This is a genomic window from Mycolicibacterium aubagnense, from assembly GCF_010730955.1.
Lineage (GTDB): Bacteria > Actinomycetota > Actinomycetes > Mycobacteriales > Mycobacteriaceae > Mycobacterium > Mycobacterium aubagnense.
On sequence record NZ_AP022577.1, the window covers coordinates 1825413 to 1940755 of the forward strand.

Below are 115343 nucleotides of genomic sequence, written 5' to 3' on the forward strand. Positions count from 1 at the left end.
ACAAGCCGTAGGCTTGCCGAGTGCCGCTCTACGCCGCTTACGGATCGAACATGCATCCGGAGCAGATGCTTCAGCGGGCCCCGCATTCTCCGATGGCGGCCACCGGGTGGCTGCACGGCTGGCGGCTGACGTTCGCCGGCGCCGACATCGGCTGGGAGGGCGCGCTGGCGACGCTGGTCGAGGATCCGCTCTCGAAGGTCTTCGTCGTGCTCTACGACATGACCCGCGAGGACGAGGAACGCCTGGATCGCTGGGAAGGCTCCGAGCTCGGGATCCACAAGAAAATCCGGTGCCGGGTGCACCGGGTGTCGTCGGACACCTCGACCGAACCGGTGCTCGCCTGGCTGTATGTGGTCGACGCCTGGGAGGGCGGGCTGCCCTCGGCCCGGTACCTCGGGGTCATGGCTGAGGCCGCCGAGATCGCCGGTGCCCCCGCCGACTACGTCCACCACCTCCGCACCCGCCCGTCCCGCAACATCGGGCCGTAGGAGCTGCGCGCCACCCCCTACCCGCGAGCGTGCGTGTCTGTCGCCGACACGCCGTCATTTGCGTGCATTTTCGTCGCGCCCACCGTTGATGAGCGCGACGAAATCGACACCGCCAGTTATCAACAGTTCGCGATTCATCCACAGATGACCCCCGACCAGTGTCGGCGGCGGGTCGAGTGGCCTCAAGATCGCGACTATGAATGCCGACGTCGACGTCTTGCTGGCTATCCAAGACGGCGTGGCCACCAGTAGCCAGATTCTGACTCGGCAGTCCCGGCGGGAGTTCAACGAGGATCTGAGAACCGGAGCGCTGCAACGCATCTGGCAGGGAATCTATTCACGCGGCGAGCCTGATGACTGGACCCGGCTACGCGGACTCGACCACTCCGCCGGTGCCGTTGTTCCCGTCTGCCTCGGCACCGCGGCGGCGCTTTACGGCTTCGACACCGAGAACCCGAAGGACCTGCACGTCCTCAATCCCCCGCATCACCAATTACGGAACGCGGACGGGTTGGTGGTGCATCGCCGCGACGGCGCGCCGATGGCAGAGGTCTGCGGCCGGCCGGCCACCACCGCAGCATGGACCGCCATCGAGGTCGCCCGCTCGCTACGTCGGCCGCGGTCGCTGGCCACCTTGGATGCGGCGTTGCGGTCGGGCACGTGCGACCGGGTCGAACTGTCACGGGCTGTGACGAGGCAAGCTGGTCGTCGAGGCATCGTCGCAGTGCGTGAATTGCTGCCGCTGGCAGATGCACGCGCCGAGTCTCCGATGGAGAGCGAAGCGCGGCTCGTGATGATCGACGGTGGCCTGCCCGCGCCGGAACTCCAATACGAACTCATTGACGGTCGTGGGCAACTGCGGCGCCTCGACTTTGCCTGGCCCGACCACCGGGTGGCAGCGGAGTACGACGGAATGGATTGGCACAGTGGCGCTGATGCGATGCTGGCCAACCGGAACCGAACGTCAGCACTGATGGACATCCAGTGGACTGTGGTGCCGATCGTCTTCGAGGACGTCCGGCGACGGCCCGACGATCTGGTGTCCCGGATTGCCATGCAGTTGCGTCACGCGCGGGCCGCGTGACAGTGCCCAGAATGCACGCGAAATGCGGCGTGTCGCACGCAAACACGCACGCTCGCGGTTAGAAGGCAGCGGCCTGCTCGACGATGTTGACCAGCACCCGGACGCCGACGCCGAGGGCGCGTTCGTCGAGGTCGAAGTTCGGCTGGTGGAGGTCGAGTTGCGGTCCGACGCCCGGCCAGACGCCGAGCCGGGCCATGGCACCCGGCACCTCTTCCAGGTACCAGGAGAAGTCTTCGCCGCCACCGGATTGCTTGGTGTCGGCCAGTGCTTCCGGACCCAGCGCCTCGATGGCGTGGGTCATGATCCGCGTCGACAGTTCCTCATTGACCACCGGTGGCACGCCGCGCCGGTACAGCACCGTGTGATCGACGTTGAGCGGCGCCAGCAGTGACGAAACAATTTCGCGGACAATCGATTCCATCTCCACCCAGGCGTCGCGACTGGCGGTGCGGATGGTCCCGGCCAGGGTTCCGGTCTGCGGAATGGCGTTCGACGCGAACCCGGCATTGACCGCGCCCCACACCATCACGGTGCTGTGCCGCGGGTCCACGCGACGGGACAGGATGCCGGGCACCCCTGTGATCAGCGTGCCGAGCGCGTAGACCAGGTCACCCGTGAGGTGCGGGCGGGACGTGTGCCCACCCGGCGAATGCAGGGTGATCTCCATCTGATCGGCCGCCGACGTGATGGGTCCTGGAATGGTGGCGACCTTACCCACCTCCAGCCGTGGATCACAGTGCAGCGCAAAGATTCTCGATACCCCGGCCAGCACACCAGCGGAGATCGCATCCAGCGCGCCGCCAGGCATCAGTTCCTCGGCGGCCTGGAACACCAGGCGCACACCAACCGGCAGCGTCGGCGCCGACGCGAGAGCCAGCCCGGCGCCCAGGAGCACCGCCGTATGGCCGTCGTGTCCGCAGGCGTGTGCCACGTTGGGGACCGTCGAGGCGAACGGCAGACCGGTTCGCTCGTCCATCGGCAGCGCGTCCATGTCGGCGCGCAGGGCGATCCGCGGCCGGTCCTCGGGGCCGAAATCACAGGTCAAGCCAGTGCCGCCGGGCAGAATCTTCGGGTTCAAACCGGCCTCGGCCAGCCGCGTCGCGACGAACTTGGTGGTCTCGAACTCCTGCCGGCCCAACTCCGGGTTGGCGTGCAGATGCCGCCGCCACCCGACCAGGTCACCGTAGTTCGTGGCCAGCCAGCGCTCGGCGTGGTCCGAGAGGGTCATCCGCGCCCTGCCTTCACTTGTCGCTCAACCGCTGCCCGGTCCGCCATCTTCTGCATAACCCGAGCCCGCTCGTCAGGGTCCTGCGCCAACGCAACCACGGTGCGCGCCAACATGGTTGCGCCCTCGGTGACGGCCTCATCCGCACTCGGCCCCGCCGCCGCCGCGGTGAACTCGGGCTGGTGGATCGACGCCCCGTTGGCCTCGATCCCGACCACCGGATGGATACCCGGCATCACCCGCGTGACGTTACCCATGTCGGTACTACCAAGGGGGACAGACACTTCCAAATCCACCGGGAGCGGAGTGCGGCCCAGCCGCTCCATCTCGGCCCTGAACACCGTCGTCAACCACGGGTCGGGAGTCAGCGCATCGTATCGCGGTGACACCTCGGTCACCTCATGCGTGCAGCCCGTCGCCAAGGCGCCGGCCGCAAAGCAGGAGAACATCCGAACTTCCAGCACGTCCAGGGACGCCGAGTCGGTGGCGCGCATCGTGTACAGCAATTCCGCATGCGCCGGAATCACATTCGGCGCCTGACCGCCGTCGGTGACGATGCCGTGCATCATCTGACCGGGTGCCAGCTGCTGACGCAGCAGCCCGATCGCCACCTGAGCGACCGTCACCGCGTCGGCGGCATTGATGCCCAGGTACGGGGCGACGGCGGCGTGCGACTCGCGCCCGCGGTAGGCCACCGACACCTCGGACAGCGCCAGTGAGCGGGCGCCCGCGATGTCGACCGGGCCGGGGTGCAGCATCACCGACGCCGCGACGTCGTCGAACACACCGGCGTTCAGCAGCAACGCTTTTCCACCGCCGGCCTCTTCGGCCGGGGTACCGATGAGCGCCACGGTGATGCCGAGTTGGTCGGCGACCTCGGCCAGCGCCAGCGCCGTCCCGACCGCCGACGCGGCAATGATGTTGTGCCCGCAGGCATGTCCGATGCCGGGCAACGCGTCGTACTCGGCACAGATGCCGATCACCAGATCGCCGCTGCCGTAGTCGGCACGGAACGCGGTGTCCAGACCGCCGGCGGCCGTGGTGACCTGGAAGCCACGTTCGGCCACGAGCGCCTGGGTCTTGGCACAGCTGCGGTGCTCCGCGAAAGCCAGTTCCGGCTCGGCGTGAATCGAGTGCGACAGCTCGATCAGATCGGCGCGGTGACGCGCGACGGCATCGGTCACCGTCTGCAGTGCGTCTCCCGTGAGCATCATGGAAGTATCGCACCGGCCCGTTTGGCCGCAGCTGGCAACTGTCGGGGCGAGCGAAGCGACGGGATAGACCTAAGGTGGACGCCGTGACCGATCCGCAGGCCACCCCTGACTTCGCGGCCGCTGAAGCCGCCGCCGCCATCCGTGACCGCACCGGAATCGCCGGCTTTGACGTGGCCGTCGTGCTCGGTTCGGGCTGGGCCCCGGCCGCCGCCGCGCTGGGCGAGCCCTCAGCCGCCATCGCGATGGGTGACCTCCCCGGATTCTCCCCGCCGACCGCGTCCGGACACGGCGGGCAGGTGCTGGCGCTGCAGGTCGGCAGCCGGAGAGTGCTGGTCATGCTGGGTCGCATCCACGCCTACGAAGGCCATGACCTGCGCCATGTCGTCCATCCCGTGCGCACCGCCATCGCAGCGGGCGCACAAACTGTGGTGCTCACCAACGCGGCGGGCGGCCTGCGCGAGGAGTACTCGGTGGGCCAGCCGGTGCTGATCAGCGACCACCTGAACCTGACGGCCCGCTCGCCTCTGGTCGGTGCGCAGTTCGTCGACCTGGTCGACGCCTACTCGCCGCGGCTGCGGGGGCTGGCCCGCGCGGTCGACCCATCGCTGGCCGAAGGCGTGTACGCCGGGTTGCCCGGCCCGCATTACGAGACGCCCGCCGAGATCCGGATGCTGCGGACCCTCGGTGCCGATCTGGTCGGCATGTCGACGGTGCACGAGACCATCGCGGCGCGCGCCGGCGGGGCCGAGGTGCTCGGCATTTCGATGGTGACCAATCTGGCGGCCGGTATGACGGGCGAGCCACTCAGCCACGCCGAGGTGCTGGAAGCGGGACGCCAGTCCGCGACCCGAATGGGGACGCTGCTGGCCGAGTTACTCCTGCGGATGTGACCCCGTGGCTTCTGCACCCCTGACCTTCGGCACCGCCGGCCTCCGCGGCCCCATGCGTGAGGGCCTCGACGCCATGAACGTGACCACCGTCAGTCGCGCGACGTGGGCGGTGGCCCAGGTGCTCAAGGACCGTCCCCGGGGTGGCTCGACGGTCGTGGTCGGTCGCGACGCGCGACACCACTCCGACGAATTCGCCACAGTGACGGCAGAAATCTTTGCGGCCCAGGGCTTTTCCGTCGTGCTGCTCCCCCACCCGGCGCCGACACCCGTCGTCGCCTATGCGGTGCGACATCTCAATGCCGTTGCCGGCGTGCAGATCACGGCGTCGCACAATCCGCCGGCCGACAACGGCTACAAGGTGTACTTCAACGGCGGAATCCAGATCGTCCCGCCGACCGATCGGGACATCGAGACCGCGATGCGCCAGGCACCGACCGACATCGCCCGGCAGCCCGTGTCACCTGCCGACGAGACGCTCGTCGAACAGTACGCGCGGCACACCGGGGCCCTGCGCACGACCGAAGGCGACGTCCGGGTGGCGCTGACCGCGATGCACGGAGTCGGTGGCGCACTCGCGGTGGAGGTACTGAACCGCGCCGGCATCGCCGATATCCACACGGTGGCAACACAGTTCGACCCCGATCCGGATTTCCCCACCGTGACGTTCCCGAATCCCGAGGAACCCGGCGCCACCGACCTGCTGCTGGCATTGGCCGCCGAGATCGGCGCCGAAGTCGCGGTCGCCCTCGACCCCGATGCGGACCGCTGTGCCGTGGGCATCCCGACCGCTAGTGGCTGGCGCATGCTGTCCGGCAACGAAACCGGTTGGCTACTGGGCGATTACCTGTTGTCGCGCCTGCACCCGGACGAAGCCAGAGACGCCGTCGTCGCCAGCTCACTCGTCTCGTCACAGCTGCTCGCCACGATCGCTGCCGACTACGGCGCCCACCACGTCGAAACCCTCACCGGCTTCAAGTGGCTGGCCCGCGCTGACAACGACATTCCGGGCGCCACCCTGCGCTACGCCTATGAGGAGGCCATCGGGCACTGCGTCGACCCCGACGCAGTGCGTGACAAAGACGGCATCAGCGCCGCGGTGGTGTTCTGCGATCTGGTTGTGGCACTACGGAATCAAGGCCAGACGGTCGAGGATCGCCTGGACTCCCTCGCCGCGAAATACGGCGTCCACGTCACCGGCGCGGTTTCGGTGCACACCGACGCCGACGCGGTGATGGCCCGCCTGCGGGCCGAACCGCCGACCCAGATCGCGGGTATCCCGGTCCGCACGCAGGACCTGGCCCAACTCCGGGGGCAACGGCGCACCGACGCCCTGATCTGCACCGGCGAGGGCCTGCGGGTCGCGGTGCGTCCGTCGGGTACCGAGCCAAAAATCAAGGGCTACGTCGAAATCAGCAGGCCGCCGGCCGCCGATGTGACGGCCAACCGGACCATCGCCGAGTCAGCACTGGCGAGTATCCGGGACGCGGTAGCCGGCCTCCTGGCCCCGTCCTGAGTGTCCCTGACACCTTCGCGCCGGAACCCGTCAGCGTGTGTTGACATTGTCAGCAGATGCTGACGGCTCCAGATCGCAAGTGTTGCAGGAGCAGACGACACGCCGACGCAAGCGACACGCCCCATGCCATCGTCAGCGCGGACCGAACTGCCGGTCCCCCGCATCGCCCAGACCCGGCACGATGTACGCGTCGGCATTTAGGCTCTCGTCGATGGTCGCGGTGACCAACTTCAACGACGGAACCACCTTCTCCACCAAGGCAATTCCGTCGGGAGCACACACCACGCACACGGCGGTGATGTCGTCCGCCCCGCGGTCGAGAAGCAGGCGCAGGGTGTGCGCCAGGGACCCACCGGTGGCCAGCATCGGGTCCAGCACCATGACCGGCCGGCCGCTCAGATCTGCCGGCAGCGACTCCAGGTACGGCGTCGGTTGATGGGTCGTCTCGTCACGGGCCATGCCGACGAAGCCGACCTGCGCCTCCGGGATCAACGCGTGCGCCTGGTCGACCATGCCCAGACCGGCGCGCAGCACCGGCACCAACAAAGGTGGGTTCGACAGCCGCGACCCCGTGGTAGCCGCCACCGGGGTCTGGACCGGTGTCTCCTCACAGGCCAGGGTGCGGGTGGCCTCGTAGACCAGCATCAGCGTCAGGTCGCGCAGCGCAGCCCGAAACCCCGCGTTGTCGGTGCTCTCGTCGCGCAAGGTGGTCAGCCGCGCGGCGGCCAGGGGGTGGTCGACGACCCGGACGTCCATGGGCGCCAAGATTAATGGAACCGAACGGGGCCGGCGGCCGTCTTATCCACATGACCCGAAACCTGACCGTGGACCCGTCGGCCCTGCACGCCCTGGCCACGCACTACCGCGGTCACAGCACCGAACTGGCCACGCATGCCGCGACCCTGACGGCCCTCACACAACAGTTCGACGTGTTCGGCCCGGTCGGCGCGACCTTCGCCGCCGCCCTGGCACGAGCGACGTACCACCAGGCCCAGATGGCGCACCGGCTCAGCGCGCACCTCGACATCGGCAGTGCCACGGCCCTCGGCACCGCCGCCGGCTTCACCGACGCGGACCACAGCGCCGGCGGCCGGATCGGAGCCTGGTGATGACCGGCTCGTTGACAACTGCCCTCGCGGCGCCGATCCGGGAGGTGCAGGCTTTGGTCGGTACCGGCGGAACTGATCCATCCGATGCCCTGCGCGCGGTGCAGTCCGGGCTGGACGACGTGGCCGCCGCTGCCGACGGCGCGTGGCAGCAGGCGCAAGGGCAGTGGACCGGCGCCGCAGCGGGCAGTGCGGGCCAGTTCGCGAACGCGGCCGTCACGGCCATCGTGGCGATGGCGATGACCGCCGGGCAACTCAGCACCCACACCGAACGCGCCGCCGCCGCAGTGGCACGGGCCCGCAAACGTCTCGACACCATCCTGCGCAATTTCGAGACCAGAGCCGCCGAGCTCGAAGCCACTCTCGAATCTCCCGCCGACGCCGCGGCACTCATCGACGAAGCCAGCCGTGCTCTCGACGAGGCCATCGCCGTGGTCGACGAGCTGCACGCCGAACTCGCCGGCCAAGCCGAGCAGGTCACCGCGGCAGCGGGAGCGCCTCCGTCGCAGACCCACGGATCCCCCTGGCCGACAAGCGGATTGGGCACTGGATCGGCCACCGGACCCGGGCCGGGCATGGGCCTGCCGAGCCCGGGTACAGCTCCCGGCCTTGGCGCCAATTGGGCGAGCGGACTCGCGGCACCCGCTGCCCACGCCGCGCAGGCCGCCCTCACCCACCGCCGACCGCCCGACCCGGAAAAATTCGGCGCCGGCGAAGCCGTCACGCTGCCCGACGGCAGCACCGCCACCGCACCCAACAAGGTCGCGGCCGACGCGGTGCGGCACGCCCTCACCCAATTGGGTGTGCCGTACGTGTGGGGCGGGACGACACCCGGCGTCGGGCTGGACTGCAGCGGCCTGACGCAGTGGGCGTATCGCGAGGCCGGCCTCGACCTACCGCGGCTGGCGCAGGAGCAGGACATCGGCGCCACCGTCGACCGCGGCTCGCTACGCCCCGGAGACCTCGCGGTGTGGGACGGCCACGTCGCGATGATCGTCGGCAACGGCCTCATGGTGGAAGCGGGCGACCCGGTTCAGCTGTCCCCGATCCGAACCACCAACCTGAATCAGGGTTTCCACGGCTTCTTCCGCCCCACCGCATGACAAGTACCGAATACGACGACACGATGGCCCGCGCCCGCGCGGCGTTGGCGAGGCTGAGGCGTGCGGCGGCCGACCTGTCGAGAGCGGACGCCGCCGATATCACCGCGGCGCTCCAGCACCTGCGCGACGATCTGCACCAACACGGCCCGCCCGCCACCCGGCGACCCGATGCCCCCAGCGTCGGCCAACCCGAACGCCGATAGGCTGTGCCGCATGGCTGCTGACATCGTGCCGGTTCGGCTCGGGTTGACCAAAGGCGATCTGTACACCCTGTGGGCGCCGCTGTGGCGCGACGCGGACGACGAGTGGGAAGCGTTCCTCGGCCACGAGGAAGACCTCTACGCCTTCGAATCCGTCGCTGACCTGGCCGCTTTCGTGCGCACCAACACCGACAACGACCTCGCCGACCACCCGAAGTGGAAGGCGCTCGGCGAGGCCAACGCCCACCGTCTGAACCCGGACGAGAGCCACCTGCACGACCTGGTCGGCGTGCCGGAACTGGTCGCCGAGAAGCCCACCGAGGAGTCCGTCACCGCACTGCGGCGAACGCTCCAGGTGGTTGGCGCGCTCGGCTCGGTGTGCGACCTGATCGCGGTGGCGAAGTTCTTCAACGGCAACCCCGTGCTCTCGACGCTCGGCGGCGGGGCCGAGGCCTACTCGGGCCGGGCCGGCCGCAAGCGCTGGGCCGACATCGAGGCCGCCGTCGGCCGCAGCTGGGACCATGTGCTCGACGCCATCGACGCGCTGGTGACCACCCCCGAGGTCGACGCCAAGGCCGCGGAGAAGGCCCAGGCAGAGCTCGACGAGCCCGCGCCGGAGCCCGAGGAAGACGAACTCGACGAGGCCGAGGCTGCGGCCGAAGACTCCGACGACGCGGTCATCGAGGACGAGGTGGACACCGACTCCGAGGAGGCGGCCCTCACCGCACAGGCCGAGCGCCAGCTGCTCGGCGGCGACGAGGACTTCTGGGAGCGCGTCGGCATCGACCCGATCCGCATCATGACCAAGGGCGGCACCTTCTACACGCTGCGCTGCTACTACAACGACCAGCCGCGGTTCCTCGGCCGCAACGGCCGCATCAGCGTGTTCGGCTCGGAGCGCGCCCTGGCCCGCTACCTGGCCGACGAGCACGAGAGCGACCTGTCCAGCTTCGAGGCCTACAGCGACATCCGCACCGCGGCCACCGACGGCTCGTTGCAGATCCGCGTCACCGAGGACAACGTCTACGTGCTCAGCGGCCTGTCGGACGACATCTCCGACGGCCCCGACGCCGTCGACCGCGAACAGCTGGACCTGGCGGTCGAGTTCGTCCGCGACGTGTGTGACTACGCCGATGACGGCACCGCCGACAAGTACCTGACCACCAGCCAGCCGCTGGGCAAGTTCGTCGGTCATGTGCTGGAGCCCGAGACCGTCGGCGCCCCGTCGAAGCCATACGCCGAGGCCGTCGCCCAGTGGGAGACGCTGGAGCGCTTCGTCGAGTCACGCCTGCGCCAGGAATAACGCGCGCGCGATGAGTTGAGGCGGCCGGCCGGGTCTGCACTGGCATGACCCAGACCAGCGCCCAGCCCATCGTCCGTCGTCTCGCCGTCCCCGGCGCCACCCTGCACTACGAGGTGCGCGGCCGCGGGCCGGTGCTCGCCGTCATCGGTTCGCCGATGACGGCGTCCGAGTTCGCCTCGGTGGCCGACGCCCTGGCCGTCGACCACACCGTCGTGACGTACGACCCCCGCGGCCTCGGTGCCAGCCCCATCGATGATCCCGCGCAGGACTCCACACCGGAACTCCGCGCCGACGATGTCGCCGCGATCCTCGACGACCTGGGCGCCGGTCCGGCCGACGTGTTCGGTTCCAGTGGCGGCGCGGTGACCGGCCTGGCACTGGCTGCCAAGTACCCCGGCTGGGTGCGCACGCTGGTCGCGCACGAACCGCCGCTATTGGAGCTGCTGCCCGCGTCGGAAGCCGCCAAACAACGCGCGGCGACGCGGGACATCATCGCCACCTTCCACAGCGACGGGCCCGGCGCAGCGATGGCGAAGTTCATGGCCACGGCAGGCTTCGACCAGTCCGAGGAGGGCGCGCCCGTTCCGCCGGGACCGCCGCCCGCATCGAGCGAGATGGCCAAGCAGCTCGCCGACCTGTCCCGGTTCTTCAACCATGAATTACTGTGCACCACAACGTATGTGCCGGACGCCGAGGCGCTGAAAGCAGCCCGGATCGTGGTAGGCATCGGCGCCGAATCCGAGCACCTCATCACCCACGGCACCTCGCTGGCACTGTGCCGCCTGCTGGGCGTCGAGCCCGTCGTCTTCCCGGGCGATCACGGTGGGTTCATGGCCTCGCCCGCCGGGTTCGCCGACGCGCTGCGGGCCGCTCTGTCCGACTGAAACCGCCTTCACCTGCGATAACCCGACCCCGGTTCCAACAGCTAAGAAATCGCGTTGCAAAATTAGTTAGCAAGGCGTAAGAATTTCCCAAGAATCCGCTGAGTAAGCGGAGCCGCCTGCCAATGGCAGGCGATGGCAGCAGCTTGATCGTCGGGGTCGGTCAGCGAGTTGAGCGGAAGGTGGTCGGGTGCGGTCGGTGTCGACGGGTCGACGATTGAAGCAGGGGTCGATGGGGCTGCTGAAGAAGGTCTGGATACCGCTTCTTCTGGTGGTCGTGCTGGCGGTGTCGGGTCTCGTGGTGTCCCGCCTGCACACGAAGTTCGGGTCGGAGAACCTCAACGCCCATGCCGGTGCGGGCATCGAGATCGTCCAGTTCAACCCCAAGGTCCTGGTGTACGAGGTCTATGGACCGCCCGGAAGTTCGGCCGAGATCAGCTACTTCGATCCCGACGCCAACGTGCACTCCGTCAGCGCCCCGCTGCCCTGGTCCGTCACCCTGTCCACCACCTTGCCCACCGTCAGCGCGAACCTGATGGCCCGCAGCGACGGTGAGCAGAGCAGCGACCACATCGGTTGCCGCGTCACCGTCAACGGCACCGTCCGTGAGGAACAATCCGCAAATGGCGTCAACGCCCAGACCTACTGCCTGGTGAAGTCCGCATGACCGAAACGCTTGAGACACAACACAAGACAGCAGACAAGCGGCCCAAGTTCGCCCATGCGCTGCGCATCCTGTCGGTGCCGATCATCCTGTTCTGGATCGCGATCGCCGTACTGGTGAACGTGATCGCGCCTCCGCTCGAAGTCGTCGGCGAGCTGCACGCCGCACCGATGGCGCCCGAAGACGCCCCGTCGATGCACGCGATGAAGTTGATGGGCGCCAACTTCAAGGAGTTCAACTCCAACAGCACCATCATGGTCGTCGTCGAGGGCAAGGAACCGCTGGGCCCGGACGCCCACGCGTACTACGACGAGATCATCCGCAAACTGCAGCGCGATCCCGAGCACATCCAGCACATCCAGGATTTCTGGGGCGACACGCTGACGGCGGCCGGAGCCCAGAGCGCCGACGGCAAGGCGTCGTACGTGATGCTCAATCTCGCCGGCGAACAGGGCATGACGCTTGCCAACGAAGGCGTGGATGCGGTCCGCAAGGTCATCGAGGAGACGAAAGCCCCGCCGGGCGTGCAGGCGTACGTCGCCGGGCCCGCCGCCCTGACCGACGATCTGCACGTCATCGGCAACGCGAGCCTGGTGATGATCACCCTGATTACCCTCGCCGCGATCGCGGGCATGCTGCTCGTGGTCTACCGCTCGGTCAGGACCACGCTGGTCCAGCTGTTCTTGACGTTCCTGGCGCTGCTGACCGCGCGCGGTGTGGTTTCGGTGCTGGCGACCCACGATGTGTTCGGCTTGACCACCTTCGCGGGCAACATCCTGACCATGTTGGCGATCGCCGCCGCAACCGACTACGGCATCTTCATCTTCGGCCGGTACCGCGAAGACCGCGGCATGGGCCTGGACCGGGACGACTCGTACTACGCCACCTTCACGTCCGTCGCGCCCGTGATCGTGGGTTCCGGGCTGACCATCGCCGGCGCGACGTACTGCCTGAGCTTCTGCCGCCTGCCCTACTTCACCACCATGGGCGCTCCGGTCGCGATCGGCATGCTCGTGGTGGTGGCGATCTCGGTCACGGTAGGCCCCGCCGTCCTGTACCTCGGCAGCCGGGTCGGGATGTACGAATCCAAGCGGCCCCCGCAGAGCAGGTTCTGGCGCCGCATCGGCACGTCCGTGGTTCGTTGGCCCGCACCGATTCTGGTGGCCAGCCTCTTCGTCGTGCTGATCGGGATCGTGGCCATCCCCGGCTACAAGCCCGCCTACAACGACCGCTACTACCTGCCCGCGGACGCCAAGGTCAACATCGGCTTCGCGGCCGCCGACCGGCACTTCACCCAGGCCCGGATGAACCCCGACATCCTGATGGTCGAGTCCAGCCACGACATGCGCAATCCCGCCGACATGCTGGTGCTGAACAAGATCGCGAGCAACGTGATGCACACCGAGGGCATCGCGATGGTGCAGAGCATCACCCGACCGCTCGGAATCCCCATACAGCACAGCTCGATTCCGTTCCAGACGAGCATCTCGGGCCAGACCAGCAACATGAACCTGCCGTTCCAGCGCAAGCAACTGGAAGACCAGCTGAGGATGATCGACGCGACCAACGTCTCGATCGACATCCTGGAGAAGCAGTACGCGCTGTCCCTCGAACAGACCAGGCTGACCCAGGACTCGGACCGCAAGTCCCAGGAGCTGCTCAAGGTGACCGAGCAGATGCGCGACAACATCGCGAACTTCGACGACCAGTTCCGGCCGATGCGCAACTACTTCTACTGGGAACCGCACTGCTTCGACATCCCGATGTGCGCGGCGATCCGGTCGGTGTTCGACTCCCTGGACGGCATCGATGAACTGACCGACCGAACCGCAGATGTCCAGGTCAACACCGACAAGCTCTCCGATCTGGCGCCGAAGCTGACGGCGCTGCTCCCCCAGACCATCGCGTCGATGAAGACGAGCCGGGACTTGTCGCTGGCGTCGTACAACTCGCAGAAGGCGCTAATCGACCAGATGCAGGCGATGAACGACACCGCACTGGCGATGGGCGCCGCCTTCGACGGCGCCAAGAACGACGACCTGTTCTACCTGCCGCCCGAGGCCTTCCAGAACCCGGACTTCCAGCGCGGGCTGAAGATGTTCATGTCGCCGGACGGCAAGTCGGCACGCATGTTCATCACCCACCAGAGCGACCCGGCGACCGTCGACGGCATCGCCCGGGTGGAGTCCGAACGCAAGGCCGCACAAGAGGCCTTGAAGATGTCGTCGCTGTCGGACGCCAAGATCTACCTCGGCGGCGTCGCGGCGACCTACAAGGACATGGCGGACGGCGCACGCTACGACCTGATGATCGCCGTCGTGTCCTCGCTGACGCTGATCTTCATGATCATGCTCATCCTGACCCGCAGCGCCGTCGCGGCGCTGACGATCGTCGGCACGGCGGGCAGCTCCATCGCCGCGTCCTTCGGCATCTCGGTGCTGCTGTGGCAGGACCTGTTCGGCATCCAGGTGCAGTGGCTCGTCATGCTGATGTCGGTCATCATCCTGTTGGCGGTCGGTTCGGACTACAACCTGCTGCTGGTCTCCCGGTTCAAGGACGAGATCCATGACGGACTGAAGACCGGCATCATCCGGTCCATGGCCGGCACCGGCGGTGTCGTCACGTCAGCCGGACTGGTGTTCGCGGCCACCATGGCCGGCATGATGGCCAGCAAGCTGATCGTGCTGGCTCAGATGGGCTCGACCATCGCCATCGGTCTGCTGATCGACACCTTCATCGTGCGGTCACTGCTGATGCCGTCCATCGCAGTGCTGCTCGGCCGCTGGTTCTGGTGGCCGCAGGTGGTGCACCCGCGGGGCAAGTACAACACCGAGAAGTTCGTGCCCAAGGCGTTCCAGCAGCCGCAGCAACAGCAACCCGCGACCGCGGGGGTGGCGGCCGGGCGGCACTCGGGTTCCGAGGATGACGCCCCGACCGACAGCTACCCGACCAGCACGGCGTAGCGCGGTTTGATGACGTCGTCGATGATCGCGAGCCGCTCGTCGAACGGGATGAAGGCCGACTTCATGGCGTTGATGGTGAACCGCTGCAGGTCGGTCCAGCCGTAGCCGAACTCGTTCACCAGGTGCGCCATCTCCTGGGTCATGGTGGTGTCGCTCATCAGGCGGTTGTCGGTGTTCACGGTGACGCGGAAGCGGAGCCGCGCCAACTGGTCGAACGGATGCTCGGCGATGCTCGCCGCGGCGCCGGTCTGCACGTTGCTGCTCGGGCACATCTCCAGTGGAATTCGCTTGTCCCGCACGATGTTCGCCACCCGGCCGAGCCGGAAGGCACCGTCGGGCCCTTCCTCGATGTCGTCGACGATGCGCACGCCGTGCCCCAGCCGGTCGGCGCCGCAGAAGGCGATGGCCTCGTGGATCGACGGCAGCCCGAAGGCCTCACCGGCGTGAATCGTGAAACGCGCGTTGTTGCCCCGCATGTACTCGAAGGCATCGAGGTGGCGGGTCGGGGGGTAACCGGCCTCCGCGCCGGCGATGTCGAACCCGACCACACCCAGGTCGCGGAACCGGATGGCCAACTCGGCGATCTCGCGGGACCGAGCGGCGTGCCGCATGGCGGTGACCAGACACCGGACCGTCGTCGCCTGTCCGGCAGCGGCCGCGGCCTTCTCCCCGTCGGCGAACCCGGCCAGCACTGCGTCGACGACCTCGTCCAATACGAGACCGCCGTCGATGTGCAGCTCGGGCGCGAACCGGACCTCGGCGTAGACCACGTTGTCGGCGGCCAGATCCTCGACGCATTCGTACGCGACGCGGTACAGCGCATCGGTCGTCTGCATGACGCCGACGGTGTGCGCGAACGGCTCCAGATAGCGGACGAGTGACCCGCTGTGCGCCTGGGTGCGGAACCACATCGCCAGTTCACCGACGTCCATGGTGGGGAGGTCGCCGTAGCCGCTCTGCTCGGCCAACTCCACCACCGTCGCGGGGCGTAGGCCGCCGTCCAGGTGATCGTGCAACAGCGCTTTCGGTGCCTGCTTGATCTGATCCAGCGTCAGGGTGGTCATGCGTCCATCTTGCGCCGGATGGCGGTTTTTAGCCCGCCGGTTCCGCCGCCGGCAACAGCCGTGTCCGGAAGAGTTCCAGCACCTGGTCCAATGCGACTCGGGTGGGCTGGCCCGGCTCGTCGATCAGATGCTCGGTGACCACCGAGTGCGGTGGCAGGCGGGCGTCGGGGTTGGCGTCGGCGTCCTCGAGTTCGACGGCGATGAAGGCATCACCGAGCTGTTCGCGCAGGAACTCGAAACGCTCCGCCGGGACCAGCTTGTCGCTCTTGAACCGCATCCCGATGACGTTGAGCCCACGGGCACACCGGCCTTTGACGACCTCCAGGTCGGCCGGCGAGATGTCGATGTTGCGGCGCTGTTTGGCGGTCAGCCCCACGGGCATCGAGGGCTGAGACAGCACCGGGGCCAGGATGACGTCGTCGGTGGCCATCGCCAGGGCGTAGCCGCCGGTGAAGCACATGCCGATCGCGCCGACGCCGGGGCCGCCGCAGCGTTCGTGTTCGGCGCGCGCCAGTGCGCGCAGCCAGTCCACCACCGGCGACGTCTTGCCGGTGGCGAGGATCGTGAACTCCTTGCTGATGCACGACGGCACCACTGACGCCATGCCTTTGAGCGCGGCCAGGTTGCTGGCGTTGGGGTCGAGGCCCGGGATGCCGAAAAGGTGCGGCAGTACGGCGGTACAACCCAGGTCGGCAACCTTGCGGGCGAAGTCGAGAACCTTGGGCGTGATGCCCGGGATTTCGGCGATCACGATGACGGCCGGGCCGCTGCCGCGACGAAATACGGTGCGGGTCGTGCCGTCGTAGGTGAACTCGGAGCGTTCGAAGTCGAGCAGAGCGTCGTCAGCCATGCGCATGACCCTAGCCGCGCACATCTGGCAGAGCCATGGATGTCACTTTCGCCCATCGCGAATCGGCCGTGGCCGTAGGTCGGATCCGAGAAATTTACGGGTATGCCCATTCCTGTAGGTTTCCTGTGCGTAAATTTAGCCGAGCTGATCAACGCAGCGGACAAACGAGATTCTCAAACTGAGGGGGCAGTTGTGGCAGGTGCACATCGGAAGCAGCGCGAGACGCGGACTCTGCCGGTATCGGGCTGGTTGAGCGCCGGTGCCGCGGCAGTCGGCATCGGGGCAGCACTACTGGCTCCGGCGGCCGTGGCGTCGGCAGAAACAAGCGGCAGTGACGGTGGTGGCCACTCGTCATCGTCGTCAGGCCAGGCCGGTCAGGGCACCGGCGCTCCCGGCAAATCCACAAAACCGCCGTCGAACAACTCTCCCAAGTCCGACTCCGGCACGAAGACGGACTCGGGCACAAAGCCAGACTCAGGCACAAAACCAGACTCGGGAACGAAGCCAACTGAGGGCTCGGACCCGTCCGGATCGCCAAAATCCAAGAACAAGCGCCCCCAGACGAACAAGAACTCGCCGGCCAAGGACAATTCACCCGCTGCGCCAGCGCGGCAGCCGCGCAGCGCAACGGCAACCAGCATCGGTCAACCGGCGTCGTCGGCTCCGACATCATCGACCCCGGAGACCAAGCCCGCGACCAATACCGGCAGCCTGGCACCGAAGAAGGTCGCAGCCGTCCAACCGGCCGCAGCGACGTCCCCTCAGCCCGCGGCAGCTGCTCCGGTCGCCTCGGTGTTCGCCGCCCAGCCGGCCAGCGCAACCGGAAACTTCGGAACGAACACCTTGACGTCGCTGGCTGCCACGCCGAACACGGCGCCGAACCCTCTGGCGCCGATGATCGCGATCACCACCGGACTGCTGACCACGCTCGACCGGGACGTCCGAAACGCCGCCCAGACGCTCATCACCGAGGGCGGCCGCGTGGTGACGTTCTTCATCAGCAACGGCACCGCAGACCACCCCGACGCGGGCATCCTGTTTGGCAACGGATTCAGCTACACGGCCACCACCTGCCTCACCATCTGCAAGGGCGGACGCGGCGGCCTACTTGGTAACGGCGGCAACGGATTTGGCGGCGGCAACGGCGGCAGCGCGCAGCTCTTGGGTCACGGCGGCAACGGCGGCAACGCCGTGACCGCAGGCGCCGACGGCGGCGCGGGCGGCAACGGCGGCATGTTCTGGGGCAACGGCGGCGGGGGCGGCAACGGCGCCGCCGCGACCACTGCGGGCGGCAAGGGCGGCAACGGCGGAAATGGCGGCAACACCGGCACGCACTCATTCCTGAGCACGGGCGGCAGCGGCGGCAACGGGGGCAACGGCGCCGCCGGCACTGCCGGCGCAGCCGGAGTCGGTGGCGGCACACAAGCCGCGAGCAATGGCGGCAACGCGACGAAGGGCGGTGCCGGCGGCAACGGCGGCCATGGCGGCAGCTCCGGCGCCTTGAGTCTGGCCAACACCGGCGGTAAGGGCGGTAATGGCGGCAACGGCGGAGCCGGCGCCTCCGGCGGTGCCGGTGCGACCGCCGCGGGGCAGGTCGACACGAACAACAACCCCCTCAACAACGGCAACGGCGGCAACGGCGGCAACGGCAGCGACGGCGGGGCCGGCGGCGACGGCGGCTGGGGCGGCAACTCTTCGATGTACTGGGGCCGCAACGGCGACGGCGGCAACGGCGGCAAGGGTGGCAACGCGGGCCTGTCCGGCGACGGCGGGAACGGCGCGCACGGCACCAAGACCAATCCCAACGGCGGAGACGGTGGCACCGGCGGCACGGCCGGCGGAAACGGAGTCGGCGGTGACGCTGGTGGCGCCGGGTACGGCGGCAGCGGCCTTGGCTTCCCCGGGTTCGGCGGCACTTTCGCCGGCTCGTGGGGTGACGACGGTGACGACGGCACCGCGACCGTCCCGAAGGGCAATGGCAGCGGCGGCGACGGCGGTAACGGCTACAGCTTCAACGGCATCGGCACCGGCTCGAGCGGTGGCAAGGGCGGCAAGGGCGGCGACGGCGGTAAGTACGGCAACGGCGGCAAGGGCGGTAACGGCGGCAATGCCGACTCCGGTTCCGGCAACGCTGGCGCCGGCCACATCGCGGGCAACGGCGGGACCGGCGGCACCGGTGGAAACGGCGGGGCCGGTGGATCGATCATCGGCGACGGCGGCACGGGCGGAAACGGTGGCCTGGGCGGTAACGGCGGCAATGGTGACGTCGGCGCTACCCCCGGCGGCGCTGGCACGGGTGGCAGCGCGGGCACCGGCGGAACCGCTCCCAAGGGCACCGCGGGCGCAGGCGGCACCAAGGGCACTGACGGCCAGCCGGGTATCGCGACCTAGCTAGACGATTCGGTCGATCACCAACAGCCTCGACGGTGGCTGGACGTCGCTGACGGACCAGCCACCGTCGAGCTCGGCCAGGGCTGACGGCAGCCGCTCAGGGGTCTCGGTATGGAGCGTGAACAGCGTCTCCCCGGCGGCGACGGGCTCTCCACTGCGGCGGTGGATATACAGCCCCGCCCCTGCCTGCACCGGGTCACCGGGCTGGGCCCGCCCGGCGCCGAGCCGCCACACGGCCATGGCCACGGCCATGGCATCGATGTCGCCCATCACCCCACTGCGGGTCGCCACCACCGTCTCGGTGTGCCCACCCATCGGCAGCGGCGCCTGGGGATCGCCGCCCTGCGCAGCGATCAACTGCCGGAAGCAGTCCATCGCGGTGCCGTCGGCCAACGTCTGCGCCGGGTCGACGCCGTCGATACCGGCCACGTCGAGCATCTCGCGGGCCAGAGCCACGGTCAGCGCGACGACGTCGTCCGGGCCGCCTCCGGCCAGCACCTCCAGTGACTCGGCGACCTCGACGGCGTTGCCGACGGCGCGACCCAACGGCCGATCCATGTCGGTGAGCAGTGCCCTGGTCGGCACGCCGTAGGCGATGCCGAGGTCGACCATGGTGCGCGCCAGCTCGCGCGACTCTGACTCGGCCTTGAGAAACGCGCCGCGACCGACCTTGACGTCCAGCACCAGCGAGCGGGCCCCCTCGGCCAGTTTCTTGCTCATGATCGAGCTGGCGATGAGCGGCAGGGATTCCGTCGTGCCCGTGACGTCACGCAGGGCGTAGATCTTGCGGTCGGCCGGCGCCAGGTCGCCGGCCGCGAAGATGGCCGCTCCGATTTCGGAAAGCTGTTGGCGGATACGGTCTTTGGACAGCTCGGCGGTGAATCCGGGGATCGCTTCCAGCTTGTCGAGGGTGCCTCCGGTATGCCCGAGGCCGCGGCCCGCCGCCTGCGGGACGGCGCCGCCGCATGCCAGCACGACGGGCACCAACGGAATGGTGAGCTTGTCGCCGACGCCGCCCGTGGAGTGCTTGTCCACCAGGGCGAGCGGCCGGCCACCGCGCCGCAGGTCGGTGAAGTCGAAACACTCCCCCGAGTCGACCATGGCCGCGGTCCAGCGAGTGATCTCGGCCGGCGTCATACCGCGCAGGAAGATCGCCATCAGCAAGGCCGACATCTGCGCGTCGGCCACGCGCCCATGGGTATAGCCGTCGATCACCCAGTCGATCGCCGCGTCGGACAGTGCGCCGCCATCGCGTTTGGTGCGAATGACGGTCGGCGCATCGAGATGCGACCCGTGCTGTGGTGCGTCCGACGGCACGATCGAATCCTCCTGTCGGGGCCGCAGGTCGGCCCATCGAGCTGGTTACCGGTCGGTAACCAGAAGTGTTGCCCCGCTTGGCGTTACCGGCGGTTCAGGTCATCCGGCCCGAAGGCGTCGGGCAGTAGTTCGGCCAGCGGCCGCGGACCCGATGCGTGGTCGATCAGCATGGCCGGTCCACCGTGCTCGAGCAGCACTTGCCGGCAGCGGCCACACGGCATCAGCACCGCGCCGGAGCCGTCCACACACGCCAGCGCGAGCAGCCGTCCACCCCCGCTCGAATGTAGGGCGCAGACCACAGCGCACTCCGCGCAGAGGCCAAGGCCATATGAGACATTCTCCACATTGCAGCCCACCACGATTCGGCCATCGTCAACCAGTGCCGCGGCTCCCACCGGGAACTTCGAATAGGGCGCATAGGCACCCTTGGAAGCCGCTATCGCCTTGTCCCGCAAAGTATTCCAGTCGATTTCCGGCATCACCGACACCCCGTTCCCGGCACCCCGACACCACGTCGAGACCCGACCCGACCACCCAGTAAGTTAACGTAGGCAAACCTAATTTCTGACGTGAGTCCACCATTCTCCCCACACGCTAGTTCTGACTGTGCGCAAATTGGGATTAGAGTCGCCCCGAGGTTTGGGCTCGGCACGCGAAAAAGTTGCTGCCGGGTCATGCGTCCACCGACGGCGTTGGAGGTCGAAATGAGTACAGCGGCAGCCGCGGATTCCGCCATACCCGCGCCGCGTTCATCCCCGCAGAAGCGGCGGACCCTGTATCGCGGAGACCCGGGCATGTGGTCCTGGGTACTACACCGCATCACCGGTGCCACCATCTTCTTCTTCTTGCTGGTCCATGTTCTGGACACGGCGCTGGTCCGGGTCAGCCCCGAGGCCTACAACGAGGTGATCAACACCTACAAGACGCCGATCATCGGGTTCATGGAGATGGGCCTCGTCGCGGCGGTGCTCTACCACGCCCTCAATGGCGTGCGAGTCATCTTGATCGACTTCTGGCAGCAGGGTCCCAAGTACCAGCGGGTCATGCTGTGGACCATCCTGGCCATCTGGATCGCGGTCGTCATCGCCGCAGTTGGGGTAGAGGGCATGCACATGGTTGAGCACTACGGGTGGCTCAAGTGACCACTCATACCGATTCCGGCGCCGCTGAGGCGCGTCGCGGCGGCCGTCCGGCCCCGGTCATGGAGCGCGAGCACGACCGCCCCGCAGCCCTCGACCACCCGCGTGCTCCCCGCCGCGCCCGTGGCATCCCGTACTTCGAGAAGTACGCCTGGTTGTTCATGCGGTTCTCGGGCGCGGCCCTGGTGCTGCTCGCCCTCGGTCACCTGTTCATCGGGCTGATCTGGCAGAACGGCGTCTACCGCATCGACTTCAACTACGTCGCGCAGCGCTGGGCCTCGCCGTTCTGGCAGATCTGGGACATGGCCCTGCTGTGGCTGGCCCTGGTGCACGGCGCCAACGGCATGCGCACCATCATCGGTGACTACGCCCGCAAGAACACCACCAAGTTCTGGCTGAACTCGATTCTGCTGCTGGCCACCGGATTCACCCTGGTGCTGGGCAGCTACGTGCTCGTCACCTTCGACGCGAACATCAAATAGGGGCTCGCAGGATGATTCAGGAACATCGCTACGACGTCGTCATCGTCGGTGCCGGTGGCGCTGGTATGCGCGCGGCCGTGGAAGCCGGCCCGCGGGTGCGCACCGCAGTGCTGACCAAGCTGTACCCGACGCGTTCGCACACCGGTGCCGCACAGGGCGGCATGTGTGCCGCACTCGCCAACGTCGAGGACGACAACTGGGAGTGGCACACCTTCGACACCGTCAAGGGTGGCGACTACCTCGCTGACCAGGACGCCGTCGAGGTCATGTGCAAGGAAGCCATCGACGCGGTGCTGGACCTCGAGAAGATGGGTATGCCGTTCAACCGGACGCCCGAGGGCCGCATCGACCAGCGTCGCTTCGGCGGTCACACCCGTGACCACGGCAAGGCCCCGGTCCGCCGCGCCTGCTACGCCGCCGACCGCACCGGCCACATGATCCTGCAGACGCTGTACCAAAACTGCGTCAAGCACGACGTCCAGTTCTTCAACGAGTTCTACGCGCTCGACGTGGTCCTCACCGAGACCTCCGGCGGCCCGGTCGCGACCGGCATCATCGCCTACGAGCTGGCCACCGGTGACATCCACATCTTCCACGCCAAGGCGATCGTCTTCGCCACCGGCGGTTCGGGCCGGATGTACAAGACCACCTCCAACGCCCACACCCTCACCGGTGACGGCCTGGGCATCATCTTCCGCAAGGGACTTCCCTTGGAGGACATGGAGTTCCACCAGTTCCACCCGACAGGCCTGGCCGGCCTGGGCATCCTGATCTCGGAAGCCGTGCGTGGTGAGGGCGGGCGTCTGCTCAACGGCGAAGGCGAGCGCTTCATGGAGCGCTACGCCCCCACCATCGTCGACCTGGCGCCCCGCGACATCGTCGCCCGCTCCATGGTGCTCGAGGTCCTCGAGGGCCGCGGCGCCGGACCGCACAAGGACTACGTCTACATCGACGTGCGCCACCTCGGTGCGGAGGTGCTGGAGGCCAAGCTTCCGGACATCACCGAGTTCGCCCGCACCTACCTCGGCGTCGACCCCGTCACCGAGCTGGTGCCGGTGTACCCGACCTGCCACTACGTCATGGGTGGTATCCCGACCACGATCAACGGTCAGGTGCTGCGCGACAACGTCAACGTGGTTCCGGGTCTGTACGCCGCCGGTGAATGTGCCTGCGTCTCGGTGCACGGCGCCAACCGCCTCGGCACCAACTCGCTGCTCGACATCAACGTGTTCGGCCGTCGCGCCGGTATCGCGGCCGCCGAATACGCGCAGAACCACAACTACGTCGACCTGCCGGACAACCCGGCCGACATGGTCGTGGGCTGGGTCGGCGACATCTTGTCCGACCACGGCAATGAGCGCGTCGCCGACATCCGCACCGCGCTGCAGCAGTCGATGGACAACAACGCCGCGGTGTTCCGCACCGAGGAGACCCTCAAGCAGGCGCTGACGGACATCCACGCGCTGAAGGAGCGGTACAGCCGAATCACGGTGCACGACAAGGGCAAGCGCTACAACAGCGACCTGCTCGAGGCCATCGAGCTGGGCTTCCTGCTCGAGCTGGCCGAGGTCACCGTGGTCGGGGCGCTGAACCGCAAGGAATCGCGTGGCGGCCACGCCCGCGAGGACTACCCGGATCGCGACGACACCAACTACATGCGCCACACCATGGCCTACAAGCAGGGCGCCGACCTGCTGTCCGATATCCGTCTGGACTACAAGCCCGTCGTCCAGACCCGGTACGAGCCGATGGAACGGAAGTACTGACATGACTGCTGTTCTGGACAAAGGGACCGAACAGGCCCTGCCCCCGGTGCCGGACGGCGCCGTCATGGTCACGCTGAAGATCGCCCGGTTCAACCCGGAGAACCCGGACGCTGCCGGCTTCCAGAGCTTCCGCGTGCCGTGCCTGCCCAGCGACCGGTTGCTCAACCTGCTGCTGTACGTGAAGGGCTACCTGGACGGGACGCTGACGTTCCGCCGATCCTGCGCGCACGGCGTGTGCGGCTCGGACGCCATGCGGATCAACGGCGTCAACCGCCTGGCCTGCAAGGTACTGATGCGGGACCTGCTGCCGAACAAGGCCGGCAAGGACCTGACCATCACCATCGAGCCCATCCGCGGTCTGCCCGTGGAGAAGGACCTCGTGGTGGACATGGAGCCGTTCTTCGACGCCTACCGCGCCGTGAAGCCGTTCCTCATCACGTCGGGTAACCCCCCGACCCGTGAGCGCATCCAGTCGCAGACCGACCGGGCCCGCTTCGACGACACCACCAAGTGCATCCTGTGCGCCTGCTGCACCACGAGCTGCCCGGTGTACTGGAGCGAGGGTTCGTACTTCGGCCCCGCCGCGATCGTCAACGCGCACCGGTTCATCTTCGACTCGCGCGACGAGGCCGCCGCCGAGCGGCTGGACATCCTCAACGAGGTCGACGGGGTGTGGCGCTGCCGCACCACCTTCAACTGCACCGAGGCCTGCCCCCGCGGCATCCAGGTGACCAAGGCGATCCAGGAAGTCAAGCGGGCCTTGATGTTTGCCCGCTAGGTTCTTCCGCCGAAAATGAGCTTGTGTACCAATTTCCGCAAGGATTTGGCACACAAGCTCATTTTCGTCAGTAGGGTCCACCGGCATCACGCAAGGCCGACCTCGTTCTGGCGATGATCGTGGATTGTCGGCGGCGCAACAAGTCGGCACCGACGCGAACCATGCGCCAGCCCACGTCTCGATACTCCACATCCTGGTCGATGTCGCGGGTGCGCTGACGCGGGTCCTGACAATGCTGGATGCCGTCGTACTGGACTCCCACCTTCCATTCCGGCCAACCCATATCAATGCGGCCCACCAGGTATCTGTCGTCGAACACCTCGATCTGAGTGTGCGTGGGCCGCATGCCGTTCTCGGTGAACAACAACCGGAGCCTAGTCTCCTGCGGCGACTCGGCGCCGTAGTCCGCCAGGTCGAGCACACGCCTCAGCTGAACGATCCCGCGCGCACCGCCGTGGGAATCGATAAGTGCTTGTACATCAGGGAGTTTCAGCTGCGTGGCCTGTAGTAGTGCATCCACGCGGACGACAGCCAGTGTTTGTCCTTTACGACGCCCCAGGTCAAAGACGGTCCTGGCGGGCGTCGTGGCCCGAATCCCCCGGACCAGACAAATCTCTTCCTCGGCGAGTTTATCGCTGTGCAGCACGACGCCGGCTTCCCCATGCAGGCTGGCTTGATTGAGTTCGGCACGCTCGTGGTCGCCTATCCAGCGCGAACCATGCAGGGCCGATGCCGACAATCCGGCCACCACACCTCGCCGTCTCGACCACAACCAGGCCGCCACCGCCTTGTCGACTGGTGTGAGGGTGGCACTCCGGGGGATGTAAACGTCGCGATGGACCTGCTTGTAGTGGGTTCTCAGCTGATAGCGGTTCACGACGCCAGCCGCCCGCGCCTCGGAACCCAGGAAAGGCCAGTCACCTGCCACATGTATTGGACGCCGCGCAGGCGACCTCGGTTCCATCAGCGTTGAACATGAGCCTGTGTGTCAAAGGTGGCAAGGAATTGACACAGAAGCTCATGTTCGGCGGAGAAACTTCCCTATTTACTGGGACCGTCGTTCCCGGTAAATTGGATTCCATGACCATCCCCAATGCCGTGGAGCCCAGCTACCAGACCCTGTTGGACGTGTTGTCCGAGGGCTCGGTGCGACGCCGCTTCGATCCCTATCTCGACATCGCGTGGGATTCGCCGGACATGGCGATCGACCTGCAGGATCCGCGGTGGGTGCTGTCCCCCACGATCGACCCGCTCGGCGCCACGCAGTGGTACCAGAGCCAACCCCTCGAGCGGCAGATCGAGATCGGCAGGTGGCGGACGCTCAACACCGTCAAGGTGGGCGCGGCGTTCGAGAGCATCCTGATCCGCGGGCTGATGGCCTTCATCATGAAGCTGCCCAACAACTCCCCCGAGTTCCGGTACGCGCTGCACGAGATGACCGAAGAGTGCAACCACATCCAGATGTTTCAGGAGCTGGTCAACCGCTCCGGGACCGATGTGCCCGGCATGCGGAAGCTGTTCTTCCGGCTGTCGCCGTACATCGGCCTGGTGGGCCAGTACTCGCCGACGGCATTCATGGCCGGCATCCTCGCCGGCGAAGAGCCCATCGATCACTTCCAGAAGGGCATGATCCGCGAGGGCGCCAACCTGCCGCCGGCCGTGCTGCGCACCATGCAGATTCACATCGCCGAAGAGGCCCGGCACATCTCGTGGGCCAACGAGTTCCTGAAGACCCACATGCCCGACCGGTCGTGGCGGTTCAAGGCCTTCGCCACCGTCGCCTTCCCACTGACCCTGCGCTGGTTGGCACACGAGATCATGGGATCGTCGAAGTCGTTCGGCAAGCAGTTCGATATCCCCGAAGACGTGATGCGGCAAGCCTTCTGGCGCAGCCCGCAGTCACGCAAGATCATGGCGAGCTTCTTCGACGAAACCCGGGCGCTGGCCGAGGAGATCGGCCTGATGAACCGAGTCGGCCGCTGGATGTGGAAGCGCTGTGGCATCGCCGGTGAGACGGCCCGCTACCGCAGCGCCCCCAACCGTGAGGCGCAGCTGATCTCCTGATGCCCCACGTCATCACGCAGTCCTGCTGCAGCGACGCCTCCTGCGTCTACGCCTGCCCGGTCAACTGCATTCACCCCACACCCGACGAGCCGGACTTCCACACCGCCGAGATGCTCTACATCGACCCGGTGGAGTGCGTCGACTGCGGCGCGTGCGTGACGGCCTGCCCGGTCGACGCCATCAAGCACGACGGTTCGCTGGAGCCGACCGAGAAGGTCTTCCTCGAGCTCAACGCGGATTTCTACCGGGAGCCGCGGCCGCGTGCGCTGCTGGCGCCGGTCGTACCGCCGCTGCAGGTGCGGGCGCCCGGGGCCCTGCGCGTGGCCATCGTCGGCTCCGGCCCGGCCGCCATGTACGCCGCCGACGAAGTGCTGACCATCCCGGCAGCCCGGGTCCGGATGTACGAGCGACTCCCCCAGCCCGGCGGGCTCGCCCGCTTCGGCGTCGCACCCGACCACCGGCGCACTCGCGGCGTGTCCCGGCAGTTCGACACCATCTGCGCCGATCCTCGGCTGGAGTTGGTGACCGGCGTCGAGGTGGGCACCGACATCACCCATCAGCAGCTGCTTGCCGTCCACGATGCGGTCATCTACGCCGTGGGCACGTCCACGGACCGTCCGCTCGACGTCCCCGGCGCCGATCTACCGGGCGTCAGCTCGGCCACCCGGTTCGTGGCGTGGTACAACGGCCATCCCGATTTCGCCGACGCCGCGTTCGATTTGTCGGGCCATCGCGTGGTCATTGTCGGCAACGGCAACGTCGCGCTCGACGTGGCCCGGATCCTCACCACCGACCCCGACCGGCTGGCCGCCACCGACATCGCGCCGTACGCATTGAAAGCGTTGCGGCAGAGCAAGATCGAGGAAGTGACCGTCGTCGGCCGGCGGGGGCTCGCACAGTCGGCATTCACCGTGCCGGAGCTTGTCGGCCTGACGTCCATGCCCGATGTGGACGTCGTCGTCTCCCCGCAGGACCTGGCGACACTGCCGGATACCGATCCGCGGGCCCGCGTCTTGCGCGACCTGCCGCGACGTCCCGGCAACCGCCGGATCGTGTTGGAGTACTTGCAGTCACCCACCGCCATTGCGCGCACCACGGCCGGACTGGAAATCGAATTCGCCCGGGGCGAACTGGTGGCCGCGGCCGACGGCACCACGAAGGTCAAGCCGACCGGCGACCTGCACAGCGTCTCTGCCGGTCTTGTGTTGACGTCAATCGGATACCGCGGGCGGCCGGTCGCGAGCCTGCCGTTCGACGACGCGCACGGAACCGTCCCGCACAACGAAGGCCGGGTCGACGGTGTCGCCGCCACCTACGTCGCCGGCTGGATCAAGCGCGGCCCGACGGGATTCATCGGCACCAACAAGTCCTGCGCGCAGGAGACCGTGCGCAGTCTGGTGGCCGACTACAACGCGGGGTTGTTGGCCTGACGGTCCGCCAGCGCGGCGACCACCGCAACGAGCGGTTCGTCGCGGCTGACCTCGAACCCGATGGCCCGCGCGGCGCCGTCGATGACGTACCACGTGAAGTCGGCCAGGTGCGCGATCATCTCGTCGCGGCTGTGCATCGGCGCCGGACTGCGGACCCAGGCGAACAGTGTCTCCTCGACCATGGTCACGATCGCCAGCGGGACGAGCTTGAACGCGCTGTCGTCGACGCCGATCGCCAGCGTGATGGCAGTGATGATGCCGTCCGCCCGTTCGATGATGCGTAGCTTCAGCTCACCGACAGCGTCGAGCGTCTCGTCGCCCTCGAACGACGGGCCGTTGCGCGCGAACTCGTTCAGCCGCGGGTGATCGATCATCCAGTCCGCGACCGCTTCGATGGTCCGGGTCAGGATTTCCCGCAGTGAGCCGTCGGTGATGTCGAGTTTGCCGACGAGGATGGACCCGAAGTCGTCGATCAGATACGACCGCACCCGGCGTTCGAGCTCATCCTTGCCGGAGGTCTGCCGGTAGATCACCGACTTGGCGACGCCGGCGCGCTTGGCGATGGCCGCGATGGAGATGTCGGCGCCGGGCGGGCTCTCCTCCAATAGCTCGATCATCGCCAGCAGGATTTGGGACCGGCGTTCGGCATTGTGCTGTTCCCACCGCGCCTCGTAGCCACTCACCGACGCAGGGTTCGGGGCCACAGACATGTGTCTCACGGTAGCCGCTACGCCGTCGAGTGACGCCTGCCATACCCCTGTCACACATCGCAGCGCGGTCTCGTCCAACCGATATGACGACAACACCACGCATCGCGCCCCTGCCCCCACAACGTGCCGGCCTGCTGACCCGGCTCATGTACCGCTACGCCAAGCGTGAGTTCGGCGAGGTGCCCGAACCGTTCGCGGTCGCGGCGCACCACCCGCGGCTGCTGGTCGCCAACGCCGTGCACGAGGGCCTGCTGAAGAGCGGCTCGAAGACGCTGCCCGGCGCGGTCCGCGACCTCGCCGTGTTCTGGACCGCCCGCACGGTCGGCTGCTCCTGGTGCATCGACTTCGGCACCATGCTGATGCGCCTCGAGAGCCTGGACGTCGAGCGCCTCAAGCACATCGACGCCTACGCGACCTCACCACTGTTCACCGACGACGAGCGGGCCGCCATCGCCTACGCCAACGCGATGACGACCGATCCGCACACCGTCACCGACGAACAGGTAGACGACCTCAAACGCCGGTTCGGCGAGGCGGGGGTCATCGAGCTGACCTATCAGATCGGTGTGGAGAACATGCGATCCCGGATGTACGCCGCGCTCGGCATCACCGAACAGGGCTTCAGCTCTGGTGAAGCATGCCGGGTGCCATGGGAGGCCCAGTCGCAGTGATCCCGGGGCACTTTCTTCAACACGTCGCCAGGTGGTAGAACACGTTACAGAAATAGCGGCCCCCGCCGCTGAAACCACCTGCTCAGCGAGGAGCATCCATGCACTGGTACACCGGCAACACGTTCTATGACACGGTGCTGACCGCTGCCTTCGCCTTCGCCGCGTTCGTGATCATCGGCGGGTTCTTCGCGCAGAGTTCGTACGGGCGTTTCTCGACGACGAAACTCGGCTTGAACCTCAACCCGAAGCTCGGCTGGTGGCTGATGGAGCTCCCGGCGACCGTGGTGTTCCTGATCAGTTACCTGGCCGGGCCGCACCGGTTCGAGCCGACCTCCCTGGTGCTCGCCGGGATCTGGCTGCTGCACTATGCCAACCGGGGCTGGTTCTTTCCGCTCGCGATCCGCCAGGTGCCGGGTAAGCGTGGCACCTTCAACGTGTCGGTCATCGTGATGGGCATGCTCGTCACGTCGATGCACGGCTACCTCAACGGGACCATGTTCAGCCACGACTTCTTCGGGCAGTACACCACCGCATGGCTGACCGACCCCCGATTCCTGGTGGGCCTGGTGGTCTACCTGTGCGGTTTCGCGCTGCTGGTCAACTCCGAATCGATCGTGCGGAACCTGCGCGACAAGAACAATCCCGGCGGTGCGGAGTACCGGATTCCGTTCGGTGGTGGCTTCCGGTTCGTCACCAGCCCGGCGTACCTCGGCGAGCTCATCGCCTGGTCCGGCTTCGCGCTCCTGACCTGGGCGCTGCCCGGCGTCGTCATCCTGTTGATCACGGCGGGCAATCTGATTCCCCGGGCGCTGGGCACCCACACCTGGTACCACGAGAAGTTTCCCGAGTACCCCACCGACCGCAAGGCGTTGATCCCCTACGTCCTGTAGGAACAACTAGCGGGATCACAGCGGCGAGCCGCTAATCAGACTTCAGCGGCGACGCCGTGAACTTGTCCGGGTTCGCGATGTCCCACAGCGCGATGACCCTGCCGTCGCGCACGGTCATCGCGGTGACCCGGGGCAGCATCTCCGGGCGACCGCCGTCGGCCGGCAGGCCTGGGGTGTAGGCGCCGAGCTCACCATTGATAAGCGCCAGCTGGGACGTCGAAAGCCATTGCGGCCCATAACGCCTGGCCAACCCGAACAGGAACCGCGCCACCTTGTCCGCGCCGACGATCGTGCGGGGTGCGGTCGGGGCCCGACGGTTGGAGTCGCCGGTGAACGTCGCGTCGGGGTGCAAGAGTGCGACGACCGCGGCCATGTCGCCACCGGCCAGCGCGGCCATCAGCTTGCCGACGGTCTCGTTGTGCCCGGCGTCCGGCGGCGGTGCCGGGGCCGCGGCGACCGCGCGCCGGGCGCGTGACGCGAGTTGACGCGCTCCGGCGTCCGTCACGCCCAGCACCGACGCGATCTCGGAGAACGGCACCGCGAAACCGTCGTGCAGGACGAAGGCCACCCGCTGATCGGGGGTCAGCCGCTCCAGCACCACCATCGCGGCGAAACGCGCGTCTTCCCCCGCGACCACGGCGGCCAACGGATCGGCAGCGTCGAATCCGGTCACCACCGGCTCGGGCAGCCACTCACCGAAATACGCCTCGCGGCGGTGTGCGGCGGACCGCAGCCGGTCCAGGCCGAGGCGGCTGACGACGGTCGTCAGCCAGGCGCGCGGTTCGGCGATGGCGTCGACATCTGCTCCATGCCAGCGCAACCAGGCGTCTTGCACGATGTCCTCGGCGTCGGCGTACACGCCGGTCAGCCGGTAGGCGACAGACAGCAGGTGCGGGCGCAGCCGCTCGAACTCGTCGGTGCCCTGCGCGGTGGTCACCCCACCAACCTACGACTCGTCGCTTCGAGGCGGCGAACCGTAGCATCTTCTGGTCAATCGTCAGGAGTGAGCGGGGAGCGTAGATGACGGCAAGTGCACCGGACATCATCGCCCGGGACAAAGGCCTCAAACGGGGCGCCCTCGGTCTGGTGTCCAGCGTGGTGGTCGGGCTGGCCTCCACGGCGCCCGCATACAGCCTGGCCGCGACACTCGGCCTGGTCATCGCCGCCGGCGGCACGCTGCTCGCCGGGGTGAAAGCGCCTGCGATCATGCTCATCTCGTTCGTTCCGATGTACCTCATCGCCGTCGCCTATCAGGAGTTGAACAAAGCCGAGCCGGACTGCGGCACCACATTCACCTGGGCCGCACGGGCATTCGGGCCCGTGGTCGGCTGGCTCGGCGGCTGGGGCATCATCGCCTCCGACGTCATCGTGATGGCGAATCTGGCGCAGATCGCCGGGTCGTACTCGTTCACGTTCGTCGGCGACCTGGGCTGGCATTCGGCTGCCGGACTGGCCGGCAGCACGCTGTGGTCGACGGTGGCAGGCGTCATCTGGATCGTCCTGATGACGTACATCTGCTATCGCGGCATCGAGGTGTCGGCCCGGTTGCAGTATGTGCTGTTGACCGTCGAGGTGGTCGTGCTGATCGTGGTGTCGGTCGTCGCGCTGGTGAAGGTGTACACGCACCACGGGCACGCCTACTCGGTCATGCCGTCGTGGTCCTGGTTCTGGCCCGGCGGAATGGATTTCGGGACGGTGATCGCCCCGGCGGTGCTGGCCACCATATTCATCTACTGGGGTTGGGACACCGCGGTGGCGTGCAACGAGGAGTCGGACGATCCGGGCCGCACCCCAGGCCGGGCCGCCGTCATCTCGACGTTCCTGTTGCTCGCCACCTATGCGCTGGTGACGGTCTCGACCATCGCGTTCGCCGGCGTGGGCACCACAGGCATCGGGTTGGGCAACCAGGAGAACGCCAAGGACGTGTTCACCGCAATCGGACCGTCCTTGTTCGGCGACAGCGTGATCGGGAAAATCGGCATGCTACTGCTGTCGGCATCGATCCTGACCTCTGCGGCGGCCTCGACGCAGACCACCATCATGCCGACCGCGCGCACCACCCTGTCGATGGGCGTATACCGTGCGCTGCCACAGAGTTTCGCGAAGATTCACCGGCAGTACCTGACACCCACCACCTCGACCATCGTGATGGGCGTGGTGTCGGTGCTGTGCTACGTGCTGTTCACCGCCATCAGCGTCGACCTGTTGACGGCCCTCATCGGTTCCGTCGGCCTGATGATCGCGTTCTACTACGCCCTGACCGGTTTCGCCTGCACGTGGTTCTACCGAAAGACGTTGACCCACACCGCGCGTGACTTCATGATGCGGGGCCTGTTGCCACTGCTCGGCGGCATTACGCTGTCCGTGGTGTTCGGCTACGGCCTGATCCAGTACAGCAAGCCCGATTGGCTCAAGGACCAAAACCACCACGACGTAACCATTTTCGGCTACGGGGCGGTGGGCGTGGTCGGTGTCGTCGGGCTGCTGCTCGGGGTGGTGCTGATGTTCGCCTGGCGCGTCGCACAGCCGGAATACTTCCGTGGACTGACGCTGCCGCGGCGGCATGATCTCGTGCTGGACACCCCGGCCTCTGTTCCTTCCGGACCGGCCCACTTCGGGCTGCCCGACTCCGGCGACATGCCGACGGTCATCGCGCCCGACCTGTCGAACCTGCCGCCGGGTGAGGTCGCGGTGGATACGGCAACGGGCAAGGAATTCCGCCACAACTAGACATTTGCCGCACGGAGAAAGCTACCGTCTACACGTGTCGAACAAGCCGTCCATCAATCCGGTGCGCTGGACCCCGCCGCCGGTCGACGCCCTTCCCGATTTCCCGTCCGCCGAACTCACCATCGTGCCGATGCCGGGCGATGCGCCTGAAGACGTGGTCGTCGGTGCCGACGGTGCGCTATGGACGGGTCTGGTCGACGGGCGGATCGTGCGGGTCTCGCCCGACGGCAGCACGGATGTCGTGGCCGACACCGGCGGCCGTCCGCTGGGGCTGCACGCGGCACGGGACGGAAGACTGCTGGTCTGCGACAGCTACCGGGGGCTGCTGTCCATGGACCCCGGCACCGGCGCCCTGGAGGTGCTGGTGGCCGATATCGACGGCCGGCCCCTTCGGTTCTGTTCGAATGTGACGGAAACCGACGACGGCACAATCTATTTCACCGAGTCCACCAGCTCGTTCCACTACGAGCATTTCCGGGCGGCGATCCTGGAGGCTCGCGGCGACGGCGGTCTGTACAAGCTGGCGACCGACGGCACGGTCAGCACGCTGCTCTCGGGGCTGTACTTCGCCAACGGCTTGACCGTGACCGCTGATGGCACCGCGCTGGTGTTCGCCGAGACGCAGGGCCGCCGACTGTCGAAATACTGGCTGTCCGGACCGCAGGCCGGAACTGTCACGCCGTTGGCCGTGAACCTGCCGGGCATGCCCGACAACATCTCGACGGGCGCCGACGGCCGGATCTGGGTCGCGTTCGTCACCCCGATCAATGCCGCCGCGGAATGGCTGGCCCCGCGGCCGACGATCCTGCGGCAGCTGGTCTGGCGGCTGCCGGAGGCACTGCAACCGCAGATGCCGTTGGAGGTGTGGGCCGTCGCCTTCGACCCCGACAGCGGCGCCGCGGTCGCCGGGGTCCGCATGCGGCACCGGCAGTTCGGTCAGGTCACCGGGCTCGTCGAGCACAGTGGTCGGTTGTGGATGAGCTCCATCGGGGTCCCGGCACTGGCCCACTGTGCGCTGCCGTAACCGCGCCAAGCCCCGCGCTCGGCGTCACAACGTGAAATCACTCACGTAACTTCAACCCCATTTGTCACAGCGCGGCAACACGGAAACCCGTGTTCGGTCGCCTAATCTGGCGACACCATGGCGACCACCCGATCCACGGCACAACGCGCTGCAGCCCTGGCAGCAGCGTTATTTCTGACGGCCGCACCGGCGCTGGCCAATGCCGAACCCGACCCACCGGCCGCTGATCCCTGCCCGTACCGGGTCAACACCCCGCCCGCGGTCGACCAGTCCGAGGTGCCGAAAGCCGGCGACCCGCCCGCGCCCGTCCCCGTACCGGCCACCCCGCTCGGCGGTGACCTGATGGGTGGCTGCGGCGTCGTCGCCGCGCCCGACATGCCACCGCTGCCCGGCGACGTCTCGGCTGACGCCTGGATCCTCGCCGACCTGGACAGCGGCGACATCATCGCCGCCAAGGATCCGCACGGCCGGCACCGCCCGGCCAGCATCATCAAGGTGCTGATCGCGACCCAGGCGCTGCGCGAACTGCCCGTCAACAAGCGGGTCACCGGCACCGTGGATGATGCCAACGCCGAGGGCACCCGGGTCGGCGTCGACGACGGCGGCGTCTACACCGTCAACGACCTGCTGCACGGCCTGCTCATGCACTCCGGCAACGATGCGGCGCACGCGCTGGCGATGCAGGTCGGCGGCATGGACACCGCGATCACCAAGATCAACGATCTGGCATCCAAGCTCGGCGGCCGCGACACCCGGGCGGCCACCCCGTCCGGCCTCGACGGACCCGGCATGAGCACTTCGGCCTACGACATGGGCCTGTTCTACCGCTACGCCTGGCAGAACCCGACGTTCGCCTCCATCGTCGCGACGCAGAAGTACAACTTCCCCGGACATCCGGCCAAGCCGGGCGAACCCGGTGACCACCCGGGCTACGAGCTCGAGAACGACAACAAGCTGCTCTACAACTACCCGGGCGCACTCGGCGGCAAGACGGGTTACACCGACGACGCCGGGCAGACGTTCGTCGGCGCCGCTGATCACGACGGACGCCGCCTGGTCGCGATCCTGCTGCACGGCACCCGGGTGCCGATCGCGCCGTGGGAGCAGGCCGCACACCTGCTGGACTACGGATTCGCGACCCCGCCCGGCACCAAGGTCGGCAAGCTGATCGAGCCGGACCCGTCGCTCACCCAGCACAAGCCTGACGCGAAGCATCCCACGGCCGCGCAGGCCATGGATGCGTTGCCTCCGGCGGACGCCCTGCCGATCCGCGTCGGCGTCGGCGTGGTCGGGGGCGCGATTGTGCTCTCGCTGATGATGGCTGCCCGTTCGATCAATCGGCGCCCGCAGCACTCCAATCGGTAGAGACTGACGAGCGATGACGCTCATCTCGGCCGGGACCGTTGTTTTCGGAGGCTCAGCGCTCGACGCTGTGTCCCGGCCCGGGTGGCTGGATATCAATGGCAACCGCATTGTGGCGTGCGGCAGCGGTGCCCCGCCCCGCGCCGTCGACGTCGACTTTCCGGACGGGGTCGTGGTGCCGGGCTTCGTGGACATGCATGTGCACGGTGGCGGCGGATCCTCCTACAGCACTGACGATCCCGACCAGATCGCGCGGGCCGCCGAATTTCACCGCGCCCACGGCACCACCACCACGCTGGCCAGCCTGGTCACCGCGGCGCCGGAAGTCCTGCTGTCCCAGGTCCGCGCCCTCGCCGACGCCACACAAGACGGCATCGTCGCGGGAATCCACCTGGAGGGTCCGTGGCTCAGCTCCGCGCGCTGCGGAGCACACGACGCGACGCAGCTGCGGGATCCCGACCCCGCGGAGATCGACTCCGTACTCGCCGCGGCCGACGGCGCCATCCGGATGGTGACCATTGCCCCGGAGCTGCCTGGCGCCGATGTCGCGATAGAACGGTTCGTCGACGCGGGAGTGATTGTGGCCGTTGGCCATACCGACGCCAGCTACGAAGAGACCAAGCGGGCGCTGCAGCTCGGTGCCACCGTCGGCACGCACGTGTTCAACGGAATGCGTCCGTTGCACCACCGCGATCCGGGCCCGGCGCTGGCGTTGTTGGAGGACGCCCGGGTGACGGTGGAGCTCATCGCCGACGGCGTCCATCTGCACCCGGCGCTCGTCCATCAGGTGGCGGTCACCGCCGGCTCGGACCGCGTCGCTCTCATCACCGATGCGATGGCGGCGGCCGGCATGCCAGACGGGATGTACCAACTGGGCGGGCTCGACGTCCAGGTCACCGGCTCGGTGGCGCGGCTGCGCGAACGTGCCACCATCGCAGGCAGTACCGCGACCATGGACGCCCTGTTCCGCACGGCGGCAACGGGTTTGGAGTCAGCCTCGGATGTCGCGTTGCGGCACGCGGTGGCGATGACGGCGACGACGCCGGCGCGCACACTGGGCCTCGACGACGTCGGCGCGCTGCGGCCGGGGATGGCTGCTGATCTGGTGGTGCTGAACCGCAAACTTCAGGTTCGTGCGGTGGCGAAGCGTGGCGTGCTAACCGCGGGACCACCGGGCACGTAGAAACAGGCGCGCTACCGGCGGCGCGTCCACCGCGAAAGTCCCAGCCCGCCGAGCAGCCCCACGGCCGCGCCGACGACGACGCTGCCCGCGTCGACGCCTTCTCGTTCGCGATAGCGGGTGACGATCGTGGTCGGACCGGGCGGCGGCACCGAGGCCAGCGCGACGGTCTCCGGGGCGGTCGCCGCCCACGCGGTCGAGAAGAGGATCAGCCGTGCGGTGATGTAGGCGAATACCATGAGTCCCAGCACGGGACCGAACGTCGCACCCGCCGGTCCGTGCATGACGATGCGCAGGTAGATCGACGCGATCTGTTTGAAGAGCTCGAAGCCCACCGCCGCAATCAGCGCGGCGCGGGCCGAGCTGCGCAGACTGACCGCCTCGCGGGGCAAGCGGGCAATGACCCAGGTGAACATCAACCACGCCACCGCGAACGACACGACGAACGACACCGCCCGCAGGAGCACGCCGAGGCCGGGCACGTGCCCGATGCCCAACCAGTGCAGCAGTGTCGTCATCAGTCCGGAGTCGCCCAGGGCGGTCAGACCGATCGTGATGACGGTCGCCAGGAAGGCCGAGAAGAGCGCCAACAGGTCCGACACCTTGGTACGCACCCAGCCGTCGGGCTCGCTCTGCTGTTCCCACATCTCGGTGAGGGCATTGCGGAGGTTGGCCATCCAGCCCAGGCCGGCCCAGGCCGCGGTGGCCAGACCGATGATCCCGACCGACGTGCGTGATTTCACGGCGGAGTCCATCAAACCGACCAGCTGATTGCCGAAATCTCCGGCAACTGCGGACCGGATGTGCGTCTCGAGCTCGGCCAACAGGTCAGGACGGGACGCCAGCACGAACCCACCGACCGCAAAACCGACCATGAGCAGCGGGAACAGCGCGAACACCGTGAAGTAGGTGATTCCGGCGGCGTAGAAGTCGCCGTTGCAGGTCTGGTAGCGGTCCTGGGCCCGCATGATCCGATCCAGCCACGGATGCCGCTGACGCAGCCGTTCGAGCAAGCCCGGCTGGTCCGAGTCGGTCATTTTCGGCAAACCCCCTTGTTTGCCGGAAAGCCTAGTGTGCGTCGCCGTCGGTGTCCTGACACCTCGCCCGTGGCATCACCGCAGCCGCGGCAGGAAGCCCAGCCGGTCGTTGGCGCGCTGCAGTGTCTTGAACGCCACCTGCTCGGCGCGCTCGGCACCGGCGGCCAGCACTGATTCCAGTTCGGCCGGGTCGGCGAGCAGCTCGTCGACCCGGTTCTTGACGGGGGTGACGTACTCGACGACAGCGTCGGCGGTTTCCTTCTTCAGATCGCCGTAGCCGCGCCCCTCGTACCCCGCCACCAGCGCGTCGATGGCGGTGCCGGTGACCGCAGACTGGATGGTCAGCAGGTTGGAGACACCGGGCTTGGCCTCGGTGTCGAACCGGATCTCGCGCTCGCTGTCGGTGACGGCCGAGCGAATCTTCTTGGCGCTCTTGGCCGGGTCGTCGAGCAGGTTGATCAGCCCGGCATCGGTGGCGGCCGACTTGCTCATCTTCGCGGTCGGGTCCTGCAGGTCATAGATCTTGGCGGTGGCCTTGGGAATCATCGCCTCCGGCACCACGAAGGTGTCCGGGAAGCGCGCGTTGAACCGCTGGGCGAGGTCACGGGCCAGTTCCAGGTGTTGACGCTGGTCTTCGCCGACGGGCACCAGGTCGGTGTCGTAGAGCAGGATGTCGGCGGCCATCAGCACCGGGTAGGTGAACAGACCGATCGTGGTGGCGTCGGCACCCTGCTTCTGCGACTTGTCCTTGAACTGCGTCATGCGGGACGCCTGGCCGAAGCCGGTGAAGCAGCCCAGCAACCAGGCCAGCTGGGTGTGTTCGGCGACGTGACTCTGGACGAAGACCGTGCTGCGGGCCGGGTCGATGCCGAGCGCCAGGTACTGCGCCGCGGTCACCAGCGTGCGGCGGCGCAGCGTCTCGGGGTCCTGCGGAACGGTGATGGCGTGCAGGTCGACGACACAGAAGAACGCGTCGTAGCCGTCCTGCAGGTCGGCCCAGTTCTGCACCGCGCCGAGGGCGTTGCCCAGGTGAAGCGAGTCGGAGGTGGGCTGTGCCCCGGAAAAGACGACGCGCTTGCCCGCGCCTGCACCGCTGTTGCTCATGATGGCTTCGATTTTCGCACTGCTGTCATCCGGTTTTGTCCGGGGCTGGCCGACGACGGGCAAATCACGCTGTCGACCCCGGTGCGCGGCACCGTCGAGCCGGTTCAAGGACTACTACTGGATGGTGAGCCGGACAAGGAGAAGGACAAGGAGAAGACAGTGCGCCCCAATCAGATAACCCCCGGCCACCTGATGGCCGCCGAAATCGCCGAACAGCCGCAGGTATGGCGCCGGCTGCTCGACGAGGGCCGCGAACCGATCAGCGCCCTCGCCGCCCGGATCGCCGCGGCCGCACCACGATTCGTCCTGTTCGTGGCACGCGGCACCAGCGACCACGCCGCGCTGTACGCGAAATACCTGGTGGAGATCACCCACGGCCTACCCGCAGGCCTGGTCTCCCCCTCGACCATGACGGTCTATGGCGCCCAACCCGACCTGCGCGATGTGCTCTACATCGCGGTGAGCCAATCCGGCGGGTCACCGGACCTGGTGCGCTCGGTGGAGGTGGCCCGCGACCGCGGCGCGCTCACCGTGGCCGTCACCAACAACGCCGCGTCGGATCTGGCGCGGGCAGCACAGGTGCACATCGACGTGCTGGCCGGTGCCGAGCGATCGGTGGCGGCGACGAAGTCCTACACCGCTGAGTTGCTCGCGCTGCAGCTGTTGCTCGGCCACGACGCCAACGGGGTCGACGCCCTACCCGATCTCGGCGAGCAGGTGCTCGGGTCCGGCGATCGCGTACGTGAAGTCGCGCAGCGGTACCGGTTCGCGCAACGGCTCGTCACCACCGCGCGCGGCTACTCCTACCCCACTGCCCGCGAAGCCGCGCTGAAGCTCATGGAGACGTCTTACCTTTCCGCACAGGCATTTTCGGGCGCTGATCTGCTGCACGGCCCGCTCGCCACGGTCGATCCGCAGGTACCGGTGCTCGCGGTGGTTCCCGAAGGCGCCGGCGGACAGGCGATGGCGCCGGTGCTGGCACGGCTGGCTGAGCGCAACGCCGACGTGTTCGGCGTCGGGGCTGCCACGGCGCTGTCGGGCCTGGCGGGTGGGATCACGCTGCCAAGCGGCGTGTCGGGCGAACTGTCCCCGATGCTGGAAATCCTTCCGCTGCAACAGCTTGCCCTGCATCTGGCGCTCGCCCGCGGCGATGACCCGGACCAGCCGCGGGGGCTGCGGAAGGTGACGGAGACGCTGTGATGGTCATCGTGGCGGGTCGGGTGGTCGCCCTCAATCGGGTGCGGGCGCCAGACGTTGCAGCACCCTGAGGAAGACGCGGCGCTCGTCGGCGCTCAACTCACCGAGCCAGTGCTCCTCACCGCGCTGAATGTCGGCCTGCACGGCGTCTTTGAGCCTGCGCCCGGCTGCAGTGATCGACAGGAGCCGGACTCGACGATCATCCGGGTCGGGGGTGCGCTCGATGTAGCCACGGTCCTGGAGGTCGTCGAGTGTGGGGATGATGCGCGTCTTGTCCGCGCCGATCGCCTGGGCCAGCAGGGCCTGCGACCGCATCGGTGTCTCGTCGAGAGCCAGTAGCACGACATACCCCCACATGGAGACACCGTGTGCGTCCAGCACGGGCTGCTCGGCGGCCATCAGCTCACGCAGCAGTGGCGCAAGCATCGCGGCGAGGTCAGGTCGCTTGGCGGCAGACACCAGATCATCGTAGGCATTGCCATATCGTATACACTCGCTTACGATAAGCTCATGCCTACATTATCTACCGATCTCCTCAGCGCCCACCGCGTCGCGATCCTTGCCTCGGTCGACGTGGTCGGCACCGTCACCGGTAACGACCTGAAACGTCCGACCCCGTGCGCCGGATGGGATTTGGCCGACCTACTCGCTCACATGACGGTGCAGCACCGCGGCTTCGCAGCGGCCGCTCGCGGCGGTGGCCAGGACCTCGGCCTCTGGAATCCGGACAGCGTTCGCGATACCCAAGACCCGGTGGGCGATTACGCGGCCGCCGCACACGACGTGGTGGCGGCGTTCGCCGAAGCCGATCCCGCCAGCCAGTTCGCATTACCGGAACTCGGCACATCGGTGCCCGCGGAGATGGCGATCGGCTTCCACCTGATCGACTACGCGGTGCACGGCTGGGATGTGGCCGCCACGCTCGGCGCCCCCTTCACGCTGCCCGACGACGTCGTCGCCGCGGCGCTTCCCCTGGCCCTGGCCGTGCCCGACGGCGACTTCCGCAACATGGCCAATGCGCCGTTCGGCCCAGCCCAGACCGGCGACAGCCCAACGGATTTCGACCGCCTACTGCGCCACCTGGGCCGCGACCCGCACTGGAGCGATGCGTCCGACCACGAGTCACCCCATCCCGTCCAGTAACAGATCGAGGACTTTCGGCCCTATTAGCAGTAACTTTCGGCCACTGAGGTCAAGTGCTACCTCATCGATACCGTCCGGTGTATGACTTACGTTATCGGGCGAGAATGCGTTGACGTCACGGACATGTCTTGCGTACAGGAGTGCCCGGTCGACTGCATCTACCAAGGCGACCGAGCGCTCTATATCAATCCGCGGGAATGCGTGGATTGCGGTGCCTGCAAGCTGATTTGCCGTGTCGATGCGATCTACTACGACGCCGATCTGCCCGAAGACCAGCTCGCGTTCCTCGCGGACAATGCCGCGTTCTTCGATGAGGTACTCCCGGGACGCGACGCGCCGCTGGGCTCACCCGGCGGCGCCGGCGCCATCGGTCGCATCGGAGTGGACACCCCGCTGGTATCGGCCCTGCCCGTTCGGAGCTAGCCCACCAGACCAGCGTTGATATCGCGGCCGAGTCCGATCAGCCGTACTCGACCGTCACCGGCGCGTGGTCCGACCAGCGCAACGCATACGCCGCGGCCCGCTCGACCCGGGCAGCCACGGCCTTGGGCGCCAGCTTGGCGTTGGCGAGGTGGTAGTCGATGCGCCACCCGGCGTCGTTGTCGAATGCCTTGCCGCGCCAGGACCACCAGCTGTACGGCCCGGCGACGTCGGGGTGCAGCTCACGCACCACGTCGGTCCAGCCGGAGGCCATCAGCTCAGACAGCCACTGCCGCTCGCTGGGCAGGAACCCCGACTTCTTGACGTTGGCCTTCCACGCCTTGAGGTCCAGCTCCGTGGCGCAGATGTTCCAGTCGCCACAGATCACCACGTCGCGGCGCGTGCGGCTCAGCTCGGCCATGCGAGCGGCCAGCGCCACCATGAAGCGTTCCTTCTCCACCTGCTTGTCGGTCTCGGCCTCGCCGGTGGGCACATACACGCTGGCGACCGTGACGCCGTCGGTATCGGCTTCCAGATACCGACCGTGCGCGACGAATTCGCAGTCCGGGCTCAGCCCCACCCGCACCGCCGAGATCGGCGCCCGGGACAGCACCGCAACCCCGTTGCGGCCCTTCGCGTGCGGCTCAGCCGACGCCAGGTGCCAACCGGCGTCCAGCGCCGGCGCCAGAGCCTGCGCCAACTGCGCGTCGTCGGCCCGAGTTTCCTGCAGGCAGATGACGTCGGACGTGGTGTCCTTCAACCACGGCAGCAGCCCGAGGTTCTCCTCGGAGCGCTCTTTGACCGCGGCGCGGATGCCGTTGACGTTGATGGTGGTGACGATCACGAAGCAGAACCCTAACGTCCGGGTACGACAGGCCTGAAACGCCGAACGTGAGCTTGTGTGCGAGAAATTTGAGAAATCTCGCACACAAGCTCACGTCGGAAGGGAGTTACTCCTGGGCGGAAGCCAGCGCCGCGTTGAAGGTGGCGCTCGGCCGCATCACCGCCGCGGTCTTTTCCGGGTCCGGCGCGTAGTAGCCGCCGATGTCGGCCGGGCTGCCTTGTGCCGCAGCCAGTTCCGCGACGATCTTCTCCTCGTTGGCGGCCAGCGTCTTGGCCAGCGGAGCGAAGTGATCGGCGAGCGCCTTGTCTTCGGTCTGCTCTGCCAGCGCCTGCGCCCAGTACATGGCGAGGTAGAACTGGCTGCCACGGTTGTCCAGCTCACCGGTGCGCCGCGACGGACTCTTGTTCTCGTCCAACAGCTTTCCGGTGGCGGAGTCCAGCGTCTTGGCCAGCAGCAGGGCCCGGGCGTCGTCGGTCTTGTTTCCCAGGTCCTCCAGACTGGCGCCCAGGGCCAGGAACTCGCCGAGCGAGTCCCACCGCAGGTGGTTCTCCTCGACCAGCTGCTGCACGTGCTTGGGCGCTGAGCCGCCGGCGCCGGTCTCGTAGAGCCCGCCGCCCGCCATCAGCGGCACGATCGACAGCATCTTGGCGCTGGTGCCCAGCTCCAGGATCGGGAAGAGGTCGGTGAGGTAGTCACGCAGGATGTTGCCGGTGGCAGCGATGGTGTCCTGCCCGCGCATCACCCGCTCGATGGTGTGCCGCATGGCGCGTTCCTGCGACATCACCTGGATGTCGAGGCCCTCGGTGTCGTGGTCCTTGAGGTAGGTCGCGACCTTCTTGCGCAGCTCATTCTCGTGTGGACGCTCCTGGTCCAGCCAGAACACGACGGGCATTCCGGACAGCCGGGCCCGGGTGACGGCCAGCTTCACCCAGTCGCGGATCGGCGCGTCCTTGACGACGGGCATGCGCCAGATGTCGCCCTCTTCGACGGCGGTGGTCAGCAACACCTCGCCGCTGTCGATGTCGACGATGTTGGCGACGCCATCCTCGGGGATTTCGAAGGTCTTGTCGTGGCTGCCGTACTCCTCGGCCTGCTGCGCCATGAGGCCGACATTGGGCACGGTGCCCATGGTGGTCGGATCGAACTGGCCGTGGGTCTTACAGAAGTTGATGATCTCCTGGTACATCCGGGAGAACGTCGACTCGGGGTTGACGGCTTTGGTGTCCTTGAGCTTTCCGTCGGCGCCGTACATCTTGCCGCCGAGCCGGATCATGGCCGGCATCGAGGCGTCGACGATGACGTCGGACGGCGAGTGGAAGTTGGAGATGCCGCGGGCCGAGTCGACCATGGCGAGCTCGGGACGGTGCTCGTGGCACTTGTGCAGGTCGTCGACGATCTCGTCGTGCAGCGACTTGGGCAGCTTCTCGATCTTTGCGTACAGGTCGCTCAGACCGTTGTTGACGTTGACACCCAACTCGTCAAAGAGCTTCTGGTGCTTGGCGAATGCGTCCTTGTAGAAGATGCGTACCGCATGGCCGAACACGATCGGGTGGCTGACCTTCATCATGGTCGCCTTGACGTGCAGGGAGAACATGACGCCGGTCTTGTAGGCGTCGTCCATCTGCTCCTCGTAGAACTTGATGAGCGCCTTCTTGCTCATGTACATCGAGTCGATGATGTCGCCGGCGTCGAGCTTGACCTCGGACTTGAGCTCAATTGTCTTGCCCGTCTTGGTCTTCAGCACCATTTTCACCCGGCGCGCCTTGTCGAGCGTCATGGACTGCTCGCCGTGGTAGAAGTCGCCGGTCTTCATGGTGGCGACGTGCGTGCGCGAGGCCTGCGACCATTCACCCATGCTGTGCGGGTGCTTGCGGGCGTACTCCTTGACGGCCTTCGGCGCACGACGGTCCGAGTTGCCTTCGCGCAGTACCGGGTTCACCGCGCTACCGAGGCACTTGCCGTAGCGAACCTTGATCGCCTTCTCTTCGTCGGTCTTCGGGTCGCCCGGGTAGTCGGGCAGGTTGTAGCCCTTTTCCTGGAGCTCCTTGATCGCGGCCACGAGCTGCGGCACCGAGGCACTGATGTTGGGCAGCTTGATGATGTTGGTGTCGGGCTCCTGAGTCAGCCGGCCCAGTTCGCCCAGGTTGTCGGGAACCTTCTGCTCGTCGGTCAGGTAGTCGCTGAACTCGGCGAGGATGCGGGCCGCGACCGAGATATCACTGGTCTGGACGTCGATGCCGGCGGCGCCGGCGAAGGTGCGCACGACCGGTAGAAAGGCGTACGTCGCGAGCAGCGGCGCCTCATCGGTCAGCGTGTAGATGATGGATGGTTTCTCGCCACTCATGGTCACTCTCCCGGCGTCACGGACGGTACGAACAAAAATCTATGTCGAGTCCGGCGTCTGCACATGACTACCCCGTCGCACGACGGTTACGAAGTTACCGTGACCGGCAGGGCAGCCTTCCGGTGGACTGCGTATCTGCGCACAGAACTGGATCGATACCGACAGCTGCGCGAACCGGAGCAACCGCAGCGCACCCCGTCCGGCCACGCCGAGGGCACCAGCTAGCAGTTGCCACGCCTCTTGAGATACCCTCGAAACCGGTCATGAGTGCCAGCGTCAAGCCCCGGCTTGCTGGCCGGCAACCCTCCATCCGCGGTGGGGTGCCCCGGGAGACGACCAGGTTGAGCAGCCGCACATGGGCTGCGAGGCAAGCGCGGGTCCGCCACACGGACCCGGATGACTGGGTGAGTGGAGGCTTCTATGTGTCGCTGTCCGTGATTCGCAGAGTTCGCGAACCCATTCGTCGTACCTAAAAACTCACAGGAGACACCCCTAACATGACCACTGAGGCCATCGACCCCACTGCGCACTGGAGCTTCGAGACGAAGCAGATCCACGCAGGTCAGAGCCCCGATAGCGCCACCAATGCCCGGGCGTTGCCGATCTACCAGACGACGTCGTACACGTTCCGCGACACCGACCACGCCGCCGCGCTGTTCGGGTTGGCCGAGCCGGGCAACATCTACACCCGCATCATGAACCCGACCACCGACGTGGTCGAGCAGCGCGTCGCCGCCCTCGAGGGCGGCGTGGCCGCGCTGTTCCTGTCGTCCGGGCAGGCCGCCGCGACCTTCGCGATCCTGAACATCGCCGGCGCCGGCGACCACATCGTGGCCTCGCCCCGGCTGTACGGCGGCACCTACAACCTGCTGCACTACACGCTGCCCAAGCTCGGGGTCGACGTCAGCTTCGTGGCAGACCCCGACGATCTGGACTCGTGGCGTGCCGCGGTCCAGCCGAACACCAAGGCGTTCTTCGGCGAGACCATCTCCAACCCGAAGATCGACATCCTCGACATCCCGGGTGTTTCGGCGGTGGCCCACGACAACGGCGTGCCGCTGATCGTCGACAACACCGTCGCCACCCCGTACCTGATCCAGCCGCTGGCCCACGGCGCCGACATCGTCGTGCACTCGGCCACCAAGTACCTGGGCGGACACGGCTCGGCGATCGCCGGCGTCATCGTCGACGGTGGCACCTTCGACTGGACCAACGGCAAGTTCCCCGGCTTCACCGAGCCGGACCCGAGCTACCACGGTGTGGTGTTCGCCGACCTGGGTGCGCCGGCCTACGCGCTCAAGGCGCGGGTGCAGCTGCTGCGCGATTTGGGCAGCGCCTTGGCACCCTTCAACGCCTTCCTCATCGCGCAGGGATTGGAAACGCTGTCGCTGCGCGTTGAACGCCATGTGTCCAACGCACAGAAGGTCGCCGAGTACCTGGAAGGCCGCCCAGACGTGCTCTCGGTGAACTATGCCGGGCTGCCGTCCTCTCCGTGGTACGAGCTGGGCCGCAAGCTGGCCCCCAAGGGCACCGGTGCGGTGCTGTCGTTCGAACTGACCGGCGGCGTCGAGGCAGGCAAGGCGTTCGTGAACGCGCTGACGCTGCACAGCCACGTCGCCAACATCGGTGACGTCCGGTCGCTCGTGATCCACCCAGCGTCGACCACGCACCAGCAGCTGACCGCCGAGGAGCAACTGGCCTCCGGGGTCACCCCGGGCCTGGTGCGCCTGGCTGTCGGCATCGAGGGCATCGAGGACATCCTCGCCGACCTGGAGCGGGGTTTCACTGCCGCCGGATCGGTGGGGGGTGCCGACCGAAAGGCGGCCTTGGTGTGACGATCATCGACGTGCCCGTGTCTGACATCTCCGCAGCGCCGCTGCTGCCCGCCGAAGGCGAGACCGGTGTGGTGAACATCGGCTCGCTGACGCTGGAGAGCGGCATCGTGCTGCCCGACGTGTCCATCGCGGTGCAGCGCTGGGGTGAGCTTTCCCCCACCGCCGACAACGTCGTGATGGTGTTGCACGCGCTGACCGGTGACTCCCACGTCACCGGTCCGGCCGGGCCCGACCATCCGACCGGAGGCTGGTGGGACGGCGTCGCCGGACCGGGTGCGCCGATCGACACCAACCGCTGGTGCGCCATCGCCACCAACGTGCTCGGCGGCTGCCGCGGCTCGACCGGTCCCAGCTCGCCCGCACCCGACGGAAAACCCTGGGGCTCACGCTTTCCCGCCATCACCGTCCGAGACCAGGTGAACGCCGACCTGGCGGCACTGGCCGCCCTGGGCATCACGCAGGTGGCCGCGGTCGTCGGCGGCTCGATGGGCGGTGCCCGCGCATTGGAATGGCTTGTGGGACATCCCGATACGGTGCGCGCCGGCCTCGTCCTGGCCGTCGGCGCCCGGGCCACCGCCGACCAGATCGGCACCCAGTGCGCACAGGTCGCCGCCATCAAGTCCGACCCGAATTGGGCCGGCGGCGACTACTACCGGACGGGCCGCACCCCGGACGACGGCATCCAGATCGCCCGCCGGTTCGCGCACCTGACCTACCGCGGCGAGAAAGAACTCGACGACCGGTTCCGCAACACCGCACAGAACCATGAAAACAGTTCTGCCAACGGCCTTTACGCGGTCGAGAGCTACCTCGAGTATCAGGGCCGCAAGCTGGCCGCGCGGTTCGACGCGGGCACCTATGTGGCGCTGACGGATGCGCTGAGCAGTCACGACGTCGGGCGCGGACGAGGTGGGGTCGCGGCGGCCCTGCGGTCTTGTCCGGTACCGGTGATCGTCGGGGGCATCACCTCTGACCGGCTGTATCCCATTCGGCTGCAGGAAGAGCTGGCCGCGTTGCTCCCGGGCTGCCCGGGTCTTGAGGTCATCGAGTCCGACTACGGCCACGACGGGTTCCTGGTCGAGACCGACAAGGTCGGTCTGCTCATCCGCCAGACGCTGGACTTGGCCTCCCGGTGACGGGCGAACGCTCGCTGTCCTTCGGGGAACAGGCTGCTGCCTACGAACGGGGACGTCCGTCGTACCCGCCGGAGTCCATCAACTGGCTGCTGCCCACCGGGGCCGTCGACGTGCTCGACCTCGGCGCCGGTACCGGCAAGCTGACCGTCCGACTGGCCGAACGCGGTCTGGCGGTCACTGCCGTCGATCCCATCCCCGAGATGCTGGAGGTGCTCAGCGGGTCATTGCCGTCGGTGCCCGCTCTGCTCGGCACGGCCGAGGAAATCCCGTTGCCCGACAACAGTGTCGACGCGGTCCTGGTCGCACAGGCCTGGCACTGGTTCGACCCGGAGCGGGCCGCCGCAGAGGTGGCGCGGGTGCTGCGGCCGGGCGGCCGGCTGGGTCTGGTGTGGAACATCCGCGATGAGCGGCTGGGCTGGGTCAAAGAACTGAACCGCATCATCGGCTGCGAACATGACCCATCCGCCGACTCGCTGTCCGACGCGTTCAGCGACATCGAGACCCACCGGTTCGAGTGGACGAGTTACCTTACGCCGCAAGCACTTCTGGACCTCGTCGCGTCCCGGAGCTACTGCATCACCTCACCCGCCGACGTGCGCCGACGGGTCCTGGGTGAAGTGCGAGAGCTCCTGAACACGCATCCGGCCCTGGCCAACAGCAACGGTCTGGCACTGCCGTACGTCACGCACTGCGTGCGAGCGACCCTGGCCTAGTCGACCGTGGCTCGCGCGCCGTGCACTCAGCCGCTGACGACCTCGGCAGGGCCGAACCAGCGCTGCAGCGCAGCCCGCAGGTGCTCCGCGTCGTCCGCGGCGAAAGTGTCTGCGGCCCAAGCGACATAGCCGTCGGGCCGGATCAGCATGGCAGCAGGACCGTCGGCCATGGCCGCGACCACCGTGTCCACTCGACGGTCCCACGGTGCGGCGACCTCGGCCGCCCCACCGCCGGCGAGGTCGAGTATCACGCCCCGACCACCGTGCAGCAGAGCGGTGAGACGACGTCCGTCGTCCAACTCCGTCTCCGGCACCATGTATCCGGTCAACCGGTGCGGAACGCCACCCATGTCGTAGCGAACGTCCGCGCCCGCCAGTAGTCCGGCCATGTGGGCCGTCGTATCGGGCAGCTCGAATAGTTCACCCAGGAGCGTGCGCAAGGCGCGTACCTCGGGCCCCGGCGCGGTGAGTGCGATCTGGGCCAGTGAGTGCATCATGACGCGCTCGCCGACCGGATAGCGCTCGGCCTCGTAGGTATCGAGCAATTCCGCAGGCGCCCAGCCATTGACGACGGCACCCAACTTCCAGCCCAGATTCAACGTGTCCTGCAGGCCGAGGTTCAGCCCCGGACCGCCCATCGCCGAATGCACATGTGCGGCATCACCGATGAGCAGGACCCGGCCGGAACGGTACGCGTCGGCCTGCCGGGTGTTCTGACCGTCGATGCGGCGCATCGCAAACGGACCAGGTCCGGTCGGCAGTTCGAACGGCACGTCGACCCCGAGCACACGACGCAGGCTCTGCCGGAGTTCGTCATACGTCAGCTCCTCCGGCGCGTCAGCAGGCAGCGACCCGAACTCGAGAGTGCCCAACATCGGCGGATCTCCGTGGGCCTCAAAGAAAATCACCATGCCAGTGTCATAACGGTTGTGCCCAAACGGAATTCGCCCGAACCCGGGCACCTCGAGCTCGCCGTTGGGAGCGCGGAACCGGTCAGGGATGTGCACGTGCGCCAACCGAGCCACCGTCGGCGACGTGTGCCCTGGGAAGCCGATACCCGACTGCTTACGGACAGCGCTACGGCCACCGTCGGCCCCCACCAGCCAATCTGCTTCCAGCGCATAGACGCCGTCGGGCCCGGCCACGTCAACAGTGACACCGTCAGGCCCGGCCGACAGCGCGGTCAGGGCGTGTCCCCATCGCACCTCGACCCCGAGCGCCTGCGCCCGCTCATACAGCAACTGAACCAGACGCGGCTGCTTCATCAGCACCGCCCTCATCGGATTGTCCTCGACGTCAACGAAGTTCAGCGGCAAGCCGGCGAACATCCAGCCGTAGGCGGGCTGCGGTGGGTTGGGGTCGCCCGTGAACGCCTGATAGAGGCCGCGCATGTCGAGCTGCCGGATCACCTGCCCGACAAGGCCGTTCGCCTTGGGCTCGTCGCCGGGTCCCGGCAACGCGTCGAGGACGACGGGTTTGATGCCGGCGAGGGCGAGTTCGCAGGCCATCATCAGGCCATTGGGTCCGGCGCCGGAGATCACGATGTCAGCGGGCATGGTCGCTCCTTCGTTCCGTTCTGTTCGGTTCCGGCAATCCGGCGACGACCGCGTCGAAACCCGCACGCATCAGGCCGGTGATGGCCACCGGCGGATCGGCGCTCGCGTAGGCCTCCATCGCAGCGTCCCCGACGGCGCGCACCACGGCCGCCACCAGACGCGGGTACATGTCATCAGGACCGAGGCCGGTTCGCTCGGCAATGGCCGATACCCAGTCTTCGTAGAGATCGTGCGGCACCGCGTTACGAACCTCGGTTCGCATCAGGAGCTTTCGTACCTCGACAAGTTCGCGGCGGTCCGCGACAACGTCGGCACCGGTGATGTCCGCCATCTCCGCCTCGAGCGTGCCGGTCACCGCCTCGACGATCGATGTCCACAGCGGTTCATCGGCCGGCCGCGACCGAAACACCGCGACGCTGCGCCGCATCCGCTCAGCGATGCGGTAGGCCAGCGCCTCGTACTTGCCGGTGAAATAGTTGTTGAACGTCCGCAACGACACTCCGGCCAGCGCAGCGATCTCCTCGCGGGTGACGGTGTCCAGTCCACCACGGTCGAAGGCCAACTGCAGCGCCGCGTCGCTGAGCGCCCGGCGGGTGTCGAGCTTCTTCCGTTCGCGCAGACCCGATTCGGCTGATTCAGGCATGCCGCCACCGTACAGAGAATTTTGCACACCAGGCAAGTTTGCCCATTATGCAACTTTCAGCCCGACTGAATGACTTAAGTCATTGACTCCAGTCAGTAACCGGGGTACTACTTGAGCCACCATGACCCGCACCACAGGCAAACCATCCCTGCGCGAAGCCAAACGCCTGGAGACCCGGCAGCGCGTGCTCGATGCCGCGATCACCGAGTTCAAGCGCGCCGGCATGGCAGATGCCGACGTCGGAGCCATCATCAGCGCCGCCGGTGTCGCACACGGCACGTTCTACTTCCACTTCCCCACAAAGGAACACGTGCTGTTCGAACTCGAGCGCCAGGCCGAGGAATCGGCCGGCCGCGAGCTCGCCAAGTTCCTGCAGCAGCCCCACACGCTCGAAGCGGCGCTGACCGAAGTGGTCCGAGTCATCGTGGCCGTGGAGCAACGGCTCGGTCGGCTGCTGTTCAAAGACGTTCTGGCACTGCATTTTTCATCGAACCGCCCGCTGGACGACGAATGGACCGATCACCGGGTCATCGTGCTGGTGGTCCAGGAGATCGAACGAGCGCGCCAGGCCGGCGAAGCGGATGCGGACGTCGACCCCTTCCACAGCGCGGTGTACTTCCTGCTCAGTCTCTATGCCCTGCTCACCACGAGCCGCGGCGCGGACCAGATCCGCACCGCCCTGCTGGACAACTTCGTCAACACCGCGCTGCGAGGTATCGCAGCCCGATAACCGGAGGAGACACCATGTGGCAAGAGATAGCGCGTCTCGCCATCGCATGGGGCGCCATGGCCGCCCTCATCGCGTTCTGGTACTGGATGTTCTCGAACATCGGCACCTTCTGAGCCGGCCGGTCCGCACAGTGTCCCAGTCGATTACAGCCGCAGAACTCGAGCGAGCGTGCGCGGTGACCGCGGTGGCGCTGTCCGAGCGACGGCGGGCCGGGGTACGGCTGATCTCAGGCGAGCAGCGCCGCTTCGGGCTGAGTTCAAGCCGGACGGTCGTCCACGTCCCGTACCCGGCGCCCGTATCCGACTGGTCGTTGCGGACCTACACCTGTGGAGTCGCCCTGCAGTGCGCGCCGTCGAAAGATCGGATCGCGCCGTACCCGCTGCACCGGTTGTCGGAGCGCGAACTCGGTGCGCTCCGCCAGGTCGAGGGCGGTGTCGCGCTCGGCTGGGTGGCGGCGCGCTGGCCCGGCCTGCTCCCCGAGGCCCGTCGGGTGCTGCCCGGTCTGGAACCGGCCGACCCGGATCTCGATGCCGGCGAAATACTCAGTCGAACAAACACATTGGTGCGATCCGGTGCTCGATTGGCGGATTACCCGGTGCTGGGATCCCTGCCGCTGAGCACGGCCGTCACCCGAACCCTCGCGAGCTCGATCCGGCGGACCCTCGGGCGCATGCCGTGGTCCTCGTCCCGCTCGGACACCCAACGCCTGATGTCGATCCCGGTCGGCGGCGAAGGCGGGGTACGCAACGCCAACCTGCCGCCGGCCAGCCGCCCGGAAGACGACGACGTGGATATCCGGACGGATCAGCGCGTGGGAATCCCCTACCCCGAATGGAATTCGTGGCGCGGACAGTTCCTGCCCGACCACGTCGCGGTCCTGGAACGCCGGCAGACCCGGCACAACCGCCGTACTGGCGCAGCACCAGACATCCGCCGGTGGTTCGACGAACCCACCCACCGCACGATGACCAACCGGCTCGAGGACGGCGGCGACCTGGACATCGATGCCTACGTCGCCTCCTATGCGGACGGCCGGGCGGGGTCACAGCACGAGCCCAAGGTGTTCCGCGACCTGATGCCCAGCGCGCGCGACACTGTCACCGCCGTACTGCTGGATGGCAGCTCGTCGTTGGGTGTGCACCAGGGTCGGGTATTCGACCTCGAATTGACGTGCGCGGACGCACTTTCCCGGGCCATGACGGCCGCCCGCGAGCGGCACGGCATCTTTGTCTTCACCGGCAACACCCGACACCGAGTCGAGGTCCGCTGCCTGAAAGACTTCGGCGACAACCACTTTGCCCTGCCCAGCAAGTCCGGCCTCGCCACGGGCGGCTACACCCGGCTCGGCGCACCGGTGCGGCACCTGACCACTCGCCTGCTGAATCAGCCCGCGGGGCGTCGCCTCCTCATCGTGATCGGCGACGGCCTGATCTCCGATGAAGGCTACGAGGGTCGGTACGCCTGGGCCGACGTGGCACACGCAGTCGGTGAGGCCGACGAGGCGGGCGTCGGCGTCTATTACCTGGGTCTGGGTCCGGTCCGGGTGGATCCGCTGCCCGAGGTTTTCGGCGCCCGGCGGTCCCAACGGATCAGTCGCATCGAAGAGCTACCCCGCGTGCTGGCGCACGTGCACCGAGAGTTGGTATCCGCATGAGTGACTGGGCCGCAACCGATTGGCCGTACCTGCCGGCCGGCAATGAGGTGACCACGTTCACCCACGCGTACCACCGCCGGCTACCGGTCATGCTGACCGGGCCGACAGGATGCGGCAAGACGCGCTTCGTCGAGCACATGGGCAACCTGCTGGGGCGCCCCGTGGTGACCATCAGCTGTCACGACGATCTGACGAGCTCCGATCTGGTCGGCCGGTTCGTCGTCGCCGGTGGCGACGTCCTCTGGACCGACGGTCCGTTGACCCGGGCCGTCAAGGACGGCGCCATCTGCTACCTCGACGAAGTGGTGGAGGCGCGTCACGATTCCCTCGCGATCCTGCACTCACTCACCGATCACCGTCGCACCTTGTTTTTGGACCGCGCCGGCGAGGTGGTGCCGGCACCTGATTCTTTCCTACTGGTCTGCTCGTATAACCCGGCCTACCGGCATTCACTCAAGGACCTCAAGCCCTCGTTCCGGCAGCGATTCGTCACCATCGCAATGGACTACCTGACACCCGACCGCGAGGCCCTGGTCCTGGTCGGTGAGACCGGCGTCGACACCGCCACGGCGCAGCGACTCGTGCAGTGCGCCAACAGTATTCGCCGGGCAGACGATGTCTTGCACTTCGAGCCGCCGTCGACCCGGGTGCTGGTCACCGCCGCGCACCTGGTGGCAGCGGGGGCCGACGAGATGTCCGCTGCCGAAGCCGCCGTGCTGGCTCCGCTGAGCAGTGACGGCGCCATCGGCGACGGTCTGCGCGAGATCGCGGCGGCATGCCTGCAGCCGGCGGCCATCCGATGAGCACGAATATCCCTGCGAGAAAAGGAGTTCCACGGTTATGAACGAGCAAGATCGCAAACGCAAACGGGCACTGATCGTGTTCCAGCTGTTCGCCTACGGCTGGCTGCTGGCGATGTTCCTGATCCAGCTGCACATGTCGATCGTCCGGGGCTGGTGGTCGCTGTGAGTGCGACCACGGTGCCGACGGTCAGCTTTGACCAGCACCACGACGAATCCCGGTTGGCGCAACGACAGGCGGACCGCTGGCTGATCACCGGCACCCTGTTGATGGGGTCGATGTTCATCGGCTTCATCGGGCTGCCGTTCTTCCTGCGGGGCGTCTGGCTGCAGCGGCGGGCGCAGAAGGCCGGCTTGTCGGTGCGGCCGATCATCGTGACGCTCATCGGCTATCTGGTGATTCTCGATGCCGCGCTCAACAGCATCGGCTGGTCGCTGGATCTACTGGCCAACCACACCTTGCTGAACCGCACCATCATCACGGCATGGGGCAACATGTTCGACGCCGGGTACTTCTGGCACTACAACGAATTGTGGATCGGCGGCGCGGGCGCACCGGGCGAAAAGGCCTGGGAGGTGGCGCTGATCCTGACGGTGTTCACCATGCGCATTGCCGCCGGCATCGCGTTCCTGCAGATGAAGCGGTGGGGCCACCAGTGGCTCATCATCACCTGCTGGTTCGGCATCGTCATCTGGATCGGCTACACGTTCAACATGACGATGTTCGCCGACATCCGTTATGCCGGAGTGGTTTTCCCGGTCGTCGGCTGGTGGCTGTACGACATCTTCTACATCACGCCATTCCTGGCCATCCCGTATCTGCACACCGTCAATCGCGAAATCTTCAGCGACTAAAGGACATCGAATGAGCATCACCGACACCGAGTCACCCGAGGCGGACGACAACCTGCCGGTGGGCACCACACCGGTTTACGCCAACATGCACAAGTGGCTCAAGCGCGGCCTTTTCGTGTGTCTGTTCGGCCTCGTCATCGAAGGGTCGTTCACCATGCCGGCACTGGCCGTCTGGTACGGCTGGCCGACACTGTCGTTCAGAGAGATCTGCAGCGAGCTGATGAAAGTGCGCTACTCCGACGACACGCTGGAATGCAAATTTCCCTACGACTTTTCGGGTGCACCGTTCGGCGGACCGCCGGAAGCCGCCGGCCAGCACACCGCCAAGGACACCTGGGGCGTGCAGCCGGTGCCGCACTACCACCGCCTGGGCTTCCGGGAATTGGTGGCGATCCACGACGAGCGGTTGGCCCGCGCCGGCGGCCACTGACGATACGGGCGCGCGACGCATCGCTCATCGGGCCTATTGCAGCTAGCAGGTACGCCGTTTTCAGGCCAGCACCGGCGACATCCCGGTTGGTGACGACGACGATGAGAATCGGAAGCGAACCGCATCACAGCGAAAAACAGGGAGCCAGAATGACAATCACATTGCGCCGCACCGCGGCACTGATCTGTGCCGGAGCCGTTGCGTTCGGAATAGCCGGAGCACCAGCGGCCGTGGCCGGCGTCTCGGCGGACGGCACCCAAGCTACCCATGTGCTGGCGGCCGGCCAGATCAGTTCGGACGGCGACCACACAGACGCACCAGGTCCGCCGACATACTCACCCTTCGCGCGGCACGGCGACGTTGGCTGAAACCCGCTGTCGGGCCGGGTGATCTCGGCGTGACTTTGTATCGCGGCGCGTGACGAGGCGCGCCGAAATCGCCAGGGAGACTAGGCGGTACCCAGCGGATTGATGGTCCACGCGACATACAACATGACGGCACTGACGGACGCCGTCGTCGCGACATCGATGATGCGGCTGCGCACCACGAGCAGGCCGGCACGGTCATCGGTCAACAACAGCCGCATGGCGGCGGCGATGCCGACACCGATCGCCATCACCAGCGCGCCGCGGCGCCAGTAGCCGCCGATCACCAGCGCGAAAGCGACCACGAAGAACACGCCCACCGACAGGATCGGCCATTGACCGGCGAATACCTTGCGGGCGAATTCCTTTGCGGTCAAGACAGTTTCGCCTCTTCCGCCTCGACCACGTTGGCCAGCAGGAAAGCGCGGGTCAGAGGTCCGACGCCACCAGGGTTGGGCGACACGTGGCCGGCCACCTCCCACACATCGGGGTGAACGTCGCCGGCGAGCTTGCCGTCGACGCGACTGACACCCACGTCGACGACGGCCGCGCCCGGCTTGACCATGTCGGCAGTCAGCATGTGCGGAACGCCGACCGCGGCGATGATGATGTCGGCCTGCCGGGTCAGCGTCGGGAGATCACGAGTTCCGGTGTGACACAACGTCACTGTCGCGTTCTCCGAACGCCGCGTGAGGAGCAGACCCATCGGCCGGCCGACGGTGACACCGCGCCCGATCACCACGACGTGCGCGCCGGCGATCGGCACCTCGAACCGACGCAGCAGATGCACGATGCCGCGCGGCGTGCACGGCAGCGGCGCGGGCTCGTTCAGCACCAACCGGCCCAAGTTGGTCGGGTGCAGACCGTCGGCATCCTTGTCGGGGTCGATACGCTCCAGCGCGGCGTTCTCGTCGAGGTGCTTGGGCAGGGGCAGCTGCACGATGTAGCCGGTGCACTCCGGGTTCGCGTTCAGCTCGTCGATGACGGCGTTCAGCTCGGCCTGACTGATATCGGCGGGCAGGTCCCGGCGGATCGAGTTGATACCGACCTTCGCGCAGTCGGCATGCTTGCCGCGCACGTAGGCGTGCGAGCCCGGGTCGTCGCCGACCAGCACGGTGCCCAGACCCGGTGTCCGGCCGGCAGCGGCCAGCGCCGCCACCCGCTTCGTCAGGTCGGTGAAGATCTCGTCGCGTGTGGCCTTGCCGTCCAGCGTGATTGCACCCACGGCGACCATTGTGTCAGGCCCACAGGAACTGCCGTTGACACCACCCAGCATGGCGTGGGTCAGCTGCGTCGGTGAACACACCGCCCAATGTGTTCACCGATGCCTTCCCCCGCCGAACCGGCCGGGCCGTCACGCGCCGGGTTGCAGGGCGCGCACGACGTACGCGGCGAGATTCTCGGCGAACGCCGCATCGACCTTTTCGAAGGCGAGCAGGTTGCGGAAATGGATGGGCGCGATGAGTAGCTCCATCGCCATCCGCGCGTCGGTGCCCGGCGGCACTTCGCCGCGATCGATGGCCCTGCTGACCATCACTTTGGTCCTGTTGTAGCGGGTTTCCCAGAAGGATCGTCGCGCCTCGTTGACGTCGTCGGATTCGGTGACCAGCGACATCGCCTGCAGCAGCCCACGGCCCAGCGGTGCATTGAGGTAGTCGACGAGCTCGAGCGCGAACGCGGTGAGGTCGCCGAGCAGCGTACCGGTGTCGGGCACCGGCAGCGTCGCCTCGCTCGCAGCCAGCAGCGCATCCAGAACGAGATTCTCGCGAGTTCCCCAGCGCCGGTAGATGGAGCTGTCGCGAACGCCGGAGCGCCGGCTGACCTCGGGGATACCGACCTTGTCGACGCCGCACTCGATCACGACATCGAACACCGCTTGGTGGACGGCTTCACGGACCCGAGCCGCCCGCCCACCCGGCCGGCGCCGCGGCGCCGTGTCTTCGTCAGCGATCACCCGCACAGTTTAAAGCAGAAGTTCTTGCTTTTATGTCATTGCCCTACCTACCCTCGCTAAAGCAGATAAATCTGCAACCAAGCACTGGAGAAAGGCTCACCATGGCGCCGTCGACGGAACTGGCAAGGCGGGCATTCGTCACCGCATGCGCGGTCACCCGCACCACCGAACGCGCCGCCCACCGCTTCGGCGTCGCCCCGTTTCTGCCCAGGCTGCATGCCGACCGGATCACCCATCTGGGCGGGATTCCCGAAGCGGAATTCGCCAGGCAGCTTGCCGACTGCCGGTCCTTCGAAGACGCGCGCTGGACCGGCCACTGGCAGAGGTACGCCGGAGAACATCTGGCCCGCGCCGACGAGGCACTCGCACGCCTTGGCGCGCCGTCGACCGCCCAATTGCTCGACGAGACCGCTACTCCCGACATCGCAACGCTGGGGCAAACCCTGGCTCCCGCGGTGACGCTCCTCGCCGATCGGGGCACCGTCGCCGATCCCGCGGCAGTGGCGCGGTTCTGCGCCGCACACCCGGAGTCAGCTGACCCGGCGCATGCCCTCGACGGCCTGATCAAGGCGATGGTCTACGAACTCGCGGCCGCGTGGCCGGGTTGGAGTCCACTACGCCTGCAGGCGTACGGACGGTCGCGCAAGCTGGGTGAAGTTCTGCTCACCGCGCTGGCCCCCGCCATGGACCTGACCATAGAAACAGTCCAGATTCCGGTCAGCGGACCCGACATCGTCCGCGGCTACCTGGTGTTCCCCACGGGATCCGGGCCGGTGCCGACCGTGCTGGTGACGAACGGCTTGGAAGGCACGCTGGAAGAGGTGCTGTTCCCGCTCTTGGCTCAGCGTGACAGCGGCTTTGGCACGTTCACGATGGAGATGCCCGGCACCTATTCATACGCGGACGTCATGTCACCGAGCAGTGAGTCGGTGTATTCGGAAGTCATCGACCACCTGACGAAGCACCCGCGAGTGGACGCCGATCGGATCGGGATGATGGGTTTCAGCTTCGGCGGCTACTGGTCAACCCGCATGGCGGCCACCGATCCCCGGTTGAAGGTGGCGGTCTCCAACGGCGCGCTGACCGATCGCAGCTTCAGGGTGTCCGGCTCCTTCGGCACACCGGAAATCATCGTGTCCACGTTGCGCAGCACCATCGGCGCGGCAAGCATGGCCGACATGGCGCGCAAGTTGGCGAAATATTCGCTCGCACAGCATTATCGGAAGATCAACATCCCGCTACTGGTCGTCAATGGGTCACACGACACCTTGATCAGCACCCAGGACTCCATCGACCTCGCCATCGGCGCCCCGCAGGGCCAACTGGTGCTCTACGACGGCGACGACCACTGCGCCATGGGCCATTCCGAGCAGTGGTCGGAACTCTCGACGCGATTCCTGCGCGAGCATCTACTGGCCGGCGACACCGTCGAGGCGGTTCTCCGGTGACTGATTCGACGCCGTTCCTGCCCCGTATGCGCCGGACACTCAACCGCGCCGAAGGCTGTATCGACGTCCATCTCGACTCCGGCGACGGCTGGCGCGCATCGGATGAATCGACCAGCACCACCGGTGTCTTCCCGATTCCACAGGCATTCACCACCGAGTTCGAACTGGCTCGCTACGAGCAGCTCGGACTGGCCGACGGAACCACAGTGCTACCCATCTGCCCGGCGTCATTCCGCGACTTCATGCTCTACGAGAAGCATGCCGTCGATGCCGCCCGCGGGATGGCAAAACGGTTCGTGCCCGCCGGCTACCGACTCGGCCGAATCTACGAGGCGTTGACCCGCCAGGTCTTTCCCCCGTTCGCGCCGCATTCGCTGTGGTACCGCCAGCCGATCTACTACATGTCCAATGCGCTGACGATCGTGCCGTCCGGCGTCCCGATCAGCGCGCCGTCGTACAGCCACGCATTGGACTTCGAGCTCGAACTCGGCGTGGTGCTCGGCGCACCGCTGCGCGATGCCACCGTCGAACAAGCGACCGCCGCGATCGCCGCGGTCGTGGTCGTCAACGATTTCTCGGCGCGTGATGTCCAATTGCCGGAAATGCGTTCGGGATTCGGCCCGCAGAAATCGAAACACTTCGTCACATCGATGTCGTCGACCGCAGTCGCGGGCGCTGCGGTGCGCGACCGGCTCGACCGGTTGACGGCCAACGTCGTCATCAACGGGACCACGGTGTCAAAAACCGGCACGCGCGGCATGCAGCACTCGATCGCAGCGGCGATCGCGCATGCCTCACGCAGTGAGCAGCTGTGGCCCGGCGAGTTGTTCTCGAGCGGAACACTTCCCGGCGGCAGCGGGATGGAGCTGGGCCGGTGGCTGGCTCCGGGCGACGAGCTGCGTCTGGAAATCGAGGGCATCGGCGTCATCGAGCACCGGATCGAGCCGTGAAGATGGACCAGGTATCCGACTCCGTCTACGTCGTGGCCGGCCGGCCCCCTGGCGCCCGGACACGGACAGCCGGTCCATGCAGACCCGAAAAGCAGCTGGGCACAGTCGTAATGCTCGCCGTCGACACCGCACGCAGACCGTGCCTGTCCAGTGAGGTCCCAGGAAAGGCCACAGATACCGATAGAGTTGCCTTCGATGACTGGACCAGCCGCACTGCCAGCGCTCACCGTTCGCCATGACGCCGCCACGCGTACGTTCGCCCCGGGAAACGACGTCGTCGTCGGACGCGATCTACGCGCCGACTTCCGAGTCGCACACCCGCTGATCTCGCGGGCGCACCTGATGCTGCGCTTCGATCACGGCCGCTGGGTCGCGGTCGACAACGGCAGCCTCAACGGCATGTACGTCAACGGGCAGCGTGTCCCTGCCGCCGATCTGCACAACGGATCGGCGCTGAACATCGGTAACCCCGATGGCCCGCTGCTGACCTTCGAGGTCGGCCAGCACCTGGGCCCGGCCGGCACGCCGCCGACGACGTCCATGCCCGTCACCCCGGCGCCGACGACCAACCACCGGCCCAGCGCCACCTGGCCCAGCCAGCAGCCGTACACCCCGCCGTCCGCGGCGCAGCAGCGCTACCCGAGCGGGCCGCAGACCTTCAGCCCGTCGGGTCCGCAGCCGCAGTACCCGAGTGGGCCGCAGCCGCAGTACGGCCAGCCGCAGCAGCCGCGCTATCCGACCGCACCCCAGCAGTACGCGCCGCCGTCCGCACCGGTGTCCCGACCGGCGCCGGCGCGGGTCGCCCCTGCTCCTGAAGAGTCGAGCTCGCCGGCCACACAATTCGGGCCGACTGCCGTCCCGCGTGGCGGCGAGAACAACCTCGGCACGACGATGCTCAAGATCCTGCGGCCCGGCCGCAACGCCGAGGTACCGGCCGGAGCCATCAAGATCGGTCGCGGTACCGACAACGACATCGTCATCCCCGACGTCCTGGCATCGCGGCACCACGCGACCTTGATTCCATCTGCGGCCGGCGGCGCCCAGATCATCGACAACCGCAGCATCAACGGCACCTTCGTCAACGGCCAGCGGGTCGACGAGGCGCAGCTCCGGGACGGCGACACCGTCACCATCGGTAACGTCGACCTCGTCTACAGCGGCGGCACCCTCGCTCGCCGCACGGTCACCACCGCCGACACCCGCACCGGCGGTCTCGAGGTCCACGGGTTGACGTGGACCATCGAGGGCAACAAGACCCTGCTGAACAACATCTCGCTGGACGCCCGCCCCGGCACGCTGACGGCGGTGATCGGCCCGTCGGGTGCCGGTAAGTCGACCTTCTCCAAGCAGATTGCCGGCCTGACGCACCCGACCAGCGGCACCGTCACTTTCGAGGGTCACGACATCCACGCCGAGTACGCCTCGCTGCGGTCCCGAATCGGCATGGTGCCGCAGGACGACGTGGTCCACGGCGATTTGACCGTCCGGCAGGCCCTGATGTACGCCGCCGAGCTGCGGCTGCCGCCGGACACCACGAAGGAGGACCGCGAGCAGGTCGTCATGCAGGTGCTCGAAGAGCTCGAGATGACGAAGCACCTCGATACCCGGGTGGAGAAGCTTTCCGGCGGCCAGCGCAAGCGTGCTTCGGTGGCTCTCGAGCTGCTGACCGGGCCGTCGTTGCTGATCCTGGATGAGCCGACATCAGGCCTGGACCCCGCGCTGGACCGCCAGGTGATGACGATGCTGCGAGACCTGGCGGACGCCGGTCGTGTGGTTCTGGTGGTCACGCACTCACTGACCTACCTGGACGTCTGCGATCAGGTGCTGCTGTTGGCACCTGGCGGTATGACGGCATTCTGCGGCCCGCCGAGCCAGATCGGTCCGGAACTGGGCACCACCAACTGGGCCGACATCTTCTCGTCGGTGGCCGGAGATCCGCAGGCGGCCCACCAACAATTCCTGGAACGCTCCGGCCCGACGCCGCCGCAGCCACCCGCGGCAACACCGGCTGATCTGGGTGAGCCGGCGAAAACTTCACTGCTGCGGCAGTTCTCCACCATCGCCCGGCGACAGGTGCGGCTGGTCGTGGCCGACCGCGCCTACACCGCGTTCCTGCTGTTCTTGCCGTTCATCATGGGTGTGCTGTCCCTTTCGGTGCCCGGTGGCGGCCCGAACAAGTCCGGTGTGGGCTTCGGTAAACCACTCGCGGCCGGCCCACCTGATTTCGGCGCCGCTCCGAGCGAACCGGGCCAGATCCTGGTGATGATGAACGTCGGCGCCATCTTCATGGGCACCGCGCTGACCATTCGCGCCCTGATCGGCGAGCGGGCGATCTTCCGTCGCGAACAGGCCGTCGGCCTCTCGACCACCGCATACCTGGCGGCCAAGGTTGCGGTCTTCACCGCATTCGCGATCATCCAGTCCTCGATCGTCGTGGCCATCACGATCATCGGCAAAGGCTGGGGTCCGGGCGCGGTCACCAATGGTGCGGTGATCCCCGGCCGCAGCCTCGAGATGTTCGTCGATATCTCGATGACGTGTGTGGCCGCGGCCATGACCGGTCTGGCGTTGTCCGGTTTGGCCAAATCCGCCGAGCAGATCATGCCGTTGCTCGTCGTGGCGGTGATGAGCCAGTTGGTGTTCTCCGGCGGCTTGATTCCGGTCACCGGCCGGGTGGTTCTCGATCAGCTGTCCTGGCTCACCCCGGCACGGTGGGGCTTCGCGTCGTCGGCGTCGACCATCGATCTGACCAGATTGGTGCCCGAGCCGGTGCTGCCCAATGACAAGTTCTGGCATCACACCACCGGCTCCTGGTGGACCGATATCGGCGCCTTGCTGCTGCTCTCGGCGTGCTATCTCGGCTTCGTGCGCTGGCGGATCCGTCTCAAAGCTGACTGACGTGGCCTGGCCGAAACTGGGCTACGCCACCGTCTCGGGTTTGATGGCCGCCGGGTCTGCCGTGGGCAGCGTGAGTTGCATGTTCGATACGTTCACAATGCCCAGCGAGCCAATGTTTTCGTAGTCGGCGGCGTTCGCGACCAGTTGCAACGTCAGCGTCTGTCCGGGGCGAAGCGTTTGTGCGACGTCTTCCAGTGCAACGGTGATCGTGTGTGTCTGCCCATCCAATGTCACGGGGATGGGCGTGACCTGGTTGCCCAGCACGAGACCTGTTGAGTTGTCGACCAGTTGGCCGTACACGTGACTGGCGATCCCGGTGCCGGAATAGGTGAGCGTCAGCTGCGGTGCGCCGACAACGTAGGTGGTGGTCGTGCTTGCGGGAATCCTGAGATTCAGAGCGTTGAGCGCCGGGCCACCGCCGATCGGCAATACCCCGAGCAGCGCCGAGCCGCCGATGAACGGGACCAGCGGCAGCTGGCCACCGCTGCTCGACGCGATGATCGGGGTGCCCGTCGGAATCGGATAGACGTCCGACGAGTAGTACTGGCCGTGTTGGTCGACGAATTCGAACTTCGGCCCCGTCGACACCGCGGTGTCACCCTTTACGTACCGGTCGAGCCACTGCAGGGTTCGCTGCTCGATCAGCCTGCCGTCGGTGGGGTCGAGAAGGTCATTGGTACATACCCCATGCCCACCGCAGAACCAGATGACCTTCGTTGGAACACCGTCGGCGATAAGCGTTTTCGCATTGGCATCGGCCTCCTGCAAGGTGAACAGCGTGTCGACCGTGCCCTGGACCAACATGGTCGGCGCCGTGATCTTGCTGACCAAATCGCCAGGGCCACGGTCGGCGAGCAGCGCTTGGTCGCTCGGGGTGATCATGCCCGTCAGGTCGCCGTAGATGGCGGCCGGCAGCAGGGCGGGGTTGGTGCGCGCAAAGGTACCGAGTAGAGCGACCTCGAGCAGCGTTCCCCAGCCGCTCTTGAACGCGTCGTTCTTGTATAGCGCGGTGTTCAGGCTGTGCCACGCAATGGTCGGCACGATCGCGTCGATCCGGGGATCGGTCGCGGCGGCCACCAGTTGAATGCCGCCACCATAGGATGCACCGACCATGCCGATCCGCGGATCAAGAAGTGCCGGGTCGCCGTCGAGCTGGACATCGGGCCGGGTCGCCAACCAGGTGATGATCGAGGAAACGTCTTTGGCCTCGAAATCAGGAGAGTCCACCTGCAGAACCCCGCCCGACTGCCACTCACCGCGCGGGTCCCACGTCACGACGTTATAGCCGGCATTGCGCAGAGCCAGGACGCCGACCGCGCCAAGGTTGTCGGTGAGCACTCCGTCGAGAAAGGTGCCGTTGATGTTCGTCGCGCCCGGCATCCCCAATCCCGGGCCGTCAAGAATCGTCGGCGCCGTCTGCCCGGCCTGAAGTCCGGCGGCGGGCATGAAGTGGACATAAATCTTGGTGCCGTCGAACGACGTCACCATCACGTCGGTCGGCATCGGGGTGCCGACCGGTAGCCCCTGCTGTAGCGGGTACCCGATGATCGGATGGAGAACGTCGCTGATGATCGGAATCTGACTGATCAGCGCGACCACCGGCGTCACGAACAGCGGTCCGATGATAGGTATCTGCTGCAATGGCGCCAGCAGCGGCGTCTGCACGGTAGCGACGACACGCGCATGTGTCACCGGGTCGATCACACCCGGAGCAACAGCAGCCGTGGGCGCGAAAGTCTCTTTACTGGTGGCCGCGAGCATGGTCCACGCCAGCGTCGAATCTGCCGGTGCGGCGGGGTTGCTGCCGGCGAAAGGACTCGCGAGCGAGCCGGCCACGTGTGAGACGGCGGTGGCAACAACCGCTACCGAACCGGGAGAAGCCGAGATGGTCGACGACGCGGACGTCCGCGCGACGGTCGTCACGGCCGTGATCTGACTTGTGCTCGCTGCCGGTGTCGGTGACGTCGTCGGCTGGGGCGTTGTCTGGGTGGTCGATGTGCGGGCGACGGCGGTCAGCGCTGTGGGTGTGGGCCGGGTCAACGGGATTGTCGTCGGCGTCGTGACGGGTGCCGGTGACGTGACCATGGCGACCGGCGTCGACGGCGACACAGATGCCGATGCCACCGACTTGTGGTTGTCACGCGATTTCGCACTGAAAGACGTTGCTACCGAGGGTTTTTCCAGTTCCTTAGCTACGCGGTTGCCGCCTGGTGCCGACGTACCTCCGGCCGTAGCCGGCGTGTTCTGCGACGACGAGCCGGAGGGCGGTGAGCTCTTCGCTCCTGCCGAACTCTCCCCGGATTTCGGTGGCTGGTCGGCCCACGCCACGCCCCCGCCCGAGAGCACTGCCGCGCCAATCCCCAATGCCGCTGCCAACCCGCCGATCCGCCCGATGCTCCCCGCTGCACCCATGGGTATATTCCTACCCCCGCCTCGGGGCACGCGGAAGAGTCCGCACCACCGCATATCCTCATCGCGTTGTGATCGCGAAGCGGCTTCACAGCAGGCGCTGCGCACGTCTCCTATCGGAATGCAGTTTCGGCTACGAGGACGACAAGTCCAGGCCGTGGGCGACCGCGTAGGCGATGGCCTGGTCGACGTCGATGCGGGCGCCGCGCACGCCTGCGGTGGTCCAGAACGTCGCGTCGGTCCGGGCCGCGCGCAGATCTGCCTGCTCGAACTTCGCGTTCTGCACCCGCGCGCCGCGCAGGTCGGCGGCGCGCAGCACCGCCTTGCGCAAGTCGGTACCGACCAGCGAGGCCTCGGCCAGCCGGCAGTCGGTGAGGTCAACGGAACGCAGGTCGCAGCCGGCCAGCACGGCCAGGCGCAGGTCGACCTCGACCATGGTGATGGGCCGCAGCGAGCACTCGGTGAATGTCGACCCGAGCAAAGTGCAGTGCCGGAAGGTGCTGTGCGCCAGCTGGGTCCGACGGAAGGTGCAGTTCCGGAACGCCGAGCCGGAATGCTCGGACTCGGTCAGGTCGACACCGCTGAAGTCACAGTCGGTGAACACCACGCGCTCGGTGCGCAGCCGACTCAGGTCGGCGTCGTATTCGTCGCGAAAGACGACTCCCGTGAATTCTGTGTCCTGCCAGTGCTCGTCGGAATCCGTCACGGCTTCGTACGATAGCCCGATGGCCGAGCAGGCACGCCCCACTGACCATCTATCGAGACGTGATTTCCTCACAGTGACCGCTGCCGGATTGGCGGCCGCATTGACCACCCCGATTGCCTTGGCCGACAACGGCAAACTGATCGACTTCGCCGAACGGCAGGTGCCCGTGGACCAGGTCGTCGCCGCGGGCTATACCGGGGTCATCGTCTACGTCTCCGAGCTACGTCCGGGCGCCACCTTCGACTTCAAGCCCGTCGCCCGCAGCTACACCGACGCGCTGCGCGCCGCAGGTCTGCACGTCGTCAGCGTCTACCAGTACGGCAAGCCCGGCTGGGTGAACAGCCCCTCGGACTTCACCCGCGGCTTCGACGGCGGCGTGGCCGACGCCCGCACCGCGATGAGCTTGCATGGCGCAGCCGGTGGACCGGACACCGCGCCGATCTTCTTCAGCGTCGACGAGGACATCTCTGCCGACACGTGGAAAAACGTTGCGCTGCAATGGTTCAAAGGCATCAACTCAGTACTCGGGGTTCAGCGCACCGGAATCTACGGCGGCGCCCGGCAGGTCACCTGGGCGTCCGACGACGGCGTCATCGGCCGGTCCAGTACGCCCGGACACAGTTGGGCCTGGCAGACACGAGCCTGGTCCGGCGGCGCCCGCGCGCCGATGGCGGTGCTCTATCAGGCGACAGTGGTGACGGCTTCCGACCCGGGCACCATGATCGGCGACATCCACGTCGATGAGGACGACATCCTGGCGCCTGACTACGGCCAGTGGGATCTGGCTCGCCAGCAGTCCGGTTGATCCTTCATCCACGGCGCAAATGTGCGAGTGGCGTGCACCCCAGGTGCAGGCTCAGCGCATGTCTGGCCATCTCTCGCGTTGACCGTGTAGCCACGGCGGACTTGTTCGAGTGCCGTGCGCCGTCATGTGAGGATGGACGAAGGTGGCCCGCTGAAGTGGCGTTGACCCTGCACTCACGCGAGTTTGTACGAGTAGCCGGGTACTCCGGTCCCGCGACGACAGTGACTGCCGGGGCCCGCGTTAGGCGGGCGCACCCAGACTGGTCAGCGCGTATTCGGTGACGGTGATGAGCGCATCGCGCGCCGATTGCCGCTGCCGCGCATCGACGGTGACGACCGGGATGTGGTCGGGCAGCGCCAGCGCCTTACGGACGGCGTGGCCGGGATGCCTTGGCGCGCCGTCGAATTCGTTGACGGCGATGATGAACGGCAGGCCCCGCGCCTCGAAGAAGTCGACGGCGGCGAAGCTGTCCTCCAGTCGGCGCACGTCGACCAGGATGACCGCCCCGATGGCGCCGCGCACCAGGTCGTCCCACATGAACCAGAACCGCCGCTGCCCGGGCGTGCCGAACAGGTAGAGCACCAGGTCGTCGGCGAGGGTGATGCGGCCGAAGTCCATGGCCACCGTCGTGGTGTTCTTGTCGGGAGTGCCGGCGAGCGCGTCGACCCCGGCCGACGCATTGGTGACGATGGCCTCGGTCCGCAACGGCATGATCTCGGAGACCGCGCCGACGAACGTCGTCTTACCGGCACCGAACCCACCCGAGATGACGATCTTCGTCGACGCGGGGGCGTGCCGATTAGAGAGCCCGTAGGCCACGCAGTGTCCTCCCGATCAAGTCACGCCGGTCGTCGATGCTCGTCGTTGTGCCGAGCGTGGCGTGTACTTGAAGATAACCCTGCGTGACGAGGTCGCCGATCAGCACACGCGCAACACCGAGTGGTATTGCTAACTTTGCCGCGACCTCGGCCACCGAGGGCCGGGTGGAACCGAGCTTGAAAATCTCGCCACGCACATCATTGCCGGGCCAATGCGATGCCGGGGCGGCCGCCAACGGGTAGATCGGCGCCTCCATGGGCAGATCGATCTCGGTGGCGGTCCGGCCTGCGGTCAGCGTGTAGGGCCGCACCAGGCTGGGTTGCTCCGTGGTGAACGCGGACTCCCAGGCGTCAGATGTCGGCTCCATATTCGATCGCCCCTACTACCTCAGCCGATTCGTCGGCTCCGCCGACGGCGTCCTGCGTGCGGATTGAACCACGGTCCCCACCCGTTCGACCAGAATCGCCATCTCGTATCCGATCTGACCGATGTCGCATGAGCGGGTCGCCAGCGTCGCGAGGTTCGAGCCGTCGCCGACGCGCATCAGCAGCAGATAGCCGTTCTCCATCTCGACCACGGACTGCAGCACGTGCCCGCCGTCGAACAGTTGGGAGGCGCCCGTCGCCAAGCTGGCCAGCCCGGAGGCGACGGCGGCGAGCTGGTCGGCGCGTTCGGTCGGCATCCGCGAGCTCGCGGCCATCAGCAGGCCGTCGGCGGAGACCAGGATGGCGTGTGCCACCCCGGATACCTCGTCGGCGAATTTCGTGACCAGCCAGTCCAGCGATTCGCGCTGCGTCGTACGCGTCATCACCGGCCCCCCGTGTCCCGGGACTGCGAGCGACCGGCGTGCACGCCACCGAAATGCCCGCTGATGCTGGCGCGCACCGCGGCTGGGTCGCGCACCGGCAACCCTTCGGCTGCCGGCTCGCCGTGGACGTCCTCCTCAGGCGCACCGGGGATCAGCCGGGCACCGGGCTGACGGACCGGCAGGCCTGCTTCGGTGTGCTCGACGACCGGCGCATCCTGCGCTGCGGCCGCGGCCGACCAGCCCTGGTCCCACACCGTCTGCCAATCGAGGTCGGTGCTGTTCGCCAGCTGTGTGGGGTCGTCGATCAGCCATTCCGAGAGCATCTTCTGGTAGATGGCGTCCTCACTTCCGGCGGTGCTCGGTTGTGGCGTCGGGGCCGGACGGACGGGCGGCGCGGGGGCAGGGGCCGGCCGCACGGGCTCGGGGGCCGGCGGCGGCTGCGGAGTCTGAGCCCGGGCCGCGAAGAACGACGACGTGTCGGTCGGCGCCTGCGCCGGCCGCTCGCCGGGCGACTCCGGGCGTCCGGCGATACCGCTGGCACCCGGGTTGCGCTGCGGCAGGTTGACGCCGCTGAGGTCAACGGCCCCGGCGGGGACGCCGAAGCCGTTGCGCTGCTGATGAGCCACAAATGGCGGTTCCGCCGGCGACGGGGGCGGCACGACGGGCTGTTCGACGGCGCCGAACGTCGCGAATCCCCCGGTGTCGGGGCCGACGCCCGGCAGGTCGGTCACCCCGGTTTCGGCAGTCGACGAGCCGTCCCAGTAGGTACCGAAGTCCGGGATCGCGGGCAGCCCCGCCTGCAGTTCGACCGGGATATAGATGCCGGCGGTCGTACCCGAATCCGGGTCGCCCTCGACGGTGTCGCGCAGCCGGACGACCAGTCCGTGCTGCGTCGCCAGCCGGCCGACCACGAACAGGCCCATGTGCCGCGCGGTGTACGTGTTGACCTCGCCGCCCGAGCGCAGTCGGCTGTTGGCCATGCGCAGATCGGCGTCGGTCATGCCGAGGCCGCCGTCGCTGACCTCGATCACCAATGCGCCGTTGGGCGCATGCACCGCGGAGACCTGCACCTGCGAGCTGGGTGGCGAATACCGCAACGCGTTGTCCAGCAACTCGGCCATCATGTGCACCAGATCGCCGGCGACCGAACCGTGGATCTCGGTGTCAGGGGCCTCGAGAATGGCCACCCGGGTGTAGTCCTCGACCTCGGACGCCGCGGCATTGATCACCGCGGTCACGGGCACCGGCTCGCCCTGCTCGTGCGGCACGTTCGTCCCGGCCAGCACCAGGAGATTGGCGCCGTTGCGCCGCATCCGGGCAGCCAGGTGGTCCAGCCGGAACAGCTTGGCCAGGCGCTGCGGATCCTGTTCGTCGCGCTCCAGCTGGTCGATGACCGTCAGCTGCTGGTCGATCAGCGACCGACTGCGCCGGGACAGCGTCTCGAACATGTCGCTGACCTGCAGCTGCAGCCTCGCCTGCTCACCCGCCAGCAGCACGGCCTGTTCGTGCAGTTCGTCGACCGCGTGCGCGACCTGACCGATCTCTTCGGTGCTGTGCACCGGCAGCGGCCGCACCGACACCTCGGCGCCGGACCGAACCTCGTCGAGCTCGCGGACCAGATCCTCGTGAGCGACCTTGAGGGCGCTGGTGCGCAGCCGGCGCAGCGGCCGGATCAGGGTCCGGGCCATGTACAACACGATGAGCAGGGCCAGCGCCATCACCGCGCCGACGATCACAGAGTCGCGGATGGCTTCGGTGCGTTTCGCGGTGGCTTGATCGTTGACTGCCGAGACGACGGACGCGGAAACGCTGTCCAGCAGCTTTCCGGCGATGCCGCTGGTGGTCTCGATCGACTGGCTCAGATCGGGATTGTTGACCAACTGCACGTTCGGGTCGGACATCATGGACATCCGCTTGACCATTTCCTGGGCCAGTTTCTGCGCCTCGGGCGAACCGACGCCCAGCACTTCGCTCATGCCGAACAACGTGGACGGCTCGGTGCCGGCCAGGGTGGTCATCGAGCTGCGCAGTTCGTTGTCCGGCAGTTCGCCGCCGAGGCTGACCAGCAGCTGTTGCATCATCATCTGGCCGCGGGCGCCGACGGCGCGGCTCAGCCCCTGCGTCTGGGCGCGGATCTTCTCGTCGTCGATGCGCACCGAACCGGTGATGGTGTCTTCGGCGGTCAGCAAGATCGGCGCGTACAAGGTGACGCGCTCGCGCAGCCCGATGCTGTTGGAGGCCACCTTGTTGAGCAGCCCCTGACCACCATCGAGCAGGGTCTTGATGCCGGTACTGACGTCGGACGCGACGTCGGTGTCTGTCAGCCGGTGCTGCAGACGTCGCTTGCTCTCGTCATAGGCGCTCAGCGCCTGTTGCGCGTCACCACCGGTGGAACTCGCGAGCATCGCGGCGTCGAAGGTCGCCATGTAGTTCTCGATGGCCGGCACCATTTCGGCGCGGTCGGCCGCCCGGCGCAAATCTGCCGCGTCGGTCCAGCCCGAATAGATCCGCATTCCGCCGAACGTTCCGGCCAGCACCAATGGCACAAAGGCGATGGCGAAAACCTTCCAGGCGACCGGCCAATTCGACGGCGCGAAGCGGGACGGGCGTTTCGCGGGCGCGCGGGTGACCTGATCCGCTGCCGAAACCTGTTGCGCAGCAGTCATCGCGGCTCGGCTTCCCCGCCGGCCATGGGACCGCAAACAGTTAAAGGCGCATGGTTCATATTGGTGTTCCCCGCCGGATTTTTCAGCCCACTCGGGCGCGGGAAATCCGCCTGGCAATCTGTCGCAGTATGACAGCGATGAGCAGCCGTTTCCATGCTTCACATCCAACGAACAGTGTTCGTGACCGATGTGTTGCACAGTTGTGTGGTAAGCGCGCTACCCGATCCGCCGCTGAGCGAATGCGCCTGAGCAGAGCCCAGTTGAGTACGGGGATCGCAATCTCGACAACGATCAGCAGCACATAACAGGCATGGGGCACCGAAGACTCTCAACCACCACTTCGTCACCACGCCCCACCGCCACTATTGGACTTAATCTAATAGAAGGCTATCGACCCTGCACGGCCGCGGTCAACAGGTGAATTACAGTGCCTAGATGGCACGGAGTCGGTTGACCCCCGACCAACGCCGAGATCAGATCCTCGATCTCGGAATGGCGGCGTTCTCGGTCACCCCTTTCGAACAGGTATCGATGGAGGACATCGCGGCCCAGGCCGAGATCTCACGGGCCCTGATCTACCACTACTTCCCCAGCAAGAAGGAACTGTTCGCCGCACTCTGGACCAGGGCCCACGAACAACTTTCCGCGGGTTCGCATTTCACCCCGACCGGCACGGTGCGAGACCAGGTCCGTGCCGCGCTCGTCACCTACTACTCGTTCTACGAACGCAACTTGACCTTGGTCATGATTGCCAACCGCAGCGCCATCGCGGCCGACCCGGTAGTGCGCGACCCGATCACCATGGAACTCAACGGCCTGCGCGACCGCATCGTGGACTCGCTGGACCTGACCGAGAATGGCCGCGACGTGATTGCTGTCGCGCTGTCCGGCTGGCTCGCGCTGGTCCGTGAGATCGCACTGGAATGGCTTGGACTACAACAAATCTCTCGCGATGCCGCGGTCGACCTGTGCATGTCCGCACTCGACGGCCTGGTGGGCCCGCACGCCGATCTGAACCGGCTGCCCCGTGGGGTCACCGATTCGGCAACTGCGCGCTGACTATTTGTGACCGTTTCCGGTGTGCGACGTTCACTGTTCGGCGGCACGAGACGCGCACGGAATTTGCCGCACCGAACGATGCTGGTTGACTCTCCCCCGATGAACCCGACGGCCGGCGTCGGGCCGGCATGTACAGGCAGGGAGGCCGCAGGTGGCACTGAAAGTGCTGTTCTACTCACCGCGGATCGCGCCGAACACCGGCAACGCCATCCGGATGGTCGCCGCCACCGGCGCCGAGCTGCATCTGGTCGAGCCGCTCGGCTTCGACCTGTCCGAGCCGAAACTCCGTCGAGCCGGGTTGGACTACCACGATCTGGCGTCGGTGACGGTCCACCGCGACCTGCCGACCGCATGGCAGGCACTCATGCCGGCGCGGGTGTTCGCCTTTACCGCGCACGCGAATTCGTCGTTCGCCGACGTGACCTATCAAGCTGACGACGTCCTGATGTTCGGACCCGAGCCCACCGGCCTCGATGCCGAGACGCTCGCCGACCCACACATCACCCGGCAGGTCCGGATTCCGATGATCCCGGGTCGCCGGTCCCTGAATCTGTCGAATGCCGCCGCCGTCGCCGTGTACGAAGCGTGGCGTCAGCTCGGCTTCGCCGAGGGCATCTAGGGCGACGGAACTACGGTTTCTGGCGCGAAATCATCGACATCACGCGAGAAACCGCAGTTCGGCGGTGGAACTCACCAGGTGTCCCAATGCGCGAGCTGCTCGGCCGGCAGCCGCTGGGCCTTCTTGAAATCGGTGCCCTTGGTGTAGGCGATCGGAAACAGTCCGCCCTGCGTGTAGCGCTCGAACGGGATTCCCAGCAGCTCGGCGGCCTGCCGCTCTCCGTCACCGAGCAGGTGCAGTGTCGTCCACGCCGAGCCCAGACCGCGCGAGCGCAGAGCGAGCATGAAGCTCCAGGCGGCCGGCAGCAGCGAGCCCCAGTACGACGCCTGCATGCCGGCTTCAGCGCCGTCGGGCCGCCCCTCGAGACACGGGATCATCAGCACGGGGGCCTTCTCGAAGTTCTCGTTGAGATACTCCGCCGAGCTCTTCACCGCGCCGGCCCGGTCGTCGCGCATGTCGCCGCGCTGCGGTGCGTCCATCGCCAGGTACGGCGTGCCATTGGTGCGGTAGATGTCGGCCAATGCCTTCTTCTTGGCCGCGTCCTCGACGAAGACGAACTGCCAGCCCTGGTTGTTGGAGCCGGTCGGCGCCTGCAGCGCCAGATCGAGGCACTCCATGATCACCTCACGCGGCACGGGCTTCTCGAAGTCGAGTCGTTTGCGCACCGAGCGGGTGGAGGTCAGCACTTCGTCAGCGGTGAGGTTCAGCGTCATAGCCGCACATTACCGCCACCAGAAATTCAGCGATTCACACCGTGGCCGATCAGCGGCAATCATACAATCAGCTTATCGGACAATGGTTTTCAGTTACCGGGAGCGACCGCTCGGCACACCATGTCGACCAGCGTCCGGCGATACTGCTCATCCACAGGCTCGTGGGTGAGCAGCAACCGCATGTTGATGGGCGCCATCAGCATCTGCAGGACTATCCGCGAATCCAGGTCCGCCCGCATTTCGTTACGGGCGACGGCCCGAGCGAAAACGTCGTGCGTCGCCGACGCCCGGTGTTGCCATACCTTCTGGCGAACGTCGATGCGCATCCCCGAGCGATTCGGAATCACCAACGCGCCCTGAATCCGGCGCCCCGATTCCGAATTGAGGTATGCGGCCATGGCCATCACCAGAATCGTCAGATCGCCGGCGAGCGACCCGGTATCTGGTGGGCCCACCGTACGTCCTGGCCAATCGAGCAGTACGTCAAGCAGCAACTGTTCATCGTCGGGCCAATGTGCCGCAATGGCCGTTCGGTCGATGCCGCTTCGTGCCAACAGATTTTCCACGCTGAAACGCTCGATGCCCCACTGGGTCACCTCATCCAATGCAGCGGCAAGAATCTGCTCACGCGTCACAGCTGAGACGGTCCCCGAATCGTCCACGGCGCCTCCCCGACACGTGTGTCAATAATCGACACAGTGATACCACAACGCGTCGCGACCGCGACGACGTTGTCGCGCCTAGTGCCGAGGCAGCTTGGTCACCGCACGCACGATCGGCACCAGCGACTTCTGCCACAGCGACTTCGACAGACCGAACGGCGGGTCGAGGTTGAGCACCTTCGACGTCGAAATCGTCTGGGACTCGGTGTATTTCAGGAGGCCTTCGGCGCCGTGCCGGCGACCCACACCCGAAATCCCCATGCCGCCCATGGGCGCACCGAGGCTGCCCCAGGCCAATGCGTAGCCCTCGTCGACGTTGACCGTGCCGGACCGCAGGCGGGACGCGATCTGCTCACCCTCCTCGATCGAGGCGGCCCACACGCTGGCGTTGAGCCCGTACTCGGTGTCGTTGGCCTTGGCGATGGCCTCATCGACGTCGGCGACCGGGTAGATCGACACCAGCGGACCGAAGGTCTCGTTGCCCGCGCACTCCATGTCGGAGGTGACGTCGGTGAGCACGGTCGGCTCGTAGAACAGCGGGCCAATATCTGGGCGGGCGTTGCCACCGGCAATCACCTTGGCGCCCTTGACCTTTGCATCGTCGACGTGGCCGGAGACGGTCTTGAGCTGGCCTTCGGAGATTAGGCTGCCCATGTCGACGGTGAAGTCGTAGGCGGTACCGAGCTGCATCTTGCGCACCTGGTCACCGAACTTGCGGGTGAACTCGTCGGCGATGTCTCGCTCGACGTAGATGCGCTCGATCGAGATGCACAGCTGACCGGCGTTGGAGAAGCAGGCGCGGGTGGCGGCCTTGGCCACCTTGTCCAGGTTCGCGCCGCGGGCGACGATCATGGCGTTCTTGCCACCGAGTTCGGCGGAGAACCCGATGAGGCGACGGCCGGCATGCTCGGCGAGGTGGCTGCCGGTGGCCGAGGAGCCGGTGAACATCAGGTAGTCGCAGTTGTCGGCGATCGCGGTGCCGACCACCGAGCCCGGCCCGGGGACGACGGCGTACAGGGCGCGCGGCAGGCCGGCGCGGTAGAGCAGCTCGGCGCAGGCCAGCGCGCAGTAGGGGGTCTGGCTGTCCGGCTTGAGGACCACCGCGTTGCCCGCGAGCAGGGCGGGCACAGCATCGGACGCGGTGAGCGTCATCGGGTAGTTCCACGGCGAGATGACGCCGACGACGCCCTTGGGCTGGTAGGCGACGGTGGTCCGGTTCAGTCCCGGCAGCAGCGGGGCGACCCGGCGGGGCTTGAGCAGCTTGGCCGCAACCTTGGCGTAGTAGTCCGCATTGGCGAACAGGTCGATGATCTCTTCCTGGGCCGCCCACCGCGCCTTGCCGGCCTCGGCCTGCAGCAGATCCATCAGGAATTCACGGTTCTCGAGCACCAGGTCGCGGTAGCGCGCGATCACCGCGGCCCGCTCAGCGACCGGCCGCTTGACCCAATCACGCTGGGCGGCACGGGCTTTGGCGAACGCCTTCTCGGCATCCTCGGCGGTCGCGACCGGAATGGTGGTCAGCGCTTTACCGGTGAAGACCTCGTCGATGGTCCGGGTCGGCCGGGCCTCGACGTCTTCGATGGCGGCCAGTTGACGGAGACGATCGAAAACCTGCGCTGACGGTGCGGGCATGCTGGCTCTCCTGGGTCGGTCGAGGATGCGCGATAATTTTGCGGTACCGGCGGTCTCGGTAACACTACGCGACAGCGTGCGGCTGCCATAGATCCAGCTTTTTACAAATCGGGCATTATGTCAATGAGATTGGCAAAATTACCCACTTCGTCTGGCCACTGGTCACTCATCAGGGTGATTCCGCTGTCAACACGACAACAGGCACCAGGCACCCCACCCTCACCGAAAGTCCCGGGATTTGGCCGTCACCCGCAGGTCGAGCCGGCCCATCCGGTCCGCGATCACGGTGACCGCCCCGCTGGCGTTCTGGACGATGCCGCGTACCAGCAGAGCCGGCGCAGTCTGCGCCAATTTGCGATGCCTGGACCACACGCCCGGTGCGCACAACACGTTGACCATGCCGGTCTCGTCCTCCAGGTTGATGAAGGTCACCCCCTGCGCGGTGGCGGGACGCTGCCGGTGCGTCACCGCGCCGGCCACCACTATGCGGGTGCCGTCGGGCACGTCCAACAGCCGGTTGGCAGGCACCACGTCCAGTGCGTCGAGGTCCTCCCGCAGGAACTGAGTCGGGTAGCTGTCCGGCGAGATACCCGTCGCCCACACGTCGGCAGCCGCCAGTTCCAGTTCCGTCATGCCGGGCAGCGCCGGAATGCCGCCGGCCGACCCGACGCCGGGCAACCGGTCGGGGCGTTCCGCAGCCGCCGCCCCGGCTGCCCACAACCCCTCCCGCCTGGTGCTGCCGAAACACCCCAGCGCGCCCGCGGTCGCCAACGCCTCAGCCTGCGGCACCGACAGTTGCACCCGCCCGGTCAGGTCGAGCAGAGAAGTAAACGGCCCGACCGCTTTTCGCTCGTCGACGATGCGCTGCGCCAGCTCATCCCCGATGTGCCGGACCGTCCCCAACCCCAACCGCACCTCGGTGCCGCGGTTCTCGCACGTCGCATACGCCAGGCTGGCGTTCACGTCCGGTCCGTGCACCAGCACCCCGTGCCGTCTGGCGTCGGCCACCAGCGACTGCGGCGAGTAGAAGCCCATTGGCTGGGCCCGCAGCAATGCCGCACAGAACACCGCGGGGTGGTGCAGCTTGAACCACGACGAGGAGAACACCAGCGACGCGAAGCTCAACGCATGGCTCTCCGGAAAACCGAAATTGGCGAAGGCCTCGAGCTTTTCGTAGATCCGTTCGGCGGTCGGGCCGGTGATGCCGTGCAGTTCCCGCATGCCGTCGAAGAACCGTCCACGCAGTTGCCTCATCCGTTCGGTGGATCGTTTGGACCCCATGGCCCGGCGCAGCTGGTCGGCCTCGGCCGGGGTGAAACCGGCACAGTCGACGGCCAGCTGCATGAGCTGTTCCTGGAACAATGGCACCCCGAGCGTCCGGTCCAACGCGGGCTTCATCGACTCGTGTTCGCAGTCCGGCTTTTCCAATCCGTTGTGCCGCCGGATGTACGGGTGCACCGAGCCACCCTGAATCGGACCGGGGCGGATCAGCGCCACCTCGACCACCAGGTCGTAGAACCTCTTGGGTTTCAGCCGCGGCAGCGTGGCCATCTGTGCCCGGGACTCGACCTGGAACACCCCCACCGAGTCGGCGCGCTGCAGCATCTCGTACACCGAGGGCTCGGTGAGGTCGAGCTTGGCCAGGTCCACCTCGAGGCCCATGTGTTCCTTGGCCAGGTCGATCATGTAATGCAGGGCCGAGAGCATGCCCAGCCCCAGCAGGTCGAACTTGACCAAACCGATTGCCGCACAGTCATCCTTGTCCCACTGCAGCACACTGCGGTTCTCCATCCGCGCCCACTCCACCGGGCACACGTCGGCGATCGGCCGGTCGCAGATCACCATGCCGCCAGAGTGAATTCCCATGTGCCGCGGCAGATTCCTGATCTGCAGTGCCAAGTCGATCACTGCCTCGGGAATCTCCTCGACGTCCGGAGAGTCGGCCAGTCCGTTCCACCGGCTGATCTGCTTGCTCCAGGCATCCTGCTGCCCCTGGGAAAACCCCAGGGCCCGGGCCATGTCCCGCACCGCGCTACGGCCGCGGTAGGTGATGACGTTGGCCACCTGCGCCGCGTAGTCCCGGCCGTACTTCTCGTAGACGAACTGGATGACGTTCTCGCGTAGGTCCGATTCGATGTCGATGTCGATGTCCGGCGGACCGTCGCGCGCCGGGGACAAGAACCGCTCGAACAGCAGCTCGTTGGCCACCGGGTCGACGTTCGTGATCCCCAGGGCGTAACAGACCGCCGAGTTCGCCGCCGACCCCCGGCCCTGGCACAGGATGTCGTTGTTCCGGCAGAATTCGGTGATGCTGTGCACCACCAGGAAGTAGCCCGGGAACTCCAGCTGCTCAATGATTTTCAGCTCATGCTCGATCTGCCGGTACGCCTTCTCCCTGTCCGCATCCGGCTTCCAGCCGTAGCGACGGGCCGCCCCCTCCGCCACCAACTCGCGCAGCCAACTGATCTCGGTGTGCCCTTCCGGCACGTCGAACGGTGGCAATTTCGGTGCGATCAAACGTAATTCGAACGCACACTGCTCCCCCAGTTCGGCGGCGTTCGTCACCGCCTCCGGGTGGCGGGCGAACAGCCGGGCCATCTCCGCCCCGGACCGCAGGTGTGACCCACCCAGCGGCGCCAGCCAGCCCTCGGCCTCATCCATCGAATTGCGGGCGCGGATGGCCCCCATTGCCATCGCCAGTTTTCCCCGCGATGGCGCAGCGAAATGTGCGGCGGTGGTGGCGACCACATCGAGGCCGAACCGCGGCGCCAGGCCCGCCAACGTCGCATTGCGTTCGTCGTCGAGTGGGTGCCCGTGGTGGGTCAGTTCGATGGTCACCCGCTCCGCGCCGAACCGGTCCACCAGGTCGCTCAGCGCCTTGTCCGCGGCGTCCGCACCACCCGCCGACAAGGCCTGACGCACATGTCCTTTACGGCAGCCGGTGAGGATCTGCCAGTGCCCGCCGGCGGCCTCGGTGAGGGTATTCAGGTCATAACTGAGCACCCCCTTCTCGCCGCCGGCCAGATGCGCCCGGGCCAGCTCCCGGGACAGCCGCCGGTACCCCTCGGGCCCGCGGGCCAGAACCAGCAGATGCGGACCGGGCGGATCCGGCAACTCAGTGCGGGGAGTGTTGCTGAGCGACAGTTCGGCACCGAAAACCGTTGCCATGTCGAGTTCTTTGGCGGCCTCGGCGAACCGCACGACACCATAGAGCCCGTCATGGTCGGTCAGTGCGATAGCCCGCAGATCCAGCCGGACAGCCTCCTCCACCAATTCCTCCGGTGTGCTGGCGCCGTCGAGGAAGCTGTACGCGGAATGGGCATGTAGCTCGGCATACGGCACCGACTTTCCCGGCCGGGCCGGACGGTCCACCGGTCGATAGTCACCACGTTTACGTGACCACGCCGGACTGTCGCCACCGTCGGCCGGCGACTCTGGAGAAGCACCGGCCACCCGAGGCTTACCCTCGAGCACCCGCTGCATCTCCGCCCAACTCGGCGGACCATTGTGCCAACCCACCGCATCAGGATATTCGAAACTTTGTTCGAATGCCAGGTTGGTGAATCCCCCGGGAACTCGAGCGACCCCCATCCGACTAGATCTCCGAGGACATCGGAGAGGGATGGAAGATGACCAGGCGGAAGCACTTGGGCACGCTGGAACGCGAGGTGATGGATCACCTCTGGGACGCGGACGGACCCCAGACCGTTCGCGAGGTCCATCGAGCCATCTGCGCGGAGCGCAAACTCGCATATACAACCGTCATGACCGTCCTGCGCCGGCTCGCCGGCAAGGGCGTGGTGCTGCAACTGCGCGAGGCTCGTGCACACCGTTACGTCGCATCGCACAGCCGCGACCACCTGGTGGCCGGTCTGATGGTCGATGCGCTCGGACAAGCCGCCGATCAGAGTGACCGCCACGCGGCGCTGGTGCACTTCGTCACACAGGTCGCGGCCGACGAGATCGATGTTCTTCGGCGAGCGCTCGCCGCCGTGGACCGATATTCATCCGGGACCAACAGCCCCGCAATGAGTTTGACACCCAAGCTCAGCGCCTAGCGGACCGACGTCAGCTCAGGTCACAGAGAAGGATCGTCCGCCTCCCGCCCTGAGCCGACTCATATCTCTGCAGCAATTCTTGAGGGAGGCGCCCACGGCTACCGACCTCATGGCCGTTCATCCGCAGCCACTCACGCGCTCGTTGATGGGGTGATAGCGCCTCGCCGGCCGGCGCCTGTTCGACAGGCCAGGTCGTACGCTCGGGCCGACGGCTCGCCTTGCTCGCCGCCTGGATGTATGGCTCCAAACAGTCCCGCATCCGCACCGCGTTCACCTCGGACAGATCGATCGCATACGCGACCCCGTCGAAGGAGAACTCAAGCGTCGTCGCAGCGAATGAGCCATCCAGATCGTCGGTCCACGCAGTTGAATACTGTTTCGCCACTGGAACATCCACCTCCACAACACGAAGTCCTGCAATGTTTCTTCCAAAAAAGCTAGCGGAGCGGCCGGAGTCAGGCTATGCGCTTTGGCCTCTTATATTTCAGGCGCTTTGGCCTCTTTTCTTTCACCCGGGCACGTGGTATGGGCCGAGGTCGAGACGCCACTGCCCTAGAAGTCGTCCGGCACGCCCGGGGCCACAGGCCAGCTGAACGCCACTGCGGTTCGGTGCACCGAACCCGGGGTGATCTCTTGGACGAGACCTGCGCTCGCCAGCGTCTGAAGGTTCACACCACCCAGGTAGATGGCGCCCAGATCGCGCGCCAAGACAGCGATATCGGCTGGTGCCGTGGAAGTTTCGCATTCAGCACCGTCGGGTCCGCCACGTAGACGCCACCGGCCGGTGTTCCACGGGCAGAACTCGTCGGTGACATCCAACACCACGTCGACCGGCGCGGCGTAACTGCGCAACGTCAGTGCGCGACGCACGTCGACGAGGCGTACGTAGATGCCGTCCCTGACTTGGCACGCCAGCGCACGCCGGTCAGCCACCAAGCTGAGCAGCGGCTCATCGACTGCAGCACCGTCGTACTCGACCGTCCTGACCAAATCCATATCAAGGAGATAGCGCCAAATCCTGGCGTACGCATGGTGATTGGTCGCCAGCACTTCCTGAATCTGCAGTTCACTGTTGGGCTGGCCGCGATCCGTCCAGCTGTTCTTGGGCCGGTAGATGGCAAATCCGCTGACGGTGCCGTCGGCCTCGCGATGCAGGAGAAAGCGAATCTTGCTGGCCTCCTTCCGCCTGTCCTCGCTGTCGTGGATCCAGTGGTCCCACCACGGACCCGGCCGCTCCATCAAGCCGGGCCGCTGCACCATGGCGCGCTGATGAATCTCCGGCGCGCTCGCCAGCAACGCCTCGGCGTCGACGTGGGTCACCGAACCGTCACCGAACTGGACCTCCGGGCGGAAGCCCAGTTCACGGACCTGGCCGGATAGCTCCGCAACCGGCACCGCCATCCCGTAGCCGAAGCGCCCGTAGATGGCGGCCTCAGATGCGTACAGCATGGCCAGCGCCTCGGTGCCGCGTGCTCGAATGTCGTCGAGTTGGTGGCGCATCATCGCCGTGAGCAGGCCGCGGCGTCGATGGCTGGGCGACACCGTGACGGCGGTGACGGCCGCCGCCGGTGTGAGGCCCCCGCCGGGCAGCACCACGTGCTTGCTGAAAGCTCCGGCAGTGGCAACCCAACGGGCCCCGTCGTGGAAGCCGACCATACGGTCGTACTCGGTAAAGGCGCGGACCAGGTCGATCTCGTCCTGCCGCGGATCCTGCAAGAACACCTCGTACGACGAGGCTGCGAACGAATCGTAGTCATCGCCATCGCTGACAACACGCAGCGTCAAATCACTCATGCCCCAAGGGATATCACAGGGTCCTCACAGGAGTCATCCGATTATTTCCAGCGGCAATCGAAAAGCAAACGCCACCAATTGATTAGTTCACGTAGCCGGGATATCGACCTTCTCGCGCAACGCCAGTCGCATTTGCCTCACCTCGTTTTCGTAGTTTTCGGAGCCCGCTGAGATACACATTCGGCCGGCGGTTGAGCGATGTCCCGATCCGCCCGTCGTGATCGCTACCTGCCCGATCGGGTAGGTAGCGACCTGTCCACGCGCACATTGGTCCGGACGGCGGCACGCCGTAGGCTGGGGCGTATTACCTGGATCACAGGATGAGGAATGGGTCTGATGAGACTCGATGTGACGGCGCCCGCTCAGATCGCTGCGACGACGGCGACGACGGCGGCGACGGCCCTGCCGACCCGGCTGCTGAAGTTCCATGCCCCTGAGATCGTCTTCGGCATCGACTCGATGGCGGAAGCAGCGCACGCCGCGGTCCGCCTGGGCGGACTGCGGCCGATGCTGGTCACCGACCCCGGCCTGATCGAGGCCGGTTGGGCAGCCGAGCTGGTTGGACACCTGCGTGCCCAGTGCGTTGAGGCGCACGTCTGGAGTGCTCTGACACCGAATCCCAAGGATCACGAGGTGACCGCCGGCCACGAGTTCTACCGGTCCCGCGGTTGTGACGTACTCATCGCGTTGGGCGGCGGCTCGGTGATCGACGCGGCCAAAGGCATAGCGATCCTCGCGGCCAACGGCGGCCACATCCTCGACTACGCCGGAGTCGACAAGGCGACCGCGCCGATCCCGCCCCTGGTGGTGCTCCCGTCGACATCAGGCACCGGCGCCGACGTCTCTCAGTTCTGCATCGTCACCGACACGACCCACAACACCAAGATCACCATCCTGGGCCGTGCCCTGGTCCCCGACATCACCGTCATCGATCCCCGGCTGCTCACCACCATGCCCGAATGGCTCAATGCGGCAACGGGTCTGGACGCGCTGACGCACGGCATCGAGGCGTTCGTATCACTGGGGCACAACCAGCTGACCGACCACCATGCCCTGCGGTCGGTCGTGATGGTCACCGAGAACCTGGTCACCACGATCGAGCGGCCGCAGGACATGCCGGCCCGGGTGCTGATGGCCCAGGCCGCGCTGGAAGCGGGTCTCGCCTTCACCAATGCGATCCTGGGGGCCGCGCACGCCATGAGTCATCAGGTCGGTGGGCTCCTCGACTTGCCGCATGGCGTCATCAACGGCGTGCTGCTGCCCCACGTGGTGCGGTTCAACGCCGAGGCCGATCCGGCTCCATTCGCCACCATCGCCGCCTGCCTCGGAATCGCCGACAAGCGCGCTCCAGAACTGGAATCTGCACTGGCACTTGCTGATCGACTCCAAGAGTTGGCCAGGCAGGTCGGCGTGCCGCGCGGGCTCGCCGAGTTGGGCGTGCGTGACGCCGACGTTCCCGTGCTGGCCCACAACGCACTTCAGGATGCGTGCCTGACCACCAACCCCCGGCCCATCGACGATGCGCAGCTGCGCGCCCTGTTCCGGGCGGCGTTGTGACGGCCTTGCCCGGCAACCCGGTGGCGCCGCAACGAGCGGCAGCGCCGGATCTGGACCAACTCACGGGAGTGCGATCCGGCAAGGGCACGTTCTATCCGGAATTCCGGGTGGCCGCCCAACGCACCGAACGGGTGGTCGCAGCTCTCGAAGCCATCTCCCGAGCCCTGGTCCAGACCGTCAACGGGCCCGAGAATCTCGTGCGGGCCGTTGCGGAGGCGGCCCGCACCCATCTCGGTGCCGAGTGGGTGCTGTTGGCGCTGGCCGACGGTGCCTTGCCGGAGGCACGACCGCGTCACCTCATCCTCGACGCCGATGGGCACGCATACTCCTTCGAAGGACTGTCGGGCACCAAACATCCGGTACCGCACCTTCCGGATGCGGTCCTGAACCGGCTCAACGACGTCCTTCGCGGTCGGCTTGCCCAGTTCCGGATACCGGTGATCGAAAGCCACCACTCACGTCCCCATCGAACTCGACGGCGGCGTCGTCGGGGCGTTCGCGGCCTGGACGCCACCGCACCGCCTGCTCGACGGCATCGACGAGGCGGTGATGCGCATCCTGGCCAGCCAGACCGCGGTCGCGCTGCAGAACTGTGAACTGTTTCAGCGCTCGCAAACCCTGCTGGCGCAGTCCGAGGCACGCAATGCACAGCTGCTGGCCACCCAGCGCGAACTCGGTGCGGCACAACGCCACCAGGTGCTGGACTCCGAGCGGCACCGGATCGCCAGGAACTGCACGACAGCGTCACACAAACCGTCCTGTCGGCGGGCATGCAGATCGAGGTGTGCCGCAGCGAGGTTGAATCACGTTCCGGCCCAGCCGGTCTGGTCGAACGCCTGGAAACGGCCAAGACGTTGACCCGGTCGGCGGTCGACCAACTACGGTCGGCCATTTATGCGCTCAACCATTCCTCCGACGCCGACCGATCCAGTCTCCCCGAGCTCCTCGAACAGCTCGCCACGGTGCACATGCCAGAAGACTTGCGGGTCACGCTGCGGGTCGACGGCGATGTCGCCGAGCTGCCCAGCGCTGTCGAACGGAGCCTGCTTCGGATCGCCGGTGAGGCATTGTTCAACACCGCCATGCACGGTCGCGCCTCACGGGCCATCGTGCGATTGACGTACCGCGCCGGCGGGGTCGCCCTGTCGGTGTCCGACGACGGCATCGGCGACCCGGACAAACTCCGGCTGATGCTTCGGCTGGCCGATGTCGCCGACCTCGACGGACACCATCGAGGACTGGCGAACATGCTGGCGCGATGCCGGGAGTACGGCGGGTCCTTCACCGTCGGCCGGTCTCGCATCGGCGGCGTGCGGGTCGTCGCGACAATTCCGCGGGACCCAGACAGAGCCCCCGGCGAAGGAGTCCTTTCATGACCGTTGACACCAGGACCGGGACCATCCGGCTGGCGCTCGTGGACGACCACGCCATCCTCCGCCAGGGGCTGCGTTCCCTACTGGAACGCGAGGACGATCTCGTGGTGGTCGGCGAAGCGTCCAGCGAAGCAGAAGCGGTGGCAATGGTCGCGGCGACGCTACCCGACGTGGTGCTGGTCGATCTCAAACTCTCGGCGGGCTCGGACTTCGAAGGATTGTCTTTGTGCACCAAGCTTTCTGGCGCCCATCCTGATGTGGGTTTGCTTGTGCTCACCACATTCCTCGACGAGGACCTGGTGGTACGTGCGGTGCATGCCGGGGCCCGCGGCTACGTGGTCAGGACGTCGACACCACAGAACTGGTGCGGGCGATCCGCGCCATCTCCGCCGGGCAGAGCGCGTTCGACTCACGCAGCGCAGCCGCCGTGGTCCGCTCACTCAGCGGGCGCGGCGACCAACGCGAGAAGCTCACCGACCGGGAGATCGAGGTGCTGCGACTGCTCGCTGCAGGCCTGTCCAACCAGAAAATCGGTGAGCGGCTGTTCATCTCGGCGACCACCGCCAAGTTTCACGTCAGCAACATCATGCGCAAACTCGACGTGAGCCGGCGCGCCGAGGCCGTGTACACGGCAAGTAAACGAGGTTTGATCTAGGCCGACGATCATCGCCGGCCTAGATCACCGTGTCGCCATGCGTCGGATCGATGCCTGGCGCTGCTATGAATTCCGGTAGTCGATGACGATGCGGCCGTCGATCTGTCCTCGCTCCATACGTTCGAACACATCATTGACGTCATCGAGACGCGCGCTGGTGACGGTGGGCTTGATCAGGCCCCGGGCGTAGAAGTCCAGTGCCTCGGCCATGTCTTGCCGCGTTCCGACAATCGAACCCCGGATGGTGAGTCCCTTGAGCACGATGTCGAAGATCGGTGCCGGGAAGTCGCCTGGCGGAAGTCCGTTGAACACGATCGTGCCACCACGACGAGCCAGTCCAATGGCCTGACCGAACGCCTGCGGGTGCACGGCGGTGACCAGGACACCGTGCACTCCACCGGTGGCCTGCTGCACCGACTCGACAACGTCAGCGGTTCGGGCATTGATGGCGACCTCGGCGCCGAGTTTGGTGGCGAGTGCGAGTTTGGCCTCGTCGACATCGATCGCAACAACACGCAGACCCATCGCACGGGCATACTGAACCGCGATGTGGCCCAGCCCGCCGATGCCTGAGATCGCCACCCACTGCCCGGGGCGGGTGTCGGTGACCTTGAGTCCCTTGTAGACGGTGACGCCGGCGCACAGGATCGGCGCAATCTCCAGCGGGTCGGCACCTTCGGGGATCCGCGCGGCATAGTCGGCGTTGACCAGCATGTACGTGCCGAAGCTTCCGTTGACGGAATACCCACCGTTGCGCTGACTTTCGCACAAGGTCTCCCACCCCGTCCGGCAGTATTCGCAGCGGCCGCAAGCCGACCACAACCAGGCGTTACCGACCTTGTCTCCGACCGCCAGGTCAACCACGCCTTCGCCGAGCGCTACGACCGTGCCATAGCCTTCATGCCCCGGCACAAACGGGGGCTGCGGCTTCACCGGCCAATCACCGTGTGCAGCATGTAAATCCGTGTGACAGACGCCGGACGTCTCGAGCTTGACCAGGGCTTCGCCATAGCCCGGCGTCGGCAATTGCATGTCGTGCACCTGCAGCGGCACGCCGAAGTCGGTGACGACGGCAGCGCGCATCGTGCTGGTATGTCCGGTCGCGGTGTCACTGGCCAGTGTCTGTGTCATCGGTCCACTCCATTCGTGAGAATTGGTTCAGGAAAAGGTTTTTGAGCTCCCCACGCGGGGCTGACATACAACGCTATTGCCAAGTGCGCGCAGTCACATGCCCCTACTGGACCGAATACCAGAGCCGCCCGGACGGGTGCCAACCTACCCATTCGGGCAGTGCGGCCGGACTCTTCCGCTCTGCGATTTTGAACCACCCTGACATCACTAACCCGCGCGCCGGACGCCAAGCCCCGAGGTCGCGGCGTCATGTAATCCTTCACCGGGTTGTGTGTCCGCTACGTCGAGCGCCTGATGCCCGACCCGTACCTGTTCGCCGTCATCCTGACCCTCATCGTCGCCTCGCCGAAGCGCCCGTCCTCAAACGCGCCATCGTCCAAATCGCCGGCAGGCCGACGAACAGGTCCAGGGCACGAACAGCCCGTTCATGGCGCACGTGCCTCGCGCCTGCGCAACTACTGTGAGTTTCTCCAGCTGCAGACCAGCCAGGAACATACGCGTTAATTTTCTAGATATGCCGGTGACCCCTGCCGCGCTCCCTCATCGGAAGCCGACCGGTCAACACCGACGATTCGACCGTCATGATGGGAGAACACTCGTGAGCGCATCGAGGTACATCGGCCGGATCGGCGGACTCGCGGCAGCATTAGGCGTGGGCGTCGCAGTGTTCATCGGTTGCGACGGAACCGCCGGGGCCAACACCGATTCCACGCATCCGTCCGACGGGGCGTCACACCCCAAGCCGAAGCCCACGGCCGCCGTGCGTCCCAAACCGATTCACGACGCGCCGCCCAACCCTGACAGCACCACCACGGCGCCCAAGACGTCGGTGGGCGGTGCAACATCCACGACCCCGCCGCCTACGGCGACCATCAAGTCGCTCGCCACTCCGACCCCATCGACCACTACCCAATCGAACACCGCCGCATCGAGCACCGCCCCGTCGCCGACGCTGCCCCACGCCGCGACAGCGGTGGTCGCCACGGCAGCAAGCCCTGCTACCGCCACATCGGTGGCGGCCGCCGCGTCAAATACCGTGGCCGCCACCGTCACCGGCACGGGCAGTCCGAACCCCGGGAACCCCACGAACCCGGCCGATACGGTGGTCGCCGCGGCCGTGCTGGTCGCGAACAAGCAGCCGAAGTCCGCTCTGGTCGCCACATCGACCACGCCGACTCCTGCCATCACCGTCAACCCGACGCTGTTCGTCACCAACGGGTATATCGAGGGCAATACCAATGCCGTGGACAGCAACGGGTTGACGCTGAGTTACACCGTTCTGAGTGGCCCCAGCCAAGGCGGCAAGCTCAGCTTCGACCCCGAGCTGGCTGCGGGCGACTTCACGTACCTCCCGTATGCCACGGTAGTGAAGTCGGGCACTGAGACGTTCCGCGAAATGGTCAGCGAAACAACAGCATTCGATGCCACAGTGCAGTCCATTCCACTGCTGGGTGGCGTAGTCCCCGGGCTGCTGGTGCAGCTGCACCAGATACCCGGCCTAGGCGCCTTCCTGACCCCGTTGATCGGTGCCTCCACGATCGTGAACTTCACCGCGGATCCGTCAGCGCTCAACACCACGGGCAACCCCATCGCCTACACGGTCAAGATCAAGTCGTTTGACGGCACGCTGATCAGCACCAACTTCTTCCCTGCCGCAGGCCTGGCGACCGGCTCGACGGCGCCTACCATCCTGGAAGGTCCGGGCCTGGGCTCCGACGGCATCACCGACCCCTTCTCGACGACCGGCATCGGCGACATCCCGGGTCTGGTCCCGGGGGTGTCCACACTGCGAAACGCCGGCTACGACGTCGTGAGCTGGGACCCGCGCGGCGAGGGCGCGTCGGGAGGCACCCTGCAGTTGGACAATCCGAATTTCGAGGGCAAGGACGTGTCCGCGATTCTCGACTACCTCCAGCTGCAGCCTGAGAACAACAACCGGTTCGGCATGGTGGGCGGGTCCTACGGTGGCGGCATCCAGCTCACCACCGCGGCAACGGATCACCGGATCGATGCGATCGTGCCCGGTATCGCTTGGAACACCTTGAACGAGTCGCTGTACCCGAGCGGGGCGTTCAAGTCGTCGTGGGCCACCCTCCTGGTGCTCGATCTGGTCGAGGCCGGTGCGCGGATCAATCCGCAGATCTACGGCGGCATTCTCACTGGGTTGCTCACCAGCTACCTCACCCAGTCACAGCAGGACCTGCTCACGGCCAGCGGCCCCGGCGCCGCGGTCAGCAACATCGCCGCTCCGACGCTGTTGCTGCAGGGCACCGCCGACGGACTGTTCCCGCTGCAGCAGGCTGTCATCAACGAGGAGGCCCTGACCGCGGCCGGCACACCGGTCAAGATGGTCTGGTTCTGCGGCGGCCACGGCGTCTGCCTCGACCCGATCAATCAGGCCGCGCAGACCGCCTTGCTCACCCAGGACACCCTGGCCTGGCTGAACCAGTACGTCGCGCAGACCGGAACGGCGGCGAACGCCATTCCCAATTTCCAGTGGATCGACCAGGCCGGAAACGTCTACGCCTCCAGCCAGTTCCCGAACAGCGCCTCCTTCCAGGGCACACCACTGACCGCGTCTCTCACCAATGGCGGCATCATGCCGATCATTCCGATCATCGGGGGCGCGGGACCAAGCCCTTTGGTGTCGGGATCGTTCACTGCCGACTTGGTAGCGACCGCGACCGCATCCCCGGCAAGCAACGCCATCAACCTTGAGGTGTCCGTGCCGGGCGGCACCGAAATCGTTGGGGCGCCGACGGTTACGTTCAACTACTCAGGCCTGGGCAACGGCCGCGACATCTACGCCCAGATCGTCGACGATCAGACCGGGTTGGTATTGGGCAACATCGATACTCCGGTTCCGGTCGTGCTGAATGGTCAAACCCACACTGCGACAGTGTCATTGAACGACATCGCCTATACCGCAGCGGCAAGCGGTGGCCAGTTGACCCTGCAACTGGTGGCTTCGGCGACCCAGTACGAGAACTTCACCTCCATCGGCGCGATCCAGGTTTCCAACCTGTCGATCTCACTTCCGACTGCAGGCAGTGGCGTTGCGACGAAGGAAAGCTCGGTGCCCGCCGGGTAAGCACCGCGCTAACGCGGCAGCGCGATGTCGTCGCGGATGAACAGTTTGGAAGCATCCGGTAACCCCCGCAACGATCGGGAACCATCTCGGCGATTTTGAACCATCTCGGCACCTCTCACCCGCCATCATGATTGCCGTAGCACGAGCAGGAATCCGAGACTGCGAAGGTGGATCACGTGGCAGCGAGCGAACATCCGAAGGGCACGAACACGGAAACCAGGCCCGAACGCCACGGCATCATGCAGTCGCTGACCGCACTGTGTGTCCGCTACGTCGAACGCCTGATGCCCGACCCGTACCTGTTCGCCGTCATCCTGACGATCCTCGTCGCCGGGATGGTTGCCCTTCTGGTGCACGGCACTACCCGAGCGGCATGCTCAAGGCCTGGTACGGCGGTGTGTGGGGATCGCAGAACATCTTCACATTCGCCTTCCAGATGGTGCTGATCCTCGTGACGGGCTACACACTGGCGGAAGCGCCCGTCCTCAAGCGGGCCATCGTCCACATCGCGAGTAAGCCGAACAACCAGGTGCAGGGCGCACTGCTGTGTTTCGGCGTCAGCGCCGTTCTGTCGCTGTTGAACTGGGGGCTCGGCCTGGTGGCCGGTGCGCTGGTCGCGCGGCAGGTCGCAAAGCGTTTCGCCGACGCGCATTTCGGCTACCTGATCGCGGCCGCTTTCATGGGCTTCATCGTCTGGACGCAGGGGCTGTCGTCGTCCATCGCGCTGGCGAACACCGACAGCACCAGCCCGATCAACGTGATCCATAAACTGACCGGCATCACTGTTCCGTTGAGCCAGACCATCTTCCAGCCCTACAGCTGGCTGTCGGTGATCGCGGTGCTGGCTCTGCTCGCGCTCGCGGTCTGGCGCATGGCGCCGACGCAGAGTCTCGCGCCGGACCCCGCCGTCTTCGAGGACGAGGCGGCGCCCCCACCTGCTGCGCCCGAAGGCCCGAAGACCTTCGCCGAATGGCTGGAGAACCTCTGGATCCTCAACGTCCTGGTGTTCGCCGCAGGCATGGCCTACTTCGTGCTCAGCGGTTTTGCCCTGAACATTTCCTCGATGATCATGCTGTTCACGATCACCAGCGCGCTGCTGCACCGCACACCAATCGGGTCTGCTGCACGATCAGGTGACAGTTTCGGTCACGCGGCCTGACTGGCCGGTGTGGTCATGATTGCTTCGAATTCGATCGGGGTCAACCGCCCGAGGCCGGACTGGCGGCGGCGCCGGTGGTAGGTGCGCTCGATCCAGGTGACGATCGCGATACGGAGTTGTTCTCGGTGTCCCAGCGGCGGCGGTCGAGCACGTTCTTCTGCAGCAGGCTAAAGAAGCTCTCCATGGCGGCGTTGTCGCCGGCGGCTCCGACACGGCCCATAGAGCCGACCATCTCGTGTTGATTCAAGGCGTGTACGAATTTCCTTGACCGGAACTGAGATCCGCGATCCGAGTGCAGAATGCACCCGCGACATCTCCGCGTCGGGCTACCGCGCTGTGTAGTGCCCGGATGGCCAGTTGTGACTTCATTCGGGAGTCGATGCTGTAGCCGACGATCCGGTTGGAGAACACGTCCTTAATCGCACAGAGGTAGAGCTTGCCCTCACTGGTGCGGTGCTCAGTGATGTCACTGAGCCACAACTGATTTGGCCCTTCAGCGGTGAAGTCACGCTCGACAAGATCGTCGTGCACCGGCGGCCCGACTTTGCCGTTCTTGCCGCGTTTCTTACCAAACACGCTCCACAGTCGATTCTGCGAGCAGATCCGCCATGCGGTGCGCTCGGCCATCGGCTCGCCGGCATCGCGCGCCTCCTCCACGAGGTAGCGGTAGCCGAACTCCGGATCGTCTGCGTGCGCGTCGAACAGCGCATTGGCGCGGTAGGCCTCGATGAGTTCGGCCTCGGTGATGGGGTCGGCCAGCCAGCGGTAATACGGTTGGCGGAGAGCTTGAGTACCCGGCACGTCACCGCGACGGGGATCCCGTCGGCGGCGAGCTCTTTCACGAGCGGGTAGACCCTTTTCCCGGCAGATTGGCCTGCGATAAATACGCTGCGGCCCGACGCAGCACCTCGTTCTCTTGCTCTAGCAGTTTGATCCGCCGTCGGGCTTCGCGCAGCTCACCGGACTCGCTGGCGCTCTTGCCGGGCTTGGTGCCTTCGTCGATGTCGGCCTGACGGAGCCATTTCTGCAGCGTCATCGGGTGCACTCCGAAATCGGTGGCGATCTGCTCGATCGTTACACCGTCATCGCGGTTGCGAGCGACCCGGACGACGTCGTCGCGGAACTCGCGGGGGTAGGGCCTTGCCATGGGGACATCCTTCCAGCCCGCCCATGCTGGGCAAGCCAACTCAGATGTCACCTATTCGTGCAGCAGACCCATCCGATTCATCCGAGCATTCACCGGCGCCGCCAAGGTAGCCGGCCCGCTGCTGCTGCAGTACCCGCTGTACGGCGGGTTGGTCGGACTACTCGGCTACCAAGCAACGAAGGCGGACAAGCCGCTGCAGACGCTGCTGGCCGAGGCGGTCGTCAATGGCGCGACCGAACACACGCTGCCGTTCCTGACCTTCATCGGCTCGTTGATCATCAGCCTGTTCGTCCCGTCCGGTGGCGGGCACTGGGCGGTGCAAGGTCCGATTGCGGTCGACTCGGCGCTGGCGATCGGCCAACATTCGCCGGCGTATCTGGGACTGATCTCCATGGCGGTCGCGGTCGGCGAGGGTGTCGCGAACATGATCCAGCCCTTCTGGCTGCTCCCTTGCTGGCGATCGCGAAGCTGAATGTCCGCCAAGTGATGGGCTTCACGGTCGTCGCATTCCTGATCGGCCTGGTGGTGCTCGGTGCCACCACGCTCGTGGCGCCGTACACGCTCTGACGCCGAACACGCCGTGCTTGTCGTGAGAAGAATGTGCGGCGCTTTGGTTCCGGAAACAAAACCTCATCCGATATGTCTCGCCATCTTCCGCCGAGGCGTTGTGATGGATCACAATCGGCACGTGCCGTCGCCCCGTCAGCTGCCGCCGATCCCGGCCGATGCGCCGTTGCGGAAGGTGATCGAGGACCGCATCGACGAGATCGCCACGACTCTCCTCCATGAGGCCGTCCAATCCATCGAATGGCCCGCGTTCGTGCCGATCGAACATTTCGATGGAGAGGTCACCCCGCACATCATCGGCGGATTTCTGCACGGGCTCGACCTGGTGACCGAGGGACGCAGGATGAGCCGTGCCGAGGCAGCCGCCTTCGTGCTGCCGGTCGCCGAGCGACACGCCGAGGACGGAATCCCGTTACCGTTCCTGTTCACCGCGCTCCATGCCGGCATCCGCAAGTTGTGGGAGATCGTGCTGGAATCGGCCACCGAGGGCGACGCGGAGACGATCGCGGCGCTGGGCATGCACCTCGCCGATCTCACCGGGACCATCAGCGTACTGATGACCGAGGTCTATCAGGATTCAGATTTTGCGCTCCGGGCCACCACGCGTCATGAGTTGAGCGCCCTGTGCGCCGGTCTCATCGACGGATCGACCGGCAGCGAAGCGATGGCCAAACAAGTCGGCATAAAGCTCAGCGACCGCTACGACGTGTTGGTGATCCGGGTGGATGCCGACGAGCCGCGGACGACCCACGAGATACTGGCGGCCCGCCGTCGGTTACGGCTGGCCAACCAGGTGTTCTATGGACGCGGCGCCGGCGACGTCCTCAATACGTTCGACGGTCACGCGGGCGTCGTCTTGCTGCCCACACCGGTTGTGGAACAGCACGACGAATCGGCCATGACCGCACACCTGGTGCGCTGATCGACGCGCTCAGCGATCGACTCGATGTTGCGGTCTACGCTGCGTACCACGCCGGGGCCCCAGTGGACGCCATCCCTTCAGCGGTCTCAGAGGCCGAAGAAATCACCTGTTTGGCAAGGCAACTCAACAGAAGGCCCGGTATCTACCAACTCGCTGACATCCTATTCGAGTACCAATCGACCCGCCCCGGACCGGCCCGCGACCTGCTGGCTCGCCACATCGCGCCACTGCGCGATCACCCTGGGTTGCGCCAAGCCCTACAAGCGCACCTACAGCACGGCGCCGACCGGAAAGCCGCTGCCGCAGAGCTTTTCATTCATCCGAACACCCTCACTTACCGCTTGCGGCGCATCCAGGACATCACCGGATACGACCCCACTGATCCCCGTCAATCCCGATTGCTCGCCGCAGCGATGGCCGTCTACGCCATCGACCAAGCAGACACCTCGCTCGCCGCCACAAACCCTGACAGTCCACGCTAGGCCGATCATGGTTGCGTCCATCAAGGTGGTGTACGAGTCGGACCTGATCAGCGGTACCGGCGTGTCGTAGCCGAGTGATTGAAGGTCATCGCGTGATTCTTCGAGAGACCGTCCAAAGTCACTCGAGCAAAGGAATCGACGCGATGACCACTGCCCACAATATCGATCTGCCCACTGTGCTGGCCGAACGACTCACCACTGCCCATCCCGACGTGCTGCGCGAGCTGCTGGCCACGTTCATCCACACCTGATGGGCGCCGAAGCCGACGCCCTATGCGGTGCCGGCTACGGCGAACGCTCGGCTGAGCGCACCAATTCCCGCAACGGCTACCGACACCGTCAATTCGACACCCGTGCAGGGACTTTGGATCTTGCGATCCCGAAGCTGCGGCAAGGATCCTACTTCCCGGACTGGCTGCTGGAGCGCCGTAAACGCGCCGAGCGGGCCCTGACCACGGTGGTGGCGACGTGTTACCTGCTTGGTGTCTCGACGCGGCGGATGGACAAGCTGGTCGAGACCCTGGGCATCACGTCGTTGTCGAAGTCGCAGGTGTCGGTGATGGCCAAGAACTCGACGCCGCCGTGGAGGCGTTCCGGACCCGGCCGCTCGATGCCGGCCCGTATACGTTCGTCGCTGCGGACGCTCTGGTGCTCAAGGTGCGTGAAGCCGGCCGGGTGGTCAACGTGCACGCCCTGATCGCCGTCGGGGTCAACGCCGAGGGCTACCGCGAGATCCTGGGAATCGATGTCACGACCGCTGAGGACGGGCGGGCTGGTTGACGTTCTGGCGGTCGTTGACCGCCCGCGGCCTGTCCGGGGTCAAACTGGTCACCAGCGACGCCCACGCCGGGCTGGTCGCCGCCATCGGGGCCACCCTGCCCGGAGCGGCGTGGCAGCGCTGCAGAACCCACTACACGACCAACCTGATGTCCGTCACTCCCAAGAGTTCGTGGCCCTGTGCGCACCCTGCTGCACTCGGTGTTCGACCAACCTGACGCTGAATCCGTTGCTGCTCAATATGATCGGATCATCGACGCATTGTCCGACAAGCTGCCCAATGTCGCCGATCACCTCGAAGCGGCGCGGCCGGATCTGCTGGCGTTCACCGCGTTCCCCAAGCAGATCTGGCGCCAGATCTGGAGCAACAATCCCCAGGAACGACTCAACAAGGAGATCCGCCGGCGCACCGACGTCGTGGGCATCTTCCCCGACCGCGCGGCCCTGATCCGTCTCGTCGGAGCAGTGCTGGCCGAACAACACGACGAATGGGCCGAGTCGCGGCGCTACCTCGGCCTCGACGTTCTGAGCAAATCACGCACCGTCAACGACACCCCAACCGAACAGGAGGCTACCCCCGCGGCACTGCCCGCCTGACCCAACTACCTCGAAGAATCACACGACGACGTCATACACCACGTCCCTGGACTTGACCCCGATCATCGGTCAGGCGTTCGCCGTCGAACTCAAGTCCTTCGAAATCCCATGCCGGTTGGCCCGATCACACGGAACGAGATGTGAATTCAGCTGTGAACTATCGAGAGTTGGAACACACACACATCCTCTGCACTGCAAGGGAACTCATTGACCACGCCGGCTGGCAGGAACTACTGGCGGACGAACTCCGCTGCGCGGCAACGCAGTTGCGACAGGCGACGGCACAGAGCACGCGCCCGACCGAGCGCATTCGGGCGTATACCGCGACGATGATCGACCACGTGTACCCGGTGGAGCGCTGCGGCAGATTCGCGGTATTCGCGTCGATCTCGCTCAACCGTTCCGGACGCCACGTCGACCAGATCGATGCACTCGTGGACGAATTGATCGAGCCGCTGCGCGAGGCAATTCACGTTGGATGCCAGACCGGTGAGATGTCGTCACAGCGTCCCGACGACGACGCACAGTCGATCTTTCATCTGGTCACGGGCATGATCCTCACCCAGGCAACCCTCGGCAGACGTTCCTCTCCGGAGTCCCTCAAAGGGATGGTGATGGATGCTGTCGCGCACGCCCTCGGATTCACCGAGCCCTGAAACGCACCTATGCAGACTGCTCCCGCGTGACACCTGCGGCGAATGCCGACTCGACGAACTGCGTTACCTCGCGAAGAGCGCGGGTCGCTTCGGGAACGAGCCTGGCCGCGGCCTGAAAGACGTGGACTTGGTCTCGCCACACCTGCAATTGATGCGGCACACCGGCCTTCGCCAGCTCAACGGCCAGCATCTCCGCGTCCGGGCTGAGCAATTCGGTCGAGCTCACCTGGATCAACGACGGCGGCAGCCCACCCAGATCCGCATCGAGCAGTCGGTGATCCTCTTCGGGCGGACTGTGGCGCATGACGAACTGATGGAACGCGCGGGCAAAAGCCTTCGAGAACAGCACATCGGTTGATCCCGAGGGTGCATCGATCTTGGCCTGCAGGTCGAAGTCGGTCAGCGGCGCCATCGAGACAATCGCGCCAGGCATCGGCAACCCACGCCGGCTCGCGAACACCGCAGTGATGAACACCAGGTAGGCCCCGGCCGAGTCGCCGATGAATGCGATGTTCTCCGGCGGGATACCTCGCTCGAGCGCGAATCGATAGGCATCGATGCAGTCCTCGATGCCGTCGGCGATGGTGTGCTCTGGCAGCTTGCGGTAATCCACCGCGAGGACCTCGCTCTGCAACGAGGCAGCGATTCGCGAGATCAGCTGGCGGTGCAGGTAGCGGCCACCGACGAGAAACGCGCCGCCGTGCATGTACACCACGTAGCGGTCCGCTCGCATCGACGCCGGGCGGGTCGCCTCGGCGGAACAGCGCGCAAGGCCGACGGGCTTTCTGGTGGTGCCCGGCACCGACCGCAGTACTCGACCGACGTGATCGATCGCGCGGTATGGCCACGGCAGGCCAGGTGCCATCGACCAGGCGGTCAATACCGGTTTGACTATGGCCTGCAACGTCAACGCGAGTAAGCGCGACTGGATGCTGCCGCCTTCGAACTCGACGCGACGGGAGTTACCCAGGTCCAGCGGGATCGGGTTCTCGGGTGCGGCAACCACGTTGTAGCCCTCCTGTATCGACGAGCCCCGTTCGGTGGCTGCGGCAGCACCGATGCTGCCTCGTCGTCTGAACCAGTATCGATGTCCGGGTGGTCGCCGTCTCTACACCGAGCGCCGAAGTATCGGGCTCGGCGTTTGTGACGCGCCACAAACGCCGCGGTAGCTTTAGGTCGCCCCGTTCTCGACTGGGTGGGGGTGTCGCCGTCCACCACTCTGATTGCGCCCCAGGTGATCTGACACGCACGGCGTGGCCGGATCCGGCGATCTCCGGAGCCAATGCGCGCTATGGGCGTTTGTGCCCGTGACCAGTCAAGACACCGATTGCGCTGGGAATCAACAGTGCGCAACCCCAGGGCACGGCTACCCAGAACGGCCAGAAATAGCCGGTGCCGGTGGCAAGCCAGATCGCGAGGCACAAGAGGTTCACCGCGAACCACGGCAGCCACATGATCACGACCCATGCCGGAATCGATTGCTTCCGTTGTTGTTTCGGCGCACCGCGCCCATCGGACCGAGGTAGGTCAGCGACGACTTCGGCGAGCTCGCCGCGGGTTTCCGCCTGGTAGAGCTGCTGCAGGCGGGTGTCGTACTCCGTCAAGGTCAGCCGTCCGTCGGCGACGGCCCGGCTGAGCCGGCGGGAGGCGACTTCACGGTCGGCATCGCCCACCCGGATGCGAGCGCCCAGGGTGCCGGTCGAGGTGCTGCCGTCGGTGTTCCGCGTCAGCTCGGGGAATGGAAAGTCCTCATGGTGGTGCATGGTGCAACTCCATCGCCATAACAGTGTTATGACTATTCATAACACTGTTATGGGCTGGTGGCAAGGTGCATTCATCACGCCACGCCCAGGACAACCGCGACCGCCGGCGACCGGACGGCGCCGATTGCCACTCCCCCAAGCAATAGATTTGCGGCACAATCGGATTGACCATCGGCGCATCGGTCGCGGTTGATTCAGGTGCGACACCGGCCGCAAAATCGACCGACGTGGATACCCACAGGTTGACCGCGTGAAACATGTTATTTGCCACACCGACGGACCGGCATTGTCCTATTAGGTTTGGTGCGGCGAGCAGCGGAAGCGCCGATAGTATTTGTACTGTCGGCTCACGTGTGTGAGCCCCTCGGAGGTGACAATGACAAGCCAGCCAGTCCACGGAAGCGGTAACCCTGCCGCGCCGAGCTGCGCGGTCGAACAGAGCCAGATCGGCGCTGTCAGCGTGGTAACGGTGTCCGGAACGGTGGACATGCTCACCGCTCCGCAGCTCGAATCCGCGCTGAGCACGGTGGCCATCGGCGCGGCCCAAGCGGTCGTCGTCGATTTGAGCGCCGTGGACTTCCTGGCCTCGGCCGGGATGGGTGCACTGGTGGCGGCACATGCGGAGCTGGCACCGGCAGTGCGGCTCGTCATCGTCGCTGATGGCCCCACCACCAGTCGGCCGCTCAAGCTGGTCGGGATCGCTGACTTGATCGAGCTGTTCGCCACGCGAGACGAGGCCCTCGCGGCTGTCACCGCCTAGCGCGGTCGTTGTCAATCGGAAGGTAGGTCGAGCAGGTCGATATGACGGAGCCGGACCAGTCGAGCAGCGGGGCACGTTTCAGCAAAACGGACGTGGTGGCAATCCCCGAACATGCCGCATCCGTCCGTCAGGAGTTCTCCGTCTGGTTGGCGGGACACTTCGCGCTGGACCGAGTGAAAGCCGGCGATATCGTGCTCGCCGTCAACGAGGCATTGGCCAACGCCGTGGAGGCCGCGTATGCCGATGCACCCACGCCCGGTGTCATGCACGTTCGAGCCGACTTCGACCCCAAGTCAGGTCTACTGACGGTGACGGTGACCGACGAAGGCACGTGGCGCCCAGCCACCGCGCAGCGCGCGAACTCTGCCCGCGGCCGCGGAATCCCGCTGATGCAGGCGCTCACGGACCATGCGTCGATCGAGCCGAGCGATGCCGGCACCCAGGTGCGCCTGCAATGGGATGCCGTGGAAGCCGCAGCCGCCGACGCCACGGGCGGCTGACTTTCAGGGCTGCGGCAGCCGCACCTGAACGAAGAACTCATCGATCTCCCGCACCGCCTTCATGAACTGATCGAGATCGACCGGCTTGGTCACGTAGGCGTTCGCATGCAGCTTGTAGCTGCGCAGGATGTCCTCCTCGGCCGCGGACGTGGTGAGGACGACGACCGGTATGTGACACAAGTCGGCGTCGGACTTGATCACCTCCAGCAACTGTCGGCCGTCGTACCTCGGCAGGTTCAGGTCGAGCAGGATGAGGTCCGGAGTCGGCGCATTCGCATGGATGCCTCGCCGGTAGAGGAAATCCAGACCATCCTGCCCGTCGCGGGCGACATGCAGAGTGTTCTTGATCTTGTTGTCCGCGAACGCTTCACGGGTGATCAACTCGTCCCCCGGATCGTCCTCGACCAGCAGGATGTCGACCACTCGGCCGGCTGACGACTCACTCATGGGTGACTTCCTTCCGGCTGCTCTGATGCGATGACGTTCGGTTCGGTGGTCGGCGTGGCCGGCAATGTGAACACGAAGCGGGTGCCATCGGTGTACGACGTGTCGATCCCGATGGTGCCGCCGTGATGTTCGACGATCTTCTTGCACAGCGCCAAGCCGATGCCGGTACCGCTGTAAGCATCGCGGCCGTGCAATCGCTGAAAGATGACAAACACCTTGTCCACAAACTCCTCGGCAATCCCGATCCCGTTGTCCGTCACCGTGAATACCCAGTTGTCGGCGTCCTCACCCGTTCCAGATTTGCAGTCGATGGCAATCCGGGGCGCTTGGCCCTCTCGCCGGAACTTCACCGCGTTACCGATGAGGTTCTGCCACAGCATCGTGAACAGGGTGGGGTCGCCGTCGACCCGCGGTAGGCCGGCGGGCGGCATCAGCACTTCAGCTCCCGACTCCGTGATCGAGGTCGCAAGGTTCTGCATGGCCGACGCGACAGTCTCGCCCAGATCGACCTCGGTGTGGGTGGCGTTGATCCGGCCGACACGGGAGAAGGTGAGCAGGTCGTTGATCAGCACCTGCATACGCTTTGCGCCGTCGACGGCGAAGTTGATGTATTCGATCCCGCGCTCGTCGAGCTGATCGCCGTACCGCTTCTCGAGCAGCTGACAGAAGGACGCAACCTTGCGCAGTGGCTCTTGCAGATCGTGCGATGCGACGTACGCGAACTGTTCGAGTTCAGCGTTGGATCGACGCAACTCCTCGGCTTGTTCATCCAGGGCGAGGCGGGCGAACTGGGACGCCTCGAGCTCCTCGACGATGCGCTGCCGCATCTCCTCGACATCGGCGGCGATGGCTCGAATGTCAGTGGGCCCCTGGGGAACTATGCGCTCATCGAAGTTGCCCTGCGTGATCCGGCGGCACGCCGCGGCGAGGGCACCCAATGGACGGGTTACCGAACTCCGCACCAGCATGGCCAGGACCACCGCCATGACGACAAACGCGCCGACCATGGTGGCCAGCACCCGGTCGCGCCACCGGCGTATCGACACCAACCGAGCTGTGTCGGCGTCGCGCGCCTGTTCCAGGTGCCGGTTCTGTGCATCGAACAGCACGCGTAAGTTGTCGAACTCTTTCTTGCCGCCCTCGCTGGTACGGCTGTCAACGACAGTTGGATGTCCCACGACGACGCTGGCGATCAACGGCCGGGCATAGCTGCTGCGCCAGGTACCGGCGGCTCGTTCGATCGCATCGAGGTCGGCGAGCAGCGCGTCGCGATCACTAAGCAGCCGTCGAACATCCTGCGCCGCAACAGCTTCGGCACCTTGTCCATCCGCATAGGGCGCCAGGAATTCCCTGTCGGCGGCGATCGCGTAGCCGCGGACCGCAGTTTCCTGGTCGCGCAGTCCGGCTTGCAATCGGTAGGCCGCCACGCGCGCCGGTTGCAGGTGCTCGATCAGTTCGCTCGAAACCGTGTCGGTCTGGTTCATCAAGAGGGCACCGCCGACGGCGCCGGCGAGGACCACCACGCCCATCGCGGAGAGAACCAGGTTCTGCCAGCCCTGCACTGTCAACTTCATGATGCCGAGCGCTCCACTCGAATGACGGCGATGTCGTCGGTGAGACCGCCGAAGGGCTCGGCTCGCGTCGCCGCCTCGCCGATCACCGCCGTGACGAACTCGGCCCCGGGCAGGCGCGCCAGTGAGCGGGCCGTCGCCAGCAGTCCGGCCTCTCCGAGCCGTTCGCCCCCGGCCCCTGCGGGTCCCTCGAACAGCCCGTCCGTCAGCAACATCAAACCGTCGCCCGGCCGCAACTGCAGCCGGTTGACCGGCCATTCGTTGGCGCCGAGTCCCAGTGCCGGGCCGGCGGCCGGCTCCAGCCAGTCGACGGTACCCGCGCCGTGCATGAGCATGCCGGGATGACCCGCCCGCACTGCGGTGAACTGCCCCGTATCGGGTTCCAGTGCCACACTCAGCAGGGTCGCGAAGGTGCCGCGGCTGGGACGCTCCGTGGTCAGAATGCGGTCGAGCTGACGCATCCGCTCATTGCCGCGCAGACCGGCGAAAGTCAGTGCGCGCCAACCGATTCGCAGCGCCACCCCCAAGGCAGCTTCGTCTGGACCGTGGCCGGCCACGTCACCGATCATGACGTGTACGGTGCGGTCCGGTGTCTGTACGACGTCGTAGAAGTCGCCGCCGATCAGAGCGTCACGCCGGCTCGGCAACGACTGTGTGACGATCTCGACGCCGGGACCGTCCAGAAGTAGCGGAGAGGGCAGCAGGCCCCGTTCCAGTCGGGCATTCTCCTGAGCCCGCAGTCGACTGGCGTGCAAATCCACCGCGGTGACCTCGGCACGCTTGCGCTCGATCGCATAGAGCACCGCACGACGCAGCGTCTCAGGGTCCACGCGACCCTTCACCAGGTAGTCCTGCGCACCGGACGCCACGGCAGAAACACCGAAATGCTCGTCGTTCAGACCGGTGAGAACGACGATCGGCAAGCTCGGGGCCAGCGCACCCAAGCGATCGAGAGCGTCGACACCGCCGGCATCGGGCAGGTGTAGGTCGAGCAGCACGCAATCCGGGCGGATCGCTCCCAGCGCGGTCGCCGCCTGGGTCAGAGTGGGAGCCCAGTGGAAGTCGATGTCGATCGCGGCATCGGCGATCAACTCCTCGACCAAGAGGGCATCGCCGCGATCGTCTTCGACCAACAGCAGCGACAACGGCCGCTGGGCGGTGGGTCCCACTCTGGGAGAAACGGAGCGGTTCATCCGCGGCTCTGCCGACATGGACAAGTGGTCACATCCTTCACCAAGGGGCCACCTACGTCGCGCTGACCTTCTTGTTTCGCTGTGTTTACCGCTGCGGACGTTACCAGTTGGTCCCACGCCGCTTCGGCCATTGACGCGCGCCGCACGCCGGGCCGTGCCCGAGCTACTCCAACTTCTCCCGAAGCTGGGCCAGGGTTTTCGCCAGTAGCCGCGATACGTGCATCTGGGATATGCCCACCTTGGCGGCGATCTGGGACTGCGTCATCGACTCGAAGAATCGCAGCACCAGCACGGTCCGCTCGCGTTCCGGCAGTTCGGCCAGCAGCGGCCGGAGCGCCTCGCGATACTCGACCTTCTCCAGCCCGGGGTCGACGTCGCCCAGTGTCTCCGCAAGAGCTGGGCGCTCCTCGCTGCCCGCAGCACCATCGATCGAGGTGGTTTTGTAGGAGCTCCCGGCCATCAGACCGTCCAACACCTCATCGCGGTCGATATTCAGTTCTGCGGCCAGTTCGGACGCGGTGGGCGCGCGCCCGAGGCGTTGCGACATCTCGGCGGTAGCCGAGCCGATCTGCAGATGCAGCTCTTTCATCCGCCGCGGGACTTTCACCGACCAGCTGTTGTCACGGAAGTGGCGGCGGAGCTCTCCCATGATCGTGGGAACCGCGAAAGACGCGAAGTCCGAACCCATCTCGACGTCGAAACGCTTCACCGCGTTGATGAGGCCGATGCGCGCGACCTGCAGCAAGTCATCGCGTGCTTCGCCCTTGCCCTCGAAGCGCCGCGCAATGTGATCGGCCAACGGCAAACAGCGCTCGATGATCGCGTCCCGCTGCTCGAGGTATTCCGCTGAGTCCTCGGTGACGTTCCGGAGCTGACGGAACATCTCGAGAACGTCCGCATACTCCGCCGTCACCGCTGCAGACTCACTCGTCTCGAGGTCAACGAAACACCCAGCACCTGGGTGCCGTCGATAGCCTGCTCGTCGGCAAAAGTCGACACCTCATCGGTCAGCGAGTTGAGCACGTGCCAGCTGAAGCTGTCCGGCTTGACCACCGTGCCGCCGCGACTGTCATCGACCGCGCAGCGCGCCGAAGCACGAATCACGACAGCATCATTCGCCGGATCGACGACCACCCGAAGGCTCGACCCCGGCACCGCGGCGCGGATCAGGCCGGTACACGCCTCATCGACCGCCAGCCGGATATCGGCGATGGCGTCCAGATCGAAATCTTCGAAGGCGGCAACCGCTGCCACGAGCGTCCGCAGGACGGCCAGGCTTTCCGGAGACGCCGCAACGATCAACTCAACTGACCGGTCACTCGACGCCATGTCGCCCTGCCCCACTGCCTCAACCACGTATACCCTCCAGCGTTCCCGTGCAGGCCACTCCACGTCGCACTTTGTGTACCCATTGTCCATGGCTGCTCAAACGAACGTGCATCGCCCGCCACCGCCCCTTCGCGACGGGGCCGATGCCCGCAGATAGACGACCGCATCAGCACGCTTGGCAGTCTGCACAGCTGTTCGATTTATCCTGCGTCGCAAGCTATTTCGCCTGCCGGAAACGATTCTTGATCGCCAAGGTGACCTCATCGCCGGGGCGTCGGCTAGTACCAGTAGCGGCGGCCGGCGATCGGCCGTCCGGTCGCCCCCAGCAGCCAAAAAACCGCGCCCACCACCAGCACAACAACGCCGGCTACCCACAAGGGGTAGATATTGAAGATCAGCCCAAGAGCGAGCAATACAGCTCCGACCAGAATCATGGTGCCTCTTTCTGTTGCGGGCAGCGCACGCACCTCGTCGCGGTGCCTGCCCCGTCTGACCGCGTCGGCCAGCCGGCAGTCCTTCCGTACCCACACACATCGTCCGCTCAAACATTTCGGGTCACGACCACCGGAATGTGCTGTGGGGCACCCGCATCCGTGTGGCGTAGATCGCAGTAGTCGCGGTTTGGCCTTCGCCAGAGCTGGGAATTCTCAGCAGGCGTGGGGAACGGTTCTCCGTGCATCAATCCGATCCGCCAGCGGAAGGGTAGCCATGAGCGAGAACAACAAGACCGGACCCGAGGAAGCCGTCCGGGGTGTCGTCGAAGGGGTCAAGGGTAAGGCCAAGGAAGTCATCGGCACCGTAGTTGGCCGTGACGACCTGGTTCGCGAAGGCCAGGCCCAGCAGGACAAAGCAGACGGGCAGCGCGCGGCGGCCAGGAAGGAAGCCGAGGCCGAGGCGGCGCGCGCCGGGGCGGCGGCCGCTGAGGCGCGGGAACGAGCAGAACAGCAAAACTGACAGAGCGTGAAGCCAGGGCCCAGTCCAGCACCAGCTGGACTGGGCCGCTCTTTGCGTAGCACGCTCCGAAATTACTTGCACTGCATGGTCTTTCGTCGATCACGGGGACAGACAGCACTCGCTGCACTCCGTACCATCAGAGCGTTTTGCCGGCCGCCGGAGTGGGTAACCGAGAAGTTAGCTGACGCACTCGCGCCTTGCCCGACTCGAAGGAATTAGGGATGACACTCGACCTGATGGCGGCGCCACGAAGTGCGGACCAGACACCGGCATGCGGTGAGCGAGTGGCCGACAGGGCCGTGACACCCAGCGTGACCGCCCATTTGCCGGTACTGCTGGTGGGGTTGCGCTGGCTGTTCGACACCGAGCAGCCGGCTGGTGCGGTGCAGTGTCCCGCCGGCGACAGCCTGCCTTCGGCGGGCGGGCGCGCTTTCCGCTTCATCCCCGCAGACCGCGACGGCCGGGCGGCCCTGGGCATAGCGGTGACCACCGGCATTGCCGGCGACGCAATCGGGGGCCACGAGGCGGCTGACTTCATCGATCTGCTCGAGGGAATGGGTGAAGAGGTTCTTGCCATCAACTCCGTAGCGGCGGGATCGTTCTACGTGCTGACCTTGGCGCGGCCGGCCCATCCGACGTTGCGAAGCGCGGTCGTTCGCTATCGCGCGCAATACCTCGAGGATTGCCACACCTCACCGTTCGGACCGGCGCGACCCGTCACAGTCGTCAACGCCGTGAGTGCAAGGGACCTGCAGCGGCAGGCGGCCATCAGCGCCGCCGAACAAAACAGCAAGCAATCACCCGGCGATGCCGGCGTGCACTGGATGGACCGCTTCGGTGGACGGACAACCATCGCGGTCACCGGCACCGAGCTGTGTCTGGCGATGCAGGCCTAGCCTGTATCGCAGCATCCGGCCGCAGGATGCTGCGGGCCTCAACCCCGCGGCAGCCGGACCACCTGAACAAAGAATTCATCGATCTGGCGCACCGCACTCAAGAACTGCTCGAGATCGACCGGCTTGGTCACGTAGGCGTTGGCGTGCAGTTTGTAGCTGCGCAAGATGTCATCCTGCGCCGATGACGTGGTGAGCACGACGATGGGGATATCGCACAGTTCGATGTCCGACTTGACCTTTTCGAGCAACTGCCGTCCGTCGTACTTCGGCAGATTCAAGTCGAGCAGGATCAGGTCCGGTCGCGGCGCACGCGTGTGGGCACCGCGTCGATACAGGAAGTCCAGGCCCTCCTCGCCATCGCGGGCGACATGCAGAACATTTTTGATCTTGTTGTCCGCAAAGGCTTCCCGGGTGATCAACTCGTCCCCCGCATCGTCTTCGATCAACAAGATGTCGATCGCTCGGCTGTCGCGCGGCGCTGTCACGTGCACACCTTCCCCACCTACTACGTAGATGACGTTCGATCCATCGTCTGGCCGCGCCGGGGGTGTGAGTACACGACGGGTTCGGCGTTCTCTGTATGCGGTGCCACCCGCACTCTCGTGCCGCGGCTCATGTCCCCGACCACACTCAGTTTACATTGTAAACAGGCGTGCTGCCGCCAGGTTTACCGTGGTCCGGCCCGGTCAGCGCCGCGGCAAATACGATTCGAGCCGATCCAGCAGCGCTTCGAGCGCTTCTTCGAACTCGGTTTCGCCGTGATCTTCCGACAACAAGGTTTGCAGTCGCTGCAGCTGCGGATAGTCCGACAGCCTGGTCTTGGGACGGTCGACTTCGTCAAGGATCGCCTCGGCAGGGCTCAACCGGGCGCCGCGGGCGGTCAAGTCCAGGGACGTGGTGTATGACGTCGTCGTGTGATTCTTCGAGGTAGTTGGGTCAGGCGGGCAGTGCCGCGGGGGTAGCCTCCTGTTCGGTTGGGGTGTCGTTGACGGTGCGTGATTTGCTCAGAACGTCGAGGCCGAGGTAGCGCCGCGACTCGGCCCATTCGTCGTGTTGTTCGGCCAGCACTGCTCCGACGAGACGGATCAGGGCCGCGCGGTCGGGGAAGATGCCCACGACGTCGGTGCGCCGGCGGATCTCCTTGTTGAGTCGTTCCTGGGGATTGTTGCTCCAGATCTGGCGCCAGATCTGCTTGGGGAACGCGGTGAACGCCAGCAGATCCGGCCGCGCCGCTTCGAGGTGATCGGCGACATTGGGCAGCTTGTCGGACAATGCGTCGATGATCCGATCATATTGAGCAGCAACGGATTCAGCGTCAGGTTGGTCGAACACCGAGTGCAGCAGGGTGCGCACCCAGGGCCACGAACTCTTGGGAGTGACGGACATCAGGTTGGTCGTGTAGTGGGTTCTGCAGCGCTGCCACGCCGCTCCGGGCAGGGTGGCCCCGATGGCGGCGACCAGCCCGGCGTGGGCGTCGCTGGTGACCAGTTTGACCCCGGACAGGCCGCGGGCGGTCAACGACCGCCAGAACGTCAACCAGCCCGCCCGTCCTCAGCGGTCGTGACATCGATTCCCAGGATCTCGCGGTAGCCCTCGGCGTTGACCCCGACGGCGATCAGGGCGTGCACGTTGACCACCCGGCCGGCTTCACGCACCTTGAGCACCAGAGCGTCCGCAGCGACGAACGTATACGGGCCGGCATCGAGCGGCCGGGTCCGGAACGCCTCCACGGCGGCGTCGAGTTCCTTGGCCATCACCGACACCTGCGACTTCGACAACGACGTGATGCCCAGGGTCTCGACCAGCTTGTCCATCCGCCGCGTCGAGACACCAAGCAGGTAACACGTCGCCACCACCGTGGTCAGGGCCCGCTCGGCGCGTTTACGGCGCTCCAGCAGCCAGTCCGGGAAGTAGGATCCTTGCCGCAGCTTCGGGATCGCAAGATCCAAAGTCCCTGCACGGGTGTCGAATTGACGGTGTCGGTAGCCGTTGCGGGAATTGGTGCGCTCAGCCGAGCGTTCGCCGTAGCCGGCACCGCATAGGGCGTCGGCTTCGGCGCCCATCAGGGTGTGGATGAACGTGGCCAGCAGCTCGCGCAGCACGTCGGGATGGGCAGTGGTGAGTCGTTCGGCCAGCACAGTGGGCAGATCGATATTGTGGGCAGTGGTCATCGCGTCGATTCCTTTGCTCGAGTGACTTTGGACGGTCTCTCGAAGAATCACGCGATGACCTTCAATCACTCGGCTACGACACGCCGGTACCGCTGATCAGGTCCGACTCGTACACCACCTTGATGGACGCAACCCCGCGGGCAGACACCTCCAACAAGAGTTGTCCCAGCAAGAACGTCGTGTAGGCGCGATAGGCCGCCACGGCTGCGACGTCATCGAACCCATACGAAAGCAGGGTGTCGAGGAAGCTCTCCATCCAGCGCATGCTGCGCAGCGGCGGGCGCACCCACGGCGCCTCTGGCGCCTGCGTGGCGACCAGCGGAAAGACCTCGGGGTGCTGCAGCGCAATCTGACGCACCCCGTGGCCAAGGCGGATCAGATAGTCCTGCCAGCCGTCTTCCTGACGACGGGCTGCCAGCTGGTCGGCATACAAGCGGTCGACGATATGGTCGACAACGCCGGTCAGCAGATCCCCCCTGCTGTGCACGTACCGGTAGAGCGCCATCGCCTCCACACCGCACGCGGCGCCCAACCGGCGCATGGTCAGCTTCTCCAGCCCATGCTGGTCAATGAACGCGATCGCGGTGTCCAAGATGTACTCGCGGGTCAACGACGCCGGGTGGGCATCGCGCACCACATCAACGGGCGCTCCATCGGAGTCGCCCGAGGCCGCTGCGGAGACATCAGCGTCATTGAATCCCGACAACTCGCCCGACCTCCCAGCACTCATGAATAACGCTCCAACGCTAGCTGCAGAAGGCGACGAATTGGTGGAGCGTCACCGCGAGCAGTGTGCTTGTTTCAGAAAAGGGTTCGAAACACCGTCAGGGCGCGGCCGTCGACCGTGACGGTGGCCTCCGCCGCCAGCGGCGTTGCCTCGTCAGCCACGGTCGCCAGACCACCGGCGGTATCGAGCAGTAATTGCCACCTCGAACCGAATTGTTCTGCCGGCAGGGTGAACTCGATGGCTTCGTCGTGAGCGTTGAAACACAACACAAATGAGTCGTCGACGACCCGCTGCCCACGCTCATCCAAGTCTGGTATGCCGCGTCCGTTGAGGTAGACGGCGACGGACTTGCCGAAGGCGGTGTTCCAATCTTCGTCGGTCATCTCCGACCCGCTCGGGGTGAAGAAGGCGACGTCCGGCACGTCCTGCGAGCCCCGGGCTCGCACCGGCCGACCGGTGAAGAACCGGCGACGCCGGAAAACCGGGTGCGCTGTGCGGATTGCCGCGACGCCGGCGACGAACTCGATCAACTCGGTGTCGGCGGATTCCCAGTCGACCCAGGTGATTTCGTTGTCTTGGCAGTACCCGTTGTTGTTGCCGCCTTGGGTGCGCCCCAGTTCGTCTCCGTGACAAATCATGGGCACGCCCTGGCTCAGGAGGGTCGTGGCCAGAAAATTGCGCTGCTGGCGTCGACGCAGCATCTCGATGCCGGGATCATCGGTCCGCCCTTCCACACCACAATTCCAGGACCGGTTGTTCGATTCGCCGTCGGTGTTGTCGTCACCGTTGGCCTCGTTGTGTTTCTCGTTGTAGGAAACCAGGTCCCGCAGTGTGAAGCCGTCATGGGCGGTGACGAAATTGATCGAGGCGACCGGCCGGCGCGAGGTGTGCTCATACAGGTCCGCCGACCCCGTGAGGCGCGAGGCGAACTCGCCGAGCGTGGACTCCTCACCACGCCAGAAGTCACGCACGGCGTCGCGGTATTTGCCGTTCCATTCCGTCCACTGCGGCGGGAAGTTCCCGACCTGATAGCCGCCAGGTCCGACATCCCACGGTTCGGCGATCAACTTGACCTGGCTGATGACCGGATCCTGCTGGACCATCTCGAAGAATGTCGAGAGCCGGTCCACGTCGTAGAACTCGCGCGCCAGCGTCGACGCCAGATCGAAGCGGAAACCGTCGACGTGCATCTCGGTCACCCAGTACCGCAACGAATCCATGATCAGTTGCAGCGCGTGCGGATGACCGGCATTGAGACTGTTGCCCGTCCCCGTGTAGTCCATGTAGAACTTCTGCTCCCCGTCGACCAGCCGGTAGTAGGCGGCGTTGTCGATGCCCCGGAAGGACAGCGTCGGGCCCAGATGGTTGCCTTCCGCGGTGTGGTTGTAGACCACATCGAGGATCACTTCGATGTCCGCTTGGTGCAGGGCGCGGACCATGGCCTTGAACTCTTGGACCTGCCCGCCGGCGGTCACCCCGGAGGTGTATTTGGGATCCGGGGCGAAGAACCCGATCGTGTTGTATCCCCAGTAGTTCGACAACCCTCTGTCGATCAGTACGGAGTCGTTGGCGAAGTGGTGCACCGGCATCAACTCGACGGCAGTGACACCGAGGCTCTTCAAGTGGTCGATGATCGCGGGATGTGCGACGCCCGCGTACGTGCCGCGGTCGCGCTCTGGAACGTCGGGATGACGCTGCGTGAGCCCCTTCACGTGGGCCTCGTAGATCACCGAGTCTGCATACGCCCGCTGCGGAGGCCGGTCCGTCCCCCAGTCGAAGTACGGGTTGATCACCACCGACTTGGGCATGCCTGCGGCAGAGTCGTCGTCGTTGCGGCTGTCTTCGTCCCCGAAGTTGTATGCGAAAAGCGTTTGATTCCAAAGGAATGCACCGTCGATCGCCTTGGCGTAGGGATCGATGAGCAGCTTGTTCGGGCTGCAGCGCTGTCCGGCGGCCGGATCGTACGGTCCGTGGACCCGATAGCCGTAGCGCTGTCCGGGTACGACATCAGGGAGGAAGCCGTGCCAGATGAATCCGTCGACTTCCGGCAGCACCACCCGCGTTTCGGCGCCATCATCGTCGAACAGGCACAACTCGACGCGCTCTGCGGCCTCACTGAAGAGTGCGAAGTTGGTTCCGACGCCGTCATAGGTGGCTCCGAGCGGATATGCCTTGCCCGGCCACACCTCGGTGCGGCCGGGTCCGGCGTCCTTCGAACTGACGGACTCAGTCATGTGCTCTCCTCGAGCGAGAGGGCTTGAGTGAGAGGGATAGCCCGGATCAGCACTGCTCAATCATGGCCCCGGTTTGGTTTGACCGGGCATCGGCACGGGTACCTGTAAGCCGCCGGCTTTGACGAACACGTCAACGCCCTGAGCGAGGAGCGCAGCACATGATCGTCTTGGGCATTATCTTGCTTGTTCTGGGATACGCCTTGGGAGTACCGATTCTGGAGACCATCGGTGGAATCCTGGTGGTGATCGGTGCCGTCCTGTGGATCTTGGGCGCCGTTGGGCGGCCGGTCGCAGGACGCAAGGTGTGGTTCTAGCCGGGCCGTAACCAGGCCCCCCACACCGCGGGCGCTGTGGTGACGCATGCCGACCCCGACGCCATGGGCCAGCCCACCGGCGAGGCGAAAGACGTTGAGAAGACGGATAATGCCGGCCAGACGGCTCACCACGACATGGTGGCGCAGCCACACGGCACAGATGAGGAACCGATCGCCGCCGCCGAAGCCGTGGCCGCGGAGATGAAGACCGACACGAGTCCCCACGGAGAACCGGGACGCCGGTTTGATCGGCATGCCCCCTTCTTCATCGGGATGACGGCCGCAGCCGGCGTCGCCGTGACGTACGCCGCCGTGCACATGCTGGTCGCGGCACAGTCGGTGCTTGTCCTGATCGGGGTGGCGTTCTTCCTGGCGCTGGGCTTGGAACCCGCCGTCTCGTGGTTCGTCAACCACCACTTACCGCGCTGGCTCGCCACCACAACCGTTTTCATCATCTTTCTCGCCTTGCTGGCTGCCTTCGTGGCGGCCGCCATTCCTCCGCTCTCGCAGCAAGCCACGCAACTGATCCACCAGGCGCCGCACTACATACAACAAGCCCAGAGTCACTCGTCGACGATCGGTAAACTCAACGACCGCTTCCATATTCAGCAGCGGATCACCGACACGGTGAACGGATCGGGCGGCTCGATACTCAACGAGATCGTCACCGCCAGCTCGGCGGCGTTCGCCGCCTTGGCCGACGTGCTCATCGTCATCGTCCTCACCGTCTACTTCCTGATCGACTTTCCCCGCATCCGCGCGACGCTGTATCGCCTTGTCCCCCAGACCCGTCGGCCGCGGGCGATTCTCATCGGGGATGAGATGTTCGCCAAGGTCGGTGCCTACGTGCTGGGCAACGTGGCGATATCGGCGATCGCCGCAGTGGCCACGGCGGTGTGGTTGACCGCCTTCGGTGTGCCGTATCCGCTGCTGCTCGGCATCTTCGTCGGGCTCTTCGATCTGGTGCCGGTCGTGGGCTCGACGATCGCCGGTGTGGTGGTGGCGGCGGTGGCGCTGACGGTGTCGCTACCCGTATGTATCTCTACGGCAGTGTTTTTCGTGGTCTTCCGGGCACTCGAAGACTATCTGCTGGTCCCCCGCATCATCGGACACGCGGTCCAAGTGCCCGCGTTGGTCACCGTGGTGGCGGTTCTCGTCGGAGGCGCGTTGCTCGGCATCGTCGGGGCACTGGTGGCCATCCCCATTGCCGCCGCAGTGCAGTTGATCGCGCACGAGGTGCTGTTCCCGCGTCTCGACGACACCTGAGGACCAGACCACTGTGCCGACCGCGTCGAACCCGCAGTCGTGTCCGGCAGCTCACAGCACTGCCGCGTTTGATAGCCGGCCAGGACGGAAATGCTGAGAGCAGGGCGTGGCACACAGAGGCCGCTCCTGAGGCAATCGGTCCATCCATGAGTAGCGGAAAGGCAGATATGACCGAGAACAAGAAGACCGGACCCGAGGAAGCCGTGCGTGGCGTGGTGGAAGGTGTGAAGGGTAAAGCGAAGGAAGTCCTCGGCGCCGTGACAGGTCGCGACGATGTGGTGCGCGAGGGTCAGGCCCAGCAGGACAAGGCCGATGCGCAACGCGACGCCGCGAAGAAGGAAGCGCAGGCAGACGCAGCCCGCGCCGGCGCCGAAGTCGCCGAGAAGCGACAGCAGGCTGAACAGCGGCGCTGACCGACTACCGACGAGAGGCCCAGCCCGGTTTCACGCCGGCTGGGTCTCTCGCGCGTCGCACCCTCGATGCAGGTGACACCATCGCAATGAATAGCCTTGGGCCTCAACGCAACCGGGCCCGAGCACGGTAGGCCGACCTCGCCCAGCGCCGGCGGGGGCGTCAGTCGACGAGCTTGGTCAAGCAGTACACCCGCTGCGGAGATGTGAACACCATCGCCTTCGCCGCAGTGACACAGGCCGTTTCGTCGACGCTGCCATCGAGGCGCTGGGCCACTTTGAACACCCCTGTGTGAGAGTTCGCGATTGCCGGCGCCTGCGCGCACTCAATGGTCCTGATGCTCTTGCCGGTGAGATCCAGTGCGTAGCAGGCCCCCTCATGCAGGTTCAGCGCAAAGCACAAGGTCGCCGCCTTGGGGTCATCCTGATTGCTGGTGGCGAAAAAGTACGGGCCGTCCTGCGGCGGCTTTCCATCCGGACACAGACCCTTCGACGTCTCACCCGCCAATTCGTAGACAGCATCGGCCGATTCGCAGTTGGTCGAGGTGAAATGGAACTTCTCGTAGTCGGCGGCGGTGATGCACTGCCCCGATTTCAGGCCGCCGCCGAAAGCGGTGGGGCCGTGAAGTCCTTTGCGGACGACATTGGAGATCCCACCGACCAGGGCCAGCAACATCACCACACCCACAATCCACATCCACGGCTTGAGCCCCGACTTGCGCGGTGGCGGCGGAAATCCGGGAAACGGGTTCGTGGCACCGTAGTTCGGCTGGGGCGGGCCGGCCCAGGGCTGCGAGGGCGGTGCCGGCCAGCCGGGCTGCGGCTGCCATGCCGGGGATGGGTTCGGTTGTCCCGGTGGGCCCACCGGCGGTGGGTGCTGCGGGTCGCCCCACGGACCTGGCTGCTGTGGTGGCTGTGTCACGGACGGTCAGTTCGGCGCCGACGTGCACAAGATGCCGTGAGCCGCTTTCGCGAGCGCACCGGTGGGCCCCGCGTCGGCCCCGTACTGTCCAGCCAGCGCGCCGATGACGTCGGGCCGCGACTGCCCGCTGAACGCCATCTGACAAGCCTGCAGCCCGGCCTGCATCACCGCGTCATCATCACCGGGGAAGCCCGCATTGCGGGCCTGGTTGATGAACCGCTGCTGTTCCGGCGTAAACGGCATCGGCCACGCCGACGCGGGACCAGCCGCGGCCACGGACAGTGCGGCGGCCGCGGCAACAGCGCCGGCAGCCAGGCGAATGTGTGCGAACATCTCTCCCCCAAGTTTCCGGTCCCACACAGCGCGGGGCCCAACATGATGAGCCTAATGGCCCGTGCGGGCTTCGCGGACCCATATTTCTACTCGAAGGCTCGACACCTACCGGCCGGGCGGCATCGCGGTCAGGAACCACATATCGCGCGAAAAGACTTGTGACAGTCGACTATCGGAGCGGAAGTCCAAGTCCGCGATCGCGCGCCGGGCGCATACCGAAGATTCGCCGATCAGTTTCTTCGATCGGTACATCGTTGATGCTGGCCTCGCGACGTTCCATCAAGCCGTCCGCATCGAACTGCCACAGTTCGTTACCGTGGCTGCGCCACCACTGGCCGGCGGCGTCGTGCCATTCGTACTGGAACTGGACGGCGATGCGGTTCTCGTCGAACCCCCACAGCGTCTTGCGCAGGGCGTAGTCGCGCTCGCGCTCCCACTTGGCGGTCAGGAACTCGACGATTTCCGCACGGCCGGCGACGAACGTCTCACGGTTACGCCAGGCCGAGTCCGGCGTGTACGCCAGGGCGACGCGCTGCGGATCTCGCGTGTTCCAAGCATCCTCGGCCGCTTGCACCTTCTGGAGTGCGGTTTCCTTGGTGAAGGGCGGGACAGGTGGACGTAGTTCGCTCATGATTCCTTCTTCCAGCTATCGAGAACGTACGTTCTCTACTCGACTCGACTATCGTAGGGAACGGTCGTTCTCAACGTCAAGGAGAGATTCCGATGCCTGCGCCGATCAGCGATGAACAGAAAACCCGTGATCGGGAGGCGCTGCTTGATGCCGCCGAATCGCTCTTCTATGAGCGCGGCATCCAAGCCGTCGGCATGGACGACATCCGCGCTGCCGCCGGGATCGCGTTGAAACGAATCTATGGACTCTTCGCAACCAAGGAAGAACTCATCGTCGCGGTGCTGCAACGCCGCGACCGCCGCTGGCGCGGCAGCCTCACCAACTACGTGGAACAGCGCGAAGACCCGAGAGAACGAGTACTGGCGATCTTCGACTGGCTTGAGCAATGGTTCGCCGAGCCCGATTTCCGTGGCTGCGCCTGGATCAACGCCTATGGCGAACTCGGCGCTACCTCTCCCGCGATTCTGGCCGAGGTTCGTAGCCACAAGCGGGCATTCCATGAACAGATTGCGGCATGGGTCGCGACTGCTACCGACGCACCGGCCGAACCGGTGTGCCTCTTGGCCGAAGGCGCGATCGTGACCGCTGCCATCACCGGAGATACCAAGGCGGCGCGTCGCGCACGGGAAGCGAGCAAATCGCTCATGCGCTGACGGCCGGCCATTTCCGTCAGAACGGTCGGCTATTCGCCTGCCATTTGGCCGATTCCGGTCGCGGGCCGAAGCGCTCGACGTAGCGGTCGTGCATCTGCGCCTGCTTCTGCCGCAGGACCTGGTCGATCAGGTTGGGGTCGAGTCCGTGCTGGCTCAGTCGGTAGCGACGCCAGACCTTGTTGAGCACGAACGCCATCACGAGAGCCCAGAAGTAGATCGGCAGCGTCATTTCGGAGTGCACATACACCGATGCCGGCAGCAGCCACAGCGGAGCCAGCACAAAAATCGGCGGGATCGCGTAGCGGATCATGTGCCGGCGCACGGCCCCCTCGCCGGTCAGGTCCTCACGAACCCAATCCTGCAGGTGGTCCGGTAAGCGGCGTCCGTAGGCATAGGTGATGCGCTGCCAGAACGTCGGATTGTCGGCGGCCATGACGACTCCTTTGACTGATCAGATCGACGAGCACCATGCGATTAGTACCCTAATAGTTAGGACACTATCATTTTGCCAACTATTCCACCCGTGCCGGAAGAAGCTGATGAGCACTGGAGATAGGTGCATCACGCCACCCAAGACGGCCTCCAACAGACAAGGAGGGCACAAACCGTTAGTGCCCTAATCGGTAATAAACTGAGCAGCATGTCCGCTGTCTCCGAAGACGTCGACCCGTTGGCCCTGGAACGACAGGTCTGCTTCGCGCTGGCCATCACCAACCGGGCAGTACTTGCCATCTACCGGCCACTACTCGAACCGCTCGGGCTGACACATCCGCAGTACCTGGTCCTGCTGGCGTTGTGGGACAACGCCAAATCCAAGCAGGACCCGTTGACCGTCAAGCAGATCGCGGCGCTGCTGCAGATGGATTC

108 protein-coding genes, 9 pseudogenes and 1 riboswitch (1 of these 118 only partly in view) are annotated in these 115343 nt (G+C 66.2%); of the genes and pseudogenes, 66 read left to right on the forward strand and 51 right to left on the reverse strand.

Going from position 1 to position 115343, the window contains the following annotated elements; all coding sequences use genetic code 11:
* Positions 1-20: 20 nt before the first annotated feature.
* Both G6N59_RS09025 and G6N59_RS09030 read left to right on the forward strand, forming a co-directional pair.
* On the forward strand, positions 21-488 hold the full coding sequence (locus G6N59_RS09025) for a gamma-glutamylcyclotransferase family protein (RefSeq protein WP_029105535.1): 468 nt from the start codon (positions 21-23) through the stop codon (positions 486-488).
* 196 nt (positions 489-684) lie between these two features.
* Positions 685-1572: a type IV toxin-antitoxin system AbiEi family antitoxin gene (locus G6N59_RS09030; RefSeq protein WP_138231848.1), complete on the forward strand. Its 888-nt coding sequence runs from the start codon at positions 685-687 to the stop codon at positions 1570-1572.
* Positions 1573-1630: 58 nt separating this feature from the next.
* Here the strand turns inward: G6N59_RS09030 and G6N59_RS09035 are convergent, their stop codons facing one another.
* Positions 1631-2800: a M20 family metallopeptidase gene (locus tag G6N59_RS09035; protein WP_138231849.1), complete on the reverse strand. Its 1170-nt coding sequence runs from the start codon at positions 2798-2800 to the stop codon at positions 1631-1633.
* Entirely contained in the window at positions 2797-4008 is a 1212-nt protein-coding gene (locus tag G6N59_RS09040) for a M20 family metallopeptidase (protein WP_138231916.1), read from the reverse strand. Before G6N59_RS09040 ends, G6N59_RS09035 begins: the two co-directional genes overlap by 4 nt.
* Before the next feature lie 86 nt (positions 4009-4094).
* On the opposite strand from G6N59_RS09040, the gene G6N59_RS09045 reads away from it, so the two are divergent.
* Both G6N59_RS09045 and G6N59_RS09050 read left to right on the forward strand, forming a co-directional pair.
* Positions 4095-4901, forward strand: coding sequence for a purine-nucleoside phosphorylase (locus tag G6N59_RS09045; RefSeq protein ID WP_138231850.1), 807 nt, complete (start codon positions 4095-4097; stop codon positions 4899-4901).
* 4 nt (positions 4902-4905) lie between these two features.
* The gene (locus G6N59_RS09050) at positions 4906-6414 is read left to right on the forward strand and encodes a phospho-sugar mutase (protein WP_138231851.1); all 1509 of its coding nucleotides are present in this window, start codon (positions 4906-4908) and stop codon (positions 6412-6414) included.
* A 132-nt stretch (positions 6415-6546) separates the two neighbouring features.
* Here G6N59_RS09050 and upp read toward each other — a convergent pair whose 3' ends face one another.
* Positions 6547-7170 (reverse strand): uracil phosphoribosyltransferase, encoded by a 624-nt coding sequence (upp, locus tag G6N59_RS09055; protein ID WP_138231852.1) that lies wholly within the window; start codon positions 7168-7170, stop codon positions 6547-6549.
* 50 nt (positions 7171-7220) lie between these two features.
* Here upp and G6N59_RS09060 point away from each other — a divergent pair, with 50 nt between their 5' ends.
* From G6N59_RS09060 to G6N59_RS09090, 7 genes are all read left to right on the forward strand, one after another.
* Positions 7221-7523 carry a type VII secretion target gene (locus tag G6N59_RS09060; RefSeq protein WP_163911146.1) on the forward strand — a complete coding sequence of 101 codons (303 nt, stop codon included), beginning with the start codon at positions 7221-7223 and terminating at the stop codon, positions 7521-7523.
* Positions 7523-8623, forward strand: a complete 1101-nt coding sequence (locus G6N59_RS09065) for a C40 family peptidase (protein WP_138231854.1) — start codon at positions 7523-7525, stop codon at positions 8621-8623. Before G6N59_RS09060 ends, G6N59_RS09065 begins: the two co-directional genes overlap by 1 nt.
* On the forward strand, positions 8620-8826 hold the full coding sequence (locus G6N59_RS09070; protein ID WP_138231855.1) for a hypothetical protein: 207 nt from the start codon (positions 8620-8622) through the stop codon (positions 8824-8826). Before G6N59_RS09065 ends, G6N59_RS09070 begins: the two co-directional genes overlap by 4 nt.
* 10 nt (positions 8827-8836) lie before the next feature.
* A complete protein-coding gene (gene satS / locus G6N59_RS09075; RefSeq protein ID WP_138231856.1) occupies positions 8837-10126 on the forward strand; it encodes a protein export chaperone SatS in 1290 nt (429 codons plus the stop codon).
* A 44-nt stretch (positions 10127-10170) separates the two neighbouring features.
* On the forward strand, positions 10171-11010 hold the full coding sequence (locus tag G6N59_RS09080; protein WP_138231857.1) for an alpha/beta fold hydrolase: 840 nt from the start codon (positions 10171-10173) through the stop codon (positions 11008-11010).
* 229 nt (positions 11011-11239) lie between these two features.
* Positions 11240-11674 carry an MmpS family transport accessory protein gene (locus tag G6N59_RS09085; RefSeq protein WP_163911149.1) on the forward strand — a complete coding sequence of 145 codons (435 nt, stop codon included), beginning with the start codon at positions 11240-11242 and terminating at the stop codon, positions 11672-11674.
* Entirely contained in the window at positions 11671-14634 is a 2964-nt protein-coding gene (locus tag G6N59_RS09090) for an MMPL/RND family transporter (RefSeq protein WP_138231858.1), read from the forward strand. Before G6N59_RS09085 ends, G6N59_RS09090 begins: the two co-directional genes overlap by 4 nt.
* Here the strand turns inward: G6N59_RS09090 and G6N59_RS09095 are convergent.
* Together G6N59_RS09095 and G6N59_RS09100 are read right to left on the reverse strand one after the other, a co-directional pair.
* Positions 14613-15698, reverse strand: a complete 1086-nt coding sequence (locus G6N59_RS09095; protein ID WP_138231859.1) for an adenosine deaminase — start codon at positions 15696-15698, stop codon at positions 14613-14615. The genes G6N59_RS09090 and G6N59_RS09095 overlap by 22 nt on opposite strands.
* Before the next feature lie 28 nt (positions 15699-15726).
* Positions 15727-16548: a dienelactone hydrolase family protein gene (locus G6N59_RS09100; protein WP_138231860.1), complete on the reverse strand. Its 822-nt coding sequence runs from the start codon at positions 16546-16548 to the stop codon at positions 15727-15729.
* A gap of 192 nt (positions 16549-16740) precedes the next feature.
* On the opposite strand from G6N59_RS09100, the gene G6N59_RS31540 reads away from it, so the two are divergent.
* A complete protein-coding gene (locus tag G6N59_RS31540; protein WP_163911152.1) occupies positions 16741-18939 on the forward strand; it encodes a hypothetical protein in 2199 nt (732 codons plus the stop codon).
* Here the strand turns inward: G6N59_RS31540 and G6N59_RS09110 are convergent, their stop codons facing one another.
* Together G6N59_RS09110 and G6N59_RS09115 are read right to left on the reverse strand one after the other, a co-directional pair.
* Positions 18940-20256: a thymidine phosphorylase gene (locus tag G6N59_RS09110; RefSeq protein WP_138231864.1), complete on the reverse strand. Its 1317-nt coding sequence runs from the start codon at positions 20254-20256 to the stop codon at positions 18940-18942.
* 83 nt (positions 20257-20339) lie between these two features.
* A complete protein-coding gene (locus G6N59_RS09115; RefSeq protein ID WP_163911155.1) occupies positions 20340-20735 on the reverse strand; it encodes a cytidine deaminase in 396 nt (131 codons plus the stop codon).
* Between the two features lie 225 nt (positions 20736-20960).
* On the opposite strand from G6N59_RS09115, the gene sdhC reads away from it, so the two are divergent.
* From sdhC to G6N59_RS09135, 4 genes are read left to right on the forward strand one after another with little or no spacing between them, the layout of a single operon-like run.
* Positions 20961-21398 (forward strand): succinate dehydrogenase, cytochrome b556 subunit, encoded by a 438-nt coding sequence (sdhC, locus tag G6N59_RS09120; protein ID WP_138231865.1) that lies wholly within the window; start codon positions 20961-20963, stop codon positions 21396-21398.
* A gap of 59 nt (positions 21399-21457) precedes the next feature.
* Positions 21458-21877: a succinate dehydrogenase hydrophobic membrane anchor subunit gene (locus G6N59_RS09125; protein ID WP_061002042.1), complete on the forward strand. Its 420-nt coding sequence runs from the start codon at positions 21458-21460 to the stop codon at positions 21875-21877.
* An 11-nt stretch (positions 21878-21888) separates the two neighbouring features.
* Entirely contained in the window at positions 21889-23643 is a 1755-nt protein-coding gene (sdhA, locus tag G6N59_RS09130) for a succinate dehydrogenase flavoprotein subunit (protein WP_138231866.1), read from the forward strand.
* Position 23644: 1 nt separating this feature from the next.
* Positions 23645-24421 (forward strand): succinate dehydrogenase iron-sulfur subunit, encoded by a 777-nt coding sequence (locus tag G6N59_RS09135; protein WP_138231867.1) that lies wholly within the window; start codon positions 23645-23647, stop codon positions 24419-24421.
* Positions 24422-24488: 67 nt separating this feature from the next.
* On the opposite strand, the gene G6N59_RS09140 is transcribed toward G6N59_RS09135, so the two are convergent.
* Positions 24489-25298, reverse strand: a complete 810-nt coding sequence (locus G6N59_RS09140; protein ID WP_306789626.1) for a type IV toxin-antitoxin system AbiEi family antitoxin — start codon at positions 25296-25298, stop codon at positions 24489-24491.
* Positions 25299-25492: 194 nt separating this feature from the next.
* Here G6N59_RS09140 and G6N59_RS09145 point away from each other — a divergent pair, with 194 nt between their 5' ends.
* Together G6N59_RS09145 and G6N59_RS09150 are read left to right on the forward strand one after the other, a co-directional pair.
* On the forward strand, positions 25493-26485 hold the full coding sequence (locus G6N59_RS09145; RefSeq protein ID WP_407665839.1) for an AurF N-oxygenase family protein: 993 nt from the start codon (positions 25493-25495) through the stop codon (positions 26483-26485).
* Positions 26485-27915 (forward strand): FAD-dependent oxidoreductase, encoded by a 1431-nt coding sequence (locus G6N59_RS09150; RefSeq protein ID WP_138231870.1) that lies wholly within the window; start codon positions 26485-26487, stop codon positions 27913-27915. Before G6N59_RS09145 ends, G6N59_RS09150 begins: the two co-directional genes overlap by 1 nt.
* Here G6N59_RS09150 and G6N59_RS09155 read toward each other — a convergent pair.
* Positions 27891-28625: a TetR/AcrR family transcriptional regulator gene (locus G6N59_RS09155; RefSeq protein WP_170212429.1), complete on the reverse strand. Its 735-nt coding sequence runs from the start codon at positions 28623-28625 to the stop codon at positions 27891-27893. The genes G6N59_RS09150 and G6N59_RS09155 overlap by 25 nt on opposite strands.
* 83 nt (positions 28626-28708) lie before the next feature.
* Here G6N59_RS09155 and G6N59_RS09160 point away from each other — a divergent pair, with 83 nt between their 5' ends.
* On the forward strand, positions 28709-29296 hold the full coding sequence (locus tag G6N59_RS09160) for a carboxymuconolactone decarboxylase family protein (RefSeq protein WP_138231871.1): 588 nt from the start codon (positions 28709-28711) through the stop codon (positions 29294-29296).
* A 98-nt stretch (positions 29297-29394) separates the two neighbouring features.
* Positions 29395-30186 carry a phosphatidylethanolamine N-methyltransferase family domain-containing protein gene (locus G6N59_RS09165; protein WP_138231872.1) on the forward strand — a complete coding sequence of 264 codons (792 nt, stop codon included), beginning with the start codon at positions 29395-29397 and terminating at the stop codon, positions 30184-30186.
* Between the two features lie 31 nt (positions 30187-30217).
* On the opposite strand, the gene G6N59_RS09170 is transcribed toward G6N59_RS09165, so the two are convergent.
* Positions 30218-31123 carry a sigma-70 family RNA polymerase sigma factor gene (locus G6N59_RS09170; RefSeq protein ID WP_138231873.1) on the reverse strand — a complete coding sequence of 302 codons (906 nt, stop codon included), beginning with the start codon at positions 31121-31123 and terminating at the stop codon, positions 30218-30220.
* Between the two features lie 83 nt (positions 31124-31206).
* On the opposite strand from G6N59_RS09170, the gene G6N59_RS09175 reads away from it, so the two are divergent.
* From G6N59_RS09175 to nagA, 4 genes are all read left to right on the forward strand, one after another.
* Positions 31207-32916, forward strand: a complete 1710-nt coding sequence (locus G6N59_RS09175; RefSeq protein WP_138231874.1) for an APC family permease — start codon at positions 31207-31209, stop codon at positions 32914-32916.
* 34 nt (positions 32917-32950) lie between these two features.
* On the forward strand, positions 32951-33940 hold the full coding sequence (locus tag G6N59_RS09180; RefSeq protein ID WP_138231875.1) for an SMP-30/gluconolactonase/LRE family protein: 990 nt from the start codon (positions 32951-32953) through the stop codon (positions 33938-33940).
* Between the two features lie 117 nt (positions 33941-34057).
* The gene (locus G6N59_RS09185; RefSeq protein ID WP_138231876.1) at positions 34058-35305 is read left to right on the forward strand and encodes a D-alanyl-D-alanine carboxypeptidase family protein; all 1248 of its coding nucleotides are present in this window, start codon (positions 34058-34060) and stop codon (positions 35303-35305) included.
* A gap of 13 nt (positions 35306-35318) precedes the next feature.
* The gene (gene nagA, locus G6N59_RS09190) at positions 35319-36485 is read left to right on the forward strand and encodes an N-acetylglucosamine-6-phosphate deacetylase (protein ID WP_138231877.1); all 1167 of its coding nucleotides are present in this window, start codon (positions 35319-35321) and stop codon (positions 36483-36485) included.
* A gap of 11 nt (positions 36486-36496) precedes the next feature.
* Here nagA and yhjD read toward each other — a convergent pair whose 3' ends face one another.
* Positions 36497-37519 carry an inner membrane protein YhjD gene (gene yhjD / locus G6N59_RS09195; protein WP_138231878.1) on the reverse strand — a complete coding sequence of 341 codons (1023 nt, stop codon included), beginning with the start codon at positions 37517-37519 and terminating at the stop codon, positions 36497-36499.
* A 75-nt stretch (positions 37520-37594) separates the two neighbouring features.
* The gene (gene trpS / locus G6N59_RS09200; RefSeq protein ID WP_138231879.1) at positions 37595-38623 is read right to left on the reverse strand and encodes a tryptophan--tRNA ligase; all 1029 of its coding nucleotides are present in this window, start codon (positions 38621-38623) and stop codon (positions 37595-37597) included.
* A 192-nt stretch (positions 38624-38815) separates the two neighbouring features.
* On the opposite strand from trpS, the gene G6N59_RS09205 reads away from it, so the two are divergent.
* Positions 38816-39823: an SIS domain-containing protein gene (locus tag G6N59_RS09205; protein ID WP_138231920.1), complete on the forward strand. Its 1008-nt coding sequence runs from the start codon at positions 38816-38818 to the stop codon at positions 39821-39823.
* Positions 39824-39853: 30 nt separating this feature from the next.
* Here G6N59_RS09205 and G6N59_RS09210 read toward each other — a convergent pair whose 3' ends face one another.
* Complete coding sequence (locus G6N59_RS09210) at positions 39854-40282, reverse strand: MarR family winged helix-turn-helix transcriptional regulator (RefSeq protein ID WP_138231880.1); 429 nt, start codon at positions 40280-40282, stop codon at positions 39854-39856.
* 48 nt (positions 40283-40330) lie between these two features.
* Between G6N59_RS09210 and G6N59_RS09215 the strand changes: the two genes are divergently transcribed.
* A complete protein-coding gene (locus G6N59_RS09215; RefSeq protein ID WP_138231881.1) occupies positions 40331-40963 on the forward strand; it encodes a TIGR03086 family metal-binding protein in 633 nt (210 codons plus the stop codon).
* An 81-nt stretch (positions 40964-41044) separates the two neighbouring features.
* Positions 41045-41386, forward strand: a complete 342-nt coding sequence (gene fdxA, locus G6N59_RS09220; protein ID WP_138231882.1) for a ferredoxin — start codon at positions 41045-41047, stop codon at positions 41384-41386.
* Positions 41387-41423: 37 nt separating this feature from the next.
* On the opposite strand, the gene G6N59_RS09225 is transcribed toward fdxA, so the two are convergent.
* On the reverse strand, positions 41424-42227 hold the full coding sequence (locus G6N59_RS09225; RefSeq protein ID WP_138231883.1) for an exodeoxyribonuclease III: 804 nt from the start codon (positions 42225-42227) through the stop codon (positions 41424-41426).
* A gap of 106 nt (positions 42228-42333) precedes the next feature.
* A complete protein-coding gene (locus G6N59_RS09230) occupies positions 42334-44571 on the reverse strand; it encodes an NADP-dependent isocitrate dehydrogenase (RefSeq protein WP_138231884.1) in 2238 nt (745 codons plus the stop codon).
* Positions 44572-44670: 99 nt separating this feature from the next.
* On the opposite strand from G6N59_RS09230, the gene G6N59_RS31545 reads away from it, so the two are divergent.
* From G6N59_RS31545 to G6N59_RS09245, 4 genes are all read left to right on the forward strand, one after another.
* Positions 44671-44796 carry a hypothetical protein gene (locus G6N59_RS31545; protein ID WP_268815819.1) on the forward strand — a complete coding sequence of 42 codons (126 nt, stop codon included), beginning with the start codon at positions 44671-44673 and terminating at the stop codon, positions 44794-44796.
* 34 nt (positions 44797-44830) lie between these two features.
* A riboswitch (SAM riboswitch) is annotated at positions 44831-44951 on the forward strand.
* Between the two features lie 117 nt (positions 44952-45068).
* Positions 45069-46406, forward strand: coding sequence for a bifunctional o-acetylhomoserine/o-acetylserine sulfhydrylase (locus tag G6N59_RS09235; protein WP_138231885.1), 1338 nt, complete (start codon positions 45069-45071; stop codon positions 46404-46406).
* Positions 46403-47542 (forward strand): homoserine O-acetyltransferase MetX, encoded by a 1140-nt coding sequence (metX, locus tag G6N59_RS09240; protein WP_138231886.1) that lies wholly within the window; start codon positions 46403-46405, stop codon positions 47540-47542. The genes G6N59_RS09235 and metX overlap by 4 nt, the downstream gene beginning before the upstream one ends.
* Positions 47539-48255 carry a class I SAM-dependent methyltransferase gene (locus G6N59_RS09245; RefSeq protein WP_138231887.1) on the forward strand — a complete coding sequence of 239 codons (717 nt, stop codon included), beginning with the start codon at positions 47539-47541 and terminating at the stop codon, positions 48253-48255. Before metX ends, G6N59_RS09245 begins: the two co-directional genes overlap by 4 nt.
* A gap of 26 nt (positions 48256-48281) precedes the next feature.
* Here G6N59_RS09245 and G6N59_RS09250 read toward each other — a convergent pair whose 3' ends face one another.
* The gene (locus tag G6N59_RS09250; RefSeq protein ID WP_138231888.1) at positions 48282-49811 is read right to left on the reverse strand and encodes an FAD-dependent monooxygenase; all 1530 of its coding nucleotides are present in this window, start codon (positions 49809-49811) and stop codon (positions 48282-48284) included.
* Positions 49801-50454, reverse strand: a complete 654-nt coding sequence (locus G6N59_RS09255; protein WP_138231889.1) for a TetR/AcrR family transcriptional regulator — start codon at positions 50452-50454, stop codon at positions 49801-49803. Before G6N59_RS09255 ends, G6N59_RS09250 begins: the two co-directional genes overlap by 11 nt.
* Before the next feature lie 121 nt (positions 50455-50575).
* Here G6N59_RS09255 and G6N59_RS09260 point away from each other — a divergent pair, with 121 nt between their 5' ends.
* The 7 genes from G6N59_RS09260 to G6N59_RS09285 all read left to right on the forward strand — a co-directional run bounded on the left by G6N59_RS09260 (position 50576) and on the right by G6N59_RS09285 (position 55291).
* Complete coding sequence (locus tag G6N59_RS09260; RefSeq protein ID WP_138231890.1) at positions 50576-51184, forward strand: TetR/AcrR family transcriptional regulator; 609 nt, start codon at positions 50576-50578, stop codon at positions 51182-51184.
* A 130-nt stretch (positions 51185-51314) separates the two neighbouring features.
* Positions 51315-52838, forward strand: a complete 1524-nt coding sequence (locus tag G6N59_RS09265) for a nitric oxide reductase activation protein NorD (RefSeq protein ID WP_138231891.1) — start codon at positions 51315-51317, stop codon at positions 52836-52838.
* On the forward strand, positions 52835-53641 hold the full coding sequence (locus G6N59_RS09270) for a CbbQ/NirQ/NorQ/GpvN family protein (protein WP_138231892.1): 807 nt from the start codon (positions 52835-52837) through the stop codon (positions 53639-53641). Before G6N59_RS09265 ends, G6N59_RS09270 begins: the two co-directional genes overlap by 4 nt.
* A gap of 37 nt (positions 53642-53678) precedes the next feature.
* The gene (locus G6N59_RS31550) at positions 53679-53807 is read left to right on the forward strand and encodes a hypothetical protein (RefSeq protein ID WP_256370088.1); all 129 of its coding nucleotides are present in this window, start codon (positions 53679-53681) and stop codon (positions 53805-53807) included.
* Positions 53804-54493 carry a hypothetical protein gene (locus G6N59_RS09275; protein WP_234884351.1) on the forward strand — a complete coding sequence of 230 codons (690 nt, stop codon included), beginning with the start codon at positions 53804-53806 and terminating at the stop codon, positions 54491-54493. Before G6N59_RS31550 ends, G6N59_RS09275 begins: the two co-directional genes overlap by 4 nt.
* Before the next feature lie 10 nt (positions 54494-54503).
* Positions 54504-54923 carry a hypothetical protein gene (locus tag G6N59_RS09280; protein WP_138231894.1) on the forward strand — a complete coding sequence of 140 codons (420 nt, stop codon included), beginning with the start codon at positions 54504-54506 and terminating at the stop codon, positions 54921-54923.
* 149 nt (positions 54924-55072) lie between these two features.
* Positions 55073-55291 (forward strand): hypothetical protein, encoded by a 219-nt coding sequence (locus G6N59_RS09285; RefSeq protein WP_138231895.1) that lies wholly within the window; start codon positions 55073-55075, stop codon positions 55289-55291.
* Between the two features lie 80 nt (positions 55292-55371).
* Here G6N59_RS09285 and G6N59_RS09290 read toward each other — a convergent pair whose 3' ends face one another.
* The 3 genes from G6N59_RS09290 to G6N59_RS09300 all read right to left on the reverse strand — a co-directional run bounded on the left by G6N59_RS09290 (position 55372) and on the right by G6N59_RS09300 (position 57242).
* Positions 55372-55665: a DUF3017 domain-containing protein gene (locus G6N59_RS09290; RefSeq protein WP_043397716.1), complete on the reverse strand. Its 294-nt coding sequence runs from the start codon at positions 55663-55665 to the stop codon at positions 55372-55374.
* The gene (locus G6N59_RS09295; RefSeq protein WP_138231896.1) at positions 55662-56513 is read right to left on the reverse strand and encodes a bifunctional methylenetetrahydrofolate dehydrogenase/methenyltetrahydrofolate cyclohydrolase; all 852 of its coding nucleotides are present in this window, start codon (positions 56511-56513) and stop codon (positions 55662-55664) included. Before G6N59_RS09295 ends, G6N59_RS09290 begins: the two co-directional genes overlap by 4 nt.
* A 129-nt stretch (positions 56514-56642) precedes the next feature.
* Complete coding sequence (locus G6N59_RS09300; protein WP_234884352.1) at positions 56643-57242, reverse strand: TetR-like C-terminal domain-containing protein; 600 nt, start codon at positions 57240-57242, stop codon at positions 56643-56645.
* 101 nt (positions 57243-57343) lie between these two features.
* On the opposite strand from G6N59_RS09300, the gene G6N59_RS09305 reads away from it, so the two are divergent.
* The 3 genes from G6N59_RS09305 (at position 57344) to G6N59_RS09315 (ending at position 62538) form a co-directional block, all read left to right on the forward strand.
* Positions 57344-58690 (forward strand): alpha/beta hydrolase family protein, encoded by a 1347-nt coding sequence (locus G6N59_RS09305; protein ID WP_138231897.1) that lies wholly within the window; start codon positions 57344-57346, stop codon positions 58688-58690.
* On the forward strand, positions 58687-59640 hold the full coding sequence (locus tag G6N59_RS09310; RefSeq protein WP_234884353.1) for a fumarylacetoacetate hydrolase family protein: 954 nt from the start codon (positions 58687-58689) through the stop codon (positions 59638-59640). The genes G6N59_RS09305 and G6N59_RS09310 overlap by 4 nt, the downstream gene beginning before the upstream one ends.
* Before the next feature lie 195 nt (positions 59641-59835).
* Positions 59836-62538 (forward strand): FHA domain-containing protein, encoded by a 2703-nt coding sequence (locus tag G6N59_RS09315; protein WP_138231898.1) that lies wholly within the window; start codon positions 59836-59838, stop codon positions 62536-62538.
* A 21-nt stretch (positions 62539-62559) separates the two neighbouring features.
* On the opposite strand, the gene G6N59_RS09320 is transcribed toward G6N59_RS09315, so the two are convergent.
* On the reverse strand, positions 62560-64662 hold the full coding sequence (locus G6N59_RS09320; RefSeq protein ID WP_234884354.1) for a S15 peptidase family protein: 2103 nt from the start codon (positions 64660-64662) through the stop codon (positions 62560-62562).
* Positions 64663-65080: 418 nt separating this feature from the next.
* Positions 65081-65653 (reverse strand): pentapeptide repeat-containing protein, encoded by a 573-nt coding sequence (locus G6N59_RS09325; protein ID WP_138231899.1) that lies wholly within the window; start codon positions 65651-65653, stop codon positions 65081-65083.
* 19 nt (positions 65654-65672) lie between these two features.
* Between G6N59_RS09325 and G6N59_RS09330 the strand changes: the two genes are divergently transcribed.
* Positions 65673-66458 carry a DUF1906 domain-containing protein gene (locus G6N59_RS09330; RefSeq protein ID WP_138231900.1) on the forward strand — a complete coding sequence of 262 codons (786 nt, stop codon included), beginning with the start codon at positions 65673-65675 and terminating at the stop codon, positions 66456-66458.
* A gap of 240 nt (positions 66459-66698) precedes the next feature.
* Here G6N59_RS09330 and G6N59_RS09335 read toward each other — a convergent pair whose 3' ends face one another.
* Genes G6N59_RS09335 through G6N59_RS09350 form a run of 4 tightly spaced genes read right to left on the reverse strand, consistent with a single transcriptional unit; the run spans position 66699 to position 70751 of the window.
* Positions 66699-67277, reverse strand: coding sequence for a GTP-binding protein (locus G6N59_RS09335; RefSeq protein WP_138231901.1), 579 nt, complete (start codon positions 67275-67277; stop codon positions 66699-66701).
* Positions 67258-67644 carry a DUF742 domain-containing protein gene (locus G6N59_RS09340; RefSeq protein ID WP_138231902.1) on the reverse strand — a complete coding sequence of 129 codons (387 nt, stop codon included), beginning with the start codon at positions 67642-67644 and terminating at the stop codon, positions 67258-67260. Before G6N59_RS09340 ends, G6N59_RS09335 begins: the two co-directional genes overlap by 20 nt.
* 15 nt (positions 67645-67659) lie before the next feature.
* Positions 67660-68085: a roadblock/LC7 domain-containing protein gene (locus G6N59_RS09345; RefSeq protein WP_138231903.1), complete on the reverse strand. Its 426-nt coding sequence runs from the start codon at positions 68083-68085 to the stop codon at positions 67660-67662.
* Positions 68085-70751 (reverse strand): sensor histidine kinase, encoded by a 2667-nt coding sequence (locus tag G6N59_RS09350; protein WP_170212432.1) that lies wholly within the window; start codon positions 70749-70751, stop codon positions 68085-68087. The genes G6N59_RS09345 and G6N59_RS09350 overlap by 1 nt, the downstream gene beginning before the upstream one ends.
* A 435-nt stretch (positions 70752-71186) precedes the next feature.
* Here G6N59_RS09350 and G6N59_RS09355 point away from each other — a divergent pair, with 435 nt between their 5' ends.
* Both G6N59_RS09355 and G6N59_RS09360 read left to right on the forward strand, forming a co-directional pair.
* Complete coding sequence (locus G6N59_RS09355; protein WP_138231904.1) at positions 71187-71810, forward strand: TetR/AcrR family transcriptional regulator; 624 nt, start codon at positions 71187-71189, stop codon at positions 71808-71810.
* A 151-nt stretch (positions 71811-71961) separates the two neighbouring features.
* A complete protein-coding gene (locus G6N59_RS09360; protein ID WP_179970289.1) occupies positions 71962-72429 on the forward strand; it encodes a tRNA (cytidine(34)-2'-O)-methyltransferase in 468 nt (155 codons plus the stop codon).
* Positions 72430-72500: 71 nt separating this feature from the next.
* Here the strand turns inward: G6N59_RS09360 and G6N59_RS09365 are convergent, their stop codons facing one another.
* The 4 genes from G6N59_RS09365 to G6N59_RS09380 all read right to left on the reverse strand — a co-directional run bounded on the left by G6N59_RS09365 (position 72501) and on the right by G6N59_RS09380 (position 78955).
* Positions 72501-73142, reverse strand: coding sequence for a nitroreductase family protein (locus G6N59_RS09365; protein ID WP_138231905.1), 642 nt, complete (start codon positions 73140-73142; stop codon positions 72501-72503).
* Between the two features lie 89 nt (positions 73143-73231).
* A complete protein-coding gene (locus G6N59_RS09370) occupies positions 73232-73804 on the reverse strand; it encodes a TetR/AcrR family transcriptional regulator (RefSeq protein WP_138231906.1) in 573 nt (190 codons plus the stop codon).
* 78 nt (positions 73805-73882) lie between these two features.
* A complete protein-coding gene (locus G6N59_RS09375; protein ID WP_138231907.1) occupies positions 73883-75436 on the reverse strand; it encodes a succinic semialdehyde dehydrogenase in 1554 nt (517 codons plus the stop codon).
* Positions 75437-75655: 219 nt separating this feature from the next.
* Positions 75656-78955, reverse strand: a complete 3300-nt coding sequence (locus tag G6N59_RS09380) for an error-prone DNA polymerase (RefSeq protein WP_138231908.1) — start codon at positions 78953-78955, stop codon at positions 75656-75658.
* 110 nt (positions 78956-79065) lie between these two features.
* Here G6N59_RS09380 and G6N59_RS09385 point away from each other — a divergent pair, with 110 nt between their 5' ends.
* Complete coding sequence (locus G6N59_RS09385; RefSeq protein WP_138231909.1) at positions 79066-79494, forward strand: BlaI/MecI/CopY family transcriptional regulator; 429 nt, start codon at positions 79066-79068, stop codon at positions 79492-79494.
* 10 nt (positions 79495-79504) lie between these two features.
* Here G6N59_RS09385 and G6N59_RS31840 read toward each other — a convergent pair whose 3' ends face one another.
* Together G6N59_RS31840 and G6N59_RS09395 are read right to left on the reverse strand one after the other, a co-directional pair.
* On the reverse strand, positions 79505-79897 hold the full coding sequence (locus tag G6N59_RS31840) for a histone-like nucleoid-structuring protein Lsr2 (protein ID WP_163911159.1): 393 nt from the start codon (positions 79895-79897) through the stop codon (positions 79505-79507).
* A gap of 149 nt (positions 79898-80046) precedes the next feature.
* On the reverse strand, positions 80047-81288 hold the full coding sequence (locus tag G6N59_RS09395; protein WP_138231910.1) for a GNAT family N-acetyltransferase: 1242 nt from the start codon (positions 81286-81288) through the stop codon (positions 80047-80049).
* A gap of 336 nt (positions 81289-81624) precedes the next feature.
* Between G6N59_RS09395 and G6N59_RS09400 the strand changes: the two genes are divergently transcribed.
* The 3 genes and pseudogenes from G6N59_RS09400 to G6N59_RS09410 all read left to right on the forward strand — a co-directional run bounded on the left by G6N59_RS09400 (position 81625) and on the right by G6N59_RS09410 (position 84873).
* Positions 81625-82845, forward strand: a complete 1221-nt coding sequence (locus G6N59_RS09400) for an iron-containing alcohol dehydrogenase (protein WP_407665840.1) — start codon at positions 81625-81627, stop codon at positions 82843-82845.
* Positions 82842-84221, forward strand: a pseudogene (locus tag G6N59_RS09405) (MadS family sensor histidine kinase). The gene G6N59_RS09400 and the pseudogene G6N59_RS09405 overlap by 4 nt, the downstream one beginning before the upstream one ends.
* A pseudogene (locus tag G6N59_RS09410) lies at positions 84218-84873 on the forward strand (MadR family response regulator transcription factor). Before G6N59_RS09405 ends, G6N59_RS09410 begins: the two co-directional pseudogenes overlap by 4 nt.
* A 63-nt stretch (positions 84874-84936) precedes the next feature.
* Here the strand turns inward: G6N59_RS09410 and adhP are convergent.
* Positions 84937-86004, reverse strand: coding sequence for an alcohol dehydrogenase AdhP (adhP, locus tag G6N59_RS09415; RefSeq protein WP_138231912.1), 1068 nt, complete (start codon positions 86002-86004; stop codon positions 84937-84939).
* Between the two features lie 267 nt (positions 86005-86271).
* Here adhP and G6N59_RS32025 point away from each other — a divergent pair.
* The 4 genes and pseudogenes from G6N59_RS32025 to G6N59_RS09425 form a co-directional block, all read left to right on the forward strand.
* Positions 86272-86349: pseudogene (locus G6N59_RS32025) on the forward strand (TIGR00366 family protein); the annotation flags it as partial.
* Positions 86350-86602: 253 nt separating this feature from the next.
* The gene (locus tag G6N59_RS09420; RefSeq protein ID WP_163911162.1) at positions 86603-89095 is read left to right on the forward strand and encodes a S15 peptidase family protein; all 2493 of its coding nucleotides are present in this window, start codon (positions 86603-86605) and stop codon (positions 89093-89095) included.
* A gap of 176 nt (positions 89096-89271) precedes the next feature.
* Positions 89272-89541, forward strand: coding sequence for a TIGR00366 family protein (locus tag G6N59_RS31100; RefSeq protein WP_235678763.1), 270 nt, complete (start codon positions 89272-89274; stop codon positions 89539-89541).
* Positions 89469-90254: a TIGR00366 family protein gene (locus G6N59_RS09425; protein ID WP_235678738.1), complete on the forward strand. Its 786-nt coding sequence runs from the start codon at positions 89469-89471 to the stop codon at positions 90252-90254. Before G6N59_RS31100 ends, G6N59_RS09425 begins: the two co-directional genes overlap by 73 nt.
* Here the strand turns inward: G6N59_RS09425 and G6N59_RS09430 are convergent.
* Positions 90242-91401 (reverse strand): annotated as a pseudogene (locus tag G6N59_RS09430) (IS3 family transposase). The gene G6N59_RS09425 and the pseudogene G6N59_RS09430 overlap by 13 nt on opposite strands.
* 67 nt (positions 91402-91468) lie before the next feature.
* Here G6N59_RS09430 and G6N59_RS09435 point away from each other — a divergent pair.
* The 5 genes and pseudogenes from G6N59_RS09435 to G6N59_RS09455 all read left to right on the forward strand — a co-directional run.
* Positions 91469-91968, forward strand: a pseudogene (locus tag G6N59_RS09435) (TIGR00366 family protein); the annotation flags it as partial.
* A 121-nt stretch (positions 91969-92089) separates the two neighbouring features.
* Positions 92090-92890, forward strand: coding sequence for an RsbRD N-terminal domain-containing protein (locus tag G6N59_RS09440; RefSeq protein ID WP_163911166.1), 801 nt, complete (start codon positions 92090-92092; stop codon positions 92888-92890).
* Positions 92891-93000: 110 nt separating this feature from the next.
* Positions 93001-93372 carry a PucR family transcriptional regulator gene (locus G6N59_RS09445; RefSeq protein WP_163911169.1) on the forward strand — a complete coding sequence of 124 codons (372 nt, stop codon included), beginning with the start codon at positions 93001-93003 and terminating at the stop codon, positions 93370-93372.
* Between the two features lie 143 nt (positions 93373-93515).
* Positions 93516-94746, forward strand: a pseudogene (locus G6N59_RS09450) (IS256 family transposase).
* 167 nt (positions 94747-94913) lie between these two features.
* Positions 94914-95402 carry a hypothetical protein gene (locus G6N59_RS09455; protein WP_138231947.1) on the forward strand — a complete coding sequence of 163 codons (489 nt, stop codon included), beginning with the start codon at positions 94914-94916 and terminating at the stop codon, positions 95400-95402.
* Positions 95403-95409: 7 nt separating this feature from the next.
* On the opposite strand, the gene G6N59_RS09460 is transcribed toward G6N59_RS09455, so the two are convergent.
* The gene (locus tag G6N59_RS09460; RefSeq protein ID WP_234884358.1) at positions 95410-96408 is read right to left on the reverse strand and encodes an alpha/beta hydrolase; all 999 of its coding nucleotides are present in this window, start codon (positions 96406-96408) and stop codon (positions 95410-95412) included.
* 283 nt (positions 96409-96691) lie between these two features.
* Entirely contained in the window at positions 96692-97165 is a 474-nt protein-coding gene (locus tag G6N59_RS09465) for a DUF1707 domain-containing protein (protein ID WP_138231948.1), read from the reverse strand.
* 376 nt (positions 97166-97541) lie between these two features.
* On the opposite strand from G6N59_RS09465, the gene G6N59_RS09470 reads away from it, so the two are divergent.
* Both G6N59_RS09470 and G6N59_RS09475 read left to right on the forward strand, forming a co-directional pair.
* Positions 97542-97925 carry an STAS domain-containing protein gene (locus tag G6N59_RS09470; RefSeq protein WP_138231949.1) on the forward strand — a complete coding sequence of 128 codons (384 nt, stop codon included), beginning with the start codon at positions 97542-97544 and terminating at the stop codon, positions 97923-97925.
* 41 nt (positions 97926-97966) lie between these two features.
* Positions 97967-98425: an ATP-binding protein gene (locus G6N59_RS09475; protein ID WP_138231950.1), complete on the forward strand. Its 459-nt coding sequence runs from the start codon at positions 97967-97969 to the stop codon at positions 98423-98425.
* 3 nt (positions 98426-98428) lie between these two features.
* Here the strand turns inward: G6N59_RS09475 and G6N59_RS09480 are convergent, their stop codons facing one another.
* The 6 genes from G6N59_RS09480 to G6N59_RS31845 form a co-directional block, all read right to left on the reverse strand.
* Positions 98429-98872, reverse strand: a complete 444-nt coding sequence (locus G6N59_RS09480) for a response regulator (protein ID WP_163911172.1) — start codon at positions 98870-98872, stop codon at positions 98429-98431.
* On the reverse strand, positions 98869-100446 hold the full coding sequence (locus G6N59_RS09485) for a sensor histidine kinase (RefSeq protein WP_138231952.1): 1578 nt from the start codon (positions 100444-100446) through the stop codon (positions 98869-98871). Before G6N59_RS09485 ends, G6N59_RS09480 begins: the two co-directional genes overlap by 4 nt.
* Complete coding sequence (locus G6N59_RS09490; RefSeq protein WP_407665878.1) at positions 100443-101636, reverse strand: PP2C family protein-serine/threonine phosphatase; 1194 nt, start codon at positions 101634-101636, stop codon at positions 100443-100445. Before G6N59_RS09490 ends, G6N59_RS09485 begins: the two co-directional genes overlap by 4 nt.
* A 163-nt stretch (positions 101637-101799) precedes the next feature.
* Positions 101800-102549, reverse strand: a complete 750-nt coding sequence (locus tag G6N59_RS09495; RefSeq protein ID WP_138231953.1) for a SigB/SigF/SigG family RNA polymerase sigma factor — start codon at positions 102547-102549, stop codon at positions 101800-101802.
* On the reverse strand, positions 102546-102965 hold the full coding sequence (locus G6N59_RS09500) for an ATP-binding protein (RefSeq protein WP_138231959.1): 420 nt from the start codon (positions 102963-102965) through the stop codon (positions 102546-102548). The genes G6N59_RS09495 and G6N59_RS09500 overlap by 4 nt, the downstream gene beginning before the upstream one ends.
* 278 nt (positions 102966-103243) lie before the next feature.
* Positions 103244-103399: a hypothetical protein gene (locus G6N59_RS31845; protein WP_165606054.1), complete on the reverse strand. Its 156-nt coding sequence runs from the start codon at positions 103397-103399 to the stop codon at positions 103244-103246.
* Positions 103400-103673: 274 nt separating this feature from the next.
* Between G6N59_RS31845 and mbp1 (G6N59_RS09510) the strand changes: the two genes are divergently transcribed.
* Complete coding sequence (mbp1, locus tag G6N59_RS09510) at positions 103674-103919, forward strand: microaggregate-binding protein 1 (protein WP_138231954.1); 246 nt, start codon at positions 103674-103676, stop codon at positions 103917-103919.
* 197 nt (positions 103920-104116) lie between these two features.
* Complete coding sequence (locus G6N59_RS09515) at positions 104117-104815, forward strand: hypothetical protein (protein WP_138231955.1); 699 nt, start codon at positions 104117-104119, stop codon at positions 104813-104815.
* 38 nt (positions 104816-104853) lie between these two features.
* Here the strand turns inward: G6N59_RS09515 and G6N59_RS09520 are convergent, their stop codons facing one another.
* The 5 genes and pseudogenes from G6N59_RS09520 to glgX all read right to left on the reverse strand — a co-directional run bounded on the left by G6N59_RS09520 (position 104854) and on the right by glgX (position 109947).
* Positions 104854-105300 (reverse strand): response regulator, encoded by a 447-nt coding sequence (locus tag G6N59_RS09520; protein ID WP_138231956.1) that lies wholly within the window; start codon positions 105298-105300, stop codon positions 104854-104856.
* A gap of 201 nt (positions 105301-105501) precedes the next feature.
* Positions 105502-105705, reverse strand: a pseudogene (locus G6N59_RS09525) (TetR/AcrR family transcriptional regulator); the annotation flags it as partial.
* 46 nt (positions 105706-105751) lie between these two features.
* Positions 105752-106986 (reverse strand): annotated as a pseudogene (locus G6N59_RS09530) (IS256 family transposase).
* Positions 106987-107113: 127 nt separating this feature from the next.
* Positions 107114-107716: pseudogene (locus G6N59_RS09535) on the reverse strand (TetR/AcrR family transcriptional regulator); the annotation flags it as partial.
* Between the two features lie 71 nt (positions 107717-107787).
* On the reverse strand, positions 107788-109947 hold the full coding sequence (gene glgX, locus G6N59_RS09540; RefSeq protein ID WP_138231961.1) for a glycogen debranching protein GlgX: 2160 nt from the start codon (positions 109945-109947) through the stop codon (positions 107788-107790).
* Between the two features lie 158 nt (positions 109948-110105).
* Between glgX and G6N59_RS30550 the strand changes: the two genes are divergently transcribed.
* From G6N59_RS30550 to mbp1 (G6N59_RS09550), 3 genes are all read left to right on the forward strand, one after another.
* The gene (locus tag G6N59_RS30550; RefSeq protein WP_138231962.1) at positions 110106-110261 is read left to right on the forward strand and encodes a hypothetical protein; all 156 of its coding nucleotides are present in this window, start codon (positions 110106-110108) and stop codon (positions 110259-110261) included.
* A gap of 135 nt (positions 110262-110396) precedes the next feature.
* Positions 110397-111527: an AI-2E family transporter gene (locus tag G6N59_RS09545; RefSeq protein WP_179970344.1), complete on the forward strand. Its 1131-nt coding sequence runs from the start codon at positions 110397-110399 to the stop codon at positions 111525-111527.
* A 167-nt stretch (positions 111528-111694) separates the two neighbouring features.
* Complete coding sequence (gene mbp1 / locus G6N59_RS09550; RefSeq protein WP_138231963.1) at positions 111695-111940, forward strand: microaggregate-binding protein 1; 246 nt, start codon at positions 111695-111697, stop codon at positions 111938-111940.
* A gap of 160 nt (positions 111941-112100) precedes the next feature.
* On the opposite strand, the gene G6N59_RS09555 is transcribed toward mbp1 (G6N59_RS09550), so the two are convergent.
* From G6N59_RS09555 to G6N59_RS09565, 3 genes are all read right to left on the reverse strand, one after another.
* Positions 112101-112613, reverse strand: coding sequence for a hypothetical protein (locus G6N59_RS09555; protein ID WP_138231964.1), 513 nt, complete (start codon positions 112611-112613; stop codon positions 112101-112103).
* Positions 112614-112865: 252 nt separating this feature from the next.
* Positions 112866-113192 carry a DUF732 domain-containing protein gene (locus tag G6N59_RS09560; protein WP_138231965.1) on the reverse strand — a complete coding sequence of 109 codons (327 nt, stop codon included), beginning with the start codon at positions 113190-113192 and terminating at the stop codon, positions 112866-112868.
* A gap of 169 nt (positions 113193-113361) precedes the next feature.
* Entirely contained in the window at positions 113362-113823 is a 462-nt protein-coding gene (locus G6N59_RS09565) for a nuclear transport factor 2 family protein (RefSeq protein WP_138231966.1), read from the reverse strand.
* Between the two features lie 92 nt (positions 113824-113915).
* Here G6N59_RS09565 and G6N59_RS09570 point away from each other — a divergent pair, with 92 nt between their 5' ends.
* A complete protein-coding gene (locus tag G6N59_RS09570; RefSeq protein ID WP_138231967.1) occupies positions 113916-114476 on the forward strand; it encodes a TetR/AcrR family transcriptional regulator in 561 nt (186 codons plus the stop codon).
* A gap of 16 nt (positions 114477-114492) precedes the next feature.
* Here the strand turns inward: G6N59_RS09570 and G6N59_RS09575 are convergent, their stop codons facing one another.
* A complete protein-coding gene (locus G6N59_RS09575; protein WP_138231968.1) occupies positions 114493-114909 on the reverse strand; it encodes a DUF5313 domain-containing protein in 417 nt (138 codons plus the stop codon).
* 207 nt (positions 114910-115116) lie between these two features.
* Between G6N59_RS09575 and G6N59_RS09580 the strand changes: the two genes are divergently transcribed.
* Positions 115117-115343, forward strand: the beginning of a protein-coding gene (locus tag G6N59_RS09580; RefSeq protein WP_138231969.1) for a MarR family winged helix-turn-helix transcriptional regulator. Its footprint extends 262 nt past the window's final position; 227 of the gene's 489 nt are visible here — the first part of the coding sequence; the start codon lies at positions 115117-115119; its stop codon lies off the right edge, out of view.

Bases quoted from the DNA above. Each gene is read 5' to 3' on its own strand.
- G6N59_RS09030 (WP_138231848.1), top strand. From the start codon at position 685: ATGAATGCCGACGTCGACGTCTTGCTGGCTATCCAAGACGGCGTGGCC.
- G6N59_RS09035 (WP_138231849.1), bottom strand. From the start codon at position 2,800: ATGACCCTCTCGGACCACGCCGAGCGCTGGCTGGCCACGAACTACGGT.
- G6N59_RS09040 (WP_138231916.1), bottom strand. From the start codon at position 4,008: ATGCTCACGGGAGACGCACTGCAGACGGTGACCGATGCCGTCGCGCGT.
- upp (WP_138231852.1), bottom strand. From the start codon at position 7,170: ATGGACGTCCGGGTCGTCGACCACCCCCTGGCCGCCGCGCGGCTGACC.
- G6N59_RS09060 (WP_163911146.1), top strand. From the start codon at position 7,221: ATGACCCGAAACCTGACCGTGGACCCGTCGGCCCTGCACGCCCTGGCC.
- G6N59_RS09065 (WP_138231854.1), top strand. From the start codon at position 7,523: ATGACCGGCTCGTTGACAACTGCCCTCGCGGCGCCGATCCGGGAGGTG.
- G6N59_RS09070 (WP_138231855.1), top strand. From the start codon at position 8,620: ATGACAAGTACCGAATACGACGACACGATGGCCCGCGCCCGCGCGGCG.
- satS (WP_138231856.1), top strand. From the start codon at position 8,837: ATGGCTGCTGACATCGTGCCGGTTCGGCTCGGGTTGACCAAAGGCGAT.
- G6N59_RS09080 (WP_138231857.1), top strand. From the start codon at position 10,171: ATGACCCAGACCAGCGCCCAGCCCATCGTCCGTCGTCTCGCCGTCCCC.
- G6N59_RS09085 (WP_163911149.1), top strand. From the start codon at position 11,240: ATGGGGCTGCTGAAGAAGGTCTGGATACCGCTTCTTCTGGTGGTCGTG.
- G6N59_RS09090 (WP_138231858.1), top strand. From the start codon at position 11,671: ATGACCGAAACGCTTGAGACACAACACAAGACAGCAGACAAGCGGCCC.
- G6N59_RS09095 (WP_138231859.1), bottom strand. From the start codon at position 15,698: ATGACCACCCTGACGCTGGATCAGATCAAGCAGGCACCGAAAGCGCTG.
- G6N59_RS09100 (WP_138231860.1), bottom strand. From the start codon at position 16,548: ATGGCTGACGACGCTCTGCTCGACTTCGAACGCTCCGAGTTCACCTAC.
- G6N59_RS09115 (WP_163911155.1), bottom strand. From the start codon at position 20,735: ATGCCGGAAATCGACTGGAATACTTTGCGGGACAAGGCGATAGCGGCT.
- sdhC (WP_138231865.1), top strand. From the start codon at position 20,961: ATGAGTACAGCGGCAGCCGCGGATTCCGCCATACCCGCGCCGCGTTCA.
- G6N59_RS09125 (WP_061002042.1), top strand. From the start codon at position 21,458: ATGGAGCGCGAGCACGACCGCCCCGCAGCCCTCGACCACCCGCGTGCT.
- sdhA (WP_138231866.1), top strand. From the start codon at position 21,889: ATGATTCAGGAACATCGCTACGACGTCGTCATCGTCGGTGCCGGTGGC.
- G6N59_RS09135 (WP_138231867.1), top strand. From the start codon at position 23,645: ATGACTGCTGTTCTGGACAAAGGGACCGAACAGGCCCTGCCCCCGGTG.
- G6N59_RS09150 (WP_138231870.1), top strand. From the start codon at position 26,485: ATGCCCCACGTCATCACGCAGTCCTGCTGCAGCGACGCCTCCTGCGTC.
- G6N59_RS09155 (WP_170212429.1), bottom strand. From the start codon at position 28,625: ATGTCTGTGGCCCCGAACCCTGCGTCGGTGAGTGGCTACGAGGCGCGG.
- G6N59_RS09160 (WP_138231871.1), top strand. From the start codon at position 28,709: ATGACGACAACACCACGCATCGCGCCCCTGCCCCCACAACGTGCCGGC.
- G6N59_RS09165 (WP_138231872.1), top strand. From the start codon at position 29,395: ATGCACTGGTACACCGGCAACACGTTCTATGACACGGTGCTGACCGCT.
- G6N59_RS09175 (WP_138231874.1), top strand. From the start codon at position 31,207: ATGACGGCAAGTGCACCGGACATCATCGCCCGGGACAAAGGCCTCAAA.
- G6N59_RS09185 (WP_138231876.1), top strand. From the start codon at position 34,058: ATGGCGACCACCCGATCCACGGCACAACGCGCTGCAGCCCTGGCAGCA.
- nagA (WP_138231877.1), top strand. From the start codon at position 35,319: ATGACGCTCATCTCGGCCGGGACCGTTGTTTTCGGAGGCTCAGCGCTC.
- yhjD (WP_138231878.1), bottom strand. From the start codon at position 37,519: ATGACCGACTCGGACCAGCCGGGCTTGCTCGAACGGCTGCGTCAGCGG.
- trpS (WP_138231879.1), bottom strand. From the start codon at position 38,623: ATGAGCAACAGCGGTGCAGGCGCGGGCAAGCGCGTCGTCTTTTCCGGG.
- G6N59_RS09205 (WP_138231920.1), top strand. From the start codon at position 38,816: ATGGCCGCCGAAATCGCCGAACAGCCGCAGGTATGGCGCCGGCTGCTC.
- G6N59_RS09215 (WP_138231881.1), top strand. From the start codon at position 40,331: ATGCCTACATTATCTACCGATCTCCTCAGCGCCCACCGCGTCGCGATC.
- fdxA (WP_138231882.1), top strand. From the start codon at position 41,045: ATGACTTACGTTATCGGGCGAGAATGCGTTGACGTCACGGACATGTCT.
- G6N59_RS09230 (WP_138231884.1), bottom strand. From the start codon at position 44,571: ATGAGTGGCGAGAAACCATCCATCATCTACACGCTGACCGATGAGGCG.
- G6N59_RS09235 (WP_138231885.1), top strand. From the start codon at position 45,069: ATGACCACTGAGGCCATCGACCCCACTGCGCACTGGAGCTTCGAGACG.
- G6N59_RS09250 (WP_138231888.1), bottom strand. From the start codon at position 49,811: ATGCCCGCTGACATCGTGATCTCCGGCGCCGGACCCAATGGCCTGATG.
- G6N59_RS09255 (WP_138231889.1), bottom strand. From the start codon at position 50,454: ATGCCTGAATCAGCCGAATCGGGTCTGCGCGAACGGAAGAAGCTCGAC.
- G6N59_RS09260 (WP_138231890.1), top strand. From the start codon at position 50,576: ATGACCCGCACCACAGGCAAACCATCCCTGCGCGAAGCCAAACGCCTG.
- G6N59_RS09270 (WP_138231892.1), top strand. From the start codon at position 52,835: ATGAGTGACTGGGCCGCAACCGATTGGCCGTACCTGCCGGCCGGCAAT.
- G6N59_RS31550 (WP_256370088.1), top strand. From the start codon at position 53,679: ATGAACGAGCAAGATCGCAAACGCAAACGGGCACTGATCGTGTTCCAG.
- G6N59_RS09280 (WP_138231894.1), top strand. From the start codon at position 54,504: ATGAGCATCACCGACACCGAGTCACCCGAGGCGGACGACAACCTGCCG.
- G6N59_RS09285 (WP_138231895.1), top strand. From the start codon at position 55,073: ATGACAATCACATTGCGCCGCACCGCGGCACTGATCTGTGCCGGAGCC.
- G6N59_RS09305 (WP_138231897.1), top strand. From the start codon at position 57,344: ATGGCGCCGTCGACGGAACTGGCAAGGCGGGCATTCGTCACCGCATGC.
- G6N59_RS09315 (WP_138231898.1), top strand. From the start codon at position 59,836: ATGACTGGACCAGCCGCACTGCCAGCGCTCACCGTTCGCCATGACGCC.
- G6N59_RS09330 (WP_138231900.1), top strand. From the start codon at position 65,673: ATGGCCGAGCAGGCACGCCCCACTGACCATCTATCGAGACGTGATTTC.
- G6N59_RS09340 (WP_138231902.1), bottom strand. From the start codon at position 67,644: ATGGAGCCGACATCTGACGCCTGGGAGTCCGCGTTCACCACGGAGCAA.
- G6N59_RS09345 (WP_138231903.1), bottom strand. From the start codon at position 68,085: ATGACGCGTACGACGCAGCGCGAATCGCTGGACTGGCTGGTCACGAAA.
- G6N59_RS09350 (WP_170212432.1), bottom strand. From the start codon at position 70,751: ATGACTGCTGCGCAACAGGTTTCGGCAGCGGATCAGGTCACCCGCGCG.
- G6N59_RS09355 (WP_138231904.1), top strand. From the start codon at position 71,187: ATGGCACGGAGTCGGTTGACCCCCGACCAACGCCGAGATCAGATCCTC.
- G6N59_RS09365 (WP_138231905.1), bottom strand. From the start codon at position 73,142: ATGACGCTGAACCTCACCGCTGACGAAGTGCTGACCTCCACCCGCTCG.
- G6N59_RS09375 (WP_138231907.1), bottom strand. From the start codon at position 75,436: ATGCCCGCACCGTCAGCGCAGGTTTTCGATCGTCTCCGTCAACTGGCC.
- G6N59_RS09385 (WP_138231909.1), top strand. From the start codon at position 79,066: ATGACCAGGCGGAAGCACTTGGGCACGCTGGAACGCGAGGTGATGGAT.
- G6N59_RS09395 (WP_138231910.1), bottom strand. From the start codon at position 81,288: ATGAGTGATTTGACGCTGCGTGTTGTCAGCGATGGCGATGACTACGAT.
- G6N59_RS09400 (WP_407665840.1), top strand. From the start codon at position 81,625: ATGAGACTCGATGTGACGGCGCCCGCTCAGATCGCTGCGACGACGGCG.
- adhP (WP_138231912.1), bottom strand. From the start codon at position 86,004: ATGACACAGACACTGGCCAGTGACACCGCGACCGGACATACCAGCACG.
- G6N59_RS09425 (WP_235678738.1), top strand. From the start codon at position 89,469: ATGCTCAAGGCCTGGTACGGCGGTGTGTGGGGATCGCAGAACATCTTC.
- G6N59_RS09465 (WP_138231948.1), bottom strand. From the start codon at position 97,165: ATGCACCACCATGAGGACTTTCCATTCCCCGAGCTGACGCGGAACACC.
- G6N59_RS09470 (WP_138231949.1), top strand. From the start codon at position 97,542: ATGACAAGCCAGCCAGTCCACGGAAGCGGTAACCCTGCCGCGCCGAGC.
- G6N59_RS09475 (WP_138231950.1), top strand. From the start codon at position 97,967: ATGACGGAGCCGGACCAGTCGAGCAGCGGGGCACGTTTCAGCAAAACG.
- G6N59_RS09480 (WP_163911172.1), bottom strand. From the start codon at position 98,872: ATGAGTGAGTCGTCAGCCGGCCGAGTGGTCGACATCCTGCTGGTCGAG.
- G6N59_RS09485 (WP_138231952.1), bottom strand. From the start codon at position 100,446: ATGAAGTTGACAGTGCAGGGCTGGCAGAACCTGGTTCTCTCCGCGATG.
- G6N59_RS09490 (WP_407665878.1), bottom strand. From the start codon at position 101,636: ATGAACCGCTCCGTTTCTCCCAGAGTGGGACCCACCGCCCAGCGGCCG.
- G6N59_RS09500 (WP_138231959.1), bottom strand. From the start codon at position 102,965: ATGGCGTCGAGTGACCGGTCAGTTGAGTTGATCGTTGCGGCGTCTCCG.
- G6N59_RS31845 (WP_165606054.1), bottom strand. From the start codon at position 103,399: ATGATTCTGGTCGGAGCTGTATTGCTCGCTCTTGGGCTGATCTTCAAT.
- mbp1 (WP_138231954.1), top strand. From the start codon at position 103,674: ATGAGCGAGAACAACAAGACCGGACCCGAGGAAGCCGTCCGGGGTGTC.
- glgX (WP_138231961.1), bottom strand. From the start codon at position 109,947: ATGACTGAGTCCGTCAGTTCGAAGGACGCCGGACCCGGCCGCACCGAG.
- G6N59_RS30550 (WP_138231962.1), top strand. From the start codon at position 110,106: ATGATCGTCTTGGGCATTATCTTGCTTGTTCTGGGATACGCCTTGGGA.
- G6N59_RS09545 (WP_179970344.1), top strand. From the start codon at position 110,397: ATGGTGGCGCAGCCACACGGCACAGATGAGGAACCGATCGCCGCCGCC.
- mbp1 (WP_138231963.1), top strand. From the start codon at position 111,695: ATGACCGAGAACAAGAAGACCGGACCCGAGGAAGCCGTGCGTGGCGTG.
- G6N59_RS09555 (WP_138231964.1), bottom strand. From the start codon at position 112,613: ATGTTGCTGGCCCTGGTCGGTGGGATCTCCAATGTCGTCCGCAAAGGA.
- G6N59_RS09560 (WP_138231965.1), bottom strand. From the start codon at position 113,192: ATGTTCGCACACATTCGCCTGGCTGCCGGCGCTGTTGCCGCGGCCGCC.
- G6N59_RS09565 (WP_138231966.1), bottom strand. From the start codon at position 113,823: ATGAGCGAACTACGTCCACCTGTCCCGCCCTTCACCAAGGAAACCGCA.
- G6N59_RS09570 (WP_138231967.1), top strand. From the start codon at position 113,916: ATGCCTGCGCCGATCAGCGATGAACAGAAAACCCGTGATCGGGAGGCG.
- G6N59_RS09575 (WP_138231968.1), bottom strand. From the start codon at position 114,909: ATGGCCGCCGACAATCCGACGTTCTGGCAGCGCATCACCTATGCCTAC.